This is a genomic window from Enterobacter sp. MGH 24, assembly GCF_000493015.1.
Lineage (GTDB): Bacteria > Pseudomonadota > Gammaproteobacteria > Enterobacterales > Enterobacteriaceae > Enterobacter.
The window spans coordinates 3,030,647-3,145,989 of the sequence record NZ_KI535657.1 but is presented as its reverse complement, the minus strand read 5'-3'; the positions used below and the strand labels follow the sequence as shown (position 1 = coordinate 3,145,989).

Genomic DNA, 115,343 nt, shown 5'->3' with positions numbered 1-115,343 from the left:
CGTGGACTGCTCCAGCACGCTGCCGTTATTGGCGAGCGGCGCGCGCAGGTTATGGCGACTCATGATTAAAACTTGCTCCAGCTGATACCCTTCCGGCGTCTCTTGCGCCTGCACGCCAAACGTTGCTGAAATGGAACCGGCGACCGCCAGCGCGAGTAGTGCTTTTCTCATCCCTAATTCCTCACTCGTTTTAAAATGTCACGTTCAGTGTGACAGATTCGTGACAATTTTCCGGGAAGCATTTCTCATACTGATGATTAACCCGCTTACGGTGTGTGCCAATTAGTTTTATAATAAAACCACACACCACCGGAGAATTGACCATGAAACGTACCCGCCTTGAAGAGAGCACCTGCCCCGTCGCCCGTTCGCTGGATATCATCGGCGACTGGTGGTCGCTGCTGATCGTGCGCGACGCGCTGCGCGGGGTTAAGCGCTTCGGCGAGTTCCAGAAAAGCCTCGGTATCGCAAAAAACATGCTGACCACCCGGCTAAAACTGCTCGTCGACGAGGGTATTCTCCGGCTTCAGCCCGCCTCCGACGGCAGCGCCTGGCAGGAATACGTCCTGACCGACAAGGGACGCGCCCTGCAAACCGTGCTGGTTGCCCTGTCCCAGTGGGGGAATGAATTTTTGTTTGCCGAAAACGAATGCGGCACCGTGCTGGTCGATACCGAACAGCGCAAACCCCTGCGTAAGCTGGCGCTTATCGCCGACGATGGGCGCGAACTGACGCCTGAAGAGATTGTGGCTAAACTGCCCTCCTGATCGTTCCCGACGGCAAAAGCACAAAATGCTCAGCAAAATGGTTGCATTATAAAACCAAATGGCCGAGAGTTTATTCAGTTTCATCTTGAAACCAAATAACCCACTTTGCCCTGAGGTAACACACGATGACTACGCAAATCACCACCGCCCTGATTACGGGCGCCTCTTCCGGGATTGGTGCCGTTTATGCCGACCGTCTTGCCGCGCGCGGCGCCAATCTGGTGCTGGTTGCCCGCCGCGAAGATCGCCTGAAAACCCTTGCCGCCGACCTTCGCGCGCGCTATGGCGTGGCCGTCGATATTCTGGTGGCCGATCTTACCGATGAAGCCGGGATCCGCGCCGTGGAAGAGGCGCTGCGCAGCAACACCGCCATTGATACGCTCATTAACAACGCGGGCACCGCGCAGATGGCACCGTTCCTCGCGGGCGAGGTGGCGCAGCATCAGGCCATTAACACCCTGAACACCACGGCGCTGATGCGCTTAACCTACGCCATCCTGCCCCGCCTGGCGCAGAACAATCGCGGCACGCTGATCAATATCGCGTCGGTATTAGCGCTGCACGTCCGCGCCGGTAGCGCCCTCTACAGCGCCACCAAGGCGTGGGTGTTGAGCTTTACCCGTGGGTTACAGGAAGAGTTTGCCGACAGCAGCGTGCGCATTCAGGCCGTACTGCCCGCCGCCACGGCGACAGAAATCTGGAGCCACTCGGGCGTCACGGTGAACGATCTGCCGGAAGGATCGGTGATGACCACCGATGATATGGTGGATGCATCGCTGGCGGGTCTGGATCAGGGTGAACCGATCACCATCCCGCCGATGCATGACGCCGGCCTGTGGGATCGCTACGAAGCGGCACGTCTTGAGCTGTTCAACAGCGCGCGCACCGGCATTCCGGCACCGCGCTACGTAAAACAGTAGACTAACGCTCCAGCTGGTCGCCGTACTCGCTCATCCAGGCGGCCAGCGGCGAAAGTGCGTCCTGCAGGGTTAGCCCCAGCTCGGTGATTTGATACTCCACGCGCGGGGGGATCTCCGGGTAGACCGTCCGCGTCACCAGCCCGCGCTGCTCAAACAGGCGCAGCTGCTTCGTCAGCTCTTTCTGCGTGATGGGGGCAGCGGCCCGCAGAAGATCGCCAAAGCGAACGGGCGTATTAAAGACAATCAGGCGGTAGAGAATGGGGATCGCCCATTTACCGGAAATCAGGTTGACAAACTGCGTCATCGGGCAGGTATACGCCTCAGATTTTTTTTCACAGCACACCTCCAGCATTTCTGCCATAGCACACCTCTTGCCTCTTTAGTATCCATTTGGTACCTGGTTTCCTTTCGATACTAACGTTTCTATAGTGCTTTCTCCAGAGACATTTCAGGAGAAGAACATGGGTCGTTTAACAGATAAATATACGCTGATTACCGGCGGCACCAGCGGCATCGGTCTCGCCACCGCGCAGGCGTTTATCGCCGAAGGCGCACGCGTCGCCGTGACCGGACGCAACCCGGACACCCTCGCCGAAGCAGAGCGCATTCTGGGCGATAAGGCCTGGGTGATCCCGACCGATGCGGGAGATATTGCTTCGCAGAAAGCGCTGACGGACACTCTCGCCGCCCGCTGGCCGCGCCTGGACGCGGTGTTTCTCAACGCGGGCGACGTAACGCACGCCCCGCTGGAAGCGTGGCAGGAAGAGGCCTGGGACCGCCTGATGGGCATCAACCTGAAGGGACCGTTCTTTTTAATTCAGGCGCTGCTGCCGCTGCTGAATAACCCGTCGTCGGTGATCCTCTGCGGCTCCGTGAGCGCGCGCATCGGCCTGCCCACCAGCAGCGTGTATGCCGCGAGCAAGGCCGCCCTGCTGTCGCTGGCGCGCACGCTGTCGGCGGAGCTGCTGCCGCGCGGGATCCGCGTCAACGGCCTGAGCCCCGGCCCGGTGGAAACCCCGGCGTTTACGAAGACGGGCCTAAGCGACGAGGCGCTTAACGCGATGATGGCAGAGGTCATTAAGCTGGTGCCGCTCGGCAGAATGGGCTCGACGACGGAGCTGGCAAAAGCCGCGCTCTATCTGGCGTCCGACGAGTCAAGCTACACGGTAGGAACGGAGCTGCTGGTCGACGGCGGCATGGGAAGTCTGTAGTTCAAAAGGCGCTGATGCCGGTGACGATGCCGACATACAGCGCCGCCCATACGCAGGCGGAAAGCAGGCTGACGGCGTAGACCTTGACCGCATTCAGCCTGAGCATCCCCGCCGCCAGCGGCACGATATAGCGCAACACCGCCAGAAAGCGCGACGTAAACAGCACGATGACACCGTTCTTTTGCAGCTGATGCTGGACCCGCAAGAACTTGTCGGCATGCTTTGAGGTGAAACGCGTGACCAGCCGGGAGTGCCCCATCAGATGGCCGATATGGTAGTTCAGCACCGACCCCGCCGTTGCCCCCAATACCACGGCCAGCCACGCCAGCGCAGGATGCATGGTCGCCTGGCTGACGGTAATCCCCGCCAGCAGCATCACCGAGGCGGGCGGCAGCACGGAGGAGATCAGCACCGTCGATTTACTCAGCGCCATCATAAATAACAGCGCGAAAAGATGTGCCGGATAGAGCGCAAAATGATTCAGCAGATTATCAAACCACGCCATTTCCCTCTCCTCCGTTGATTATATAATCCTCCATTAGAAATGAATTATCTTAAATAAACCCTCAACGCTTTATTAATAAGATTCTCCTAAACCGTTCTTAAACATTATTTAATTTCCCGAGCGGCAATATCAAATAAGCGTATTATTTCTCACGTTTTACAACGATCTCGTTATGGCGAGGCTCCTGTACAAATACACGTTATCGCTCTGGTAGGTTCGAGAGAATCGACACAGGGTAAAACAGGCACTGTCGAATCAAGGCTTTGTCAGTATAACTTCCCGCACGGGATACGGTGTACAGTGCTGAACCCAGGACGTGGGGATCTCCTCTTCGACATGCCCTGTCTTGCTCGCCCCTGAGAGATGTTATTATTCAAAGGGAATTCACTATGTCTTACGCTATTCACAACCAAAATCTGGCATTCAATGACAGCGCGATCGCGCAATATATGAATACCGATTTTATTGTCCTCGATATTTCATTATGCGTGGCGCTGGCGCGCGAGCAATTCTTCGAAAAATTAAAAGACGACGATATTCCGTCTCATATTTTTATTGAAGACAATGGCCGCCTGGCGGGCATGATTGCCGTGCGCAAATTGCTGCAAACCGCCGATACGGTACGGCCGGTGAAATCGCTGATGATTTCGCAGTTTTTGCAGGTCAAACCGGAGGATGAACGTGCCGACGTTGCCGGACTGCTGGCGCACGGCGGCGCGGACGTGGTGCCCGTGGTCACCCACGGCAAGCTCGTCGGCTGTCTGACCGAGCGCGAAATCGCCCATCTGCTGGAAGATGACGTCACCGAAGATGCTCAGCTTCAGGGGGCGACGCTGCCGCTGGAGAAGCCCTATCTGGACACCAGCCCGTATAGCCTGTGGAAGAAACGCTCCGTCTGGCTGCTGCTGCTGTTTGTCGCGGAAGCCTACACCAGCTCGGTGATCCAGCATTTTGAAGAGGCGCTGGAGTCCGCCATCGCGCTGGCGTTCTTTATTCCGCTGCTGATCGGCACGGGCGGCAACAGCGGGACGCAGATCACCTCCACGCTGGTGCGCGCCATGGCGCTGGGGGAAGTCCGTCTCCGCGACGTTGGCCGCGTGCTGCGTAAAGAGATGACCACCTCGCTAATGATTGCCGCCACGCTCGGTATTGCCGGGTGTATTCGCGCCTGGATGATGGGTATTGGGCTGGAAATCACGCTTATCGTCAGCCTGACGCTGGTGTGCATTACGCTGTGGAGCGCCATCGTCTCGTCCGTGATCCCCATGGTGCTCAAGCGCTGCGGCATTGACCCGGCGGTCGTCTCCGCGCCGTTTATCGCGACGCTTATCGACGGCACCGGGCTGATTATCTACTTTAAAATCGCGCAATATACGCTGGGGCTGGAGTAACGCGGTTCCCTGCCGGGTGGCGCTGCGCTTACCCGGCCTACCCGTCCCGTAGGCCCGTGCAAGCGTAGCGCCGCCGGGCAATACTCAGATCGCACCAAGCGCTCTCACCGCCCGCCCAAACGCCTCAATCGCCAGGGCAACATCCTCAGCCATCACCGATTCTGCCGGATGATGGCTGACGCCCCCTTTGCAGCGTACAAACAGCATGCCGACCGGCCAGCGTTCTGCCAGCGCGATGGTGTCATGCCCGGCACCGCTCGGCAGCGATAATGAGCGCCCCTGCACCGATTCAACGGCCTGTCCCAGCAGCTCCTGCAAACGCGCATCGCACGGCGTGGCGGCGATACGGTAAAACTCCTCGGCGCTGAAGCTCAGCCCGCGACGGGCGGCAATGGCCTGCGCCTGCGCCAGCAGTTCCGCGAGCAGCGCGTCAAGCGGGGCATCCTGCGGGCCGCGAATATCCAGCGAGAGCGCAACCTCGCCCGGGATCACATTCACCGCACCGGGCAGGCAGCGCAGCTCCCCGACCGTCGCCACGCGATGACCGCCCTGCTGTCGGGTGGTGTTTTCGATCAGCACCATCCACTCGGCGGCGGCGGCCAGGGCATCCTTACGGTGACTCATCGGCACGGTACCCGCGTGTCCGGCCTCCCCGGTGAAGCGGCAGCTGAGGCGGCGCGCGCCGTTAATCGCTTCCACCACGCCCAGCGCCAGACCTTCCTGCTCCAGACACGGCCCCTGTTCGATGTGCAGCTCCAGACAGGCGCTGAAATCGTCCTGATGGCGTGCCGCAAGTGCCACGCGGGCGGGGTCGAGTCCCGCCTGCACCATCGCCTGCGCCACGCTGATGCCGTTGGCATCACACGTCTCCAGCCAGCCCTGCGGCCAGGTGCCCGTGATGCCCCGGCTGCCTAACAGGGTGATGCCAAAACGGGTTCCCTCTTCGTCGCCAAACCCGACAATCTCGATGGCCTGGGTCAGATGCCGCCCCTGCTGGTGCAGGCTGTCCACCACCTCAATGGCGGTGAGCACCCCGAGCATGCCGTCGTAGCGCCCGGCGTTGCGCACGGTATCGAGATGCGAGCCGAGCAGCACCGCCTGCGCCCCTTCCTGCGCGCCCTCATAGCGTCCACAGATATTGCCCACGCTGTCCTGCCAGACGGTCATTCCCGCCTGGCGCATCCACTCGCCGACCAGCTGATTGACCTGCAGATGCTGCGTGGAGAGATAGACCCTCGTCAGCGCATCCGGGGTTTCGCTGATGGCGGCCAGCGCGTCGGCGCGCGCCATCACCCGTTCTGCCGCCGGGCTCATTGCGGCGTCTCGCGGCGATAGTGGTCCCACGCGGCCTGCATGGCGGCACCCTGCGTGGTGGTGAACTTCAGGTAGTTCAGCACCGACTCCAGCGCGCTCAGGGTGGTCATCACGCAGTCCTTGCGCGCGTTGTAGCCCATGGTGCCAATGCGCCACACTTTGCCGTGCAGCGGGCCAAACGAGGTGCCGATTTCAATCCCGAAATCCTCCAGCATCAGCTTACGCACCTGGTCGCCGTTGACGCCCTGCGGAATCACCACGCCCAGCACGTTGTTCATCTTGTGCTTCAGATCGCCGAAGGTCTCGAGCCCCATCGCCTGAATGCCCTTCAGCAATGCGTCACCGTGTAGCTTATGACGCGCGATGCCGTTATCCAGCCCTTCCTGCAGGATCAGCCGCGCGCATTCGCGGGCGCCAAACAGGGCGGTGGTGGCTTCGGTGTGGTGGTTCAGGCGCTCCGGCCCCCAGTAGTCCATCACCATGCCGAGATCGAAGTAGTTGGAGTAGATCATCTCCTCGTCGCCGTCGCGGTGGGCATCGGTGCGTATGCCCTCCTCAACGCACTTGCGGCGGCGGATCGCCTCCTCCATGCGCGCGCTCAGGGTGATCGGCGAGGTGCCCGACGGGCCGCCGAGGCACTTCTGCATCCCGGCCGAGACGGCGTCCAGCCCCCAGTCATCGGTCTCCAGCGCGTTGCCGCCGAGCGACGCGGTGGCGTCGGTGTAAAACAGCACGTCGTAGCGGCGGCAGATCGCGCCCAGCTCGGCGAGCGGCTGCAGCATGGTGGTGGAGGTGTCGCCCTGCACGGTCAGCAGCAGGCGCGGGCGAATACGCTTAATCGCATCCTCGACCTGGTCCGGGGTAAACACCTCGCCCCACGGCACCTCGATGGTATGCACCTCCGCGCGGCAGCGGCGGGCAATTTCGCACAGCAGATGACCAAAGCGGCCAAAGACCGGCACCAGCACCTTATCTCCCGGGCGAATGGCGGAGACCAGAATGGCTTCAATTCCCGCGCGGGAGGTGCCATCCACCAGCATCGTCCAGCGGTTCTCGGTGCGGAACACCCCGCGATAGAGCGCCATCACCTCGTTCATGTAGTGGGTCATGGCCGGATCGTACTGGCCGATCAGCTGGCTCGACATGGCGCGCAGCACGCGCGGGTCGGCGTTGATCGGGCCCGGCCCCATCAGCAGGCGCTGGGGCGGGTTGATTTGCGGAAAGCGTGCGATATCCATTGTTAAGTCCTTATCAGTTGAGGCCGCGCACGGAGGAGATGAACTGCTTCAGTTCCGTGGTCTGCGGGTTGGCGAACAGCGTTTTGCTGTCGCCCTGCTCCCAGACTTTCCCCTGGTGCATAAACACCACGCGGTCGCCCACTTCGCGGGCAAAATTCATTTCATGGGTAACAAGTATCAGCGTCATCCCCTCGGCCGCCAGCTGCTCCAGCACCCTGAGCACTTCGCCCACCAGCTCCGGGTCTAGCGCGGAGGTGATCTCGTCACAGAGTAAAACTTTAGGCGACATGGCCAGCGCCCGGGCAATCGCCACGCGCTGCTGCTGGCCGCCGGAGAGGCTCGACGGGTAGTAATCCAGACGATCGCCTAAGCCCACTTTCTCCAGCATGCGCTGCGCCAGCTCGCGGCATTCGGCGGCGCTTTTCTTCAGCACCCGACGCGGGGCGAGCATTACGTTTTCCAGCGCCGTCATGTGCGGGAACAGGTTAAAGCTCTGGAACACCATCCCGACCGAGCGGCTGATTTCCCGCGCCTGAGAATCCCGATCGGTAATGGTCATGCCGCCCAGCTTGATGCTGCCGTCCTGATACCCTTCCAGCCCGTTGATGCAGCGCAGCAGCGTGCTTTTGCCCGACCCGCTGCGCCCGATAATGGAGATCACCTGGCCCATGTCGATATCCAGATCGACGCCCTTGAGCACGTGGTTTTCGCCGTAGTACTTCTGCACCTGATTAATGGTGATGAGAGGCATTGAATTTCGTCTCCAGATAGCGGCTGTAGCGGGACAGCGGGTAACACAGAATAAAGTAGCCCAGCGCCACCAGCGCAAAGACCTTAAACGGCTGATAGGTCACGTTGGTCAGCATGGTCCCGGCCTTGGTCAGCTCGATAAAGCCGATAATCGACGCCAGCGCGGTGCCCTTGATCACCTGCACGGCAAAGCCGACCGTCGGGGCGATGCCGATGCGCAGCGCCTGCGGGGCGACCACGCGAAACAGGGTCTGGCCAAAGGTCAGCCCCAGACAGCGCGAGGCTTCCCACTGCCCTTTTGGCAAGGCGCGAATACTGCCAAACCAGATGTCGAGCAGAAACGCGCTGGTGTAGAACGTCAGCGCCAGCGAGGCGGCGGTCCACGGCGAAACGTCGATGCCGAACAGCGCCACGCCGAAGAAGGCCAGGAACAGCTGCATCAGCAGCGGCGTGCCCTGGAACAGCTCAATATAGCCGCGGATGATGCGCCTCACCGCGCGCCCGCCCGTCAGGCGCAGCAGCAGGAGCGGCAGCGTCACCGCCGCCCCGCCGACAAACGCCACCAGCGACAGCAGCACCGTCCAGCGTCCGGCCAGCAGCAGGTTGCGAATAATGTCCCAGTCGGTAAAGGTGGTCATCATGCCTGCACCCCCAGCCATTTGCGTCCTGCCGCCATCATCAGCTGGCGCAGGGTAATCGACAGCGCTAAGTAAATCCCGGTTGTCACCAGATAAACCTCAAAGCTCAGAAACGTTCTGGACTGGATCAGGTTGGCGGCGAAGGTCAGCTCTTCATACGAGACCTGCGACACCACCGACGAGCCGAGCATCACGATGATGCACTGGCTCACCAGCGCCGGGTAAATGCGCTGCAGCGCGGGCGGCAGCACCACGCGAATAAAGGTCTGCAGGCGGGTCAGTCCCAGCACGCGTCCGGCCTCCCACTGCCCTTTCGGCGTGACCTGAATGCCCGCGCGGATAATCTCGGTGCTGTACGCACCGAGGTTCACCACCATGGCCAGCAGCGCCGCTTCCCCCGCCGTCATCTTCAGCCCCAGATTCGGCAGGCCGAAGACGATGAAAAACAGCTGCACCACAAACGGCGTGTTGCGGATGATCTCCACGTACGCGCCCCAGATCCGGCTGAACCAGGTGGTGCGTCCGCTGCGGATCGCCGCCCCGAAAATCCCTGTTGCCAGCCCGCCGACGGTTGCCATCACCGTCAGCTGAACGGTGACCCACAGCCCCGCCAGCAGCGCCGGCCAGTGCGGCCAGAGCGCTGAAAAATCGAGTTGCTCAGCCATAGCCTTAAACGCCGAGGCTTGCCGGCAGCGGGGCCTTCAGCCATTGCTCGGACAGGCCGTTCAGCGTGCCGTCCTTGATGCCCTGCTCAATCAGCGCATCCACTTTTGCCTTCAGGGCCGGTTCGTTTTTCTTCAGGCCAATAAAGCACGGCGAGTCTTTCAGCATAAAGCTCGGCACCGGGGCTTTATCCGCGTTCTGGCGCGAAATGGCCGCCACCACGAGGTTGCCGGTTGCCACGTACTGCACCTGTCCGGAGAGGTAGGCGGAGAGCGTGGTGTTGTTGTCTTCGTAGCGTTTCACGTCCGCGTCTTTCGGCGCCAGGCCAGTCAGCACCATGTCCTCCACCGCTCCGCGCGTCACGCCGATGGTTTTTCCGCTCAGCGCGGCGGCGTCTTTCAGCTCGGCTCCTTTCGGACCAAACACGCCGAGGAAGAACGGCGCGTAGGCGCGGCTGAAGTCGATCACCTTCTCGCGCTCCGGGTTTTTACCGAGGCTTGAAATGACCAGATCCACCTTATCGGTTTGCAGGTACGGCACGCGGTTGGCGCTGGTCACCGGCACCAGCTGCAGCTTGAGCTTCATCTGTTTGGCCAGATAGCGCGCCATGTCGATGTCATAACCCTGCGGCTGCAGATCGGTCCCCACCGAGCCAAACGGCGGGAAGTCCTGCGGAACGGCAATTCGGATGGTACCGCGCTTCTCGATATCCTGAAGCTGGTCAGCCTTTGCCGGCAGCTGTGTGAAGAGGCATGCGGCCCCGGCCAGTGCAATCAACAATTTTTTCATGGTGCTTCCCCGTAACGTTAACATGAAACAAAAGATTCTTTGAATGTGATTTTGCAACTAATGTGCCAGATAGGGCGAAGCGGGGAATATTCTTGTAAAGCCTGATAAAACGCGGACGGGTCGAAAAAACCTGCGTTTTCCCGACCCGCCATATGCACCATTTTAATGCAAAGCACCAGCCTGATGCCCCATTATCGCTGTTCGAGTTCGTCCAGCTGCTGGTAGAGGGAGGCAATGTCGTGAATGCGGGGACGGCCTTTATCGAGGATTTCATGCAGGAAGGCATTCGCCAGCAGGTTGATCAGGCTATTGACCGAGGAGTAGCTGTCATAGGCCGAGACGCTGTCCAGCGGGGCGCAGAGCTGCCAGCTCGCCAGCGGAAACAGGCTGTGCGCCTGCGGCTCGCACATCAGCAGCACCGGAATGCCGCGACTCTGAAGCTGCTGCATCAGCGGACGGATAATGCGCGGGCGGCGGCGAAAGGCCATCATGACCACCAGATCGTCCGGCGTTATATCCACCAGCTCTTCGCCCAGGCTCTGCCCCGGCTGCGGCAGGACCAGCACCTGACCGCGCGCCTGCAGCAGCTGCTGGCGCAGGTGCAGCGCCGCCGGATAGGCGTTACGCATGCCGATAATGACGATGCGCCGCGCCTTCACCATGCAGGCCATGGCCTCGGCAAACTGCTGCGCGTCGAGGGCATTGACCCACTGGGTCAGGTTCGCCATCTCCTGCTTATAGTGGCGTGCCAGCAGCGTATTGCCCTGCACCGCGTCGCGGTTATCGGTGAGCGGCATCCCGCTCTGGCGCAGGGTGCGCAGCTCGTCGCGCATGTCCTTATATTTCTCATAGCCCAGACGCTTAAACAGACGGCTGACCGTGGCTTTCGACACCCCGCTCAGCTGCGCCAGCTCGGCGCTGTTGTAGCTAATCAGGTCGTCAAAATGATCGAAAATAAAATCCGCCACCCGCTGCTCCTGCGGCGACAGCGACGGGTACTGTGCTTTCAGACGTTCATCCAGTTGTTCCATAGCGCCTCTGTAACTTTTGTTTCATCACATTTTGCCTTTCATTCTACCTTTCATTATACGTGCCAGTTTACTGAAACTTTTCTTTCAGAACTGGAACAGCTTTTGCAGCACCTTGTGACTTTCAGGGTTACGAGGACTTTTCATGCAAAGTAATGTCTCCACGCACGGCATGGCCGTTGCGCCCCACCATCTTGCCAGCCAGAGCGCGCTGGCGGTGCTGCGCGAAGGCGGCAGCGCGATAGAAGCGATGGTCGCCGCGGCGGCCACCATCGCCGTGGTTTACCCGCACATGAACGGGCTGGGCGGCGACGGCTTCTGGCTTATCGTGCCGCCGGAAGGCGAACCTGTTGCCATTGATGCCAGCGGCGCGGCGGGTTCTCGCGCAACGCTCGCCGCCTACGACGGTCTGGCGAATATTCCCCATCGCGGCCCCCGCGCGGCGCTGACCGTCGCCGGCACGGTGAGCGGCTGGGACGAGGCGCTGAAGGTCTCGCGCGAGATGACCGGCAAGGCGCTGCCGCTGGCCCGCCTGCTGGCCGACGCCATTGACTATGCGCAGAACGGCACGCCGGTTACGGCCTCTCAGGCCCATGCCACGGCCAGTAAATTCGACGAACTGAAGGATATCCCCGGCTTCGCGGAAACCTGGCTGGTGGACGGTAAGCCGCCGCAGGTCGGGAGCCGTTTTTACCAGTCCGCCATGGCCACGACGTTGACGCGTTTAGTGGAAGACGGTCTGGACAGCTTCTATCGCGGCCCGCTGGCGGACGTGCTGGCGCGCGGCATGGAGACGCTGGGCCTGCCCGTGACGCTGGCCGATCTTAACGCACACGCCGCCCGGCGCACCGCGCCGCTGAAACTGCAGCATCAGCAGGGTGAGATCTTTAACCACGCCCCGCCGACGCAGGGGCTGGTCTCGCTGGCGATACTCGGCATCACCGACCGCCTGAACATGGCGGAGGCCGACGACGCCGAAACCCTTCACCGCATCGTGGAAGCCACCAAGCTGGCCTTTGGCCTGCGCGATGCCCACATCACCGACCCGCGCGAGTTGAAAACCGATATTCAGAGCCTGCTGGATCCCGCATCCCTTCAGGCGCTTGCCGACAGGGTTGACGACGACCGCGCCGCGCCGTGGGGTACCGGAAAAGGCCCCGGCGATACGGTGTGGATGGGGGTCATGGATAATAGCGGGCTCGCCGTGTCGTTTATCCAGAGTCTCTATCACGAGTTCGGCAGCGGCGTGGTGCTGCCCGACACCGGCATCGTCTGGCAGAACCGGGGCGCATCGTTCAGCCTCGATCCCGATAGTCTTCTGGCCCTCGCGCCGGGCAAGCAGCCCTTCCATACCCTGAACCCGGCGGCGGCGCGTCTCAAGGACGGGCGCGTAATGGTCTACGGCTCCATGGGCGGCGACGGACAGCCGCAAACCCAGGCCGCGCTCTTTACCCGCTACGCGATCCAGGGCGTGCCTTTACAGGAAAGCATTTCCCGCCCGCGCTGGCTGCTGGGACGCACCTGGGGACAAACCTCGGACACCTTAAAACTTGAAGGACGCTTTAGCGCTGAAACGGTCGCACGGCTTCAGGCGCTCGGACACGAGGTGGAAATGTTCCCTGATTTCAGTGAAGCGATGGGCCACGCGGGCGCGATTGTTCGCCACCCCAACGGGCTGTTCGAAGGGGCATTTGACCCGCGCAGCAACGGCGCGGCCGCCGGATTCTGAGGAGAAAACAATGACGACACCACAACCCGACTGGCAGGCGTATCTGGCGCAAATGGAGTCCGTGCTCGATGTGACGCTGGACGATGCCCGCCGCGCCGAGCTGCAGCTGCAGTTCAGCCGCATTGCCGCCCTGGCCGCCCCGCTGATGGCGCTGCCGCTCGACGACCGTCTGGAGATCGCAGGAGTATACAAAGCATGAGGCTACACGAGATGAGTATCAGCGCGATCCAGCATGCGCTGAGCGCGGGCGAGCTGAGCGCTCGCGAGATTGCTCGCCAGACGCTGGAGGCAATTGCGCGCGTGAACCCGCTGATTAACGCCTGGACCGCCGTGACGGAAGCGCGCATGCTCGCCGAGGCCGAGAGCATCGACACCCTGCGCCGCGAGAAGCGCCCCCTGCCGCCGCTGGCGGGCGTGCCCTACGCGGTAAAAAATCTGTTCGACGTGGCCGGTCACACCACCCTCGCCGGGGCAGAGCTGTTCAGCCAGCGGCCCGCCGCGGCCGCTGACAGCTTCGCGGTGCGCCAGCTGCGCAGCGCGGGCGGGCTGCTGACCGGGATGGTGAATATGGATGCCTACGCCTACGGCTTCACTACCGAAAACAGCCACTACGGCACGACGCGTAACCCGCACGATCTGGCGCGCATTGCGGGCGGGTCGTCCGGCGGTTCAGCCGCCGCCGTGGCCGCCGGGCTGGTGCACTTTTCGCTCGGCACCGACACCAACGGCTCGATTCGCGTTCCGGCCTCCCTGTGCGGCATCTATGGCCTGAAGCCCACCTTTGGCCGCCTGTCGCGATCCGGCAGCCATCCGTTTGTCGCGAGCCTGGATCATATCGGTCCCTTTGCCCGCCGCGTGTGCGACCTGGCGTCCGTATACGACGCGCTGCAGGGGCGGGACAGCAGCGACGGTTTTCAGGCAGAGAGCTCGCGCGAGCAGACGCGTCCCCTGCTCGATCGCGGGCTTGACGGCCTGCGCTGCGCGGTGCTCGGCGGCTACTTCACCACCTGGTGCGACGCGGATGCCAGAGACGCCGTGGCGCGGGTGGCGAAGGCGCTCGGCGTGCAGGATGAGCTGCAGTTTCCGGACGCCGAGCTGGCGCGCTCCGCGGCGTTTATCATCAGCGCCTCCGAAGGGGGAAACCAGTATCTGCCCGCGCTTCGCCGCGAGCCCGAGCGTTTTGAACCGCACTCCCGCGAACGGCTGCTGGCCGGGGCGATGATCCCCTCCGCCTGGTACATTCAGGCCCAGCGGTTTCGCGCGCACGCCCGGCAGGCGTTTAAAACCCTGTTCGCGCAGGCCGACGTGCTGATCGCCCCGGCGACGCCGCGCAGCGCGACGCTCGCGGGTGAGCAGACCATGGAGATTAACGGCCAGCCGCTGCCCATTCGCGCCAGCATGGGGATGCTGACCCAGCCGATTTCGTTTTTGGGCCTGCCCGTGACCACCGTTCCGCTGCGCACCGCCCAGGGTGCGCCGATTGGCCTGCAGCTGATTGCCGCGCCGTTTAACGAGCAGGCGTGCCTGCGCGTCGCGCGCGTGCTGGAGGAGAGTGGGATCACCGATGCCCGTTCGGCGGAGATAGCAGCATGATGAATCACGATGACATTAACCTCCCGTGGGTGGTTGCCGAGGTGACCGCCGCGTTTTACCGCTATGAAGACGCGCTGGTCAGCAACAACGTTGCGGTGCTTGACGAGCTGTTCTGGCACGACAAAAACACGGTGCGTCTGGGGGCGGGTGAAAACCTGTACGGGATTGATGAAATCCGCGCCTTCCGCGCGGCGCGGCCCGCCGCCGGGCTGCAGCGGACGTTGCGCCATACCGTCATCACCACCTTCGGGGAGGATTATGCCGTGTGCAGCACCGAGTTTACCCGGGAGGGCACGGAACGCACTGGACGCCAGCAGCAGACGTGGGTGCGGTTTGCCTGCGGCTGGCGGATCGTGGCGGCGCAGGTGAGTTTGATGGTGTAATGATTTGCAGCTCAGGGCGGGAAATCGCCCTGAGCGCTTTTTTAGCGATGCGCGTTATAAGCTGTTATGGTAATTAACCTGCTTTTAACAAGCCGATGGCATAATCGAGTTGCTTGTAGAGTTTGTGTCTCAAATCTTCTAACTCGTCATTTTCTCGAATGAGAGGTATTCCATTTTTGTGAAGAACAATATCGTTAAATGATCCCATTCCACCGTAGAGTTTTTTCAATGAGTAAATGGATGACTCATAATCAACATCGAGTTCGAAGCACAGTTTTTCAAATGTTTTAGCCCATGCGTCCTCATCATTTGAGGACAATATGGTGATGATATCAATTACCGTTTTCTTTATTTCATTTTTCATTTTAAACCACCATATCCAAGTATCTTAATGCCAGGTATTTTCCACGGTGCAGGAACTATAACTTGCTCAGTTCCACCGGAATAAAGGTCTGTTTGATAACCTACCTTTCCAACATATACTTTTGTTCCTGCGGGTATTTGAATCTCGTGATAGCTATCTAGAGGAGATTCACTTCCATTGGGCCATTTAGGTAGCAGTGCCTTATCTACCCTTGTTTGAAGTACTCCTCGAGGTTGTTCATATCCGAAAAATTGACCTAATGGTCGCCCCTCAACACCACCTCTATAAAAACTTGTATCTGTTGATAGAGAGATCTCTTTGTATGTACCACTGGAAAAGGTTTCTGCTAGCTCTTTAAGTAATGGCCCGGGCTTTATCATCGAATATTCACCCTCAACTTTTCCCAGAACGTGAAGATCGTTAATCCCACTAGCAGCCCCTAATCGGCCAAGACCAAGACCCGCAGCAACAGAAGCGCCAGCAATGATTAACCCTTTGTTGTCCATAACCTGATCGTAACCTGCTGGAGCATCGCCGCCTAGCTGCTGTGCGGTCTCATGAAATCCCTCTATGTTGCCGTTGTAGATGCCACCCGCAGCAAGAAGCCTTCCCGCGGCTTTGCTGTCGATGGTTTTCGCTGCCTGCGCGTGCTGTAATGGGGCGTCGGAATAGTGTTGTTTAACGGTCGGCGCGGGCTTTCTACCTTGCTGTTCGTTCAGAACGTACTCGTAAATCCGGCGTACTTCCTGCGGGAAACTCTCGCCGTAGGTGTCCATAAAACAGTCATAAACCAGATTACAGTCGTCATCGAAGGAGAACGGATTGCAATACTTATCCCACTTTTCCCCCGTGTTCACGCCGAGCATCCAGCCGTGCTCGAGATTCCATTTCACTTCATCATAAAGTCCGTCATATTCGGAACACTGCTTGCGTTTATAGGGCTGCGTCGCGTGGCGGTGGTGAACGCCTTGTCGTCGCTTCGGGACGCTGTTACGGCATGGGGGGTTACGCTGGTAGTCGTACTCCAGGTAATCCAGTTCGTAAAATATGCTCGCCATCTCCAGTGTTTTACGTGGCGTGAGGATGAACTGAATATCATCCGGCGCCAGTATTCGCTGGGCTTCCCATCTCATGTAGAGCGTGAACATCCGGTTCCTTCCTTTTCCCTTTAAAGTGCAGGGATTTTCCGGCTGAAGTGACGAAAAATCAATCGTTCAGATAAAGAAAGCCTAATGCCCCGTGGCGGCGCAGGTGAGTTTGATGTCGTAACGCCACCGGGAATACGACGTCCTGTAGGCCGGGTAAGGCGCAGCCGCCACCCGGCAAAACGTCGCACAATTACTTCTGAAACGGATGCACCTCCCGCCAGTGGTCGGCAATCTGCTGGCGGGTACAGACCCACACCCGCTCGTGCTGCTGAATATAATCCAGGAACCGCTGCAGCGCGCGAAAACGCCCCGGCCGCCCCAGCAGGCGGCAGTGCATGCCGATGGACATCATCTTCGGCGCGCTTTCCCCCTCTTCGTACAGCACGTCAAAACTGTCCTTCAGATAGGTATAAAACTGCTCGGCGGTGTTAAACCCCTGCGCGGTCGCGAAGCGCATGTCGTTCGCATCCAGCGTATAGGGCACAACCAGGTGCGGTTTGCGGGAGCCGTCGCCGCACGTCACCTCTGTCCAGAAGGGTAAGTCGTCGCCGTAGTAGTCGCTGTCGTAGTCGAAACCGCCGTGCTCCACCACCAGCTGGCGGGTGTTGGGGCTGTCGCGCCCGGTGTACCAGCCGGTTGGCGGCTTGCCGAACAGGTCGGTCAACACCTGCACCGCCTTGTGCAGGTGTTCGCGCTCCTGTTGGATATCCATGTGTTGATAGTGGATCCAGCGCCAGCCGTGGCTCACCACGTCGTAATCCGCTGCCTTGATTGCCTCGACGATCTCCGGGTGACGCGCCAGCGCCATCGCCACGCCAAAGACCGTCAGCGGCAGGCCGCGCTTTTGAAATTCACCGTGGATCCGCCAGAACCCGGCGCGGCTGCCGTATTCGTAGAGGGAGTCCATCGACATGTGTTTATCCGGGTAGCTGGCCGCGCCGATGATGTCCGACAGGAACTGCTCGGAGCCGGCGTCACCGTGCAGAACGTGGTTTTCTGCCCCTTCTTCGTAATTGAGCACAAACTGCACGGCGATGCGCGCCTGATTCGGCCACCGCGCGTGCGGCGGGTTGCCCGCGTAGCCGCGCAGATCCCGCGGGTAATCCTGTTCAAAAAGCCCCATTGCCACCCCCAAAAATTAAAATGGATTCAGTGCCTGAAAATGTCCGCTTAACGCTTTTTTCTCGGGGAACGCCAGATCCCCGTGCTTGCTGGTCGACAGCCCCAGCGCCACCAGCGATTCCACCATCTTCACCGCCGCGCTGACGCCGTCGATGACCGGCACGCGCAGCTCGCGGGTCAGCTCCTGCGCCAGGGTCGCCATGCCGCCGCAGCCGAGCACGATGGCACCGCAGCCATCCTCTTTCAGCGCCTGTATACAGCGCGCGCGCACCTGCTCCTGCGCCAGACCGCTGCCGTCTTCCAGCGCCAGCACCGGGAGATCGATAGCGTGCAGCGCCGCGCAATGGTCCTGAAAGCCATACTGGTGCAGCAGATGACGGGCAATGATCAGCGTGCGCGGCAGCGTGGTCACCACCGAAAAGCGCGTCGCCACCAGCGTCGCCATATGCATGGCGGCTTCCGCAATACCCACCACCGGCCCCTGCGCCAGCTCGCGCGCCGCCAGCAGCCCCGGATCGCCAAAGCAGGCAATAACGTGACCGTCCACGCCCTGCTCTCTTCCGAGCTTGACCTGTTCAAGAACGCCCACAGCGGCGATGGCTTCATCAAAGTGGCCCTCGATAGACGGCACGCCCGCGCTCGGGCAGACCGCGAGGATCTCCGTCCCCGGCGCCGCCACCGCGCGGGCCGCCGCGCCGATGGTTTCCGTCATTGCGAGGCTGGTGTTGGGGTTGATCACTTGTATACGGACAGAGGACATTACGACTCCTTGTGGCCGGCAAACAGCCGGGCAAAATCAGGCAGGCACTCGCCCGCCCGCTCGAAGCAGAGGCTGGCGACGATATGTTCAAAATGGTGCATTAAGGCATCGCTTAGGGGCTGGAGCGCCTTCTGGCGCAGCAGATCCACCAGCTGTTCGTGATCGTTGCAGCGGCAGCCCTGACGCCACGGCGCGCCCCAGGTGGCAATCACCAGCGACGAGCGCTGGCTCAGGCTGGTGACCATCTCCGTCAGCACCTGGTTGCCGGAGATGGCCTGCAGCTGAATGTGGAAATTGGCAGAGTGGCGGATCGCCGCCGGGCCGTCGTACGCCTCGTGCGCCTGCTGCTCCTGGCGAATAATGGCCTCCAGCGCGGCAAGATGCGGCGACTGGCAGTGCGCCAGCACGTCCGGCAGGTTGGCCACCTCCAGCAGGGCGCGGGTGCGGAAGATATGCTGCGCCTCTTCCACCGTTGGGCTGGCAACGTGTGCACCACGCTTGGGCGTTAAGGTGACCATTTGCACAGCCGCGAGTCGCTGCAGCACCTTACGGATGCCCGTGCGGCTTACGCCAAACACCTCGGCCAGCGCCTCTTCCGGCAGCTTGCTCCCCGGCAGCAGCTGATGTTCGACAATCGCGGTCATCAGCGCCTGAAAGATGGATTCATCTTTGTCATGCAGGTCTGGCGCGGTCTGCAGGGCGTTTATGTTGTTCATTCACCACTCCGTCTTTTACTCTTCGTTATCGAATCGTATACATAAAAATAAAATATTGCATACAAGATTTATTATTTTGGCCTGAATCCTGCAACACCGTTTGCACTCCCACTCAACGGGTTTTCATTCACAGGAGCAGGTTTCATGCCAAACAGTCAAAACGCGCAGCAGGGTACGGCCGCTGATTCCGGTGCGGTTTACAGCCCACGTCTTTGCAATGAGGATCTGGCACCGACGCGTGACCAGAACTGGAGCTGGTACAACATCTTTTCGTTCTGGATGTCGGACGTTCACAGCATGGGGGGTTATGTTGTCGCCGCGAGCTTCTTTACGCTCGGTCTGGCAAGCTGGCAGGTGCTGCTTTGCCTGCTGGTGGGGATTTGCATCGTGCAGCTGTGCGCTAACCTGGTGGCGAAACCGAGCCAGATGGCGGGCGTGCCCTACGCGGTGATCAGCCGTCAGGCGTTTGGCGTCTTCGGGGCCAATATTCCGGCGGTGATCCGCGGGCTGATTGCCTTTGCGTGGTACGGCATTCAGACCTATCTGGCCGCCAACGCCCTGATGCTGGTGGCGCTGAAGTTCTGGCCGTCGCTCTCTTCGCTCACTACCGGCGCGTTCCTGGGGCTGTCGCATCTGGGCTGGATTTGCTTTGCCATCATGTGGGTCCTGCAGGCGATGGTCTTCTGGCACGGCATGAGCGCCATCAAGCGCTTTATTGATATCGCCGGTCCGGCGGTCTACGTGGTGATGCTGGCCCTTGCAGGCTGGATTGTATACAAGACAGGTTTTGACGGCATTTCCTTCACCCTCGCCAGCAAATCCCTGAGCGCGGGCGAGCAGACCTGGCAGATGATCACCGCGACCGCGCTGGTGGTGTCTTACTTCTCCGGCCCGCTGCTGAACTTTGGCGACTTCTCCCGCTACGGCAAAAGCATGGGCGAGATCCGCCGCGGTAACCGCTGGGGCCTGCCGTTTAACTTCCTGCTGTTCTCCATCGTCACCGTGGTCATTGTCTCCGGCACCCAGTCGCTGTTTGGCCGCATGATCACCGACCCGATTGAAACCGTCAGCCGCGTGGGCAACGATCTGGCCGTGGCGATTGGCCTGCTGACGATGATCACCGCCACCATCGGGATCAACATCGTCGCGAACTTCGTCTCCCCGGCGTTTGATTTCTCTAACTGCTCGCCGCAGAAAATCAGCTTCCGCACCGGGGGCATGATTGCCGCCGTCGGCTCGATCCTGCTCACCCCGTGGAACCTGTTCAACTCGCCGGAGCTTATCCACTACACCCTGGACGTGCTCGGGGCGTTCATCGGCCCGCTGTTCGGCATTCTGATTGCCGATTTCTACCTGATTAAGCGCGGCAAGGTGTCGGTTGACGATCTGTTCGACGACACGCCAAAGGGCAAATACTGGTACCGCAACGGCTTTAACCCGAAAGCCATTGGCGCACTGATCCCGTCCGTTGCCGTGGGCCTGGTGATTAGCTTCATCCCGGCTCTGCATGAGGTGGCGAACTTCAGCTGGTTCATCGGCGTCTTCCTCGGCGGCGTGACCTACCGCTGGCTGGCGCGGGAAGATCGCGAGACGGCGGGCGCAACGTCGTTCGGCTCCCGCGTGGCAACGCAAAAAGAGTAATCCCCTCCTTCCGGCCGCAGGGTATCTGCGGCCCGTCCATTTTTTGGCACCGTTCTTGCTGCGCCTTTTCACCCCGCTACGCAAACACTAAGGCAGGAACCATGATGGATTACCAGACAGCGATCCGCGGCGCATTTTTTGATATTGCCCAGGTCTGCGACAGCGCAGACGAGATTGCCCGGCACGCGCGCTTCCTTGAGGACGGGGTGCTGTTTATAGAGAACGGAAAAATTCTGGCGCAGATGCCGTGGCAGGAGGGCGAGCAGTATCTTGACCCCCACAAGGGCTACACCGACCTGCGCGGCAGGCTGCTGCTGCCCGGTTTTGTCGACACCCACGTCCATTATCCGCAAACGGAGATGATCGGCGCCTTTGGCGAACAGCTGCTGGAGTGGCTGACCACCTACACCTTCCCGGTGGAGAGCCAGTTTTCCGATGAAGCCTACGCGAAAGAGATCGCCGAATTTTTCATTCAGCAGCTGGTGAGCAACGGCACCACCACCGCGCTGGTGTTTTGCACGCTGCACCCGGAATCGGTCGAGGCGCTGTTCACCGAAGCCCTGCGCCTCAACATGCGCCTTATCGCCGGCAAGGTGATGATGGACAGACACGCGCCGGACTACCTGAGCGAAGACGCGAAGCAGAGCTACCGGCAGACGCGGGCGCTGATCCAGCGCTGGCATCACCGTGGACGCCTGGGCTATGCCATTACCCCGCGCTTTGCCCCGACATCATCCCCCGAGCTGCTCGCCGCGGTCAGCCTGCTCAGAGAGGAGTTCCCGGATACCTGGATGCAGACCCATCTGAGCGAAAACCCCAACGAAGTGGCCTGGGTGAGCGATCTCTGGCCGGAGCACGAGCGCTATCTGGACGTGTATCACCACTACGGTCTGACCGGCGAGCGCAGCGTGTTTGCCCATGCGATTCACCTTCACCACAGCGAGTGGCAGTGCCTGCACGACACCGGTTCGGCGGTGGCGTTTTGCCCCACCTCGAACCTGTTTCTCGGCAGCGGGCTGTTTCGCCTGCCCGCCTGCTGGCAGCACAGGGTGCGGATGGGCATCGGCACCGATGTCGGCGCGGGCACCACCTTCAGCATGCTGCGCACCCTGGGGGAAGCCTACAAGGTGGGACAGCTCCAGAGCTACCGCCTGCGCGCCAGCGAGGCCTTTTACCACGCCACGCTGGGCGGCGCGCACGCCCTCAGGCTGGACGATAAGATCGGCAACTTCTCGCCCGGCAAAGAGGCGGATTTCGTGGTGATCGACCCTGACGTAACGCCGCTGCAGCGCCTGCGCAATCGCCGCTGTCAGGATATCTACGAGCAGCTTTTTGTGCTGATGACCCTCGGCGACGAGCGCAACATCAGCGAGACCTGGGTCAACGGCGAGCGGGTATGGTCAACTGCCCCGGTAGGTTGACCACCCGCCGGGCGCAATCACAAACGGCAGGTGGAAATGCTCGTCTGCCGCTTCTCCCGTCACAAAATCAATTTGCGCGCAGGGATAGAGCGTGTCGCGACCCGTTGCGCTAAACCACGCGCCGATCTCCGCCTCCAGCCGATAGCGGCCTGCGGGCAGAGAGGGAACGAACGCGGCGATGCGCCCCTGGGCGTTGGTCACGCCCGTGGCGAGCGTCTTCCCCTCCTGCTGGAGATGAACCGTCACGCCCGCTGCGGGTTTGCCCGTCGAGATATCGAGAATATGGGTGCTAAGTGTGCTCATTCGCCAATAGCTCCTTCCAGCCGTAGCAGCGTAATTTCCCGCAGCTGTTCCAGCGCGGCCAGTACTTCCTGCGCGTCGCTGTTCTCCAGCCGCGCGTGCAGCGCCTGTAAAATCTCCTCGCCGCTGCGGCCCTTCGCACGGATCAGAAAGACCCGTCCGAAGCGGGCCTCGTAGCGGGCATTCCCCTCGCGCAGCGCCTGCGCAAGGGCGGCATCACGGTCATTCACCGCGCCCTGCTCCTGGCGCGACAGCGCCGCCTCCGCCTGTGAGCCCGCGGGCTTTTCCCCGATGCGCGGATGGGCGCTCAATGCTTGCGTCAATGCCGCTTCGTCCCAGGCTTGCGCCAGCGCGTTTGCCGTAGTGAACAATTCATCCCGGCTGGCGTAGGGCCGCCCCAGAGCCAGCGCGTCGGCCCAGTCGGGGAGCGCAACGCAGGGGTGAATCAGCGCTAACGCCTTTTCGTGGGAAAGAGAGTTGAACTCGTGCAGTGCGATCATAGTGTCTCCTTTATGGTCTTCCTCCAGGTTATTGCACAAACCACGCCACTCTGAGCGCAGGCGTGAAACAGTCGATTCCGCATCGCTCAACCGGAAATTTTTGATTCAAAAAAAGGCACGCTCACCGCGTTTGCGCACCTTAGCAGTGCAAACTCACCTCTCACAACGCCGTTTTCGCCACTCTGCAGCCTGGTACGCAAATTGCTGAACGTCTTTACACCCTGCAAAAGGAGAGAAGCATGAGAGCAATCGTCATTGGTGCGGGTATTGGCGGCCTGAGCGCTGCCGTCGCGCTGAAGAAAGCGGGCATCGACTGTACCGTGTTTGAAGCCGTAAAAGAGATCAGGCCCGTCGGGGCGGCCATCTCCATCTGGCCTAACGGCGTGAAATGCATGCAGCACCTCGGCATGGGCGACATCATCGAGACGTACGGCGGGCCGATGCGCTTTATGGCCTACAAGGATTACCGGCGCGGCGAGACCCTGACCCGCTTTAGCCTTGCCCCGCTGGTTGAGCGTACCGGCGGGCGTCCCTGCCCCGTCTCGCGCGCTGAACTCCAGCGCGAAATGCTGGACTTCTGGGGCCGCGACAGGGTGCAGTTCGGCAAGCGCGTGGAACACGTTCATGAAGACGACGCGGGCGTGAGCGTGACCTTCACCGACGGCACCACGGCATCCGGCGATTTTCTGATTGCCGCCGACGGCAGCCACTCGGCGGTTCGTCCTTACGTGCTGGGCTACACCCCGGAGCGCCGCTACGCCGGGTACGTGAACTGGAACGGGCTGGTGAAGATTGACGAAGAGATCGCCCCGGCGCACCAGTGGACCACCTTCGTTGGCGAAGGCAAACGCGTATCGCTGATGCCCGTCTCCGGCGGACGCTTCTACTTCTTTTTTGACGTGCCGCTGCCCGCGGGTCTGGCGGAGGATCGCACCACCCTGCGCGCCGATCTCACGGGCTACTTCCGCGGCTGGGCACCGCCGGTGCAGACGCTTATCGCGGCGCTGGATCCTGAAACGACCAACCGCATTGAGATCCACGACATCGAGCCATTCGACAGCCTGGTGCGCGGCAACGTCGCGCTGCTCGGCGATGCCGCGCACAGCACCACGCCGGATATCGGCCAGGGCGGCTGCGCGGCGATGGAAGACGCCGTCGTGCTGGGGGAATGCCTGCGTGAAAACCACAGCATTACGCTGGCGCTGCGGCAGTACGAAGCGCTGCGCTGCGACCGGGTGCGCGACCTGGTGCTGAAGGCGCGTAAACGCTGCGACGTCACCCACGGGAAAGACATGGCGTTGACGCAGGCCTGGTATCAGGAGCTCAAAGAGGAGACCGGCGAGCGCATCATCAACGGTCTGTGCGAGACCATTCAGGGCGGCCCGTTAGGCTGAACGCAAGAGGGACAACGATGAAAAGAGAACCGACTCCACCCGCCCACTGCACGTTCGAACCAGAGGACTGGCTGCGCCTGGCGAAATGCTGGCATCCGGTCGCGCGCGCCTGCGACGTCGGCCCGGCGCCGGTCAAGGCGACCCTGCTGGATGAACAGCTGGTGATTTACCGGATTAACGACCAGGTCGTGGTCGCCCGTGACGTCTGCCCGCACCGAGGCGTGCCGCTGACGCTGGGCTTTCACGACGAGCACGGGATTATCTGCCCCTATCACGGCCTCCGCTTTGGGGAGGACGGGCGCTGCAACCGTATTCCGTCCAGCCCCGACCAGCCCGTTCCGGCGAAGCTGAACCTGATTAACTACGCCGTGGAGGAGCGCTTCGGTCTGATCTGGACCTGCCTGGCGTTTGACCCGGACAATCCTGCGCCGCTGCCCGCCATGCCGCACTGGGATGACGCAGGCTTTCAGCAGATCAACTGCCCGGCGTTCGAGGTGAACGGCTTCGCCGGGCGTCAGGTGGAGGGGTTTCTGGACGTGGCGCACTTTGCGTGGATCCATACCGATACCTTTGCCGATCCCAATAATCAGCTTGTGCCCGCCTATCAGCCGCAGGAGACGCCGTTCGGCTTCGTGGCGGATTACTGGAGTTCCGTGAGCAACTATCCCGCCAGTTCGGACGTGCAGGCGCCAGAAGGGTTTCAGTGGTTGCGCCATTTTGAAATGCATCTGCCGTTTACCGCCACCCTGACGATTCATTTTCCGGGAGAGTCGAGACTGGTCATCATGAACGCCGCGTCGCCCGTGTCATCGCGCGTCACCCGCATGTTCGCCCCTATCGCCCGCAATTTTGACCTGCATATTCCGGTGGAGGACGTGCATGCCTTTAACCTGCGCATCTTCGAAGAAGACCGCCTGATGGTGGAAACCCAGCGTCCGGAAAGCCTGCCGCTGGACCTGACGCTGGAAGCCCATATTCCCGCCGATAAAAGCTCAATTGCCTACCGTCGGGGGCTGAAAAAGATGGGCTTTGGCGAATTTTTCCTCGTATGACGGAGGCCGATATGCTGAGCGTAATTGTTGACGGGCTGTGGCGCGAGGGCGACAAAAGCCTCGCCGTCAGGCTGGTGGCTGAAGACGGCGAAGCGCTGCCGCCGTGGCAGCCCGGCGCACACATTGATGTTCATCTGCCCTGCGGCGTGGTCCGCCAGTATTCCCTGACAGGGGCATCCGGGAACGAGAGCTATCTTATCTGCGTGGGACGGGAAACCGCCTCGCGGGGCGGGTCGCGCTACGTTCACGAGACGCTGCGTCCCGGGCAGACGCTAACGATCTCGACCCCGCGTAACCTGTTTCCGCTTGGTCAGGCAAAGCGGGTTTTGCTGCTGGCAGCGGGCATTGGCATTACGCCGCTGTATGCGATGGCCCTGCAGCTGAAGGCGACCGGAACGCCGTTTACGCTGCATTATTACGTCAAAAAACGCGAAAGCGCGGCGTTTGCGCGTGAACTCTCCCAGTGCGGTGAGTGCATCATTCATACCACCAGCCCGCGCACAATGCTGGCAGAGCATCTTCCGAAGGCGGAGGCGGGGCTTCACGCCTGGATCTGCGGGCCCGCAGGGTTTATGGAAAAAGTGCGTGAGGTCGCCACGGCGAAAGGGTGGGAGGACGACCACCTTCACAGCGAGGCGTTTCATCTCGCTGCTCCTGCCGCAGGCGGTGAAACCGGCGAGATTTTCACGGTCAAACTGGCCTCCACCGGGGAGCGCTGGCCTGTTCCTGCGGATAAAACCATCGCCCAGGTGCTGCAGGCAAACGGCGTGGACGTGCCGCTGTCCTGCGAGATGGGGATCTGCGGCGCCTGCCTGACGCCGGTGATTGACGGCGTGGTGGATCACCGGGACAGCGTGCAGTCGGAGGCGGAAAAAAGCTCAACCAACCAGCAGGTGGCGCTGTGCTGCTCGCGGAGCCATTCCGGGGAGCTGGTGATCGGGCTGTAAACCACCTGCACAGTCTTTCTTGCCGGGTGGCGCTGCGCTTACCCGGCCTACATTGCGCAGACTTTTCAATTGGTTGCACGTTTTATTGTAGGCCCGTGCAAGCGTAGCGCCGCCGGGCGAAACTCACAAATCGCAGGGATCGCTATCCTGCCACGCGTACTCAATATGACTGGCCTGATCGCGCGCCAGTGCCCCATCGCCCTGCAATCGCGCCGCCAGGGTAAAGGCGAAATCAAACACGTTGCCCAGCCCGCGGCCGCTTAGCAGATTGCCGTCCTCCACCACGTCGGCATTGACGTAAATGCCATCGCTGACCGTTTTCCACAACTCGCCGGAACAGACATAGCGGCGCCCTTTGAGCAGTCCGTTGCCGCCCAGCACGCGGGCGGCGGCGGAGCAGATCGGGCAGATATATTTGCCCGCTTCATCATGGCGGCGAACGAAGGCAATCACCTCCGCACTTTTCGCCAGGTTGACGCTGCCTTCCGGGCCGCCCGGCAGCACCACAGCGTCAAAGGTCCGATCGAGGCTGGCCTTCAGGGTGCTATCCGCCACCATTGAGATGGCGTGATAGCTCACAACTTCTCGCCTCTCGCCGCAGGCAATCGTCTGCACCGTCATATTCAGGCGGCGCAGAATATCGATAGTGACAATCGCTTCCCCCTCTTCAAAACCGGGGGCTAATAGCACGGCTACGCTTTTCATCTTGCTCTCCATTGCTTCAGGGGTTACCAGTACGGATGCCAAACCTGTCGCAGCCGCACCAGCAGCTCAAGATAGAAATAGTCACCCCAGCTACAGCACTGATCGACGCCCTTACCGCTGCCCATATGATAAACCGAGTGCTGCAGCAGCCCTTCGGTCGGATCGTCGTCATGAGCAAGGTAGTTATCGGTCAGCGACTGCGCAATACGCAGCGCCATCTCTTCATAATACGCACGGTTTGCGTCGAGCGTCGGCAATGCCTTGACCAGCTCCAGCAGGCCACAGGCGGCAATCGCCGCCGCTGAGCTGTCGCGCACGGCGTCGGTACCGAGCAGCGCCAGATCCCAGTGGCAAACATCATCCTCCGGCAGACGGTTGAGGAAGTAATGCGCCAGGCTGCGCGACAGCTCCACCATCTGCTTATCGCCGGTGTGCTGATAGCTGAGCAGGAAGCCGTAAATGCCCCATGCCTGGCCGCGCGACCAGCACGAGGTATCGCTATAGCCCTGATGGGTGTTGCCAAAGCGCGGCTCGCCCGTCTGCACATCCATATAGTAAGTGTGATACGTCGAGGCATCTTCACGCACGATATAGTTCGCGGCCTGTCCTGCATGAGCCGTCGCCGCCTGCGCATAGCGCGGATCCCCGGTCTGTTCGCTGGCCCAGTACAGCAGCGGCAGGTTCATATTGCAGTCGATGATCATTCTCCCCTGCTGCTCCGGGTCGTTTAAATCACCCCACGCCTGAATAATGTTGGCCGTCGGGTTAAAACGCTCCATCAGGCGCTCTGCTGCCAGCAGCGCCGACTGGCGAGCGGCTTCGTTGCCGGTGAGGCGCCAGGCGCTGACGCAGGAGAGCGAATAGAGGAACCCGAGATCGTGCGTTGCGGTGTCGATGCGCTGCTCAATACGCCGGGCGAACGACGGTAAATAGCGCTCGGCGGCTTCGCGATAATGCGCTTTGCCGGTCATCTCCCACGCCAGCCACAGCTGGCCTGGCCAAAAGCTGGTGGTCCATTCCACGTTATCGGTGCGCGGCCAGACCCCCTTCTCACAGGCTTCGCCGGGGAACTTATCGCCGAAGGCGACAATATTATTGTCGAGCTTGCGCGTTACGCGGGTTAAGGCCGCTTCCAGCTTCTGGCTCAGCGCCAGGCGATCGACCTGATGCAGTTCGATCGGCCGCAGCGCTTCGGTGATAACAGATTTGGTCATAACAACTCCTGAATTAATGTTTGGCCGGTTCAACCGGGGCGGTATCTAAAGCCGGAGCAAAGGCTCGTGAGTCATCGTGCGTCGAGTGGCAGCGCGATAGCGTAAAGGCGGAAATCAGCGTAAATATCAGGGCGCAGCAGCCCATCAGCAGATAGGTATGCTCAAAGCCTATCCTGTCGTACAGGTAGCCGGCGGGCGGGGCGACCACAATCGAGCCAACGTAAATCATCGCCTGGTAGCCCAGCAGGTACATCGTGGCGTTAACCCGACGATGGAAATGTTCGGCGATGTATTTGAAGACCGATATCAGCAGCAGCGCGATCTCGACGCCATAAAACGGTTTGATGATGGAGATAACAATCGGGTCGCTGGTCAGTCCGGAGGCGATCAGGCGTGCTCCGACCACGCAGCCGCAGAACAGCATGCCGCGCTTGGCGCCATAGCGGTTCACCAGCCACGGGATAAACATCATCATCAAGAACTCCATCCCCGACTGGACGGTGCTCAGGTAACCGTACCAGGCATTTCCCTGCTCTTTGGTGGCGAAAAACGACACAAAGTAGCGCGGGAACTGCTGTTCGGCGATAAACATCATCCACGCCACCCCGGCGACGTAGAGGCTGAACATCCAGAATTTGCGATTTTTCAGCAGCATCAGCACGTCGGCAAAAACGATCTTATTGGCGGAGATGACGTTGTTATTGCGCAATTGCTCGTCGCCGATTTTGAGGCTAATCAGCACCAGCAACATCACTACCGAGGTACCGCTGCTGAGCAGAAAGTTGGCCAGCGGCGTGAAGTTAAACAACAGCCCGGAGACCGAAGCGGCCATCGCCCAGCCCAGCGAACCCCACATTCTGATGCGGCCAAACTCCAGCCCGTACAGGCGGCTAAAACGGTCGGCGTAAGATTCAGACGCCGCCACGCCGGCGTACCAGCCGAGGCTCAGATACAGCGCGCCGATGATAATCCCCGCCATCGCATGGCTTTGCAGCAGCGGCTGGTACACCAGCGCGAAGAACGGCGCCATCAGCGCAGAAATGGCGCAGACAAAATAGAGCAGCCACTTGCTCATGCCGATTTTGTCCATGATGTAGCCGTACACCGGCTTCAGGACCACCGCGAAGACGCCGTTGATGGCGAACACGCTGCCGATGGTAACGCTATCGAGGCCCACTCTCTGGCTCAGCCATAGGGCGTAAAGGCCAAAGCTGGATGACCAGGTGAAGAAGTAAAGAAAAATAAAGGTACTCATTTTGTACTGTGCGGCGCGTACGGATGATGATGTGCTCATAGCGATGCCTCCGGGGCCAGAACGAGCGTCGTTTCCTGTCGTGCCGTCACGAAGCGTACCGCGTCATCGCTAAAGATGGCCTGTGGGTAGCGTTGCGGATCGAAGTCGACGGCATTTCCCGCCCACACCGCGCTTATCAACACATGCTTACCGGGGTCGAGCTCGCCGCGCAGCACCGGCACCGCCGCGCGCTCGGCGAACAGCAGATTACTGTTTGGCGGCGTCACCACCGTTTCGCCGCGGCGAGCGTGCGGATGTAAACAAAAGATGGCCGATACGTCCCGGGCAGTGCGTAACCAGCAGGCGCTGTCACTCTCGTGGACCTGCGGCTGCGGGCGGTTTGCCAGTCTAAAGCCGCCTTCTGCGCAATCCAGCGCGCGTCGGGTATTGATACGATGGACGCGCAGCTGCCAGTCGCCCAGCGCCAGCAGCCAGCTCTCAATCGCCACGTCGCGCCACGGCAGCCAGAGGCTGTAAATGGTACCGTCAGCGGTGACCACGTGCTGGCATTCGCGGCGGCCGCGCCAGTAGTTATCCTTTTCTGCCAGCAGCAGCGTCGAATCGGGCGCGGCATGGTTCAGGCCGTAGCGCCCGCGTTCGATGGTGAAGCCAAAGCGGGTGGAATAGGCAAATTTGCAGTATTTCGCTTCGGTATTCACAAAGTTGTTCAGCTCCAGCTGGCCAGAAGTCAGCATCCACAGGTGATCGGCCTGATGCACCACCACCTGGTCCGCGTGGGCTATCGTGTGCCGGGCGGGTAACGGTGGCAGCGGCAGCTCAGCCGCCTGCCAGAAGGCATCGCCCTCATCTAATGCCAGCACCAGCAGGGTCTTCAGGCCCCAGTACGGCGAACCCGGCGCGTTGTAGTCTTCCGCCATCGCCAGATTCGGGTAGCTGTAGCCGACGCTGAGTACGCCGTCGCGGTCGAACAGCGGCTGCTTCAGCCACCAGCGCAGATGGCGCAGAACGATGCCCTTAATCACGCCAGGCGAAAAGACTTCCAGCCCGGCGAAGGCCGCCGCACTCCAGAACGCCGCCTCGGCAAAGCGGTAGGTCAGGCTACGGCCAAACGGGATCGCCGCGCCGTCATCGGCAAAGAAATGAATGAAGTCAGAGGAGAAACGCGCGGCGCGGTGACGCAGCGTTGCGCAACGCTCTGGATCGACCTCGACCATGAGCTTCGCGTAAATCAGGCCATAGAAATGAAAGCCCATCGAGATGTAATAGTCGCGCGGCCGCCCCGGACCATCGGAGTACCAGCCGTCGCCGAGATAGTAGTGCTCCATGGCAGCAAAATGATTTTCCAGCACCTGCGGGTTGGTCGGCATGCCGCAATAATGGAAGCCGACCTGCACCAGAATCGGAAAGAAGTGCCAGTTGTTATCGGGGATCGCCTGGGTCTCGCACTGCTTTAGCCAGCGCCATAAATTCGCTTTCTCCGTCTCACTGAAGTGCGCCAGTACGGTATCGCCCGCCAGCGCCAGCAGCAGCCCGTAGGCTGCCATCTCGACGATTCGCTGATCGTAGGGCGCGACGTCGCCCCAGTAATCGGCATGCTGCGGATTGGTACCGTTTTTTATCGCCTGTAAGTAGAAAGAGAAACGCTGCGGCTCACTGCCGCCGGCCAACAGCGGCGTCACGCCCCACAGCAGGCGGGAAAACGTTTCCATGCTCGCGACCTGCTGGCCGTAGTGAGCGGTAAAGTTCGCTAAATCAATGCGGCTGGCGTCTTTTTTAAAATAAGGCGTCACCGCGTTCAGCATGTCGTTGACCAGCCGTAGTACCTCTTCCCGGCTTTTCAGTGGGTTATCCAGATGAATGTTTTCAGGTTGCACAGGGTCCTCCCGCATTACACGAGGGTAGAGATAAGTTATTGTTATTAGGCTTTTTAAAAGCCACGTGTGCGACGTCTGGATGAAGAGTAACTGCTTTTATTCCCGATGCTGAGTGAGCGGACTCACAAAATTGAACCGCTATTTCATTTTCACTGGATTTTGTCGATCGGGAGGGGGATAAATTACAAATGATGGACTAAAAATTTAAATCTGTTGTCCTGGAGGTAAAATGGGTGAAACGCAGCTGCTGGAACGCATTACGCTCGATCGGCAGGCCATTTCTTTTAACCGCATGTACGCCACCAGCGCGATTTACTACCACTGGCATCAATGCGTTGAATTGCTCTATATTTCCAGCGGCTACGGCATCGTGGTGGTGGATAATCAGCACTACACCGCCCGTCCGGGGCGATTATTTATCTTCCCGCCCTTCCGCTTGCACAAAGTACAGGTCGATCATAGCGATAAGAACCCCTATCACCGCACCACTATGCACATTGAGCAAGCGGTCGTCGAAAGTGCGCTCAGCGCCTTCCCGCGCCATCAGGCCCGGTTTGCCGCGCTGGCCGCCAGCAATCTGCCGGCGCAAATCTACGATCTCAGCGAGCACGCGGCGTTTATCGAGAGGATCCTTGAACAGTTTCAGCGCCTGGGGGGCAGCGAGCGGACCGAGGCCTGCGAGGTGGCATTTCTGGTGATGCAGCTCATGACATTCCTGCCCGAGCAGCCGCAGCCCTACCCGCCGCGCCAGCAGACCGTGGCCTCGCGGATTATGAGCTGGATTGAAGCCCACTATGCCAGCAAGTTTTCGCTCGACCAGCTAGCCCACGACCTGGGGCTCTCGCGCAGCTATACCTCACGCATTTTCCGCCAGCAGACCGGGGGCAGCATCCACGAATATTTGCTGACCCGGCGGATAAAAAGCAGCTGCGATCGGTTACGGTACAGCGATGAGACGATTGACGCCATTGCCCTGGCCGTCGGGTTTAGCGAGGTGACCTATTTCATCACCTGCTTTAAAAAGATGATGCGTCAGACGCCACTGCAGTATCGACGCAGTATCCTTAGCGCCAGAACGTCCCGTTCCCGTATTTGAACGTCATTAACAGATAGAAAGGGGTTTTCTGCGCATAAAAAAACCCAGGTCGCATAACGACCTGGGTTTCGAATTTGGCGGAAGCGTAGAGATTCGAACTCTAGAACCCTTTCGGGTCGCCGGTTTTCAAGACCGGTGCCTTCAACCGCTCGGCCACGCTTCCAAAGTGAGGCGCACTATAAACATCTATTAGCGCCTTGTAAAGCAGGAATTTTTCTATTTTTACCCATAGGCGTTTGACTGCGCAAAAGTCATCCAGGCGCTTGCCTCGCGTCACGCTCTGCTCACTTGTACATACCGTAACACAGCAACGCTCATCCTTTTAAACCGCTCTGGTATAGAATGCCAAAAAAAATAAACGGCCATTTGTTGTGTAATTGTTATAAATCTGAGTCCCCACAGATTGTAGAAATTACTGCCATGTAGTCTTACTGGTTGATAATGAAAATCAAAAATACGCTTTGCTTACATATCCTGATGGCGATCCTGGCCATATTGGTTCTTTGTATTCACCCGCTCGTGACGAGCTTCGATCCGCCGCTCACCTTCCAGCCGCTGATTAAATCAATGGCGGGCACGCCTAAAGAGCAAGCGGAAAAAATTGCCACTATTTCTCATGCCTTAGAAGGGAATGCTATTTTCTTCATCGGCGCGTCTGAGGTGGCCACCTCAGAAGATGAACATTACGCTGTCTATAATTACTTTAATAAGCAATTGCACCAACCCGTCGTAGCGTATGGCGATGCGTTCGTCGATGATGAAACGCAATTTCTATTTTTCTCACGTTTTAAAAATAGCCTTAACGCAAGTAGTAAAGTTGTTTTGCTTCTGGCTCCTGACAGTTTTTACTCCAAAGGGCTGCCACCGGCTATCTATGCCGATAATTTCCCCGGCTCTATTTTTAATCCGCTGATGAAGGATCCGCAGGCGCGCCCGCTGCTGGTTAATTATTTAAAGCATATTGATAGTAAAGAAATAAGCCATTTAACCTTTGGCCAAATGCGCGTCTTTGGCTGGCACCCCGATCTGATGTGGGACGAGCTGAGTTTCCAGTTTGCCAACGTCTGTACGATGATTAAAAACGACTGGCTAGCCCTGCTCCACGTGACGCCCGCGACGGCACGGTCCTGGCCGCAGCAGCCCACCGCCCACATAGCGCCTGACTGGGATAAAGAGCTGGCGAACGCGCGCGAGTTAAATAAAAAACGCCAGCAGAGCGCGGCCACGCTGTGGATGGACAAAACGATTTACGAAGAGGACGGTAAGCCGCAACAGTGGGATGACACGCCGGTCGTACCCGCACAAATCGCCGCTCTGAGTAAAACCGTCCGGCTGCTGAAGGACCATCACGTGCAGGTCATCGCTATCGTCGACCCGGTTAACCCGTGGGCGCTTTACAATACCGATACCTTCCGCCCGGTTGATAAGCAAATTAAAACCATTCTGGAAAGTAACCAGATCCCTTATTTAGATATGTACGCCATGCCTTATCAGAATGGCTGGAACTGGGATCGTTTGCACCCTTCCGAACTGGCCTGGGTTCCTATGATTCGCTTTATTGCACAGAGTTTTAAATGATGAAAATCGCGATCCGTCTTTTTTTCCTTTATCTCCTGCTGGCAATAACTATTGTCGCGTGGACCTCTGTCGATGACAGCATGAGTATGCAGCTGCATTTTGAATATCAAAAGTTCTGAGGCCGAATGATGTACAGCTCAGGCATGTTTTTCGTTTATTTGTTTTCCTCCGCCCTGGCGTTTGCGCTGGTCAATCGTGTATTACGCCATCGCCTGACCTGGCTATCCGCGATGTCGGTACTGACGGCAGTCGGCTGGGGCTATATATTTCAGGGGGATTATATTGTCCCCGCAGCCGTTTTTTTCAGTTTTTATGTTTTCGCCTCGTTAAAAGAGAAAGGATGGTTAAAAACATGGCAGGCGGTCGTTTTGACATTATTGCCGTTGTTGCTGGTGAAATTGCACTTAAATAACCACTGGGGCATGATCGGCCTCTCTTTCATGACGTTCCGCGCGGTGGACGTGCTGCTCTATCGCAGTAAAAAAGAAGGTCAGAATTTCCTGCACTATTTCTGCTATCTGTTTATGCCCTTTATTATCCTGGCCGGCCCCATGTACCGCTGGCGGACATGGATGAGTGATGTCAGCAAGCCCGTATTTGCCCTTAACCGCGAACAGTTTTTAGTCGCGTTAGAGCAAATCATTACCGGCATTGTCCAGAAGTTCCTGTTTGCCATGCTGATTGATTCGCTTGTCGTGCAGCCCTGGAGCCATAAGCCGTTTACGCTGACCGTCGGTGTGGTGATGTCGATTGCCTATAGCGCCTACCTCTACTTTGATTTTGCGGGTTACAGCAATATGGCCATCGGCGCAGGCCGCCTGTTTGGGCTCAACATCCCGGCAAACTTCAACATGCCGATTCTGGCAAAGAACCCGCAGGATTTCTGGCGCCGCTTCCACATCAGTCTGTCTGAATGGCTGCGCGATGTGGTCTTTATGCCCGTGTATATGAACCTGATGAAATTCAACTTTTTCCGCCAGAACAAAACGCTGGCGCAAAATATCGGTATTTTTTGCACCCTGTTCTGCATGGGGGCATGGAATGGCCTGGAACGCCATTACGTCATCAGCGGCGCGCTGTTTGGCGCGATTTCCGTCACGCATAACATGCTGCTGTGGTCAGCCAAACGCAGCCCGGCATTGCACCGCGGTTTGCAGCATCCAGCCGTTGCGTTTTTAGGGCGAATCCTGACGCTGGGAAGCGCAGCAGGATCCCTTTACATCTTTAGTGGAATGTCCCCTCTATGAAAAATCACTCCGATCTTCAGGAACTGCAGTGTTTCTTGCGTGCGGCATTATGCGATCCTACCTCCCCGCAGCAGCTGGCCATCAGCGGCAGCGACGACGCCTTAAGCTGGCTGCAGCTTTCCGCGGCCGTCACGGACTGGGCACTGCGCTATCAGCGCTGCCAGCCTGCTGCCGGTACGCCGGTCGTCTTGTACGGACACCAGCAGGCCGAATTCGCCGTGGCGATTTATAGCTGCCTGCTGCACAACATTCCGTACATCCCGGTGGACTGCATCTACCCGCAGGAGCGCCTCCGGGAGATCTGTCATCTGGCCAATGCCCCTTACTATTATGACGTCGCGACCCGGCAGTTCATCGCCACCGGTGAACCGGGCAAGGTACTGGAGGAGCAGGATCTGGCCTACATCATGTTTACCTCAGGCAGCACCGGTAAACCGAAAGGCGTGCAGATTGGGCGTGAAAGCGTATGGCACTTTATGAAATGGGTCAGCCGGGACTTTTCGCTGCCGGAAAAACCGGTGCTGATGAACCACGCGGTGTTCAGTTTTGACCTCTCCCTGATCCCTTTGCTGGCGAACCTGGCGATGGGCGGACACATCGTGCTGAACGCCAAAGACGATATTCAGAAAGCGAACTGGCTGGAGCGACTGAAAAGCAACGCCGTCTCCGCCTGGGTTTCCACCCCCTCTTTTGCGTACCAGCAGCTGCTTTCCCCGCAGTTTAACAGCGAGTATTTACCTGAACTCAGCGTCTTTATCTTCATTGGTGAAGTGTTGAATAAAGCGCTGGTTAAACAGCTCCGACGCCGTTTCCCGCAGGCCAAAATCATCAACTCCTATGGCCCTACGGAAGCGACTATCGCGACAACCGTGGTTGAAATCACGGATGAGATCCTGAACAGCGACACCGCCGTGCTGCCGGTGGGGGTCATGATGCCTGAGAGCAAAATGGAAATTTCCGCCGACGGTGAGCTGATTATCTGGGGTAAAAACGTCATGCGCGGCTACCTCGGCCTGCCGCAGGAGAACGCGGAAAAATTACTCCATCGGGAAAATGAAGCGTTTCGCGGCTACCGGACCGGCGATCTGGGCTATGAAGCAGGGCTTATTTACTGTCAGGGCCGCAACGACAGCCAGGTCAAACTGAATGGCTACCGTATTGAAATCAATGAGATTGAAAACCGCCTGCTGGCCATGTCCGGCATCAACGAAGCGGTGGTTCTGCCGCTGATGAAATCCTGCGGCAGCGTGCTGCGCATTGCCGCGTTCTGCGTGACGGAGCTGGCACCGGATACCATCAAAACGTCGCTGTCGAAGGTGGTTCCGCACTATATGGTGCCTTCACAAATTATCGTAAAAGACGCTTTGCCGCTGAATCCTAACGGCAAAATTGACCGCAAGCTGCTGGACGCTTACGCCCGCACAAATTAATGACTCCAGGAAAAATTATGGAACAAGAAATTCTCGCCCTGTTCGAAAAAGTGTTATCCCGTAAGGTGGGCTTTCACGATGAGCTGATTGAATCCGACATTCTCGACTCCATCCTGGCAGTCGATATGGTGCTGGAAGTGCAGGACGTTTACGGCTGCATGATCCCGCCAACTGACGTGGCGACGGTGCTGAAAACCCCGGCGGACCTTGCCCGCTATATTGAAGAAAACCGCTAAACGCCTCTGCTGTTAATGCTGCCCTGAAGGCTCTGGAGGATCTGTCCAGAGCCTTCATTCTTTCCCCCTCCCGCCTGAACGCTGTCTTGCCCCCTTTCACAGGAATGAAACCGACTGCTTTTACTATTTCACCTACACTTTAGGAGTACTGTCGGTACGGGAAACAGAATAAAGCCAACTTAATTAAGGCATTAGCGATTCGCTGCGCGCTCAGCCGGCGAACGTTTTGTCTTTAACAGAGGAGTCTGCTGTATGGCATTCGTAACAACGAAAGACGGCGTCAACATTTACTACAAAGACTGGGGTCCAAAAGAGGCTCAGCCTATTGTCTTCCACCACGGCTGGCCGTTGAGTGCCGATGACTGGGATAACCAGATGCTCTTCTTCCTCGCAGAAGGCTATCGCGTTATCGCTATCGATCGTCGTGGTCATGGGCGTTCGGACCAGGTGAGTGAAGGCCACGATATGGATCATTATGCGTCCGATGCGTCGGCCGTTGTAGAAAGCCTGGACTTACGCAATGCGGTGCACGTCGGCCACTCCACCGGCGGCGGCCAGGTCGCCCGCTATGTGGCGAAGTACGGCCAGCCGCAGGGGCGCGTCGCCAAAGCGGTGCTTGTCAGCTCTGTCCCGCCGCTGATGGTCAAAACGGACAGTAACCCCGGCGGAACGCCCATCGAGGTTTTCGACGGCTTCCGTAAAGCGCTGGCGGCTAACCGCGCCCAGTTTTACCTCGACGTCGCCAGCGGCCCGTTTTACGGCTTTAACCGGGAGGGCGCGGACGTTTCACAGGGTACGATCCAGAACTGGTGGCGTCAGGGGATGATCGGCAGCGCTAAGGCCCACTACGAGGGGATTAAGGCGTTTTCAGAGACCGACCAGACGGAAGATTTGAAAACCATCACGGTTCCCGTTCTGGTGTTGCAGGGCGATGACGATCAGGTCGTGCCGTATAAAAACGCTGCCCTGCTGCAGGATAAACTGCTGGCGAACAGCGTACTGAAAATTTATCCGGGCTTCCCGCACGGGATGCATACCACCCATGCGGACACCATCAATGCGGACATTCTGGCCTTTATCCGCTCATAACGCCGCGTTTCTTGCCGGGTGGCGCTGCGCTTACCCGGCCTACATTTGCACAATTCAATGCATGAACGCCACCCGAGGGTGGCGTTGTTTATGAGCTTTTAGCGCTTCTGCGCAACCAGTTGGATCATGTTGAAATAAGTCCCGGCGCCCGCGTCCATAATGGGTACCATCATCTCCTGGGCGATCTCGCATTGCATAAACTCATCCCACGCCTGCTGGCAGGTATCCATCTCCCGCACGGTGGTCAGAACCGAACCGGGCTCTTTTTCCCACAGCGCTTTCCACCAGGAGAGCGGATAGAAATACCACTCTGGCGTCCAGAAAGGCTTAACCACCTCCGGAAGATGCGTTTCGCTGTATTCCCCGATAAACCCGGGAACGGCAACCGCAATATGTCCTCCGGGTTTCAGGAAAGGTAGCAGCGTGCCCAGCATGGCGTCATTGTTGCCAAAGTATTGATACGCATCCACGCTCACGATCAGGTCGAAGTAATCATGCGCGAACGGGATCGCTTTCGTGGCATCAACCCGTAGCGGAAAAATTTTTCCGTCCAGACCCCGTTCGCTGAAACGCGCTGCGTTTTCGCTCGGCGTAATCCATAGATCGGCGGCAAAAACCGTGGCGTCATATTTTTCGGCGAGCAGGATAGAAGAGATCCCTTTCCCGCAGCCGAGATCGAGTATGCGCATTCCTGGATCAATCTGCAGTTGAGCAACCAGCTCCTCGGTAAGCCGCATGGCGTTTGGGCCCATCATGGTATCGAGCAAAAAAGCGCGGTCGTAGCTATCTGTGTAAGGTGTATTCATCACTTCTCCTTAGCGATTATCCAGCTGGGCGCGAACGTTGTTCAGCCCGGTGGTGTTGATGCGGTAAGGCTGCCCGTTCACGGATCGGATCAGCTTTTTGGTGCGGAGTTTTTTAAAGACGCTGAGCGTGCAGTCGCTCAGTACCAGCCCTTCACGGGTGTAGCACTCAACGGACGTGACGCGACCAGAACTGTCGCGGACGTGCACAATACGTCCACCTTTGGCGAGAACGTGTAAGGTACGTTGTTCCTGACGGGATAAATTCATACTGGAAAACCTGTGTAATCATCATGCGTAAAAACGAGCCCACACCTGCAGGTGCGTGCGTAAGGTTTAAGCGCAGCGATAACCAGTCCGTCCTGATAAGGGCGGGAAACTGATTATCTGATGAAAACATTCTCCAGCATCAAAGCCTCGGTAAGAGATGAAAAAATATTTACGGGGTGAATGATAACGCCTGATTTTTACAGGGGAATAACGGGAGGTTAAAAGTGTGAGGCGGATCGGTCAATCCAAAAGAAAAAACCCCAGGTTAACGAGTAACCTGGGGTTTATATTTGGCGGAAGCGCAGAGATTCGAACTCTGGAACCCTTTCGGGTCGCCGGTTTTCAAGACCGGTGCCTTCAACCGCTCGGCCACACTTCCTAAGTGAGGCGAACTATAAACACCTCACCGCGTACTGTAAAGAGTCGCGGCATTCGTTCGCTGTAAAAATAGTCAAAACGTGTTTAATCGGTTGAACTGACGACACATCGACGATTTTATCAGCACCCGCTTAGTGTTTTTTGATGTACATATCTTTCGTATAGTAGTACCCCAGCTTATCCGGCGTAAATCCTCCCACCCACGGTTTCACCAGGTGCGTACGGACGTAGTGATAAACCGGAATGGCCGGCACATCGCGTCCCAGCAGATCTTCCGCCTGCTGATAGTACTTACCCCGCTCCTCGGCTGTTTTGGCTTTAGCGGCATTCACCAGCGCGCCATCGTAGTCAGGATTGCTGTACTGGCTGGTGTTTTCACTGTCGCCGGTGCGGAAGTTGTTCAGGAAGGTCGTCGCGTCGTCGTAATCGGCAATCCAGGCGTAGCGCACCGCGTCAAAGTTGTGGGTGTGCATGGTATCCAGCATGGTTTTCCACTCCTGGTTTTGCAGCTTCGCGTCCACGCCGAGGTTTTTCTTCCACATGGAGCTGGCCGCAATCGCGATGCGCTGGTGCGATTCAGAGGTGTTATAGAGCAGGTTGAAGCTGAGAGGATGGCTTTCGTTGTACCCCGCCTCGTTGAGCAGTTTTTTCGCCTCGGCGATGCGCTTGTCCAGCGGCCAGCTGGCGTAATCGGGGTTTTGTAGCTTAACGCCGCCGATATCCGGCTGGCTGATGAGCCACGCCGGGCGCTGCCCCTGGCCTAGCACTTTTCCGGCAATGATGTCTTTATCCAGCGCCATGTTCAGCGCCTTACGCACGCGCGCGTCGTTGAACGGCGGACGGGTGGTATTGAATTCGTAGTAATAGGTCGCAAGCTGAGGTGAAACGTCCAGCTCGCTGCCCAGGGTTTTCTTGAGCTGAGCAAACTGGTTAATCGGCACCGTGTACACGATGTCAATTTCGCCCGCCTTATAGCGGTTCACGTCCGAGGCCTCAGACGTGATGGGCAGATAGGTGACCTTGTTAATCACGGTGTGCGCGTTGTCCCAGTAGCGCGGGTTACGCTCCGCCACGATGCGTTCGTTGACCACCCACTGCGACAGCTTATACGCCCCACTGCTGACGAAATGTTCCGGCTTGGTCCACTTATCGCCGAAACGGCCAATCAACACTTTATCCACCGGCATCAGCGACGGGTGCGCCAGCATCGCGAGGAAGGCCGCGTTTGGCTGCGTAAGCGTCACTTCCAGCGTGGTGTCGTTAATCGCTTTTACGCCCAGCGTGTCGGGCGCTTTTTTCCCTTGGGCGATATCGGCCGCGTTGACGATATGCATGTTTCCCGGATAGCTCGCGTACGGCGAAGCGGTTTTCGGGTCGATCAGGCGCTGCCAGCTCCAGACCACATCCTCTGCGGTAATCGCCGTGCCGTCGCTCCAGGTGATGCCCGGACGCAAATGGAACGTCCAGACGGTGTTGTCCTTGTTCTCCCATTTTTCCGCCAGTCGGGGTTGGACTTCTCCGGCCGGGGAAACGCTGACCAGCCCTTCGAATAAATCACTGATAATATTGAATTCGACATCGCTTTCGACTTTATGCGGGTCGAGCGAAGCCGGTTCACTGCCATTGTTTCTGACCAGTTCCTGTTTATCGGCCAGCGCGGTTCCTGCCGGCACGTTAGCCGCCCAGGCTGCCGTGCTGGCGCACAGGATCCCTGCGGTTAATAAAGAGAGCGTAAAGTGCGTGCGTGTTTGTGGTTTCATTTCCTTCGCCTTATAGTCTGTTTTATGACGATCCGGAAATAACTCTTAGCGTTCGAATGGTAATAACGCAATATTTTTCAGTAACCTATAAGAGCTTGATCTGGTAAATTGTCACAAACCGCTGTTCATACTGGCGAAACGGATTTCTGCAGAAGAAATAACCACCCCCTGCGCTAACGTGCTGAGTAAAGATGGGTAAAACCACTTTGAGACTGGCGTGTCGTTTCCTATTCTTTCCACTAATTACATCTGTCATAAGAGAGTGACTCATGGATCGTATAATTACTTCTTCACGCGACCGCACATCGCTACTCAGTACCCACAAGGTGCTGCGCAATACCTATTTCATGCTCAGCCTGACGCTGGCATTCTCAGCGATCACGGCCACCGCCAGCACCGTGCTCATGCTGCCGTCTCCGGGGCTGATCCTGACGCTGGTGGGTATGTATGGTCTGATGTTCCTGACCTACAAAACGGCTGACAAACCGGTTGGTATTCTGTCAGCGTTTGCCTTCACCGGCTTCCTGGGCTACATCCTGGGGCCGATGCTGAATGCGTATCTGTCTGCCGGAATGGGTGACCTTATCGGTATGGCGCTGGGCGGTACCGCGCTGGTGTTCTTCTGCTGCTCGGCCTACGTGCTGACCACCCGTAAGGACATGTCCTTCCTCGGCGGTATGCTGATGGCGGGCGTTGTCGTGGTGCTGGTGGGCATGGTGGCAAACATCTTCCTGCAGCTGCCTGCCCTGCATCTGGCGATCAGCGCCGTGTTTATACTGATTTCTTCAGGCGCGATCCTGTTTGAAACCAGCAACATCATTCGCGGCGGTGAGACGAACTATATCCGCGCCACCGTAAGTCTGTATGTGTCGCTGTACAACATCTTTGTCAGCCTGCTGAGCATCCTGGGCTTCGCCAGCCGCGATTAAGCTGCAGCGCTGTAAACATGGCCCCGCTTATGCGGGGCTTTGTTTTTTGTTACACTGCTGCGGTTTTTGACTGACGCGTGAATGACTATGTTGAGTTTTGAAGGCAAAGAGATCGAGACCGATAACGACGGTTATCTGAAAGAGAGTGGCCAGTGGAGCGAAGCGCTGGCAGGAGTCATTGCTGAGAAAGAAGGGATTACCCTCTCTCCCGAACACTGGGAAGTGGTGCGTTTTGTGCGCGAGTTCTATCTTGAATTCAACACCTCTCCGGCGATCCGCATGCTGGTCAAGGCGATGGCCAATAAGTTCGGCGAAGAGAAAGGCAACAGCCGCTATCTTTATCGTCTGTTCCCGAAAGGCCCGGCAAAACAGGCAACAAAGATTGCTGGTCTGCCTAAGCCTGTGAAGTGTATTTAATAGCGAATACCGAAGTTAACGTACTCCCGGCCGGGTTGATGCGGTTCCGTTAGCACCTTATCAACCCGCGCGCTGCGCGGCCCACCCGCTTTCAGCCACGCCACCAGCTTGTCGACCTGCTCCGCTTCGCCGCAGGCGACCACCTCAACGCTGCCGTCGTCCACATTTCGCGCGTATCCCGTGAGCCCAAGCTCAACCGCTTCGCGCTGGGTGCTGTAGCGGAATCCGACCCCCTGTACGACGCCGTGAACCCAGGCAATGGTGCAGACTTTTGACATTTTTCTTCTCCTTAACGTAGCGTTTTCGGCAAACAGCCATAGTGCTGCCGGAAACGGGCGGTGAAACGAGAGCTGGAAAGATACCCACATTGTAATGCGATTTCGCCAATTGGTAATCGGGTTGACTGTAGCTGTGACAAAGCAACGGCCATCCTCACCTCCTCCACGATCTGGCGAAAACTCTGCGACTCTTCACGTAAGCGTCTGCGCAGCGTCGGCACGCTTAAGGCCAGACGGCTGGCGACGTCCTGGGCGGTCCAGGCTCTGGCGGGCGACAGCATAATGAACTGCCGCACCTGCTCCGTCAGGTTACTGTTTCGCTCAACAAGCAGCGGTCCCGCCACGCCATCATGCAGCAAGGCCAGCAAAAGGCCAAAAGCCTGATGCTTTTGTAGCGCCTCCGGTAAATCCTGACGCACGGCGTGCAGCAGGTTGTCCCACATAAACGCCAGTCCCTCGCTCAGCGGGGCGCAGAGCGAATGCAACGTCGTGCGCGGCCAGGACTTCAGGTAATGCGCTTTAAACTCGGCGATAATCTCCGGGGACAACATCAGCAAATCCGAGTGAAACAGACCGTTTACAGGCTGATTGATAATCTCCATCGCCGTATTGGCCGGGATAATGATGAGCTCATCCCGGGTCGCCTCCAGGCGGTTATCATCCTGAACTATCACCTTAGTGCCGTGAGTGATATGACAAATAGCCGGAAAAAACAATTTAACCTGGTGCAGGCGATGCATTTTGCTGGCAGTCACTTCACCCGCCGTAAGATGGTTATGTCGAAAATGAAACTTCTGCACCCTGCCATCCTTATCTGCTGTAGGTTGCTGTTAACTGAGCCTTTGCCAGAACGTGACTATTGAGCATAAAACCGACCAGCGCGCCGCTGGCATTGTTGTCGACGGGAAGTTTATCCACGTCCAGGGCCCAGACGGTAATCTGATAGCGATGAGGCTTGTCCCCTTCGGGTGGACATGCGCCGCCGAATCCAGAATAGCCGAAATCATTACGCCCCTGCACAACGCCGGCAGGTAATTTCTCGCCGCTCGGGTTACCGGCATCAGCGGGCAGCGTCAGTGTCTTCGCCGGGATATTGGCTACGGTCCAGTGCCACCAGCCGCTGCCGGTGGGCGCATCCGGGTCATATACCGTGACGGCAAAACTTTTCGACCCGGCAGGCGGATTTTCCCATGCCAGCTGTGGAGAAGTATTTCCACCGTGGCAGCCAAACCCCTCGAATACCTGCTGTTGCGCCAGCCGGCGTTTGCCGGAAATATCCTGGCTGGTCATGCTGAAAGGCGTTGTTGCTAAAACCTGAAAACTCATCGCCGCCAGAGCGGCTATTGCTATCACACTGCGCTTTTTCATGGGTGCTCCCTCTGCTGTACCGGAAGCCCCACTGTAAAGCCTGCTGCAACATCGTAATGTGCCTAAGCGATTTGATTTTGTGCCGAAACGCTCAACGGCATCCGCAGATGATTGCGCCTTGCTGAATGTGGTAATCTACGCGCCATTTCCTGAAATCGACAGAACAGCAAATTATGAGTGTACGTTTAGTGTTAGCCAAAGGGCGCGAGAAATCATTACTGCGCCGTCATCCCTGGGTCTTTTCCGGCGCGGTTGCCCGTATGGAAGGTAAAGCCAGCCTCGGTGAAACCATTGATATCGTTGACCATCAGGGGAAATGGTTAGCGCGAGGCGCTTACTCGCCAGCGTCCCAGATCCGGGCTCGCGTCTGGACGTTCGATAAAGATGAAACCATCAACATCGACTTCTTCGTCCGCCGCCTGCAGCAGGCGCAGCAGTGGCGCGACTGGCTGGCAAAACGCGACGGGCTGGACAGCTACCGGCTGATTGCCGGTGAGTCCGACGGTCTGCCGGGCGTGACCATCGATCGCTTCGGTAACTTCCTGGTGCTGCAGCTCCTGAGCGCCGGAGCGGAATACCAGCGTGCCGCGCTGATTAGCGCGCTGCAAACGCTGTTCCCGCAGTGCGCCATTTATGACCGCAGCGATGTGGCGGTGCGCAAAAAAGAAGGCATGGAGCTGACGCAAGGCCCGGTCACCGGCGAACTGCCGCCTGCCCTGCTGCCGATTGAAGAGCACGGCATGAAGCTGCTGGTGGATATTCAGGGCGGGCACAAAACGGGTTACTACCTCGACCAGCGCGACAGCCGTCTGGCTACACGTCAGTACGTCGCCGACAAACGCGTGCTGAACTGCTTCTCCTATACCGGCGGCTTTGCCGTTTCGGCACTGATGGGCGGCTGTGCTCAGGTGGTGAGCGTGGACACCTCGCAGGAAGCGCTGGATGTGGCAAAACAGAACGTCGAGCTCAACAAGCTGGATTTGACCAAAGCGGAGTTTGTACGCGATGACGTCTTCAAGCTGCTGCGTAAATATCGCGACCAGGGCGAGAAGTTCGACGTCATCGTGATGGATCCACCTAAGTTTGTGGAAAACAAAAGCCAGCTGATGGGCGCGTGCCGTGGGTATAAAGATATCAACATGCTGGCTATCCAGCTGCTGAACCCGGGTGGAGTTCTGCTCACCTTCTCCTGCTCCGGCCTGATGACCACAGATTTATTTCAGAAAATCATCGCCGACGCCGCAATAGATGCTGGCCGTGATGTACAATTTATAGAGCAGTTCCGTCAGGCAGCCGATCATCCCGTGATTGCTACCTACCCGGAAGGACTGTATCTGAAAGGGTTTGCCTGTCGCGTCATGTAACTTGAAAAGAGAAATATTGCCCGCACATAACGTGTAAGTCGTATTTCCCGGGAGGTGACTATGATTGCCAGCAAATTCGGTATCGGCCAGCAGGTCCGCCACACTTTGCTAGGGTATTTGGGTGTGGTCGTGGATATCGACCCGGAGTATTCCCTTGATGAACCGTCAGCAGACGAGCTGGCGGTCAACGCAGAGCTTCGCGCCGCGCCCTGGTACCATGTGGTGATGGAAGGTGATGATGGACAACCCGTTCACACCTATCTGGCCGAAGCGCAGCTCAGTAGCGAGCTGCAGGAAGAGCATCCGGAGCAACCCACAATGGATGAGCTTGCTCAGACTATCCGCAAACAGTTACAGGCCCCGCGCCTGCGGAACTAAGCGTGTAAAAAAGCCCGATAAACGGGCTTTTTTTTACTTCGCCAGCCCCAGACGGGGAATGTCGATCGCCGGACAGCGGTCCATGACGACGTTCAACCCCGCATCCCGCGCCAGCACGGCGGCCTGCTCGTTAATCACGCCCAGCTGCATCCACAGCGTTTTCGCGCCGACGGCAATAGCGTCCTGCGCCACTTCCCACGCCGCCTCGGAATTACGGAAGACATCGACCATATCAATTTTTTCCGGCACGTCAGCGAGCGTGGCATACCCCTGCTGCCCCAGTAAGGTTTTCCCCGCCACTTTTGGCGAGACCGGGATGACGTGATAACCCTGATCGAGAAGGTATTTCATCACCCGATAGCTTGGACGATCGGGTTTATCGCTCGCGCCCACCAGCGCAATGGTCCGCGTGGATGTCAGAATCTCGGCAATATCGTTCTCTTTCATGGTTTTTCTCCTGGCTTTTTTAAAAGTGTACGCCAAACCGCACATCTCAACCATCCATCCCATACAGATGCATGAGGGCAAAACGGTGAAATATGTCTATATGTTAGTAAACGTGATTCTCGAAAAATCTAGATACATTAATGCGGCGACAGGATTTCTGACGGGAGCCTTCTATGAAAACCGGTATTGCCACTGCTCTGATTGCGTTAGTGATGCCGGTCTGCGTTTTTGCTACCACGCTCCGACTCTCTACCGATATTGACCTCCTGGTCCTGGACGGGAAAAAGGTCTCCAGTTCGCTATTGCGGGGAGCAGACAGCATCGAGTTAGATAACGGACCGCATCAGTTGGTCTTCCGGGTAGAAAAATCGATCGGTCTGGCTAATCACGAGCAAAGGATGTACATCTCCCCGCCGCTGATCGTCAGCTTTAATACCCGGCAAATCAGTCAGGTGAACATCACCCTACCCCGCCTTGAAACGGAGAAGGAATCTGCGGCCTTCGACGCGTCACCCCGCATTGAACTGCTGGATGGAGATGCGATGCCGATTCCGGTGAAGCTGGATATTCTGGCGCTAACGGTTTCACCGAAAGGTCCGGATTACGAGGCCGCGACCCAGACCTATAACAAAGCGGGTAAACGCGCCTCGCTTCCGCAGTTTGCCACCATGATGGCGGACGACAGTACGCTGCTATCCGGCGTCTCTGAACTGGACGTTATTCCTCCCCAGTCCCAGACTCTGACGGAACAGCGCCTTAAATTCTGGTTCCAGCAGGCCGATCCCGACACGCGGGCCCGGTTTTTACAGTGGGCAAAACAACAACCTTCATCATAAGCCACATTTTTTACGCCTTTCTCTTGCAGCGTCAGACGGTTCCCGTCATCGTGTAGGCAGTTAACCTGATGGATATGATTATGGAACTGACAACACGCACGCTGCCTGAACGCAAACACATTGCTCTGGTGGCGCACGATCACTGTAAACAAATGCTGCTTAACTGGGTTCGCCGCCATCAGTCTTCGCTGGAGAAGCACGCCCTGTCGGCGACCGGCACAACCGGTAACCTGATCCAGCGCGAAACGGGTCTGCAGGTGAACGCCATGCTGAGCGGCCCGATGGGCGGCGATCAGCAGGTCGGCGCGCAGATTTCCGAAGGGAAAATTGATGTGCTGATCTTCTTCTGGGACCCGCTGAACGCGGTTCCGCACGATCCGGATGTTAAAGCGCTGCTGCGTCTGGCGACGGTATGGAATATTCCGGTGGCGACGAACCTGTCCACGGCGGATTTCATCATCGAATCGCCGCAGTTTAACTCACCGGTGGATATCCTTATTCCGGACTATGAGCGTTATCTTTCCGAAAGGTTGAAGTAGCTTTTTTGCCGGGTGGCGGCTACGCCTTACCCGGCCTACAAAATCTTGCCAGACATCGTTATGGTTTACGCGCTACCGGCACATCAATACTCTTCAGGATATCGACAAACACGGATGGCTCCTCTTTATTGAACAGCAGCCACACGCGATGCCGCGCGCGGGTGATGGCCACATACAGCAAACGCCGCTCTTCGGCATCCGGGAAGTCTTCCGGCACCGGCAGTAAGGCCTCTTCCATTACCGACTCGCGGGCCGGAGCCGGGAAACCGTCGCTGCCCTCTTTCAGCCCCACCACAATCACATAATCGGCCTGCTGCCCTTTGCTGGCGTGAATGGTCATAAATTCAAGCTGCAGCTTCGGCCAGCGGGTGGCGGCTTTTTCCAGCGCCGCAGGTTTAAGGTGATGGTAGCGCGCCAGTACCAGAATACGTTCTTCGGGCTTTGCATAGCCGCTGAGCTTGTCCAGCAGGGGCTCCAGCTGGTCATCCGTCAGCAGGGTGACGGCTTTTTTATCCCCCGGCCGCAGGCTATTGAGCGGCTTAGCCAGCTGATGCGGGTTCTGCTGGATAAAGCGGTTGGCGATCTCGCCAATTCGTGAATTGAAGCGGTAGGTGGTATCCAGATCGCTGCGGTCGCCTTCGCCAAAATAGTGGTGGAACGCGGTCGTCAGGGAGAGCTGCGCCCCGCTGAAGCGATAGATGGCCTGCCAGTCGTCCCCCACCGCAAACAGCGACGTATGTTTATTTTGCGCCCGCAGCGCCGAGAGCAGTGCAGCACGCTGCGGTGAGATGTCCTGGAACTCATCCACCAGAATATGCTTCCACGGGCTGACAAAACGTCCCTTCTCAAGAATGATGATGGCCTGATGGATCAAACCGGAGAAATCGACGGCATTTTCCTCTTTCAGCGCGGATTTCCAGGCTTTCAGCAGCGGAGCCATCAGCTTGACCCGCTTCGAAAACAGATCGCGGATCGCCTCCGGCGCGCTTTCAATCATCTCTGCCTGCGTTCCACCGTGCATTCGCATCAGGCTGACCCAGCGGTCAAGTCGCGAACCCAGCCGACGCGCCAGTTTGTCATCCTGCCAGAAGCTGCCCTCTGGCACCTCCCAGTTGAGCTCCTCCTCCAGCCACTGACGCCACCCTTTCGCCTGTGCTTTTTTCTCACTGCACTGCTGGCGCCACGTTTTGATGAACAGCGCCTGACGCGCCTGCGCGTCGTTTTCCAGCTTACTGACGGAAGGCACTTTTTTACTGCCCTGCTGAATAATATGCAGCGCAAGGGCATGGAAGGTTCTGGCCGTGATGTCCCGGGTGTGCAGGCGCTCCTGGATGCGTTCGTCCATCTCCTGGGCAGCCTTGCGGCCAAAAGCCAGAAGCAGTATTTGATCGGCTACCGCTTCCCCGGTCGTCAGCAGCCAGCCGGCACGCGCCACCAGCACCGACGTTTTACCGCTACCGGCCCCCGCCAGCACCAGCAGCGACTGCTCGCCGTTGACCACCGCGCGCGCCTGGGCAGGATTGAGCGGTGAAGACTCCACCGTACTGAAAAAGTCGGCGTATTGGGTGAGCATGGCGTCTGTCCAGGCCTGGTTATGGGCGAGACGGCTTTTATCCTTATCATTCAGCCAGGCCTGACACTGGCGCCAGGCGTCGCGACAGTTGTCAAACTCGTCGAGACGCGTCACGGAGAGCGGCAGCGCCGAAAGTGCCTGGCGGATCTTTTGCTGCAGCCCGGCGGTCTGCTGACGGGTCAGCCACGCGTGTTGCGCGTTGCTTTGCGCGATATCGTCCAGCACCTGCTGGAGCACCTGGGCGGCAATCACGCTCATATCCTGGCTCCACTGCTGCCAGAGCGCGTTCAGGTGATGATGGAAACGCTGGGTTTCCGCCCACTCGGTGCCGTGAAGACGCACGACTTTATCGTCAGGCAGAACGAACTCCAGCTCGCCCCACACCAGTCCGCGTTTGCAGTGGATAGCCAGAAGCTGATTAAACGGAATAAGGTATTCGTGGCGTTCCCCGGAGACTTTCACCCCGGCATTAAGGAGAACAACCCTGTCGTACGGGTGTTGCGCCAGGCGTTTGCCTAACGACGTTGCTTTCAGTTCCATGTTCCGCCAAATCCACGAAGAGATAATTTACCTGACAGTTTAACTGCCAGTTTTAAGGTGCTCCAGCCTAAAAAAACGTTACAATCATTGGGCGTTAATTTTATCGAAAGGAAGTGAGGGTTTATGCGTACCGTTCTGAATGTGTTGAATTTTGTGCTGGGCGGTTTTGCCACCACCCTTTCCTGGCTTTTTGCCACGCTGGTGAGCATCGTCCTGATTTTCACGCTTCCCCTGACCCGATCCTGCTGGGAAATCACAAAACTCTCCTTCATCCCCTACGGGAATGAAGCCATCCACGTTGACGAGCTGAATCCGGAGAGCAAAAACGCCCTGATGAATACGGGTGGAACCCTGCTGAACATTCTGTGGCTGATTTTCTTCGGCTGGTGGCTGTGCATCATGCATATTTTTGCCGGAATTGCACAGTGCATCACGATTATTGGTATTCCGGTGGGGATCGCGAACTTTAAGATCGCCGCCATCGCCCTTTGGCCCGTTGGTCGCAGGGTTGTTCCGGTAGAAGTGGCCCAGGCGGCGCGTGAAGCAAACGCGCGTCGTCGTTTTCAGTAAATAAGGACTGGCCGCGTTTATGCTAAGCCCACTGCTTCGCCGTTATACCTGGAACAGCACCTGGCTTTACAACGTCAGGATATTTATCGCGCTTTGCGGCACGGTTGCCCTGCCCTGGTGGCTAAATGATGTCAAGCTCACCATTCCGCTCACGCTGGGGGTGGTGGCCGGGGCGCTGGCGGACCTGGACGATCGTCTGGCCGGGCGTTTACGCAACCTGGTCATTACGCTTGTCTGCTTTTTCATTGCGTCAGCGTCCGTTGAGCTGCTTTTCCCGTGGCCATGGCTGTTTGCCCTGGGCCTCACGCTCTCAACCAGCGGGTTTATTTTGCTGGGCGGTCTTGGGCAGCGCTATGCCACCATCGCTTTTGGCGCATTGCTGATCGCTATCTACACCATGCTGGGCGTTTCCCTGTATGACCAGTGGTACCAGCAGCCGGTTCTGCTGTTGCTGGGCGCTATCTGGTATAACCTGCTGACGCTAACCGGTCATCTGATCTTCCCGGTTCGCCCTCTGCAGGATAACCTTGCCCGCAGCTTTGAGCAGCTAGCCCACTATCTGGAACTGAAATCCCGGCTGTTCGACCCGGATATCGAGGAAGAAAGCCAGGCGCCGCTCTACGATCTGGCGCTGGCAAATGGCCAGCTGGTCGCCACCCTTAACCAGACGAAAGCCTCTCTGCTTACCCGCCTGCGCGGCGATCGCGGCCAGCGCGGAACCCGAAGGACCTTACACTACTACTTTGCAGCCCAGGACATTCATGAACGCGCCAGCTCTTCGCACGTTCAGTATGCAGCCCTGCGCGAGAAGTTCCGCTACAGCGACGTCATGTTCCGCTTCCAGCGCCTGCTGTCCATGCAGTCCCAGGCGTGCCAGCAGCTCTCACGTTCCATTCTGCTGCGCACGCCCTATCAGCATGATCCCCGCTTTGAACGCGTATTCAGCCATCTGGATGCGGCGCTCGACCGCGTTCAGGCCAGCGGAACGTCACCGGAGCACATCAAAGCGCTGGGCTTTCTGCTGAACAACCTGCGGGCGATTGATGCTCAGCTGGCGACAATTGAGTCCGAACAGGCGATGGCGCTGCCGGGCAGTGAGGTGGAAAACCAGCTTGCTGATGACAGCGTGCACAGCGTTAGCGATATGTGGCTACGTCTGAGCCGCAACTTTACGCCGGAGTCGGCTCTCTTTCGCCACGCGGTGAGAATGTCGCTTGTCCTGTGCGTGGGTTATGCCTTTATACAGATAACCGGGCTGCACCACGGCTACTGGATCCTGTTGACCAGCCTGTTCGTCTGCCAGCCGAACTATAACGCTACCCGACACCGTCTAGCGCTGCGTATTATCGGCACGCTGGTTGGCGTCGCGATCGGCCTTCCGGTGCTCTATTTTGTGCCCTCCGTTGAAGGTCAATTGATCCTGATCGTGATCACCGGCGTGCTGTTCTTCGCGTTTCGCAACGTGCAGTATGCCCACGCTACCATGTTCATCACGCTGCTGGTGCTGCTCTGCTTTAACCTGCTGGGTGAGGGGTTTGAAGTCGCCCTGCCCCGCGTGATCGATACCCTGATTGGCTGCGCGATAGCCTGGGCCGCGGTCAGCTTTATCTGGCCGGACTGGCGTTTTCGCAATTTGCCGCGCGTGGTAGACAGGGCGATGAACGCCAACTGTCGATACCTTGACGCTATCCTGGAGCAGTACCACCAGGGGCGCGATAACCGCCTAGCTTACCGGATAGCACGTCGCGACGCGCACAACAGTGATGCAGAACTGGCCTCCGTTGTTTCTAACATGTCAACGGAGCCTCACGCCACGGCGGAGATCCGTGAGACCGCGTTCCGCCTGCTCTGCCTGAACCATACGTTCACCAGCTATATTTCGACGCTGGGTGCCCACCGTGAGAAACTCACCAACCCGGGTATTCTCAACCTGCTCGATGACGCCGTCTGCTATGTTGACGACGCGCTTCATCACCGACCGGCCGATGAGCCGCGCGTTCAACTGGCGCTGGATGAACTGGCTCAACGCATTGCGCATCTTGACCCGGGAAACGACAGCAAAGCGCCGCTGGTTCTTCAGCAGATAGGCCTGCTTATCGCTCTGCTGCCTGAAATTTGCCGGCTGCAACAGCAAATCGCTACCTGGAGGAGTGATTCTCCTGTGGCTCAGGCAGCGCATTAAACCACTCCGTCAGCTCCCGGCGAATGCCTGCCGGGAGTGCCGCCTCATGCAGTCCCACAATGGCCCCCTCCAGCGCGAAGAGCACTTTAATACTCAGCGCTTTGTTTTTTGCCCGCATCTTCAGCCAGCTTTCCCTCGCACCCAGCGCCCGCAGCGTCTCTTCATTAGTGATACCCGCTTCGAAGAGCAACACTTCCAGCTGAAAAGTGAGGTTTGGTAGATCTTTAAGACGGTTTCGCTGATGCCGCTGATAACGCTCTTTCCTTGCCGCATTGAGCGCGAATGAGGAGAGCTTTAGCAGACGCTCCCTGTCCTGCCACAGCCCGTCGTCTACACGATAGTAGTTGAGTAGCACAGGGCGACCCCGCTTCATCAGCGTCAAAAATGAAGAGGCATTCTTTACACAGTATTTCGCACTCTCCTCACAGGCCCGAAGATAAAGCTCGCCATCAGACACCATGGCAAAAACCGCATCATCCACCGCCAGGGTATAGCCGCCAAACAGCGCGCGATGGTGTATTTCGCCCAGCGGCGAGAGGTATTCCTGGGATTTATAAATCCGTTCATAAGATATCTTTTTCATGATATTTCCCTTCAAAATCATAAAGTAACAACGAAATTTCTTACTAGCGGATCCGTTAGCAGGAAAATAGGCAACTTAGCGCCGTTGAGCAAGATGATTTTTCGAGGGGCATCAAGATTGAATCAATTTTGCGAGTCGCTTTCCGAAAATGAGGTTGATCTTTATGCATACAGGGGTTACTGTATATCCATACAGTAACTACAGGGCTGGAATGAATATGCACACTTCAGGCTATGCAAATCGCTCAACCTCTCTCTCTTCTACCGCAGGCAATGTCGCGCAGAATTCCGTCGAGCGTGTTTCCACGGGGCTAATCAGTGAAGTGGTTTATCGTGAAGACCAGCCCCTGTTGACGCAACTTCTGCTGTTGCCGTTATTGCAACAGCTTGGTCAGCAATCGCGCTGGCAGCTTTGGCTCACGCCGCAGCAAAAATTGAGCCGCGAGTGGGTTCAGTCCGCAGGCCTTCCGCTCACCAAGGTTATGCAAATTAATCAGCTCTCGCCTTGCGATACCGTTGAGTCGATGATCCGCGCGTTACGCACCGGAAATTACAGCGTGGTGATTGGATGGTTATCGGAAGAGTTGACGGAAGAAGAACATTTCCGTCTAACTGAAGCAGCGGAAGAAGGGAATGCGATCGGCTTCATTATGCGTCCGGTTCGATCGGATTCTTACCGCAAAGGACAACATTCAGGGCTAAAAATTCACTCGAATTTGTATCATTGAGTGAAATTAAGATTTTTCCTGGAATTTTTTTTGACCCCAAGATGCGGTTTTAGTTCCCGGCCTCAAAATTGCGGCAAGGCTTGTCTGGTGCGGTTCTCCTTAATTTTATTGCACAAAATTCGTTCATAAAATGTTAAATAATAGGTATACGGAACTTTTTTTTTCATATGCCTGACGGACTTCACACTTGTAAGTTTTCAGCTACGTTGTAGACTTTACATCGCCAGGGGTGCTCGGCCTAAGCCGAAGATATCGGTAGATTTATATTTGACCACGCCCCCCGGTGAAGGATTTAACCGTGATTCTCTCTTGAGACTTTCATGGCGAATTTTGGATGATAACGAGGCGCAAAAAATGAAAAAGACAGCTATCGCGATTGCAGTGGCACTGGCTGGCTTCGCTACCGTAGCGCAGGCCGCTCCGAAAGATAATACCTGGTATGCAGGTGGTAAACTGGGCTGGTCTCAGTTCCATGACACCGGCTGGTACGACAGCGCAAACAACAATGATGGCCCTACTCACGAGAGCCAGCTTGGTGCAGGTGCGTTCGGTGGCTATCAGGTTAACCCGTATGTTGGTTTTGAAATGGGTTACGACTGGTTAGGTCGTATGCCATACAAAGGCGACACCGTAAACGGCGCTTTCAAAGCACAGGGCGTTCAGCTGACCGCTAAACTGGGTTACCCAGTAACTGACGATCTGGACGTGTACACCCGTCTGGGCGGCATGGTATGGCGCGCTGACTCCAGCAACAGCCGTGCTGGCGACGATCATGACACCGGTGTTTCCCCAGTATTCGCTGGTGGCGTTGAGTGGGCAATGACCCGTGACATCGCTACCCGTCTGGAATACCAGTGGGTTAACAACATCGGCGACGGCAACACCGTTGGTGTTCGTCCAGACAACGGCATGCTGAGCGTAGGTGTTTCCTACCGTTTCGGCCAGCAGGAAGATGCAGCACCAGTTGTTGCTCCAGCGCCGGCTCCAGCTCCAGAAGTACAGACCAAGCACTTCACTCTGAAGTCTGACGTTCTGTTCAACTTCAACAAAGCGACTCTGAAACCAGAAGGTCAGCAGGCACTGGATCAGCTGTACACCCAGCTGAGCAACCTGGATCCTAAAGACGGTTCTGTCGTGGTTCTGGGCTTCACCGACCGTATCGGTTCTGACGCTTACAACCAGAAACTGTCTGAGAAACGTGCTCAGTCTGTTGTTGATTACCTGATCTCTAAAGGTATCCCAGCTAACAAGATCTCCCCACGTGGTATGGGCGAATCTAACCCAGTTACTGGCAACACCTGTGACAACGTGAAAGCTCGCGCTGCACTGATCGACTGCCTGGCTCCAGATCGTCGCGTTGAGATCGAAGTTAAAGGCATCAAAGACGTTGTAACTCAGCCAGCGGCATAAGTTATCGTCTTATAAAAAAACCCCGCCATGCGGGGTTTTTTATTGTCCTAAGAAAAGAAAAATCTATTTTTTACCCAACAGAGCCTGAAGGTCATTCTTCAGCGTCGACATCTGGTTGGCATATTTCTCTTTGTGTTCGGCATCCTCAATCAACTGCACGATGGTTTCCGAAAGCGTTTTGCCCCGTCGCTGCGCCAGCCCAGCGAGGCGTTGCCAGACAACGAACTCCAGATCGATTGATTTTTTGCGAGTGTGCTGATGCTCAGCATTAAAATGCCGTTTGCGTCGCGCGCGGATAGTTTGCTTCATCCGGTTTAACAACGCGGGATTGATGTGTTTCTCAATCCAGCCGTTAACCTGTACCGGTTCATTTTCGAGGGTCAGCAAAATATCCACGGCTTCTTGCGCAGCGCTGGCTTCGATGTAGCAGGTGATCAGCTCCCCTTCTCGGTGCTTTTTGACCAGGTACTTCCATTTCCAGCCGCTTTCGAGATTTTCCAGTTGTTGATATTTCATTGCGATCTCAGTGTTACCACGTAACTCTGTTCAGAATATCAGTTTTTTAGCAATCTGCTGAAAAGAAATCATATCCTGTGAGTGAATGCAGCCAATCGTCCTCTCGAAATCCCCAATCCTGCTTGGGTACAGCCCCCCGCTTACGGTATACTCCACGCTTTTACATCTGACTAAAAAACATCAACTTTGACCATTACGAAACTTGCATGGCGTGACCTTGTTCCGGATACCGAAAGTTTCCAGGAACTGTTTGCACAGCCCGAACTCGCAAAAGAACACGAATTCATCCTTAGCGATACGCAGCCTCGCTTGCATTATGCGCTTGAGCAGGTGTTAAGCCCGTGGGCAACAGCGCCCTTCATGCTGCTCAAGGCCCCGGAAGAAGCGGAATACCTGACGCTGCTCGGAGATGCCGTGCGCCAGCTGAAGCCGGAAGCTAACGCAGTTTTTGGCGGCCAGTATCGTATTGCGGGACATGATGTCACTTTCGAACCGGTGGCGCAGGCCGATGGCCGTTTTGCCGCTAAGGGCGAGGTGATCACCGCTAACTGGGTTGAGGCGGAACAACTCTTTGGTTGTCTGCGCCAGTTTAACGGCGAACTTTCGCTGCAGCCGGGGCTGGTACATCGCGCAAATGGCGGCGTTCTGATCATCTCATTGCGTACCCTGCTCTCGCAGCCACTGTTGTGGATGCGTCTGAAAACCATCGTGCACCAGCAGCGTTTCGACTGGGTCGGCTACGATGAGTCTCGTCCCCTGCCCGTCTCTGTTCCGTCTATGCCGCTGTCGCTGACCGTCGTGCTGACGGGTGACCGTGAATCGCTGGCGGACTTCCAGGAAATGGAGCCGGAGCTCGCTGAGCAGGCGGTGTATAGCGAATACGAAGACAACATCCAGATTGCTGACGCCGACGATATGGCGCAGTGGTGCCAGTGGGTGATGGCCGTTGCTGAGCGTTTTGCGCTGCCAACTCCTGCGGCTGACGCGTGGCCGGGCTTAATCCGCGAAGCGGTGCGCTACACCGGAGACCAGGAAACGCTGCCGCTTTGCCCGCTCTGGATCGGCAAACAGCTGCGTGAAGTGGGTGCGATCAGCGGTAACGGGGCATTTACCGGAGAACAGCTCACTCAGATGCTGGCTCAGCGTGAGTGGCGTGAAGGCTATCTTGCTGACCGTATGCAGGATGAAATTCTGCTGGAACAAATTCTGGTAGAAACTGAAGGCGAGCGCGTCGGGCAGATCAACGCCCTGTCGGTGATTGAATTTCCCGGCCATCCGCGCGCATTCGGGGAACCGTCTCGTATCAGCTGCGTTGTGCACATTGGCGATGGCGAGTTTACCGATATCGAACGGAAAGCCGAGCTGGGCGGCAACATTCACGCGAAAGGCATGATGATCATGCAGGCGTTTTTGATGTCAGAGCTGCAGCTTGAGCAACAGATACCCTTCTCCGCCTCGCTGACGTTTGAGCAGTCCTACAGCGAAGTGGATGGTGATAGCGCCTCTATGGCCGAACTGTGCGCCTTAATCAGCGCCCTGGCGGAAGTGCCCATCAATCAGAACATCGCGATCACCGGTTCGGTGGACCAGTTTGGTCGTGCTCAGCCAGTGGGAGGTCTCAACGAAAAAATTGAAGGCTTCTTCTCTATCTGTCAGCAGCGCGGTTTAAACGGCAAACAGGGTGTGATTATTCCTGCTCCCAACGCACGCCATTTGAGCCTCAGTCAGGACATTCTTGATGCGGTTGAGCAAGAGCAATTCGCTATCTGGGCCATCGAAGGGATTGAGGATGCGCTACCCTTACTGACAAATCTGGTTTGGGATGGCGAAGGGCAAACCACCTTGATGCAGACTATCCAGGAGCGCATAGCTCAGGCGACACAGCAGGATGCTCGTCATCGTTATCCATGGCCGTTACGCTGGCTGGGCTGGTTTAGTTCGAACTGATCGGACTTGTTCAGCGTACACGTGTTAGCTATCCTGCGTCCTTCACTAAAATAAGGCTTACTGAGAACATGGTAGATAAACGCGAATCCTATACAAAAGAAGATCTTCTTGCCTCTGGTCGCGGCGAACTGTTTGGCGCAAAAGGCCCACAGTTACCGGCCCCTAACATGCTGATGATGGACCGTGTCGTGAAAATGACCGAAACCGGCGGCAACTTCGATAAGGGTTACGTAGAAGCAGAACTCGATATCAACCCGGACCTGTGGTTCTTCGGTTGCCACTTTATTGGCGATCCGGTAATGCCTGGCTGTCTGGGCCTGGATGCCATGTGGCAGCTGGTTGGTTTCTATCTGGGCTGGCTGGGCGGAGAAGGTAAAGGCCGCGCGCTGGGCGTGGGCGAAGTCAAATTCACTGGCCAGGTTCTGCCTACAGCGAAGAAAGTGACCTATCGTATTCACTTCAAGCGCATCGTTAACCGCCGCCTGATTATGGGCCTGGCGGATGGCGAAGTGCTGGTAGACGGCCGTCTGATCTATAGCGCAAGCGACCTGAAAGTTGGCCTGTTCCAGGACACTTCCGCGTTCTGATTGTGCTTTTCGTACCTCCAGAAAGGCGAAACCTCCGCATTGCGGAGGTTTCTTTTTTGAAAGAGACGTTATCAGGCTATGAGTGCCCTGTCGCCGATGGCTTCTCGCCAGCCTCCAAGCCATTGTGACCTTTGATTTATCGTCTGATAAGGACACATTTCTTTAGAACGTCCAGCGATGCCGGCCTGATAACCACGTTGATGAGCCCGTTCCAGGCGATCTCGTTTCTGTCTCTTCATGCCTCGTTTCCCTCATTCTTTTGTCTGGTGGAAAGAAAACAGTGTCTGCACTAGATGCACAGGCACAGATAACGAATACCCCGAATTAGTCGCAGCGTCAATGTTCAAAATTCATACGGGTGTCATATTTGTGAGCTACCTGGAAGTTCATTTGTACAAAAATTGTGACGTGGCACAAGTAACAATCTGAAGTGAAAACGAAAAAAAAACCGCAATCAGCGAAAGGCCAACTGCGGTTTTTGATGATGAATTTTACTTATGGCAGCCGGGAAATTTCTCTCGCGATGCTGGCCGACTCCTGTGCCCAACCCTGAGCCAGGACTTTCACCATTTCGTCATAGCCATCTTTCTGCTGCTTCAGCTCCAGATGGAAAGGACGCTTAATCAGCTGCCCCTGATGGTTCAGCAACCACTCCCCGCTGATCACCACCGCACCGTCGTAACGGCCGTGGAAGCCCGTTACCGTGACGTTCAGCGTATCCTGGTCGTTACCCAGCGGCTGCGATGCGACAACCCAACCGGGAAGCTGGCTGCCCAGATTGGCCACCAGGGTGTTGCGCAGCTGCTGATCGAGCGGGCTGGCCCACAGGTTGTTTGTCGCAATCACGTATTTAACGTCGCTGGTCTGATAGACCACGCCATTTCCAGCCAGATAATCCGGCACCGCAACCTGCTCAACCCACAGCTGACGGTTTCCCTGGGTGGCCGTGCTTTGCCCACCGCTGTGGGTAGCCACAGGCAGCTGATAGTAGCTTTTATTATCTACCCCTGAACTGCACGCCGTTAACAGCAGAGCGCCAACCATCAATAGCCACTTTTTCATTCTTTTGCCCTCTTCGGCTCAGGATCCTTTTTATCTTTCGCTTCGAACACCAGCGCGTTGCTCTTCTCGTTGAGCGTTTTCAGCACCGGCTGCAGTTCACGCAAGACCTGATCAAGACGCTGCATATCTGCCACCATCTTGTTGTAGGCCGCTGAACCCGGCTGGAAGCCCTGCATACTGCGGTTCAGCTCACGCAACGTTTTCTGCATATCCTGCGGCAGCTGCTGCATGCTCTGGCTCGCCGTGATCTTGTTGATGTTATCCAGCGTGGTTTGCAGACGACGCATCGTTGCCTGGCTTTCGCTCAGAGAGTTCGTCGCCGCTTCAATCATCGGATTCAGTGGCAGATTGTTGATCTTATCCAGCGTCTCCATCAGACGCTGCTGGATCTGCGCCAGACCGCTGCTCACCGTTGGGATGATCTTATAGCCACCAAATTCACGAATACCGGTAATCGGCGGCGCTTTCGGGTAGAAGTCCATATCCACATACAGCGCACCCGTCACCAGGTTACCCGTTTTCAGCGACCCGCGCAGACCACGGTTCATCAGTTCGTTAATATGCGCCGCGATATCCTGGTTCTCGCCAATCTGGTTCAGCAGACGCTCCGGCTCAATGCGGATCAGCACCGGAATACGATAATCATCGTCCAGCATCTGGCTCAGGCCCGGAACAAAGAATGGAACTTGTCCAACCGTACCAAGACGAATACCGCGGAACTCAACGGGCGCGCCCGGCTGCAGACCGCGGACGGAATCTTTGAAGAACATCAGGAAGTCAATGTGATCGGTATAGAGCGCGTCCTGAATGCTTCGCTGATCGTCAAAGAGTCTGAACGCCGTTTTCTCCGCAACCGGCTGCCCGAGATCCTGCCCCTCAGGCACATCAAAGCTCACACCGCCGCCAAACAGCGTGGTTAAGGAGCCCATTTCTACGCGCATCCCCGCCGAGGTAAGATCCACAGCGATCCCGCTGTCCTTCCAGAAGCGAACGTTGCTGGTCACCAGACGATCGTTTGGCGCATTGATGAACAGCTGATAGCTGATGGTACGCTTTTGCGCATCGAAGGTGCTGGTTTCAACGGAACCGACGCGGTAGCCGCGGAACAGTACCGGGTCACCCGCCGTAAGCTGGCCCGCTTTTTTACTGTCGAGGATCACGCGGATACCCTTGGCATCAGGCGGCGCTAGCGGCGGTGAATCAAGAAGCTGGTATTTTCCCGGCTGGCTACCCTTCGTGCCGGGCTGCAGTTCAATATAGGCCCCGGAGAGCAGCGTCCCTAAGCCGCTGATCCCTTCGCGCCCCACCTGCGGTTTAACCACCCAGAAAACGGAATCGCCATGCAGCAGTTTTTCCATGCCGGCATTAAGGCGCGCCTTAATCTCCACATGGGTTAAATCGTCGGTCAGGGTTGCGCTTTCGACCACGCCCACGTCCACGCTACGGCTTTTGATGGTCGTTTTACCGCCCTCAATCCCCTCGGCATTGGTGGTTATCAGCGTGACTTCCGGTCCCTGATGGCTGTAATGATAAAACAGGATCCATGCACCGATCAGCGCGGTCACGATGGGGAAAATCCACACCGGCGACCAGTTTTTGACCTTCTGCACTTTCGCCTCTCCACTCTTATTTTCCATGCTCTTACTCTTCCTCATGGCTTGATTCAGGCTCACGATCCCACGATAAACGAGGGTCGAAGGTCATGGCCGCAAACATGGTCATAATCACAACCAGTGCAAACATTAAAGCCCCCATCGCGGGATAAATACTCATCAAACCGCCCATCCGCACCAGTGCAGAGAGAACGGCGATGACAAACACGTCAATCATTGACCAGCGTCCGACAAACTCGACCACTTCATAAATCAGGTGCATGCGTTCGCTGTCGCGTTTTCCATGACCTTTCGCATCCCAGCAGAGCCAGGCAATGGCGATCATTTTTAAAGTTGGCACCATAATACTGGCGATAAAAATTACCCCGGCGACCGGATAAGAACCCTCGCCCCAGAGCAATATCACCCCGGCGAGGATCGTCGAGGGCATTTTGTCGCCGAGTAAATCGGTGATCATGATCGGCAGAATATTGGCCGGCAGATACAGCATGATGGACGTGACCAGCAGCGCCATCGTCCACTGCAGGCTATTTTTACGGCGTACGTGACCTTTCGTTTCGCAGCGCGGACAAACGTCGAGATCGGCGGGAAGCACGGCGGTGCAGCACGGGCAAGAACGCAGCCCCTGACGAATACCGGGCACGCCGACCTTCACCGTCTGCGCCAGCGTCGGTGCCGGGGCGATGTCATCCCAGGCCCAGCGCCTGTCCACGCACTGGAATGCGCGCAGCTGCAGGACACAGTAAAGGCACCACGGAATAAAGCTGCTGCCAATCCCCACATCGCCGTACGCCATCAGCTTAACGAAACTGACCAGAATGCCCGCCAGAAAGATCTCGGCCATGCCCCAGCTTTTGAGCTGAAAAAGGATACGCGCGAGCCGGATTTTCAGCGATGCCGGCATCCTGACGCGGTTAACCAGCAAAAGGATAACGACCAGGCAAAAAGCCGGGACTATCTGGACAAACAGGAGAAAAAAGGTGCCGAGGCTGGCGTAATCTTCCGAAAACATTACGCCCGGAATTTCAAGCAAATCAACCTGGCTGGTTATCCCCCCCACCTTCATATAGATAAAGGGGAAGAGATTAGAGAGTAGCAGCATGAACAATGCTGCCAGGGCGTAAGCAGTGGGACGCTGCCGCGGCGCGTCCCACTCGGTTGTCAACGTCGCACCGCAACGTGGACACAGGGCTTTATGTCCGTGACCAAGCTCTGGCAACGCCACGAGCATATCGCATTGCGAGCATAAAATATGCCTGTCGGCATGGTGCTGGTCACACATATGTTATCCCTGTTTATGCGCCGTTCTTCAGAGACTCAAGGTACTCCCAGCGCTCAAATGCTTCTTCCAGGGCTTTTTCAGCCGCGGACAGTTCTGACAGTACTTTCTGAGTATAGTCATGCGATTGGGTAAAGAATGACGCATCAGCAACCTGTTTTTGCAGATCCTCAAGCGCGGCCTCCAGCTCTTCCAGACGCTGAGGTAGCCCCTCCAGTTCGCGCTGCAGGTTATAACTTAGTTTAGCCGAGGTTTTCTTGACAGTTTCTGCTTTTGTTACAGCAGGTTCAGAACTCGTTTTGGACTTTGACTGTTTCTGCGCCAGAGACTGCGATTGCTGCCCTTTTGCATCGTGATAACCGCCTACGTACTGTCCAACTCGCCCTTCACCTTCGAAGATCCAGCATTCTGTCACGGTGTTATCAACAAACTGACGATCGTGGCTAACCAGCATCACGGTCCCCTGATAACCGTCAATCAGTTCTTCGAGAAGTTCCAGCGTTTCGACATCCAGGTCGTTCGTTGGTTCATCGAGAATCAACAGGTTACTTGGTTTCAGGAACAAACGCGCCAGCAGCAGACGATTTCGCTCCCCGCCTGACAACGCACGCACCGGGGTCATTGCACGTTTCGGATGGAACAGGAAGTCCTGCAGATAGCCCAGCACGTGGCGCGGCTTGCCGTTTACCATCACCTCTTGCTTACCTTCGGCGAGGTTATCCATCACCGTGCGGTCCGGATCCAGCTCCGCGCGGTGCTGGTCGAAGTAGGCCACTTCCAGCTTAGTCCCGCAGTGAATGCGGCCGCTGTCGGCCTGCAGCTGGCCCAGCATCAGCTTCAGCAGCGTGGTTTTACCGCAGCCGTTCGGGCCGATAAGGGCAATTTTGTCGCCGCGCTGAACCTGGGCGGAGAAATCTTTCACCAGCACTTTGCCATCAACCTGATAGTTGACGTTTTCCATTTCGAAGACAATCTTGCCGGAACGGGACGCTTCTTCCACCTGCATCTTCGCGCTGCCCATCACTTCACGGCGTTCGCTGCGCTCACGGCGCATTGCCTTCAGCGCGCGCACGCGGCCTTCGTTACGGGTGCGGCGGGCCTTGATGCCCTGGCGGATCCACACCTCTTCCTGCGCCAGCTTGCGGTCGAACTCCGCATTCTGCAGCTCTTCCACGCGCAGGTTTTCTTCTTTCTCCAGCAGATAGGTGTCGTAATCGCCAGGATAGGTGACCAGCTTGCCGCGGTCGAGATCGACAATACGCGTCGCCATGTTGCGAATAAACGAACGGTCGTGCGAGATAAAGATGATGGTGCCGCTGAAGGTTTTCAGGAAACCTTCCAGCCAGTCAATCGCTTCGATATCCAGGTGGTTCGTTGGTTCGTCCAGCAGCAGCACCTTCGGCCCGCTGACCAGCGCGCGGCCCAGGGCCGCTTTACGCAACCAGCCGCCGGAGAGTGCCGACAGCTCCATGTCCGCTTCCAGACCAAGCTGGGCCAGAACCTCGTTAATGCGGTTTTCAAGCTGCCACAGACCGTGGTGATCGAGCATCTCCTGCACTTTCGCCAGTTCGTTGAGGTTTTTGTCGCTCGGATCGGTCATCACCAGATGCGAAATCTCGTGATAGCGCTTCAGGTATTCGGCCTGCTCAGAAATGCCTTCCGCCACGAAATCGTAAACGCTGCCGGTCACGTGACGCGGCGGGTCCTGCTGGAGGCGAGAGACGATCAGATCCTGCTCGTAAACGATGCGGCCGTCATCCAGCCCCTGTTCGCGGTTGAGGATTTTCATCAGCGTGGATTTACCCGCGCCGTTACGGCCCACCAGACAGACGCGCTCGTTATCTTCGATATGCAGCTCTGCATTATCGAGAAGCGGCGAGTCGCTGAAAGAGAGCCACGCGCCGTGCATGCTAATTAATGACATTTATTTTTCCTTTCAGACCGCGGTAATCAACCAGCAGTTATGAATTTGACGGTTACGGGCAAAGTCCTGAGACAGCGTTTTTTGGCTGATTTCTTGTGCTTGCAGTCCCAGGGCTGCTAAACCGTCATGATCCATACGGAAGCCGCGTTTGTTGTTCGAGAACATAATGGTGCCGCCCTTGCGCAGCAGACGCTTCAGGTCGGTCATCAGGCGCAGGTGATCGCGTTGTACGTCAAAGCTATCCTCCATACGCTTGGAGTTGGAGAAGGTCGGCGGATCGATAAAGATCAGATCGAACTGCTCGTCGGTATCACGCAGCCAGCCCAGCACATCAGCCTGCATCAGGCGGTGCTGACGTCCGGTTAAACCGTTAAGACGCAGGTTGCGCTCAGCCCATTCCAGATAGGTGCGGGACATATCCACCGTGGTGGTGCTCCGCGCGCCGCCCAGACCCGCATGCACGCTCGCACTGCCGGTATAGGAGAACAGGTTGAGGAAATCTTTGCCCTTGCTCATCTGACCCAGCATGCGACGGGCGATACGGTGGTCGAGGAACAGGCCGGTATCCAGATAGTCGGTCAGGTTCACCCACAGGCGAGCGTTGTATTCGCCCACTTCAATGAAGTCACCCTTTTCACCCATCTTCTGGTACTGATTTTTCCCTTTCTGACGCTCGCGGGTTTTCAGCACCAGCTTGTTTGGCGCAATGCCGAGCACGGCGATGGTCGCCGCAATCACATCCAGCATGCGCTGACGCGCTTTTTGCGCATCAATGGTTTTCGGTGGCGCATATTCCTGAATCACCACCCAGTCCGCGTAGCGGTCAACCGCCACGTTGTACTCCGGCAGGTCGGCGTCGTACAGGCGGTAGCATTCAATCCCTTCCTGCCTGGCCCACTTCTCATATTTCTTCAGATTCTTGCGCAGGCGGTTGGCGTAATCTTCCGCCACGCCGGACGGCTTGCTGTCCGCCGCTTTCTCTGCCAGATGGTAGTTTTTCTGCACGCAGTCCAGCGGGCCGTTTTTCGCCTTAAACTGGCGATCGGCACGCAGCTGCAGGCAGCTCAGCAGTTCCGGCGAGGCGCTAAATAGGGAGAGATTCCAGCCGCCGAAGTAATCCTTCATATTGCGGCCCAGCAGGCTATGCAGGGCAATCAGCGCCGGTTCGCTGTCCAGACGCTCGCCGTATGGCGGGTTGCTGATCACGGTACCGTACGGGCCTTTTGGCAGCGGGTTGGTCAGGTTCGCCACGTCTTTCACCTCGAAGGTGACCAGCTCGCCAATACCGGCGCGACGGGCGTTGCTGCGCGCGCGTTCGATTACGCGCGGGTCGCTGTCCGAACCGTAGAAGTGGGAGGTGTACTCCGCCAGACCTTTACGCGCGCGGGTTTGCGCGTCGTCTTTGACCTCTTTCCAGAGCGCTTCATCGTGCTGTGCCCAGCCTTTAAAGCCCCAGTGACCACGATGCAGGCCCGGCGCGCGGTCGGTTGCCAGCATGGCCGCTTCAATCAGCAACGTACCGGAACCACACATCGGATCGAGCAGCGGCGTGCCCGGCTGCCAGCCGGAGCGCATGACGATGGCGGCGGCCAGCGTTTCTTTAATTGGCGCCATACCGGTGCGATCGCGGTAGCCGCGCAGGTGCAGGCCCGCGCCGCTCAGATCGAGAGAAATACTCGCCGTGTCGCCGTTCAGCCAGACGTTAATACGCAGATCCGGATTTTCGCGATCGACGTTCGGACGCTCCTTATTTTTACGCGTGAAGCAGTCCACAATGGCGTCTTTTACGCGCAGGGCACCGTACTGGCTGTTGCGGATCTCGTCGTTTACGCCGTTGAAATGCACCGCAAAGGTGGCATTTGGCGTGAAGATCTCTGTCCAGTCGATCATCTGTACGCCGGTATAGAGGTCCAGGTCGCTATAGACCTTGCACTCCTTCATCGGCAGCATGATGCGCGACGCCAGACGGCTCCACATCAGGCTCTGGTAAATAAGCCGCGTGTCGCCCTCAAAATGGACACCACCCTGAACCACCTGACACTCTTGTGCGCCCAGGCTTTCCAGTTCAGTTTTTAACAGCTCTTCCAGCCCACGGGCCGTACTGGCAAACAGAGAATTCATATCGTCACTTTTACTCTTAGAAAATTGTCGCGCATTATAGCTAATATGGCGTGTATGTCATAAAGTTGAAGGCTTATTTTCATTTGTGGGAGTGTGCAGTGGCGACGTTATCCAGGCTTTTTATTCATCCGGTGAAATCCATGCGCGGTATCGGCGTCTCTCACGCGCTGGCCGACATGAGCGGATTCGCCTTCGATCGTATTTTTATGGTCACCGAGCCTGACGGCACGTTCATTACAGCACGCCAGTTCCCGCAGATGGTTCGCTTTACCCCTTCCCCGCTTCATGACGGGTTGCATCTGACCGCGCCGGACGGCTCCAGCGCGATTATCCGCTTTGCTGATTTTGCGCCTGTCGATGCGCCAACGGAAGTGTGGGGCAATCATTTTACCGCGCGCATCGCCCCGGATGAAATTAACCGCTGGTTGAGCGGTTTCTTCTCCCGCGACGTGCAGCTGCGCTGGGTTGGGCCTGAACCGACGCGTCGCGTGAAGCGCCATGACGCCGTTCCCCTCTCCTTCGCCGATGGCTTCCCGTTTCTGCTGACTAACGAAGCCTCGCTGCGTGATTTACAGCGCCGCTGCAAAGCCAGCGTCCAGATGGAACAGTTTCGTCCGAACCTGGTGGTCACGGGTGCCGACGCCTGGGACGAAGACACCTGGAAAGTGATCCGCATCGGTAGCGTGATTTTCGACGTGGTGAAGCCATGCAGTCGCTGTATTTTCACCACGGTGAGCCCTGAGAAAGGCCAGAAGCACCCTTCCGGCGAACCGCTGAAGACGCTGCAGTCGTTCCGCACCGCGCAGGACAACGGCGATGTGGATTTCGGCCAGAACCTGATCCCGCGCTCCAGCGGCGCAATCCGCGTCGGTGATGAGGTAGAGATCCTTGCCCGCGGGCCTGCAAGAGTGTACGGCTCAGGTCAGGAAGAAGAAATGGTCGACGTTGTGACGAACGTTGCCTCGGCGGTAGATATTCACTGGCAGGGCAACGTCATCCGCGGCAATAACCAGCAGGTATTGCTTGAGCAACTGGAGCAGGCAGGTATTCGCGTACCCTATTCCTGTCGCGCAGGCATTTGCGGATGCTGCCGCATCAAGCTGGTGGATGGCGAGGTCAGTGCGCTGAAAAAATCGGCAATTGGAAATGACGGCACAATTCTGTGCTGTAGCTGCATACCGAAAACGTCCGTACAGCTGGAAGCTTAAACCGCCTGTTCAAGGCTGAAGGAATCTACACGCAGCTGCGGCTTCAGCCTGTCGTTCATCACTTTAATGGCATCGCCAAGCTGCATCGTCCGCCCGGCAATGGTTACGCCGGGCTGCGCCAGCAGGCAGAGCGCAGCATTTTCGCCAGGCTCAACCACAAGCAGGCTCACCTCTTCTGCGGTATCGCTCAGATTGACGCTGGCAGCGTCACCCGTTGCCGGGGTCCAGCTCAAACCGTGCGCGAGAAAATGCCAGCTTTTTGGCATTTGCGGTTTCAGGAAGCGGATAGCCACCAGCGCATTTAATACCAGCTCGGCACGCTGCTCTTTAGAAAGCACCAGATCGCGGCATTTTTCTTCAAAAGAGAAATAAAGCGCCGCATCGTCAACGCAAAAGCCCGACGGGGAAAACGCGTCCGGGGTTAACATTCGGCGGGCAAAACGAGAACGAAACAACATGCCATTGGCTAAATCGAGCATCATTCGGTCATGCTCGTCGCAAAAATACCAGCGCCAGTTATCGTCAGGTTTAATTCGCATGTGTCTCTCCCGTCCCCAAACGTCCTGTACTAAAAATGTCCTGATCGCCGCTTCGTTTATAACACCATTAATAAAAGACTATAATGACTAAATAAGCAACAGTGACGGAATATAAAACAACCAGGGCTGGAAATAAAGCCCTGGTTGTCTGATTAGGAGAAAAGATTAGATATGAGTAACGATTTCTTTAATCAGCGGCGGTCCTTTAAAAATAAAGCCGGAATAGATTTGCACCAGTGACGCACCCGCCGCCATCTTCTCGCGTGCAGCAATCACTGAGTCAATGCCGCCGACGCCAATAATCGGCAGACGTCCTTTTAATTCCGCAGACAGGGCGCGAATAATTTCGGTGCTTTTTAATTGTACCGGACGTCCACTTAACCCACCCGCTTCGTCACAGTTTTTCATTCCCTGCACGAGGGAACGATCGAGGGTGGTATTGGTTGCAATCACACCATCAATATTATGGCGAACCAAACTGTCGGCAACCTGGATCAATTCTTCGGCAGAAAGATCCGGGGCGATCTTAACCGCGACCGGAACATATTTATGGTGGATCGTCTGGAGTTCATTTTGCTTATTTTTAATGGCGCTCAGAAGATCGTCCAGCGCTTCGCCATATTGTAAGGAACGCAGCCCCGGGGTATTGGGTGAAGAAATATTCACCGCAATATAACCGGCATAGGCGTAGACTTTTTCCATACAAATCAGATAGTCATCTTTACCCTGCTCGACCGGCGTGTCTTTATTTTTGCCGATATTCATGCCTAATATCCCGTCGAAATGGGCTTTTTTTACGTTCTCAACAAGGTGATCAACACCGAGGTTATTAAAGCCCATGCGGTTGATCAGCCCTTCGGCTTCGACCAGGCGGAACAGGCGCGGCTTGTCATTTCCCGGCTGCGGGCGCGGCGTGACGGTACCGATTTCAATGGAGCCAAAGCCCATCGCGCCCAGGGCATCAATGCACTCGCCATTTTTGTCCAGACCCGCCGCCAGACCCAGCGGATTTTTAAAGGTCAGACCCATGCACTGCACAGGTTTTTCCGGCACATTCTGACGCACCAGAGCGGCCAGAGGCGTTCCGGTAATACGACGTAATTGCTGAAATGTAAATTCATGAGCGCGCTCAGGGTCGAGCTGGAAAAGGGCTTTACGAACGAAGGGGTAGTACATGAACTCTCCTGGATTCCCGGTGTGCAAACCGGGAGGGGATTATGGGCGATCCACGCGAGAAAGGGAATTGACCTGCGGCAAAAAATCAGCGCAAAACGCAATCGTTTACCTTCCCGTGTATTTCTTATGCACTTTTTCGCATTTTAATTGCAGATAAATCATTTAGTGGAATAACCGCGCGGTGTCACACTCCTGAAAATTGTTATGAATGTTAGATAAAAGCAAACAATTGGTTATAAGGAGGAAGTATGCGCGTCATTACCCTGGCCGGAAGTCCACGATTCCCTTCGCGCTCCAGCGCCCTGCTGGAATATGCCCGCGAAAAACTCAATGCCCTGGATGTGGAAGTGTGCCACTGGAACCTGCATAACTTCGAACCTGAAGATCTGCTCTATGCCCGTTTCGACAGCCCTGCGCTGAAAACGCTCATCGAGCAGCTTAACGGCGCTGACGGCTTAATTGTGGCAACGCCCATTTATAAAGCCTCTTTTTCCGGGGCGCTGAAAACCCTGCTCGATCTGCTTCCGGAACGCGCCCTGGACGGCAAAGTCGTGCTGCCGCTGGCAACGGGCGGTACGGTTGCCCATTTACTGGCCGTGGATTATGCCCTGAAGCCGGTGCTGAACGCGCTGAAAGCGCAGGAGATCCTCCACGGCGTTTTCGCAGATGACTCCCAGGTTATCGATTATCAGCACAAGCCTCACTTTACGCCGAACCTGCAAACCCGCCTCGATACTGCCCTGGAAACCTTCTGGCATGCTCTGCACCGCAGGGATATCCAGGCGCCGGCGTTTGGTCAGCCTCAAGGAGTCGCACATGTTTAAAACGTTAACCCGCATCGGCCTGGCAGGTCTGATGGCGCTTACCTCGCTGGCCCATGCCGCAGAAACGGCTCCGGAACGTTTACGCATTGGCTACCAGAAAGGCAGCGTCAGCATGGTGCTGGCGAAAAGCCACCAGCTTCTGGAAAAACGCTTCCCGGACACCAAATTTTCCTGGGTGGAGTTCCCGGCTGGCCCGCAGATGCTCGAAGCCCTGAACGTTGGCAGTATCGATCTCGGCAGCACGGGTGATATTCCGCCTATATTCGCCCAGGCGGCGGGAGCGGACCTCGTCTATGTTGGCGTTGAGCCGCCCAAACCGAAGGCCGAAGTGATTCTGGTGCCTGAAAACAGCGACATTAAAAGCGTCGCCGATCTCAAAGGGCATAAAGTAGCTTTCCAGAAAGGCTCCAGCTCACACAACCTGCTGCTGCGCGCCCTGCAAGAAGCCGGGCTCAAGTTCACTGACATTCAGCCTGTTTACCTGACGCCTGCCGACGCGCGCGCCGCGTTCCAGCAGAAGAACGTTGATGCCTGGGCCATCTGGGATCCGTACTACTCCGCCGCATTACTGCAGGGCGGCGTTCGCGTGCTGAAAGACGGTACCACGCTGAAGCAGACCGGCTCGTTCTATCTGGCCGCGCGTCCTTATGCAGAAAAGAACGGCGCATTTATTCAGGGCGTGCTGGATACCTTTACCCAGGCCGATGCGCTGACCCAGACCCAGCGCCAGGAGAGTATTGCCCTGCTGGCGAAAACCATGGGCTTACCTGAGCCGGTGATCGCGAGCTATCTCAACCACCGTCCGCCGACCACCATTACTCCCGTGGACGCGCACGTCGCCGCGCTTCAGCAACAAACGGCTGACCTCTTCTATCAAAACCACCTGGTACCAAAACAGGTCACTATTCGCGAACGCATCTGGCAGCCCGCAGGCAAAGAAGGAGCTAAATCATGAGTCTGAATCTTTTCTGGTTTTTACCCACCCACGGTGATGGACACTATCTTGGTACAGAAGAGGGCTCGCGCCCGGTTGACCATGGCTACCTGCAGCAGATTGCGCAGGCAGCGGACCGAATCGGTTTCACCGGGGTACTGATCCCGACCGGACGTTCATGTGAAGATGCCTGGCTGGTGGCCGCGTCGATGATCCCGGTCACCCAACGTCTGAAGTTCCTGGTTGCGCTACGTCCGAGCGTTGTCTCCCCCACCGTGGCGGCGCGTCAGGCGGCAACCCTGGACAGACTCTCTAACGGTCGCGCCCTGTTTAACCTGGTGACGGGCAGCGATCCGCAGGAGCTGGCAGGCGACGGCGTGTTCCTCGACCACACCGAGCGCTATGAAGCCTCCGCCGAGTTCACCCGCGTCTGGCGACGCCTGCTGGAAGGGGAAACCGTCACCTTCGAAGGCAAGCACATTCACGTTCGCGACGCGAAACTCTACTTCCCGCCGGTGCAGCAGCCGCGCCCGCCGCTCTATTTTGGCGGATCGTCGGATGTGGCCCAGGATCTGGCGGCAGAGCAGGTCAATCTCTATCTGACCTGGGGCGAACCGCCTGAACTGGTGAAAGAAAAAATTGCCCAGGTCCGCGCTAAGGCGGCCGCCCATGGCCGCAAGGTGCGCTTCGGCATTCGCCTGCACGTGATTGTGCGCGAAACCAATGAAGAAGCCTGGCAGGCCGCCGACCGCCTGATCTCCCACCTGGACGATGAGACCATCGCCAAAGCCCAGGCCGCGTTTGCCAAAACCGACTCCGTCGGACAGCACCGAATGGCGTCCCTGCACAACGGCAAGCGCGAGAACCTGGAGATCAGCCCGAACCTGTGGGCGGGCGTCGGCCTGGTGCGCGGCGGTGCGGGCACGGCGCTGGTCGGCGACGGACCGACCGTAGCCGCCCGGATTAATGAATACGCAGAGCTGGGTATCGACAGCTTTATTCTCTCCGGCTATCCGCATCTCGAAGAGGCGTACAAGGTGGGCGAGCTGTTGTTCCCGCATCTGGATGTTGCCATTCCGGAAATTCCGCAGCCGCAGCGGCTTCAGCTTCAGGGCGAAGCCGTGGCGAACGAGTTTATTCCACGCAAAGCCGCACAGAGCTAAGGAGTGACCATGTCTGCCACCTCACAAAAATGGCTGCTGCGCGCCGCGCCGTGGTTTTTACCCGTCGGCATTGTGGCACTCTGGCAGCTCGCGTCGTCCACCGGCTGGCTGTCGAGCCGTATTCTGCCCTCCCCGGAGGGCGTTGTAGAAGCGTTCTGGTCGCTGAGCGTGAGCGGCGAGCTGTGGCAGCATCTGGCGATCAGCTCCTGGCGCGCCGTGATTGGGTTTTCCATCGGCGGCAGCATCGGTCTGGTTCTGGGCTTGATCAGCGGCCTTTCCCGCTGGGGTGAGCGGCTGCTGGATACGTCTATACAGATGCTGCGCAACGTGCCGCATCTGGCGCTGATCCCGCTGGTTATCCTGTGGTTTGGTATTGATGAGAGCGCCAAGATCTTCCTCGTGGCGCTGGGCACATTGTTTCCGATCTACATCAACACCTGGCACGGCATCCGCAATATCGATCGCGGTCTGGTTGAGATGGCGCGAAGCTACGGCTTATCGGGTTTTTCCCTCTTTATTCACGTAATTCTGCCGGGCGCCCTGCCCTCCATTATGGTCGGGGTGCGTTTTGCGCTCGGCCTGATGTGGCTGACGCTGATTGTGGCGGAGACCATCTCGGCCAACTCCGGCATTGGCTATCTGGCGATGAACGCCCGCGAGTTCCTGCAAACGGACGTGGTGGTGGTTGCCATCATTCTGTATGCCCTGCTCGGCAAACTCGCCGACGTCAGCGCCCAGTGGCTGGAGCGCAGCTGGCTGCGCTGGAACCCGGCCTACACCCTTCAGGAGGCGAAAGCATGAATACAGCACGACTGAACCAGGGAACACCGTTACTGCTGAACGGCGTGACCAAACGCTACGGCGATAACACCATTCTTAACGGGCTGGATCTGCATATTCCCGCAGGACAATTTGTGGCCGTTGTCGGGCGCAGCGGCGGCGGCAAGAGTACCCTGCTACGCCTTCTGGCCGGACTGGAAGTCCCCAACGGCGGTGACATTCTGGCAGGAACGACGCCGCTTTCGAAGATTCAGGACGATACCCGCATGATGTTTCAGGATGCGCGCCTGCTGCCGTGGAAGACGGTTATCGACAATGTCGGGCTCGGTCTGAAGGGCAACTGGCGGGATGAGGCCCGCCAGGCGCTGGCCGCCGTTGGGCTGGAAAATCGTGCGGGTGAATGGCCTGCAGCCCTCTCGGGAGGACAGAAGCAGCGCGTGGCGCTCGCGCGGGCATTGATTCACCGTCCGGGCCTGCTGTTGCTTGATGAACCGCTCGGCGCGCTCGACGCCCTGACGCGGATCGAAATGCAGGATTTGATTGGATCCCTGTGGCAGGCGCACGGTTTTACGGTACTGCTGGTAACGCATGACGTGAGCGAAGCCGTCGCGATGGCTGACCGGGTGCTGTTAATAGAGGACGGAAAAATAGGTCTGGATCTGACGGTGGATCTTCCGCGGCCTCGTCGCGTGGGCTCGGCAAGACTGGCGGAGCTGGAAGCTGAGGTGTTGGATCGGGTGATGAAGCGCGGGGGCACGGAGTTACAGCGAGCTAAGGCTAATGCCTGATGCCCTCACCCCGGCCCTCTCCCACAGGGAGAGGGAGGGTTAACTTTTATTACGCTAAGGCCTTAGCAATCTTCTCGTACAAATCACCAGACAGGTTTTCCAGCCCTTTCAGCTGCTCAAGCGCGGCACGCATCTTCGCCTGACGCTTCGCATCGTAGCGTTTCAGACGGATCAGCGGCTCAATCAGGCGGGACGCCACCTGCGGGTTACGGCTGTTCAGCTCGGTCAGCATTTCCACCATGAACTGATAACCGCTGCCGTCTTCGGCGTGGAACGCCGCCGGGTTGCTGCTGGCAAACGCGCCAATCAGAGAACGCACGCGGTTTGGGTTGCTCAGGGTAAAGGAACGATGCTTCAGCAGGCTGCGCACGTTGCTGAGCGCATCGGCCGCCGGGCTGGTCGCCTGCAGGATGAACCACTTGTCCATCACCAGGCCATCCTGATGCCACTTGTCGTCGTACTCCTGCATTAGCGCATCACGGCACGGCAGTTCGGCGGCAACGCTTGCACCCAGCGCGGCCAGCGCGTCGGTCATGTTATCCGCTTCGTGATACTGCTTGCTCACCAGGGTGTTCGCCAGCTCGGTTTCACCAAACGCCAGATAGCGCAGGCAGGTATTGCGCAGAGAACGTTTACCAATGTCCGCGTGCTCAACGCGATACGCGTCAAGCTTATTGGCGTTATAAATGGCCAGGAACTCATCGGCCAGTTCTGCAGCCAGCGTACGGGTCAGCGCTTCACGCACCGCCACGATGGCAATCGGGTCAATGATATCAAACAACTCGGCGATTTCAGTCGCTGACGGCAGGGTCAGAATTTCAGCGGCCAGCGCTGGGTCAATCTTCTCATCCAGCAGGATCGCGCGGAACGCATCAGCCACATGGACAGGCAGCGACAGCGGCTGGCCCTGCTGATGACGGTTTACGTTGAGCTTAATGTAGGTCGCCAGCAGGCTTTGCGCCGCATCCCAGCGGGAGAAGTCGTTACGCGCGTGGCGCATCAGGAACGTCAGCTGCTGATCGCTCCACTTGTACTCCAGCTTCACCGGCGCGGAGAATTCGCACAGCAGCGCAGGCACCGGCTGGAAGTAGACGTTATCGAAGATAAAGGTCTGCTCGGCCTGGGTCACGTTCAGCACGTGGTGTACCGGGTGACCGCCCTTCTGAAGTGGGATAACTTTGCCTTCGTTATCGTACAGCTCAATGCTGAACGGAATGTGCAGCGGATATTTCTCTTCCTGCTCCGCCGTCGGCGGCGTGCGCTGGCTGATGGTCAGAGTGTACTGCTCGGTTTCCGGATTGTAATCGTCTTTGACGGTGACAACTGGCGTACCGGCCTGGCTGTACCAGCGGCGGAAGTGAGAGAGATCGACGTTAGAGGCATCTTCCATCGCCTGCACAAAATCGTCGCAGGTGGCCGCGCTGCCGTCATGACGCTCGAAGTACAGCTGCATCCCTTTCTGGAAGTTCTCCTCACCCAGCAGGGTGTGGATCATGCGGATAATTTCAGCGCCCTTCTCGTACACCGTCAGGGTGTAGAAGTTGTTCATCTCGATGACTTTATCCGGGCGGATCGGGTGCGCCATTGGGCTGGCATCTTCCGCAAACTGCAGGCCGCGCATGGTGCGCACGTTGTTGATACGGTTCACCGCGCGTGAACCCAGATCGGAGCTGAACTCCTGATCGCGGAAGACGGTCAGGCCCTCTTTCAGGCTCAGCTGGAACCAGTCGCGGCAGGTGACGCGGTTACCGGTCCAGTTGTGGAAATATTCGTGGCCGATGACGCGTTCGATATCCAGGTAGTCTTTGTCTGTTGCGGTATCGGTACGCGCCAGCACGTATTTAGAGTTAAAGACGTTAAGGCCTTTGTTCTCCATTGCGCCCATGTTGAAGAAATCAACGGCGACGATCATATAGATGTCGAGGTCATATTCGAGGCCGAAGCGCTCCTCGTCCCACTTCATGGAGTTGATGAGGGAGGTCATTGCCCACGGCGCGCGGTCAAGGTTGCCGCGGTCAACAAACAGCTCCAGCGCCACCTCGCGGCCTGAGCGCGTTTTAAAGGTGTCGCGCAGCACGTCGAAATCCCCCGCCACCAGCGCAAAAAGGTAGCACGGTTTCGGGAAGGGATCCTGCCACTGCACCCAGTGACGGCCATTCTCCAGCTCGCCTTCGCCTACGCGGTTACCGTTGGAGAGCAGGAAGGGATACAGGGTTTTATCGGCGATGATTTTGGTGGTGAAGCGCGCCAGGACGTCCGGACGGTCGAGATACCACGTAATGTGGCGGAACCCTTCCGCTTCACACTGGGTACACAGCGCCACGCCTGACTGGTAAAGCCCTTCCAGCGCGGTGTTGGCGGCCGGGCTGATTTCATTCACGATGCGCAGCGTAAACTGTTCCGGCAGGTTGTCGATGACCAGCTGGTTGTTTTCTTCTTTATAGTCTGACCAGGCTTCATCATTAATATGCAGGGAGACCAGCGTCAGGTCTTCACCATCCAGACGCAGCGGCACCGCAGTTGCGCTGTGGCGCGTCACCTGGCTCACCGCCGTGACAACGGTTTTAGTGGCATCCAGGTCAAAAGTCAGATCGATTTCGCTAATCAGGTAATCCGGCGCACGGTAGTCGTGGCGGTATTTGGCTTGTGGCTGTTGTGTCATAGAAAACCTTATGCATCGTTTGTCGAGTAACGTTTCAATATATTCCTGTTGCGCAAAACGCGCTATGCAGAATGTTCATCTTTTCAGGGTCAAAACCTTTTTTTGCTACATTTGTATAACACGGGGCACAAAATGCCCTCGACCATAAAACGCGCTTATGTTGTGATCGGGGTTCAATAAATCACTAAACAAGGTATACTCCGGAGTTGTTTATTGTACTAAACGCTCCTGTGAGAGGATGCTACTGCGCACCTATGACTCAATTCGCTTCTCCAGTTCTGCATACGTTGCTGGATACCGACGCGTATAAACTGCATATGCAGCAAGCCGTTTTCCACCATTACTATGACGTTCACGTCGCGGCGGAATTCCGCTGTCGTGGCGACGACTTGCTTGGTATCTACGCAGACGCCATTCGTGAACAGGTCAATGCTATGCAGCATCTGACGCTGCAGGACGAGGAATATCAGTGGCTTTCTGGCCTGCCTTTCTTCAAAGCCGACTACCTGAACTGGCTGCGTGATTTCCGCTATAAGCCGGAGCAGGTCACCGTGCTTAACGATAACGGCAAGCTGGATATTCGCCTTGAAGGGCCGTGGCGGGAAGTGATCATGTGGGAAGTGCCGCTTCTGGCGGTAATCAGTGAGCTGGCTCACCGCTACCGTTCGCCGGAAACCGGCGTCGAGCAGGCGGTCGCCGCGCTGGAAAATAAACTCACTGCCTTCTCAACCCTGACAGAAGGGCTGGACATGTCCCGCTTCCGCCTGATGGACTTTGGCACGCGTCGCCGTTTCTCGCGTGACGTTCAGGAGGCCATCGTTAAACGTCTGCAGCGGGAACCGTGGTTTGTGGGCACCAGCAACTACGATCTGGCACGCCGCCTCAGCCTGACGCCAATGGGCACCCAGGCGCACGAGTGGTTCCAGGCGCATCAGCAGATCAGCCCCGATCTGGCTAACAGCCAGCGCGCGGCGCTTGCCGCATGGCTTGAGGAGTACCCGAATCAGCTCGGGATCGCCCTCACCGACTGTATTACGATGGATGCCTTCCTGCGCGACTTTGGTCCCGAGTTCGCAGAACGTTACCAGGGGTTACGCCACGACTCCGGGGATCCGGTTGAATGGGGCGAGAAGGCCATTGCCCATTACGAGAAACTCGGCATCGATCCGATGAGCAAGGTGCTGGTCTTCTCGGATAATCTCGACCTGGCGAAAGCGGTCGAACTCTATCGCCATTTCAACACCCGGGTGAACCTGAGTTTCGGAATTGGTACCCGTCTGACCTGCGATATTCCTCAGGTAAAACCTCTGAATATCGTCATCAAACTGGTGGAATGTAACGGTAAGCCGGTGGCAAAACTCTCCGACAGCCCGGGTAAAACCATCTGCCATGACAAAGCGTTTGTCCGCGCATTGCGCAAAGCGTTCGATCTTCCCCAGATCAAAAAAGCCAGTTAAGTGCTTACGGGAGCCTTCATGGCTCCCTTCTCCTTATTTATTTCTCAATTCTTCTCTTTTGACTGCGAAATTTACTTGTCTGATAGCGGATGGCAGGTAACATAGATATCCCCCCATTAGGGTGGACAAGTGTTTATTTTTTCCGACTATTAACAGAGAGAATATTATGAGCGTTGTGCCTGTAGCCGACGTACTCCAGGGCCGTGTCGCCGTTGACCAGGAAGTCACCGTGCGCGGATGGGTGCGTACCCGCCGAGATTCTAAAGCTGGCATCTCCTTCCTTGCCGTCTATGACGGTTCCTGCTTTGATCCTGTACAGGCCGTCATTAATAATTCTCTGCCCAATTACAATGATGACGTTCTGCACCTGACAACGGGCTGTTCCGTGATTGTTACCGGCGTGGTTGTGGCATCACCGGGTCAGGGCCAGAGCTTCGAAATTCAGGCTTCTGCGATTGAAGTCACCGGCTGGGTTGAAGATCCGGACACCTATCCGATGGCGGCAAAACGTCACAGCATCGAATATCTGCGTGAAGTCGCCCACCTGCGTCCGCGTACCAACCTGATTGGTGCGGTGGCGCGCGTGCGTCATACGCTGGCGCAGGCGCTGCATCGTTTCTTCGACGAGCAGGGTTACTTCTGGGTCTCTACCCCGCTGATCACCGCGTCCGATACGGAAGGTGCGGGCGAGATGTTCCGCGTCTCGACGCTGGACATGGAAAACCTGCCGCGCACGCCAGAAGGTAAAGTGGACTATGACAAAGACTTCTTTGGTAAAGAAGCCTTCCTGACGGTGTCTGGTCAGCTCAACGGCGAAACGTACGCCTGTGCGCTGTCTAAAATCTACACCTTTGGCCCAACCTTCCGCGCCGAAAACTCCAACACCAGCCGTCACCTGGCGGAATTCTGGATGCTGGAGCCTGAAGTGGCGTTCGCTGACCTGGACGATGTTGCGGGTCTGGCGGAAGCGATGCTGAAGTATGTGTTCAAAGCGGTACTGGAAGAGCGTCCGGACGACATGAAATTCTTCGCCGAGCGCGTAGACAGCGACGCAGTAGCTCGTCTTGAACGCTTCGTCTCTGCCGATTTTGCGCAGGTGGACTACACCGACGCGGTGGCGATCCTCGAGAAATGCGGTGAGAAGTTTGAGAACCCGGTTTACTGGGGCGTTGACCTGGCGTCTGAGCACGAACGCTATCTGGCCGAGAAGCATTTCAAAGCGCCGGTTGTCGTTAAAAACTACCCGAAAGACATTAAGGCCTTCTATATGCGCCTTAACGAAGACGGTAAAACCGTGGCGGCGATGGACGTACTGGCGCCGGGCATTGGTGAAATCATCGGTGGCTCTCAGCGTGAAGAGCGTCTTGACGTGCTGGACGCACGTATGGAAGAGATGGGGCTCAACCCGGCTGACTACAGCTGGTACCGCGATCTGCGTCGTTACGGTACCGTACCGCACGCCGGTTTTGGTCTGGGCTTTGAGCGTCTGATCGCCTACGTTACCGGTGTTCAGAACGTACGCGACGTGATCCCGTTCCCACGTACTCCACGTAACGCCAGCTTCTAATCGATACAAGACTAAAATGGCCAGCTTATGCTGGCCATTATTTTATTCTGTATTGTCAGTTTTCGTCAGCGTAAAGTCAGCGTCTTTAAACCTTCACCCCGTCACAACCACTACCTGTTACGTTTTGTTTCCGCGAAACATCCAGCCACAAAAAATAAACCCTATTCTTATTGCGATTATTACATCCTCAAGCGATAGCACAAATTTCAACCGCTTTTACAGCCATCCAGAAGTCTTTTTGCGGTCATAAGAAAAAAAGAGTCGTTTAACGTCTGTTTATATGAATCACCTTTATCTCAATTAATCATAAGCAATTCATATATATAGGATAGGTCCTGCCGTTTAATTCGCCAGAGAGGTCTGAAGTTTGAGGTGGTTCACAAAGTTCCAAAAAATACACATTTAGTTACATATATTTTCTTTCAGTTACTTAATCTTGAGAATTGTAGCACTTTCAGGCTAGCGAAACGCTTCGCCGAATGGAAAGATGCCTGTCAGATACATAAAGACACCAAACTCTCATCAATAGTTCCGGAAATATTTATTGACAGAATTTATTGACGGCAGTGGCGAGTGTCATAAAAAAACCAATGAGGGTAATAAATAATGATGAAGCGCAATATTCTGGCAGTGGTAATCCCTGCCCTGCTGGTAGCCGGTGCAGCTAACGCTGCAGAAATCTATAACAAGAACGGCAACAAACTGGACTTCTACGGTAAAGTTAACGCCGAGCACGATTTCGTGACTTCCGGTGATAACACCAACAATAACGACGCTACCTACGCGCAGATCGGTTTCAAAGGCGAAACGCAGATCAACGACCAGCTGACCGGTTACGGCCAGTGGGAATACCGTTTCGTGGCCAGCCAGGCTGAAGGTGGTGCTCAGACTAACAAAAACCGTCTGGCATTTGCGGGTCTGAAAGCGGGCGACGCTGGCAGCATCGACTACGGTCGTAACTACGGTATCGTTTACGACGTAGAATCTTACACCGATATGGCACCGTCCTTCTCTGGTATGACCTGGGGCGGTAACTATGTTGATAACTTTATGACCAGCCGCAGCACCGGTCTGCTGACCTACCGTAACAGCAACTTCTTCGGTCTGGTTGACGGTCTGAGCCTGGGCGTTCAGTACCAGGGCAAAAACGACCGTACTGACGTTAAAACTGCTAACGGTGATGGCGTAGGCTACTCCCTGGGCTACGATTTCGGCGAAGGCTTCGGTGCAATCGCATCTTACAGCAACGCTAACCGTACTCTGAATCAGAAAGCTGACGGTGAAGGCGACAAAGCTGAAGCATGGGGTCTGGGTCTGAAATACGACGCCAACAACATCTACCTGGCAACCACCTATGCTGAAACCCGTAACACCACCCGTACCGGTTCTGATGGCGATGCTGGCTTTGCTAACAAAACGCAGAACTTTGAAGTTGTTGCTCAGTACCAGTTCGATTTCGGCCTGCGTCCAGCAATCTCCTACGTGCAGACCAAAGGTAAAGACCTGGCTGGCGTGACCAACTCTAAAGGCACCTTCAAAGGTGGCGATGCAGATCTGGCTAAATTCATCCAGGTTGGCGCAACTTACTACTTCAACAAAAACTTCAACGTGTGGGCTGATTACTACATCAACCTGCTGGACAAAGACACAGACTACGCGCAAACCGTTGGCGGCCTGAACGGCAACGACGATATGGCTGCTGTAGGTGTGACTTACCAGTTCTAATCAGAACACCACTTTGTTATATGCTTAATGAACAGGGCTTCGGCCCTGTTTTTTTATGCGTGACAGAAAATAATGGCGACTTTTGAAAAGCCGCACGCTTTTCGTCGCAAACGGTTGGCATTTTGTAAATCTACCGTTAACCTGATAGCGGATTTCACTTCTGTAATCACAATGGAACTTCGTCATGTTTGAGAACATTACCGCCGCTCCTGCCGACCCTATTCTGGGCCTGGCCGATCTGTTTCGTGCCGACGACCGCCCAGGCAAAATCAACCTGGGTATTGGTGTATATAAAGATGAAACCGGCAAAACTCCGGTACTGACCAGCGTTAAGAAAGCTGAGCAGTATCTGCTGGAAAACGAAACCACCAAAAACTACCTCGGTATTGATGGTATCCCTGAATTTGGTCGCTGCACCCAGGAGCTGCTGTTCGGTAAAGGCAGTACAATTGTGAGTAACAAACGTGCCCGTACAGCACAGACCCCAGGCGGTACCGGTGCGCTGCGCGTGGCGGCGGATTTCCTGGCGAAAAACACCTCTGTCAAGCGCGTATGGGTAAGCAACCCAAGCTGGCCGAACCACAAGAGCGTGTTTAACTCTGCGGGTCTGGAAGTACGTGAATATGCTTACTACGATGCGGCAAACCACTCTCTCGACTTTGACGGCCTGCTGGCGAGCCTGAGCGAAGCGCAGGCGGGTGACGTGGTGCTGTTCCACGGCTGCTGCCACAACCCAACCGGTATCGATCCGACGCTTGAGCAGTGGGAACACCTGGCGAAGCTGTCCGTAGAAAAAGGCTGGCTGCCGCTGTTTGACTTCGCCTATCAGGGCTTCGCCCGTGGTCTGGAAGAAGATGCCGAAGGCCTGCGCGCGTTCGCAGCCGTGCATCAGGAGCTGATTGTCGCAAGCTCTTACTCCAAGAACTTCGGTCTGTACAATGAGCGCGTAGGTGCCTGTACGCTGGTCGCGGCAAACGAAGAGACCGTCGATCGTGCGTTCAGCCAGATGAAATCGGTTATCCGCGCGAACTACTCTAACCCACCGGCACACGGTGCGTCTGTTGTTGCCACTATCCTGAGCAACGATGCGCTGCGCGCTATCTGGGAACAAGAGCTGAACGATATGCGTCAGCGTATTCAGCGCATGCGCCTGCTGTTTGTGAACACCCTGGCTGAGAAAGGCGCGGACCGCGACTTCAGCTTTATCATCAAACAGAACGGCATGTTCTCGTTCAGCGGCCTGACCAAAGAGCAGGTTCTGCGTCTGCGTGAAGAGTTTGGCGTGTACGCCGTCGCGTCTGGCCGCGTGAACGTTGCAGGCATGACGCCTGACAACATGGCGCCACTGTGCGAAGCGATTGTCGCCGTACTGTAATTTGCGCCCATAAAAAAGCCTGCGTTATGCAGGCTTTTTTTTATTCTGGTTACCAGACAGGCATTTCATCCTGAAGGAACGGGTTATGGAGCCGTTCATAGCCCAGCGTCGACATCGGACCGTGCCCAGGGATAAACGTAACGTCATCACCCAGCGGCAATAACTTTTGTTTAATCGACTGAATCAGCTGCCCGTGGTCGCCGCGCGGAAAATCGCTGCGTCCTACACCACCTTTGAAGATCACATCGCCGGAAATCAGCAGACGGGACTGGTCATCAAAGAAGACGATATGGCCTGGCGTATGTCCAGGACAATGCAACACCTGTAAAGTCACATTCCCTACGTTAACGCGCTCTCCTTCGTTCAGGTAAGCGTCGGGCGTCAGGGGCTGACACTCATCAAGACCAAACATGCGGCTTTGGGCGGGTAACCCCTGCAGCCAGAACTCATCTTCTTTTTCCGGGCCTATCACAGGCACACCATAGTGTTCAGCCAGTTCAGCCGCTGCACCCACATGGTCGAGGTGACCATGCGTCAGTAAAATCTGCATGAGCGTCACGCCGCTGTCGGCGACTTCCTGCTTGATTTTCTCAGCGTCACCGCCGGGATCGACAAGCGCGGCCAGTTTAGTCTGTTCGCACCAGATCAATGAACAATTCTGGGAGAACGCGGTAACCGGAATAATACGATAGTTCATACTGCTCCTGTGTTTCGTTATTACCAGTGCCGAACCGGACCGGTATCAATGTGCACAAAGTTGCTGCTGGGGTAATATCCTACACCACCTGCGCGCATAGATAACGCGGCTTTGCGAATATTGGCTAACGAAACGCCTTCAATATGGAAATCCATTGCCTGTCCCTTCGTGTGATAGCTTTTTTTCGCTACCCCGCGACTGTGGGCGCGCAGTTCATTATTGGTATCAATCGAGCGATAGCCAGAAATGAGCTGCACCGGCTTGCTGGTGCCCAGCAGGCCCTGAAGGCGGAAAATCTGGTCAAACAGTCCTGGGTCGATGGCTTTTATTTTATTCGCGCGGAAATCACGGAAAAAATGGTTAAGTCTTGCTAATTCATCCTGAATATAGCCTCTGCCATCGAAAAACTCCGCTTTTAGCGACTCACCGGTATGAAGATTGTTGAGCGTTAAAACTCGCGGACGAGGTGTCGAGAGGGTGGCAAATGCTGGCGTCGGCAAGATGGCCGCTGCGCCAAGCGCAACGCCACCTAACGCCAGCAGTTTGCGGCGATTAGCGTCAAATTTGTCCATGATAATCAGGTCTACAGGTAAAAGAAATCGTAATATGCTTAGCGCACGAAGGGCACCATAACTGGCAAAACCAGGTACGTCAAGGCGCCCAACCCCAGTGAATACGCGGCTTGCAGCGATATAGCTACCTATTCACCATAACTTACGACAATCATTTTTCCCGAACTGCTTCATTTACCTGATTAATTGTTCCGCTTTTGGCAAAATTTGTGCGCCAGATCGCGCGGTGAGATCATAATTGTAAATATCTGTACGATACTGGGTACGCCCGTCTTCGCCCACAAACGCCGTCAGATAGTAAAGATTGACCGGAATATTGTGGCGAATATTTACGTAACGCGTATCTCCCTGTTTCAGGGCATCCGAGATGCGGGTATCGTTCCAGCCCGCATCCTGCAGCAGCATATTGGCCAGCTCCGAGGCTTTGTTCACGCGCACGCAGCCAGAACTCAGCGCACGCGTATCTTTCTGGAACAGGTTGTGGTTCGGCGTATCGTGCAGATAGATAGCTTCTGAGCTCGGCATATTGAACTTGTAGCGCCCTAGAGAATTATGCGCCCCAGGAGCCTGCTGGAAACGGAACGGAAGATTCGACGCAGTGATCGTTGACCAGTCGACCATGTAAGGATCGATGGCCTCTTTACTGTTCCATCCGCGCATCACCGTATAGCCATGACGTTCCAGATAACCCGGATCGTTCCAGACCTTCGGCAGAATGTCTTTCCGCGCCAGCGTCGGCGGCACGTTCCACGGCGGGTTAACCACCACATTATTCAGCGCACTGCTCATCATCGGTGTTTTACGATCCGGACGTCCGACAATCACGCGCGACGCCAGTTTTTCGCTACCATCCTGATAATAAACCAGGGAATACGCCGGGATGTTAACCATAATGCCGGTAGAGAGCGTTCCCGGCAGCAAGCGCAAACGCTGGATATTGAGCGCCAGCACCCCTGCCCGCTGCGCAGGCGATACGTTCAGCCAGTCGCGCGTCGTCTGGCCAATGACGCCATCGGCCCCCAGTCCCTGAGTGGCCTGAAATTGCTTAACGGCCGCAACCAGCTCGCGATCGTAAGCCGCGGGTTTGTTACTCAGGACAACGGCTTTCTTCTCTTTCACGGGAGCTGACGGGCTGACGGCGACGCTTTGTGAATCATCCCCCGGAAGAGCAATCTTTGGCCCGCCTTCCAGAATACCGGAACGCGTCAGGATCTCGCGCAGGGCAGGAACATCGCTGCTCCACTGCCCCGGACGCAGCGTCGCGGTACCGCGCATTTGCGGCCATGGACGCGTGTCCCCCACCAGCGCGAGGAGCGACTGGTGCAGAGTGGCATAGTGTGGATGCGCCGGTGCCAGGCTGGCAATAAAGCGCGGCAGTTCACCATTGTCCAGCGCGTGCTGCCACTGGTTAATCACCGACAGCGCCGGCGTCGCCAGCTTGTACGGCTTATCGCTGTACAGCCAGCGGTTGCCATTGACCGGAATACCCGCCACGAACTGCAGGTAGCCCATCATGGCATCGGAAAGCACCACGTCTCGCGCCTGCCCGGTGACGACAGGATCGGTTAACAGCTCAACCCACCTTGTAAACTGCGGCTGAAACCCTGCAATCGCGACCTCCGCCAGCTGCTGCTGGAAGGCGCGCACGGCATCGCGATTTTCCCACATGGGTTTCATATCGCGGGCGGCATAGAGAAGCGTGAGCTGATTGAGATAGACAGGCGTGTAGCCTGACGGCAGCCCCGACTGCAGCTGCTGACTGAGCGATTCGGTGTCGATGCCTTCCGGCAGCGGTTTAATCCCGGCCATGATAGCCGTCGCCGGAGACTGGTCCAGCGGCTGGGACAACGACGTTGGCTGCGCGCCTGTCGTTGCCGAGCTGTCAGTCGGCACAATTTCAGGCTCGTCGGCCTGGGCTGTTAACAGCGGAGCAAACATCACTGCCAGGCATAAACTCAGCGCAGACAGCTGACGACCACATTCTTTCTTAAGCAACATCCCTTGCCCCCTGTTTTCACGACATGCCCATCACGTTGGGGCTTTCTTTCATTATAGGTAGACGGCTAAGCTGTTGCCTTACCTTATGTAAAGAAGTTTAAAGATAACGTAGCCCTAAGCACAAGTTAAGTTTAAAAAAAAAGCGGCGCCAGGGCGCCGCTTCGGGTCAAAAGACGCTTCAGGAAGCGTCCGCCGTGGTTTCCGGCAATGATTCTGGCGGCTGCGGCGCAAAGCCACGCAGCCCCACAACGTGAACGTGTTCGCTGTTCTGGAACACTTTACGCACCAGTTTGTAGGTTGTGCCCTTCTCGGGGCTGATGTTCTCCGGTGCCGCAATGATGAGCTGCATATCAAGACGTTCGCAAAGCTCGAACAGTGTGGCAATTGAGCGGGCATCAAGACGCGCCGCCTCATCCAGGAACAGCAGTCGGCATGGCGAGATGTCTTTGCCGCGCAGGCGACGCGCTTCATCTTCCCAGCTCTGCACGACCATCACCAGAATTGACATCCCGGTACCGATCGCTTCACCGGTAGAGAGCGCCCCGGATTCCGCACGCAGCCAGCCGTCTGAGCCACGGTTTACCTCAACTTCCATTTCCAGGTAGTTACGGTAGTCCAGCAGCTCTTCTCCGATGGTTTGCGGCGTACGCTGCCCCATATCAATCTGCGGGTTCAGGCGCTGATACAGCTTCGCCAGCGCTTCGGAGAAGGTCAAACGGTTGCTGTTGAACAGATCCTGATGCTGCTCGTGCTGCTCAGACAGCACTTCCAGCAGCGTTGCATGGGCTTCACGCACGTTGACGTTGAGGCGCACGCTGTTCACCTGGCCAAACGACACGCTTTGCAAACCCTGGTTCAGCTGGCGGATACGGTTCTGCTCGCGCTGAATGGTTTTGCGGATAATGTTCGCCACGCTGCGGGAGCTGATCGCCAGCTTCTGCTCGCGAGAGGTCAGCTCTTCCGTGAGGCGGCCCAGCTCAATTTCCATCTGTTCGATGGCTTCGACCGGATCGTCGGTGCGGATGATGTCCTGACGAATACGCTCGCGCAGGTGCTGGTAAACCGCCACGAAGAACTGAATTTTACGTTCCGGACGTTTTGGATCTTCCGACATACGCAGCACATCGCGCAGGTGTTCGTTATCCGCCACCGCCAGACGCAGCGCACCCAACGCCTTATCCGACATGGATCGCAGCTCATCCGCAGAGAGATACGCCAGTTCACGGCGGTGCAGACGACGTTCAACGTTATTGTCTTTCACCATGCGCATCACCGCGCACCAGCCCGCCTTGGCGGTCACGACCTGCTCGCGCATTTCATGATAGTCGCGTTCCAGCTTGCGCAGGCGACGGGTCAGGTTATCCATTTCCGCTTCGCAGAAGGTCAGCGCTTTTTCCAGCTGATTACGACGCGCGCGGTTATTGCTGAGCTGAGAATGCAGCTCGTCACGACGAATACGCGCGCGCTCTTCTGCCCCACTGTCGGCACGCACGCCGATGTCATGAAGCTCTTTCTGCAGATCGTTTAACAGCTCTTTCTTGGTATCGAAGGAGCTTTTCAGCGAGGCCAGCACCTGGTTGTACTGGTTCAGCTGAGCGGAGTGGCTGCGCATTGCTTCGCGGGCGCGAGTACGTTCCGCTTCCGCCTGCTCAAGGCGCTGACGCAGTTTTTCGTTCAGGTCGCTATTACCGCTCAGCATTTCAGCCGAATCTGAGTAGCCAAAGTGGGCCCGACGCTGCACCACTTCCGTCAGGGCAAACGCCTGCTGACGCGCTTCGCGCTGCACCTGCTGCGACCAGGCATAATCTTCTTTTAACTGCTCAAACTGTTCCGGGTCGCTCTGCAGTACAGACACGACGGGCTCCAGCTTAGCCAGCTGATTGCCGTGCTGTTGAACGAAACGCGCGGCTTCCTGCGCTTCATCCAGACGCTCCTGGATCTCATCAACACGGTCAGCCAGCGTGTCGTCCGCCAGCAGGTTCAGGCGCGGCAGAATGCGGTTAAGGGCAGCAACGCCCTCTTTCGCCTGTTCAAACTGAACGCGACTTTGCTGGTTATCACTTTCATGGCTGGCAATCGCACGTTCCAGTTCGCCACGGCGGGTATTAAGCTTGCGGATTTCGGCTTCCGGATCCGCGTCAAACGCTACGGCGAGATGGCTGCCGATAAAGCGGCTGAACGACTGGTGCAGACGCTGGGTTTTCTGCACGTCAAACGACAGGGTCGCAAAACGCTCAGACAGCGTTTCACGCTCGGCGTGCAGGCTTTCAATGCGGCTTTCGCGCGCGGCGCGGCCAAACAGCGGCAGCTCAGGGAAGCGGGAATAACGCCACTGACGGTCGGCGATTTTCACCACCACCGCTTTTTCCAGCTCGTCGACGCTGAATACGCTGTCATCGAACGACTGCGGATCCCCTTCGATCAGGTAGAGATCTTCCGGACAATCTTCCAGGCCGGCAAGCTGCTCAGAAATCAGCGACAGATCGGGAACCACAATCGCGTTGCGGGATGGACCGTACAGCGCGGAGAAGTACGGGGCATCGTCCAAGCCAACGTCGTCATAAATCTCGGACAGCAGCACGCCGCCAAAACGCTCGGCTAGCGCATTCAGGCGCGGATCTTCTGACCCGCCCGGCTGGCTTAAGCGCTCAATCTCTTCATCGACGTCGCGCTTGCGGGCGCCCACTTCGTCACGTTCAACGATGGCTTCGCGCTCGCGCTCCAGCAGCTGCTGCAGGTATTCGGTCACTTCCTGGCTGGATTCGAACTGCTCGCCGCACTGCTCGCTGAGCTGGTTCAGGCTGCTTTGAGCCGCCAGCCAGACCGGCGCACGCTCCAGGAGCGTCTTCGAACGGGACTGAATCTGCTCCAGCTCCTGACGGAGGTTCATACGCTGTTCGCTGGCGTTTGATACGGTATCGGACAGGGCTGCAATACGCGCTTCCAGCTCCTGATGCAGGGTTTCAAGCTCGTCGAAATCGTAATTTTTACCCTGACGCTTGCAGAAATCCGCCAGCAGACGCTCGGCTTCCTGCTGCTCGCGCAAGCGCTGCTCCAGCTCGTTCAGACGCATACGCAGCGGCTGAACCTGCTCGGCCAGATGGCGCTGGTTCACACCGTCGCGCAGCAGTTCACGAGCAACGTCCCAGGCTTCGTTACGCGCCAGCGGGCCGTTAATTGCGACCACCAGCTGATAAGCCTGCTCAAACTGGCTGTGCGCCGTTTGCGCAACGCTCATTTTCTGTTCGAGGGACAGCAGTTTCTCGGTGGCTTCCTGCTCTTTGGCCTGGAAGGTATCCAGCCACTCGTCGGCGCTCTCCGGCGTCAGGTCGGGCAGATGGCACAGCTCTTTCGCGCGCTGTAATGCCTGCAGTGCCTGGTTGTACTGAATCGCTCGCGTCTGCTGCACGTCCAGCGCCTGCTGGTAATCGGCAAGCTGGCTTTTCAGCTCATCCACTTCCAGCTCGGCCGCTTCGGCGCGGGCTTCGTTCTCTTCCTGCATGTCAGCGGCTTCGGCCACCACTTCATTTTGCTCTTCGAGACGAATCTGCAGCTCATCGAGGTCCGCTTCATAGCGCTCGATTTTTTCCTGCTGACGCAGCGCGGTCTGCACCAGGTTAAGGTGATCGCTGGCGGCCTGGTAATCGGCTTCCAGGTCGCCTTCAGCACCGTTGTGCTCGCCCAGCTCGCGCGCCATTTCGACGTGCTTGTACTGCTCGGCCACCAGCTGTTTACGGGAGGTAAACAGCTCGCGACGGTATTCTAATGCCTGATCGAGATGCACCCGGCGCTCGTTGGCGTGGCGCATGTAGTCCGCCGCCACGTAGTTGGTGGCTTCGCTGATTAGGTGTTTAAACAGGTCGCGGTCAGACTGGGTAACGCGAATCGCTTCCAGCGTCATGCGGTTTTCACGCAGCGCCGCTTCCATATCCTGGAAGGCCTTGCGCACGCCGCTGTTTTCCGGCAGCAGGTAGTCGCGCAGGGAGCGGGTAATCGCGCTGGAGATACCGCCGTACAGCGACGCTTCAATCAGGCGGTAGTATTTGCTACGGTCTGATGCCGTGCGCAGACGACGCGCCACCACGCCCAGATCGAACATCAGCGAGTGGTAGTCGGTGATCGAGTTGAACTGCTTGAACTGCACGCCTTCGATGGCTTCGAGCTTGTCCTTCAGCTCCTGCAGCGTCAGCACGCGCGCCTGGCGTTCGTTCAGGGTTTCCGTCAGCAGCGACGTCGGCTGTACGGACGTTGGCAGACCCTGGATCGCAAACGGTTTAATATCCACTTTACGGTCGCGACCGGCGACCTGCTGCAGGCGCACGCCCACCACCACACGCTGATGACGGGAGTTAATGACGTCCAGAACCGAATAACAGACGCCCGCCTTCAGCTTACCGTGTAGACCTTTATCACGGGAACCGCTTGTTGCCCCCGCTTCGGTGGTGTTACGGAAGTGAAGCAGCGTCAGATCGGGGATCAGCGCCGTAACAAAGGCCGCCATGGTGGTGGATTTACCCGCACCGTTACCGCCGGAGAGCGTCGTGACCAGCTCATCCAGATCGAAGGTTCGGGCAAAGAAGCCGTTCCAGTTAATCAGCGTCAGTGAGCGAAATTTACCGCGTTCAATCATTACTCTTCCTCCCCGCTATCCGGCAGATTCTCTTCATGCTCATCATTGAGCTGCAAATGGTTTTCCACCGGCATTGCTTCACCGTCGCGGATCATGCGAAGCTGCGCTTCACGCGCGTCATCGCCCGCACGCACGTCGGCACCGAAGCGGAAGACAGATTCCGTAATGCGGAATTTGCTGCTGTCGTGACCCATAAACCAGACCATCCCAAGACGACGCAGACGGTTCAGGGAAGAGCGAACCTTTTCCTGTAATTTCTGACGGTCCAGATCCGACCCCGTGGAGCGGTTATTCACCAGCTTGAGCAGCTTGCTCTCATCAGCCAGCGTCAACAGCTCGTCGTAAAGTTCCTGCTGGGTGAAGATCCCTTCATTTGCCAGACGTTCCGGGCTGAGGTAGAGGTAGCAAAGAATTTTGCCGACCATCATATCCAGCTCGGAGAGCACGGAACGCGGAATCAGCGTCGTGGAGCGCGGGCGCAGGTAGAAGAACCCTTCCGGCGCGCGGATAAGCTCCACGTTGTAGCGTGCATAAAACTCTTCCAGGTACTCCTGGAAGTCCATCAAAAAGGCGTGATTATCCAGCTCGTCTAAGCCAATGTGACGACCGGCACGCAGCTGGCTGTCCAGCGCCGGAAATAACGGATTCGCCAGCGCCTGTGCCAGCTTAACCGGCATCACGTGTTCAATATTTGTCAATGACATGCGCCTGTACCTTGGCTCCGTAATCGTTGATTGGCTGCCACTTCGGCGGCAGTCCGGTGAAATCTGCTTGCGCGACGCCCAGGCGCACCGCCTGGTCTACCACAATGCGGGCAATGTCGAAGTGGCGCGCGCGTGGATATTGCGCCAGATAGTCGCGCACCACGAGACCAAGATCCAGCGGCACTTGTCTGGTTTTGTAGACAGCGAGCTGTTCTTCGATCATCGCCGCAAGCTGCTCGCGAATTTCGTTAAATTCTTCGTATTCCAGATCCGGCGGCAGTTCACCGGTCACCTCTTCATCGCGCAGCGCCATCTCTTCGTCGCGCATATCCAGCAGACGATCGGCACTGGCGTAGGTCAGCGCCCACGGCGCATCGAAATAGGTCTGCACCGACTGACGCAGACGCTGAGCAAAGACGCGGTTTTTATCCATATCAATCGCGGTACGGATAAATTTATGCACGTGTCGGTCGTAGCCGATCCACAGGTCGATCGACTGCTGACCCCAGCTGATAATGCGGTCAAGCTTGCTCTGCAGATCGAACACCAGACGGTCGATAAAATGCAGATCGTCGTGCGCCAGCGTCGCGTCCTGGATGCGCAGCAGGTTAGCCTGCAGCTTGTCCCCTGCGGCTTCCAGCGTATCCTGGAGCTCACGCAGCGTGCCGGAGGTTTCTGACAGCAGAAGTTCACAGCTGGAGATGGCCGCTCGCCAGTCTTTATTCAGCAGCTGCGCGATATCGTCTTTCACCTGCTGCTGCTGTTCGTCCATCAGGCGCTGGGTGAGATCGATACTGTCGAAAATCTCGGCCACCGAATATTTCAGCGGCGCGTAGACGTTACGGTGCCAGTGGAATTCGTCACCGTTTTCATCCGCCGCGTCGGCGGCACGCTTAAGCTCACCCGCCACGATCGAGAGCTGCATGGAAAGACGCAGCGTGGAAAATTCACGCTGGCGGATGTAGTAATCGGTGATGCCGATGCCCAGCGGCGTCAGGCGATAGATGGCGTTTCCTTCCGCCTGCTCGCTGGTAAAGCGGTTCAGCAGACGTTGACGCACCATATCGTTGATCGCGTTGTTGGCACGCACGCTAATGGTTTCGCTGGTTTGCTCAAACGCATCACTGACATGGCGGAACGCATCCACCAGTTCACCCTCGCTCATTTCACCGTCCAGCCGTTCGCCGTTCAGCGTGGCAACCGCCAGCAGGAAAGAGAGTCTGTCTACCGGCAGCGAGATGGAGAAATCGTTTTTCCTGGCCCAGGCAACCAGTTCGGGGACTGTCTGGGAAAATTCACTCATAGGTTATCCTTGCATCTGCGGCTTGTGCGCGGTGACGTGAATATAGCGGCCAAGGCTGATAAAAGGCTCCTGACGGCAATACCGCGTTTCTAATTCTGTTAAGGTGTCAAAACAGTCACGCTGTTTGTGTTTTTCACGCAGATAATCATGAAACACCCTGACGCCCGTCTTCCCGACAATCTGCCAGCCAATCGCTTCCAGCCAGCCATAAACCTGCTGTGGATCGCGCGGATAGTCCGGGGAAAGCGTGCGCTTTTTCTTTTTGGGCATCCCGACCTGCACATAGTCGAAGTTTCCTGCAACCATGTTGTGCATCAGGAAGCCGTTAGCATTGTAGAACATCAGCGACAGCGTGCCGCCCGGGCGTAACATCGACCACAGGGTTTGTAACACGCTTTGCGGATCGGCCACCCACTCCAGCACCGCATGAAACAATATCAGATCAACCTGGGTTTCCAAATGCTGCGCGATGTCCTGAGCGGCGCATTGTATAAAATGCATGTTGTTGCTCACACCTTTCTCTTCTGCCGCACGCGTCGCGCGGGCGACCATTTCAGCAGAAAGATCGCAAAGCGTGACGTGATGACCGCGCTCGGCCATTTTTATCGCCGTCTGCCCTTCACCGCCACCGGCGTCCAGCACGCGCAACGTTTGCCCACCAAAGGTGGCCAGAATGGTGTCCAGATCCTGCCAGAGGATCGTCTGACGGAGCTGACCTTTCGTGGTGCCATAAATGTTGCGCGAAAACTTTTCCGCGATGTCATCAAAATTGCGATCCCGCATTGGCAGAGTTCCACTCGCTAACTGCAAAACCGCTATTTTGTCACACCCGCGCGGAGAATGAACCTCTCTGGTGTAATATCACCGGTAATCCCCTGCTATATGGTCAAAAAAGGAACCAAAAAGGATGCTTTTTACCCTTAAGAAATACATTGGAGGGATGATGCTTCCCCTTCCGCTGCTGCTGCTCACGATCGCGCTGGGGCTGGCGCTGGTCTGGTTCAGTCGCTTTCAGAAAAGTGGCAAAACGCTTATCACGCTCGGCTGGTTTGTCCTGCTGCTGTTAAGCCTGCAGCCGGTCGCGGATGGTCTGTTACGCCCCATCGAAACTAAGTACCCGACGTGGCAGGGAAACCAGAAAGTGTCGTACATCGTAGTGCTGGGCGGTGGGTATACCTGGGATCCTGACTGGGCGCCCAGTTCAAACCTGATCAACAACAGCCTGCCACGGCTAAACGAAGGCATTCGCCTCTGGCTGGCGAATCCGGGATCAAAAATGATCTTCACCGGCGCGGCGGCCAAAACGAACCCGGTGAGTACGGCTGAAGCAGGCGCCAGAGTCGCGGAATCTCTCGGCGTACCGCGTTCCTCGATTATCACTCTGGACAGCCCAAAAGATACCGAAGAAGAGGCTGCCGCAGTGAAGCAGGCAATTGGCGATGTCCCGTTCTTGCTGGTGACCTCCGCCTCACACCTGCCGCGCGCGATGATTTTCTTTGAGAAGCAAGGCCTGCACCCGCTTCCCGCACCGGCAAACCAGATGGCTATCGACGCGCCGCTCAACCCGTGGGAACGGGCGATCCCATCCCCGGCGTGGCTGATGCATAGCGATCGCGTCGGTTATGAGACGCTCGGACGCCTCTGGCAGTGGCTGAAAGGATCGTCAGGCGAGCCAGGGCAGGAGTGATTTTGTCGCCAGATCGAAGTTTGCGCGATTAAAGCGTCCGGTATTGACCAGCTGCGCAACTTCGTCCCAGAGCAGGTAAAGCCAGCGCCGCCAGAGAAACGCCTCTGCAACGGGCGCGCGTTGAAGGTAGTGCCACAGTAAACCTTCCGCCGCCCCGCTGTCGCTGAGCCTGAATAGCTCGTATTCGCGCGGAGCCCAGAGCATGATCCCCGGCCCCAACATCGCCAGTAGCTGATCGCTGCGGGAGTCTTTGAGCATGCTGCGCAGGGTGAAATTACCGTGGATTAGCACGCAGTTGTCATTAAAACCGTCGAACAGCGCCGGCAAGCACTCGCGGGTGCGAAACAGAATACGCTTATCCTGCATGGTCAAACCGGTATTGTTGAACTGGTTAAGCGTCCCCCACAGGACTTCAACCCGCTGGCGATACCACAGCGGCCACAGGTTTTCCTGAGTGCTGTCGACCGGACCGACAAGCCCGCGGCTATCCTGACGGTGCCAGGCCAGCAGCGCCTCGACTATCTGGTCTTTCAGTTGCTCCCAGCGTTCCGGCGTGCGCGCGGGCGCTTCAACGGGTACGCCGCGCAGGCGCTCAATCAGCAGCACGTCCGGGCCGGGGTGTTCCTCGTGCGTCATTACGCCGTACACCGTCGGCATACGGACCGTTCCCTCCCGCGCCAGCATCGACATTTTCCATGCAAGCTGCCTGGCAACGCCCGGCGAGGTGAAACTCCTGGCCATCAGCGGCATTGGGTTGCCCTGACTGTCATACAACGACCAAAGCGCGGTATCGGCCTTTTCACTCACGCATTCGACCCGGCTTAATTTCTCACCCAGCAGATGGCTAAGTTCGGCACGCAGCTGTTCCATATGAGATTACCCCCATTAAGACTACTGCTTTTATAATGAGCGTCCTGAAGGGAGATGTCACCCGGAAGAGATCAATTAGGGAAAAGAAAGGGGAATTAGCGGGGAGAGGACATCCCCCCGTCAGGAGGGATGCAGGCGGTATTAGCGCAGCTCGGCGCGGACGCGCTCAAGATCTTCCGGCGTATCAACGCCCGTTCCAGGCACTTCGCTGGCAACGGCAACGTGAATTTTTTCACCGTACCAGAGCACGCGAAGCTGCTCCAGCATTTCGATATGCTCCAGCGGACTCGGCGCCCAGGTAACATACCGACGAATAAAACCGGCCCGATAGCCGTAGATCCCAATATGGCGCAGGAAGGTATCACCGATGGTCTCTTTAGAGAGCGCAAAGCGATCGCGATCCCAGGGGATCGTGGCGCGGGAGAAATAGAGCGCATAGCCTTCGGCATCCATGACCACCTTCACCGCATTCGGATTGAATGCCTCTTCAGCGTGGTGAATGGGCACCGCGAGCGTCGCCATACCAACCTGACGCTGAGCCAGGTTTTCTGCCACCTGACGGATAATCACCGCCGGGATCATCGGCTCGTCACCCTGCACGTTAACGATGACCGTATCATCACTGAAACCACATTTCTCAACCACTTCCGCCAGACGCTCGGTGCCGGACTGGTGATCGGCGCGGGTCATGCATACCTCACCGCCTGCCGCCTCAACCGCACGGGCGACGTCAGGATGATCGGTAGCAACAATCACGCGATCGGCACCGGATTCACGCGCACGCTCAAGGACATGCACAATCATCGGCTTGCCGTTGATATCCACCAGCGGTTTACCCGGCAGACGCGTTGAGGCATAACGCGCAGGAATAATGACAACAAAACTCATGGTTTGCTCTCTTCTGCCACCAGGGAACGGGCTTCATTTTCCAGCAGTACCGGAATGCCGTCACGCAGCGGGAAAGCCAGGCTGTCCAGCTTGCAGATCAGCTCCTGTTTGTCCTGGCTGTAGTAGAGTTTGCCGTTGCATACCGGGCAGGCAATAATTTCAAGTAAACGGTGATCCATAGTTCCTCCGTATGGGTTATCGCTAAAGCTTAACACATTCCCTTTTCAGGGAGTGCCTGTTTCCCAGCCACTTCGACAGGATGTAAACAGTCCGTCGGGTACCCGGCCCAGCGTCACGTCACGGGCACCCTGCCAGCGTGCGAATTCGCTAATGGCGAACGTTAACCCTTTTTCCAGGCTTGCCGTTACCCTGACGCCCTCTTCCAGATAAAGCGCAATGACTTCAAGCGTGCCGGTCTTACGGTGCATTTTTGCATCCATGCGCCCGACCAGTTGCCCCTTATGCAGCAGCGGGAGAACAAAGTAACCATACTGGCGCTTTGGGGCCGGGGTATAACATTCCAGCCGGTAGCTAAAATCGAACAGCTGCTCGGCGCGTTTTCTGTCCCAGACGACCGGGTCGAAAGGCGACAATACCGCGCTGTGGGTTGCCTGAAGTTTCCCCTCAAGGGCCAGAGGCAGTAGCGGGAGGAGATCCGCATGCAGCCACATTTCGCCCAGCGTTTCCACCGTGACGGGGATGACGCGCTGTTCGCGTTGCCATATGTCCAGCAGCGGTTTCAGCACGGGCTGGCGAAGGCGATAATAATCTGCCAGCCATTGCGGACGGAAAATGCCCAGACTGCGGGCGCTGTTCTCCAGCATGATGGTCTCGGCCGCCTCCTGGGTGAGCAGGTCACGCTCGTCGTCCCAGTGCGGCATCACGCGATGCGTCAGGTCGTAGACGCGCTGAAAATTACGCCGCTCAATCACCATGACTTTGCCAGAGGTGAACAGTCCTTCTAGATGACGCTTATGCGGCTTCCACTCCCACCAGCCGCTGGTGCCTTTGCGCGGGTGTTCAAAATCGGCGGAGCGTACGGGACCGTTATCCTGAATATGCGCAATGAGCTGCTCAATTTCGGCCTCATGCTCCAGCATCCACGCCTGTCGGTATTTCCAGCCCATCTTTTCCGGGGCAAGCATACGGTGGCGAACCAGGGCAAAATCGCTGCGGGGCAGGAAGCAGGCTTCGTGCGCCCAATACTCCATTAACTCCCCCTTGCTGAGCGTCTCATCCAGCCACTGCGGAGGATAACTTCCCAGGCGGCTAAACAGGACCAGGTAAGGGCTTCGCGCCACAATGTTAATGGTGTCGATTTGAAGTAGCGACATGCGCTGGACGGTAGAGAGAATATCGGCAGGCTGCGCGCGGCGGCGGGGCTTTTTGAGCAGCCCCTGCGCGGCAAGGTGTAAATGACGTGCGGCTGAAAGCGAGAGTTGCGGTAAAGACATGCGTTTTCCTGTCAGTCAAAGCGCCGCCAGAACCGCGTAAGCGTTTATTTTACCAACGCAATCAGTTCCTTGAGCAAACGTTCCGGCTGCTCGCCGCTGAGTTCAGCGTCAACCGGCAGATACCACCAGTTTTCTTTCGCGAAGGCACGGCATTTCACCGCATCTTTTTCGGTCATGATCAGGGTCTGACCGGGCACGGTGAGCGCATCGATCTGCCCTTCCATCAGCGCCTGGTGGTCGGCCAACGGAACGCGTTTCTCAAGCCGTGCACCGCACTGTTCCAGCGTAGCGAAGAAACGCGGAGGATGACCAATACCGGCCATCGCCACCAGCGCAGGTAATTGAGAAACCGACTGACGTTCACCCGTCAACAGATTGACCGCCATTCCCGGCAGGAGATGCATGGGGATTTCACCCGCATTTGCCTCACCACCGTTCACAATCACCGCATCAACGGACTTCAGACGCGAAGCGCGTTCCCGCATTGGCCCCGCCGGCAGCCACCAGCCGTTACCGAAACGGCGAACCCCGTCGATCACCACAATTTCTTTATCACGCGCCAGGGCGTAATGCTGCAGACCATCATCCGTAATGATGATTTGCACCGCGTGTTCGGCAACCAGAGCCTGCACGGCCTCGCTGCGCACCGGAGAGACCGCAACCGGCGCGCCGGTACGCTGATATATCAGGACCGGTTCATCGCCCGCTTCGGCGGTTGTAGTTTCCGCCGTCAGCAGAAATGGATACTGCGCCGCTTTACCGCCATAACCGCGAGAGACAACCCCCGGACGAATACCGCGTTTTTGCAGTTGTTCCACCAGCCAGATCACCACCGGCGTTTTACCGTTGCCGCCCGCCGTGAGATTACCGACAACCACAACCGGAACCGGCGCGCGCCAGGCCCGCTTAAGCCCTAAACGGTAAAGCAGACGGATAATGCCGCTCACCAGGCCATATAGCCAGGAGAGCGGCAAAAGCAGCAGCCACAGCGGGGATTCACCTGACCAGATGCGTGCAATCATTGTTGACCGAACTGCATCTTATGCAACTGGGCATAAACGCCGCGGTGTTCCAGTAGATCGGCATGGCTTCCGCGTTCAACAATGACGCCATCCTCAACCACGACGATTTCATCAGCCTGCTCGATAGTAGACAGACGGTGCGCAATCACCAGTGAGGTACGGTTCTTTTGCAGTTCATCCAGCGCGGACTGGATAGCGCGTTCAGATTCGGTATCCAGCGCAGAGGTCGCTTCGTCCAGGATCAGAATTGGGCTATCGCGCAGCAGCGCGCGCGCAATCGCAATACGCTGGCGCTGGCCACCGGAGAGAAGCACGCCGTTTTCACCAATGATGGTATCCAGACCGTTATCCATCTTATTGATAAAGTCCATTGCATAAGCCATACGCGCGGCGTTCTCAATCTGCTCGCGGCTGTACTCATCCGTGCGCGCATACGCAATGTTGTTAGCCACAGTATCGTTGAACAGGTGCACGTTCTGGGAAACCAGCGCCACCTGGTTACGCAGCGACTGCAGGGTATATTCCCGCAGGTCGTGACCATCTAACAGGATTTCACCTTCGTTAATGTCGTAGAAACGGGTCATCAGGCTGGCAATAGTCGATTTACCCGAACCAGAACGGCCCACCAGCGCAACGGTTTTACCCGCCGGAATAGACAGGTTGATATTACGCAGGGCAGGCACTTCGCGGCCTGGATAGGTAAAGGTCACGTTGCGGAATTCAACGTCTCCGTTTGCACGCTCGATCACGCGCTTACCTTCATCCTTTTCCTGCTCGGAATCCAGAATGCTGAACAGGGTCTGGCAGGCGGCCATACCACGCTGGAACTGGGCGTTGACGTTCGTCAGTGATTTCAGCGGACGCATCAGCGCAATCATAGAGGAGAAGACCACGGTAATGGTACCCGCCGTCAGCGTCTCCATGACGCTCGGGAAGCTTGCCGCATACAGGACGAACGCCAGTGCCAGGGAGGCAATCAGCTGAATAATCGGATCAGAGATTGAAGAGGCCGAAACCATTTTCATCCCCTGAAGACGCATTTTGTTGCTGACTTTATCAAAGCGTTTGGTTTCGACGTCCTGACCGCCGAAAATCAGAACTTCTTTATGCCCTTTCAGCATCTGTTCCGCGCTGGTCGTCACCTGCCCCATCGTGTTCTGCATATTCTTACTGATATTGCGGAAGCGCTTTGAGACGACGCGAATAGCAATAGAAACTATCGGCGCCAGAACGATAAGGATGATCGACAGCTGCCAGCTGTAATAGAACATCATCGCAAACAGGCCGATGATCGACGCACCCTCACGCACAACGGTGATCAGCGCGCTTGAGGACGAGGAGGCAACCTGCTCTGAGTCGTAGGTAATACGGGACAGCAGCGTCCCGGTAGACTGCTTGTCAAAGAATGAGACCGGCATGCCCATCATGTGGCTGAACAGGCGACGGCGCATGGTCATCACCACTTTCCCTGATACCCAGGAAATACAGTAGCTGGAGATATAGCTGGTGATACCGCGTAAGATCATCAGTCCGATAACCACCAGAGGCATCCATAGCAACACTGAGCGATCCGTTTTACCAAAACCGTCGTCCAGTAACGGTTTGAGAAGCGATAGCATAAAAGTATCGCTGGCTGCGTTGAGGATTAACGCTACTCCCGCCACGATCAGGCCTGTTTTAAAGGGCGCAATCATCGGCCAGAGTCGGCGGAAGGTTTGCCACGTGGAGAGATCTTTGTCGTTATGCATTCAAAAAACCAGCATTCGTTGAAATAGCCGCATATTCTACCCGTTATCGACGGGCGCGCCAAACCACTGATGATACCAAACGGGTAAAAATTGCTCTCGCAAGCGCCGGATTTGCCAGTGATGTTGCGAGAATGTCACCGATATTTGTCCAGAATGAGGGGTGTCATGCCAGATATACCCCTCTTTCCGGTAACGTCGGACAACTTTTGCCGACGGGAATCGCCATGCGTTATACCGGGCCGCTGAGTCCAGAGCGATCTGACCTTCCACCCGCTGTACCAGCGGCAATGAAGACGAAGTATTGCTGCCATGATGGGGCACCTGTATGAGCGTGGACGTCAGATAACGCCAGTAATGGCTAAGCATAGCCTGTTCCGCTTGCGCTTCAATGTCCCCTGTTAGCAGAACACTCTGCTCACCGTCGTCCACCTTTACCACGCAGGAACGGTTGTTACCCTGAGCCGGGTCATTTTCAGGGGGCCAGTGGACGGTGAAGGTGAGTCCCTGCCATCGCCATCTCTGCCCGCGAAAACAGGGGCGATGTCCCGCCTGGCGCAAGGAGCTTCTTATCCACACGTCAGGCCACGCTTTTTGCAACGATGCGAGGCCTCCCGCATGGTCGAGGTGTTCATGACTGAGAATAATGCCTTCAGGCCTCAGGTGATGCCAGCGAAGCCACGGGATAATTAACCGCTGTGCGCTATCGCCGCCCGGCCAGGCGAGCCCGGTATCATAGAGAATAGCTTTCCCCTGCCGTTCAATGACCATCGCCAGCCCCTGCCCCACATCCAGCATATGCAGCGTCCAGCTCTCGCTTTTTGCCGTTCGCCAGAGGGGAAACGTCAGTAAGACACTGCCTGCAAGGCAAACGGCAGGAACGGTTTTCCAGGCACGAAAGCGCCAGCCGATGATGATAAGCCAGGGCAGTAATGTCATGTACTGCCAGCGTTGGTCGACATTTTGCCAGCCCTCAGGCAGGCGCATGAGGAGCCAGAATAGCCCCGCAAGTGACTTATTGGCTGCGAACCAGACGACGCTTTCCGGTGCCGCCAGCGGTAGGAGATGAAGCAGCATGCCGAGCAGGATCAGCGGCACGGAGACAAACGTCACCAGGGGAACGGCAAAGAGATTCGCGACCAGGGAGGAGATGCTGAAACCATGGAAAATCAGAACCTGTAGCGGCATCAGCAGCATCAGCATGCCGACCTGCAGATAGATCAGGTTCAGCAGCGGCCGTATACGTCGTGCCCGGTGCCAGCCAGGAAGAGGCAGCCACTGAAACCAGAAAATCAGCGCGGCGACGGCAAATGCGGACAGGGCCAGACTCTGCGAAAGTATGGCTAAGGGATCGCTTATCAGGATAGCCGCGATACAGCACACCCATACCTGCCAGGGAGACCATTGACGGGCACCAATCCGCAACATTGCAAGCACAGCAAGCGCGATGACCGTTCGAAGCGCAGGAGGTTGCAGACCGGTAAGCCAGGCGTAGAAAGCGGCAAAGCATAACCCGGCCAGGAGAGGCATTTGCCAGTGGACCCGATGGCTGGGTAATAAAAACTGGAGTCCACGAGCGAGTAACCAGACAAGGGATGCCGCAAGCGCGATATGCAGACCCGAAATCGCCATCAAATGCAGCGTCCCGGTTTCACGCATCAGGTTTTGTATTTCCCGGGGCACATCCAGACGTTCCCCCATCCCCAGTCCGAGGATAACCGCCCCCCAGCGGTAAGCAGAAAGTCGTTTTTGCAGTGACGCCAGATATTGCGCTCGCAGGCTGCAGCGTCCATCGACGACTTCAGCACGGGTGAAACGGCCGCTCAGCGTTTGATGTCGGGCAAAAGCGCTGCGCTGAGAATCATATCCACCGTCGTTCAGTTCGCCGTGAGCAGGCCTGAGCCTGAGCGTCATGCTCCAGCGCTGACCGGCACACGCTTGCTGTGGCAGATAATTGCCATACAGCGTGACGCCGGTGGTGGCCCACCACCGCTTGCCATCAACGCTGAGAATGTTTCCCTGATGTAGCGTTGCGCCATCTGTGGCGGTGATCTCTACCTCAGCCTGCACAGCACCCGTGGTTAAATGCTGCATCGGCCAGACGCTCTCCTGCGCGGCAAGCATACCCCATACGCAAAATAACAACGCGATCCCGATATACTTCAGTCGTACGTTTCGCGCTGCCGCCAGCGCTATTCCACCAGCAATCATTAGCCACACGGTATGACGTGACGGCAGTTCAGGTAACCAGAGTAACGGGGCTATTGCCAGAATGACGCAGACGCTTAGAGCGGGAATTCCCATTGCTACCTCCCTGTTTCAGGGGGCAGTATGTAATCTGGCAGAGCGAGTTGTCAGGTACGAAGAATGTGTTTTACAGCACGCGCTGTGCTGTTTTTATCGGTTTGCAGATAATGAAACGAAAAATGCGATGCACCTTCAGAATGAAAGCGACAGAAACAAAAAAAGCACCCGCAGGTGCTTTCTTTCGAACCCAGTTTAACCGGCTGGCTAAACTCAGTTGCCGTAAATATTGGCGCGATCGCGCAGTTCTTTACCCGGCTTAAAGTGTGGAACGTACTTACCTTCCAGCTCGACTTTGTCGCCAGTTTTCGGGTTACGCCCGGTACGTGGAGCACGATAGTGCAGAGAAAAACTACCGAAACCGCGGATTTCAATGCGCTCGCCCTGGGCAAGAGTGGAGGCCATATGCTCCAGCATCTCTTTTACGGCATCTTCCACTGCCTTGGCAGGGATATGCGGTTGCTGACTGGCAAGTCTTTCAATCAATTCTGACTTGGTCATGATTCCTCCGGTTCCTTTCAAACCAATTAGCTGAACAGCTCATTAAACAAGGGCGGCCGTAGCCGCCCTTTGTTATTGATTACAGGACGAATCCTGCAATCTGTCAAGTTTGCTCCTCATCCTTCGCGCTGTAAATGCGTTACTGCGCAAATGATGCTGAGAACCTGATATTACTCGCCTTTAGCTGCTTTGAAAGCTTCAGCCATTGCGTTGTTAGAGAAGTTTGCATCTTCCTGTTTGTTAACAGTTGCGATTGCATCTTTCTCATCAGCTTCGTCTTTAGCACGAACAGACAGGCTGATTGCACGGTTCTTACGGTCAACACCGGTGAACTTAGCTTCAACGTCGTCGCCTACGTTCAGAACCAGAGTGGCATCTTCAACGCGGTCACGTGAAGCTTCAGAAGCGCGCAGGTAACCTTCAACGCCGTCAGCCAGTTCTACGGTTGCGCCTTTAGCGTCAACTGCAGTCACTTTACCGTTTACGATTGCGCCTTTCTTGTTCAGTGCAACCCAGTTGTTGAACGGATCTTCTGCGAGCTGTTTAACGCCCAGGGAGATACGCTCACGCTCTGCGTCAACCTGCAGAACAACTGCAGCGATTTCGTCGCCTTTTTTGTATTCACGAACTGCTTCTTCGCCTGCAACGTTCCAGGAGATGTCAGACAGGTGAACCAGGCCATCGATGCCGCCGTCCAGGCCGATGAAGATACCGAAGTCAGTGATAGACTTGATTTTACCTTCAACACGGTCGCCCTTGTTGTGGGTTTCCGCGAACTGCTGCCATGGGTTGTTTTTGCACTGTTTCAGGCCCAGGGAGATACGACGACGTTCTTCGTCGATATCCAGAACCATCACTTCCACTACATCACCAACGTTAACAACTTTGGATGGGTGGATGTTTTTGTTGGTCCAGTCCATTTCGGAAACGTGTACCAGACCTTCAACGCCTTCTTCGATTTCAACGAAGCAGCCGTAGTCAGTCAGGTTGGTTACGCGACCAGTCAGTTTAGTACCTTCTGGGTAACGCTTAGCGATAGCTACCCATGGATCTTCGCCCAGCTGTTTCAGGCCGAGGGATACACGAGTACGCTCGCGGTCGAACTTCAGCACTTTAACAGTGATTTCGTCGCCCACGTTCACGATTTCGCTTGGGTGCTTAACGCGTTTCCACGCCATGTCGGTGATGTGCAGCAGGCCATCAACGCCGCCCAGGTCAACGAATGCGCCGTAGTCAGTGAGGTTCTTAACGATACCTTTGACTTCCATGCCTTCCTGCAGGTTTTCCAGCAGCTGATCGCGTTCTGCGCTGTTTTCGGATTCGATAACGGCACGACGGGAAACAACAACGTTGTTACGCTTCTGGTCCAGCTTGATTACTTTGAATTCAAGCTCTTTGCCTTCCAGGTGCAGAGTGTCACGAACTGGACGAACGTCTACCAGAGAACCTGGCAGGAACGCACGAATACCATTCAGCTCAACAGTGAAGCCACCTTTAACTTTGCCGTTGATAACACCGACCACAGTTTCAGCTTCTTCGTAAGCTTTTTCCAGCGTGATCCATGCTTCGTGACGTTTAGCTTTCTCACGAGAAAGCAGGGTTTCACCGAAGCCGTCTTCTACTGCGTCCAGAGCAACGTCAACTTCGTCACCTACCTGGATTTCCAGCTCGCCCTGGGCGTTTTTGAACTGCTCTGCCGGAATGGCGGACTCAGATTTCAGACCGGCGTCAACCAGTACTACGTCTTTGTCGATAGCAACAACAACACCGCGAACGATGGAACCCGGGCGGGTTTCGATTGTTTTTAAGGATTCTTCAAACAGTTGAGCAAAAGATTCAGTCATGTTTAATCTTCAGGTTAATATTAACGTCCACCTGGCTCCGTGCCGGATGGGGTTGTTTCACATACCCGCCGTCAATCCATTGCAGCGGGGGTACTACTAAATCGGTCGCGATTACGCGAGTGCCAGTTTTTGGCGCGCATATTGTAGCGCTTTTTCAATCACTTGCTCAATAGTTAAACTGGTTGAATCCAGAACTAATGCATCTTCTGCAGGAACAAGTGGGGCGACGGCGCGGTTACGATCGCGGTCATCACGCTCTTTTATCTCGGATAAAAGGCGATCAAAGTTAACACTAAACCCCTTTTCCTGCAACTGAAGCATGCGGCGTTGAGCACGTTCTTCCGAAGAGGCGTCGAGGAAAATTTTCACAGGCGCATCAGGGAATACCACGGTTCCCATATCGCGTCCGTCAGCGATCAGGCCCGGCGCTTCACGGAACGCGCGCTGACGACGCAGCAGCGCCTCACGAACGCGCGGGAAGGCCGCAACCTGGGAGGCTGCATTAGCCACTTCCTGAGTACGGATTTCGCCGCTCACGTCTTCCCCTTCAAGGATGACTTCCAGGTTGCCATCGGTCGACACGAAACGCACATCCAGATGCGCAGCCAGCGGAACCAGCGCCTCTTCAGACGCAACATCTACATGATGATGCAGCGCGGCCAGCGCCAGCACGCGATAGATTGCTCCCGAATCTAAAAGATGCCATTGCAATGCTTCCGCCATCGCTTTGCACAGAGTACCTTTCCCTGCGCCACTCGGCCCATCAATGGTGATTACCGGGGCAACTGCCGTCATCTTTTTCTCCTTAAATAAGGCATAGCGTTTACATGAACGCCGCGCATTATACGCGCCAACGTGCGCAACTGTTACCTTTGCGTGCAAATTACGGAATGATTGAAGCAGAGTGTAGAAGAAATGAGCGAAGGTGTTCGTAATGAAGCGTAAGCAAATGCCGCATCGGGCGATGCGGCACGACGTTATCAGGCCAGCGTGCTAATGCGTGCCAGCTGTTCGAAGTAGTCCGGGAAGGTTTTCGCGGTACATTTCGGGTCAAGAATAGTGACAGGCGTGTCTGACAGCGCCACCAGCGAGAAGCACATCGCCATACGGTGATCGTTGTAGGTGCCGATTTCCGCAAACTGCAGTTTTGCCGGAGGGGTCACGCGAATGTAGTCTTCGCCCTCTTCCACCTCGGCACCGACTTTTCGCAGCTCGGTCGCCATTGCGAACAGGCGGTCCGTCTCTTTTACGCGCCAGTTGTAGATATTACGCAGCGTGGTGGTGCCTTTGGCAAACAGCGCCGCCGTGGCAATGGTCATCGCCGCATCCGGGATATGGTTCATGTCCATGTCGATGGCGTTCAGCTCGCCATGGGTACAGGAGATGAAGTCATCGCCCCAGGTGACAGTAGCGCCCATTTTTTCCAGTACGTCCGCAAAACGGATGTCGCCCTGCACGCTGTTACGGCCGATACCGGTCACTTTTACCGTGCCGCCTTTAATCGCACCCGCGGCCAGGAAGTAGGACGCGGATGACGCATCTCCTTCAACCAGGTAGTTGCCCGGAGACTGGTACCGCTGCGCTCCGCGCACAACAAAACGCTGATAAGACTGGTTTTCCACCTCAACGCCGAAGGTTTTCATCAGGTGCAGCGTGATATCAATGTACGGTTTGGAAACCAGCTCACCTTTAATCGTGATAACCGTATCCTGCGGGGCCAGCGGCGCGGTCATCAGCAGTGCAGTCAGGAACTGGCTGGAAACGCTGCCGTCAACCTCGACGTGACCGCCGGTAAAACCGCCGCGCAGACGCAGTGGCGGATAGTTTTCCTGCTCCAGATACTCAATCTGCGCGCCGCCCTGACGCAGGGCATCCACCAGGTGACCAATCGGACGCTCTTTCATGCGCGGCTCGCCGGTCAGCACGATGTTGTTGCTCCCCAGGCACAGGGCCGCCGCCAGCGGGCGCATCGCGGTACCTGCGTTACCCAGAAACAGCTCAAGCTCTTCGCCCGAGCGCAGCGCGCCGCCGTTGCCGGTCACTTCGCAGCGGGTACGATCGTCGGAGAGAGTGTAATGAACGCCCAACGCTTTCAGCGCATTGAGCATATGGCGCACGTCATCGCTGTCCAGCAGGTTTGTAAGGACGGTGGTGCCGTTTGCCAGAGCTGCCAGCAGCAGAGCGCGGTTCGAGACACTTTTTGAACCAGGCAGATTAATGGTGCCATCTACCCGCGCGATAGGTTGTAACGTCAGGGATTCCATGAAAACTAAACTCTCAACTCAACATAATAAAAACCCCGCAGGGAGGCTGCGGGGGTGAAAAACAGCACATTAACCGTGACGACGTTCGAAGTCGATCATGAAATCCGTCAGGGCTTTAACGCCTTCCAGCGGCATCGCGTTATAAATGGAGGCACGCATGCCGCCAACGACACGGTGACCTTTGAGCGCATGCAGACCAGCCGCGAAGGACTCTTCCAGGAAGACTTTGTCCAGGTTGCTGTCGGCCAGCTGGAACGGCACGTTCATGCGGGAACGGTTAGCTTTCGCCACATCGTTGCGGTAGAAATCGCTCTTGTCGATCACGCCATACAGCAGTTCAGCTTTCTGCTGATTCACCTTGTCCATCTGCGCCACGCCGCCGTTTTGCTTCAGCCATTTGAAGACCAGGCCAGAGAGATACCAGGCAAACGTTGGTGGGGTGTTGAACATCGAATCGTTATCGTTCAGCACGGTGTAATCGAGAATCGACGGGCAGGATTTATGCGCTTTACCCAGCAGGTCTTCACGCACGACGACGATAGTCAAACCGGCCGGGCCGATATTTTTCTGCGCGCCCGCATAGATAACGCCGTAGCGGCTGACATCAATTGGCGCAGACAGAATGGTGGAGGAGAAGTCGGCGGCAACCACGACATCGCTGCCGAAGTTTGGCGTCTCGTCGATGGCAATCCCGTCAATGGTTTCGTTCGGGCAGTAGTGCAGATACGCTGCGTTATCGGAAAGCTGCCACTCGCTCATTGGCTTCACGGCGCGCAGACCGTCAACGGTCACTTTGGCGTCGATAACATTCGGCGTGCAGTATTTGTGCGCTTCTTTTACGGCGCTTGCCGCCCAGTAACCCGCGTCAACGTAGTCAGCCGTCGTTTTGTCGCCCAGGATATTCAGCGGAACGCCCGCAAACTGACCGCGTCCACCGCCGTGACAGAACAATACTTTGTAGTTCGAGGGAATATTCAGCAGATCGCGAAAATCCTTTTCTGCATCTTCCGCCACCTGAATAAACTCTTTACCCCGGTGGCTGATTTCCATCACCGACGTACCCAGACCGTTCCAGTTACAAAGTTCCTGTTGAGCCTGTTTAAGCACGTCTGCCGGTAACATTGCCGGACCTGAACTGAAATTAAAGACTTGAGCCATTTCCCCTCACCACGCTAAAAGCCATAAGTTATAACTGTGGATATCGGTTTTATCATTCAGTGACACGCGCCGCAATGTCTAAAACTTATGACCCGTGAAATGTGCCCCGCGTCACACAAAACAATCTGCCGCCTCGCTAAGACAAAACCGACAAAATGGCTGTCAGGTGATACGTTTGGCCCGGCTAACCTTCGTCCATTCCGGATTTGCACAGCGGGGGCATAATTGACGATCTCCCGGCTGCATCGCGACAACGTGGCTACATCTAACACAAGCATACTCACCTGATTCAGGTACCGTTCTGAAACGCTCGATCAGCATATCCGGCAGGATACAGAGCCCCGGCTTCACCTCGTCGTCTGAATAGTAATAGACGCTGATCTGCCCGTTGGTTTCCATGATCGCCAGACGCACCTGCCCGAGCTGTTCAACGCTGTTCAGGCGAAGCTCCATAAAGAACTCAAACTCGGTCATATTGGCGCTTTGTACATTTTCCCAGGCCAGCTGTCCGTCCTCGACGATAACGACCGGCTTGCCTTCAAGCAGATCTTCCAGCTTTTCACTTTTCGACATCAGCCACATCACAAGGCGGTAAAGGAGCGCCAGTGTGACAAAGACGATAAACACCGGAACCATCGGCACATCGTCATAAAAGGCGACGTCCCCCGCCGCAGACCCCAGCGTCAGGATGATCAACACCTCAAAGAGCGACATCTGCCGTACGCCACGACGGCCGGTGATTTTAAGAAACAGGAAGACAAGTACGAAGGTATACAGGCTGCGCAGCGCCACTTCGCCCAGAAATTCAGGAGGAACTTTATCAAACGCCATCCGCTGGAGATCAAATGCTTTCATTTTTCTATGCCTTAACAGTCAGTTACTGCCACTAAGCATAGCCCAGCCTTTTATTTTCGCCGAAGATAGCACCCGTCACGCAAAACCCGTATCATTGCGCGCTTTACGTACGATAAAAGTGAACGCCATGACTCAAACGTTTATCCCCGGCAAAGACGCCGCTCTGGAAGATTCCATCGCTCGCTTCCAGCAAAAACTGACCGACCTGGGTTTTAACATCGAAGAAGCCTCCTGGCTTAATCCGGTGCCTCATGTCTGGTCCGTGCATATTCGCGATAAAGACTGTGCCCTGTGCTTTACCAACGGTAAAGGCGCGACAAAAAAAGCGGCACTGGCCTCTGCGCTGGGTGAGTATTTTGAGCGTCTGTCCACCAACTATTTCTTCGCTGACTTCTGGCTGGGCGAAACCATCGCTAACGGCCCGTTCGTTCACTATCCAAATGAAAAATGGTTCCCGCTGACCGAAGATGACGAACTGCCGGAAGGTATTCTCGACGCTCGCCTGCGTGCCTTCTACGATCCAGACAACGAACTGACCGCCAGCATGCTGATCGATCTACAGTCCGGTAACGAAGATCGCGGTATTTGCGCCCTGCCGTTTACCCGTCAGTCTGATGAACAGACCGTCTATATCCCGATGAACATTGTCGGCAACCTGTATGTATCCAACGGCATGTCCGCGGGTAACACCCGCAATGAAGCGCGCGTGCAGGGTCTGTCTGAAGTCTTCGAACGCCACATTAAAAACCGCATCATCGCCGAATCCATCAGCTTGCCTGAGATTCCGGCTGACGTACTGGCGCGTTATCCGGGCGTGGTGGAATCCATCGCTAAACTGGAAGCAGAAGGTTTCCCAATCTTTGCGTATGACGGCTCGCTGGGCGGCAAGTATCCGGTTATCTGCGTTGTGCTGTTTAACCCAACGAACGGTACCTGCTTCGCCTCCTTCGGCGCGCACCCTGACTTCGGCGTGGCGCTGGAGCGTACCGTTACCGAACTGCTGCAGGGCCGTAGCCTGAAAGACCTCGACGTGTTCACCCCGCCAACGTTTGACGACGAAGAAGTGGCCGAACATACCAACCTCGAAACCCACTTCATCGACTCCAGCGGTTTGATCTCCTGGGATATGTTCAAGCAGGACGCGGACTATCCGTTCGTGGACTGGAGCTTTGCCGGTACCACGGAAGAAGAGTTCGCCACGCTGATGGCGATCTTTAAAGCCGAAGACCAGGACGTCTATATCGCCGACTACGAACATCTTGGCGTCTACGCGTGCCGCATTATTGTTCCAGGCATGTCCGACATCTACCCGGCTGAAGATCTGTGGCTGGCGAATAACAGCATGGGCGCGCACCTGCGCGAAACGCTGCTAGCTCTGCCGGGCAGCGAGTGGGAGAAGGAAGATTATCTGAACCTGATCGCCCAGTTGGACGAGGAAGGCCACGATGACTTCACTCGCGTACGTGAACTGCTGGGTCTGGCGACCGGTAAAGACAACGGCTGGTATACCCTGCGTATCGGTGAGCTGAAAGCGATGCTGGCACTGGCGGGAGGCGATTTGGATCAGGCTCTGGCCTGGACCGAGTGGACCATGGAATTCAACCAGTCGGTCTTCTCTGCCGAACGCACTAATTATTACCGCTGCCTGCAAACCCTGTTGCTGCTGGCACAGGAAGACGATCGCGAGCCGCTGCAATACCTGAATGCTTTCGTGCGTATGTACGGTGCTGAGGCCGTTGAAGCAGCCAGCGCGGCCCTGAGCGGCGAAGCGCCGTTCTATGGCCTGCAGGCTGTTGATAGCGATCTGAAAGCCTTCCCGGCGCATCAGTCGCTGCTGAAGGCCTATGAAAAGCTGCAGAAAGCAAAAGCCGCTTACTGGTCAAAATAAGCGCACATAACATTACCAGCAGTAGGCGTATTCAATCGTCTGGGCTATATTACGGGGCAATTTCATTGCCCCGTTTTTTATTTTCTTCGGCAATGACTGTTGATTGTAATAATAAAGTTAAACATGGGTAAATATAATAATATTTACCGGGGCTTTACTGTTACTTTTTATGGTAAATACTCCATATTAATTAACTGTTTCAGAGGTGGCCGAACGAAAAAATTCAACTCTTTTCATAACTTTTAAAATTTATTTTTATACGGATAATCAAATACTTACTCCGCATTTGTCGTAAAACCATACACACTGCGGGCCTATAAGCCAGGCGAGATATGATCTATATCAATTTCTCTTCTATAATGCTTTGTTAGTATCTCGTCGCCGACTTAATAAAGAGAGAGTTAGTGTGAAAGCTGACAACCCTTTTGATCTTTTACTCCCTGCTGCGATGGCCAAAGTTGCCGAAGAAGCGGGTGTCTATAAAGCAACGAAACACCCGATGAAGACGTTCTATCTGGCGATCACCGCTGGTGTGTTCATCTCTATCGCTTTCGTCTTCTACATCACCGCCACCACCGGTACTGCCGGAATGCCTTTCGGCATGGCCAAACTGATTGGCGGCATTTGCTTCTCACTGGGCCTGATTCTCTGCGTCATCTGCGGCGCCGACCTCTTCACCTCAACGGTGCTGATTGTCGTGGCAAAGGCCAGCGGAAGAATTACCTGGGGTCAGCTGGCACGTAACTGGCTTAACGTCTACGTGGGTAACCTGGTTGGCTGTCTGCTCTTTGTTTTGTTAATGTGGCTTTCTGGCGAGTACATGACCGCCAACGGTGGCTGGGGCCTTAACGTCCTGCAAACCGCCGACCACAAAATGCACCACACATTTATCGAAGCCGTTGCTCTCGGCATCCTCGCTAACCTGATGGTCTGCCTGGCTGTATGGATGAGCTACTCGGGTCGTAGCCTGATGGACAAAGCCTTAATTATGGTTCTGCCGGTTGCGATGTTTGTTGCCAGCGGCTTTGAGCACAGTATCGCGAATATGTTCATGATCCCAATGGGCATTGTCATCCGCGACTTTGCGAGCCCGGAGTTCTGGACCGCAGTTGGTTCATCCCCGGAAAGTTTCTCTCACCTGACTATTATGAATTTCATTACTGATAACCTGATCCCTGTCACTATCGGGAACATTATCGGTGGGGGTCTGTTAGTTGGGTTGACATACTGGGTCATTTACCTGCGTGGCGACGATCATCATTGATGGTTTTCTCAGGCAGTAAATAAAAAATCCACTTAAGAAGGTAGGTGTTACATGTCCGAGCTTAATGAAAAGTTAGCCACAGCCTGGGAAGGTTTTGCGAAAGGTGACTGGCAGAATGAAGTAAACGTACGTGACTTCATTCAGAAAAACTATACCCCGTATGAAGGTGACGAATCCTTCCTGGCTGGCGCAACTGAAGCGACCACCAAGCTGTGGGACAGCGTAATGGAAGGCGTTAAACTGGAAAACCGCACTCACGCGCCAGTTGATTTTGACACCTCCGTTGCTTCCACCATCACTTCTCACGATGCGGGCTACATCAACAAAGCCCTTGAGAAAATCGTTGGTCTGCAGACTGAAGCACCACTGAAACGCGCAATCATCCCGTTCGGTGGTATTAAAATGGTTGAAGGTTCCTGCAAAGCGTATAACCGCGAGCTGGACCCAATGCTGAAAAAAATCTTCACCGAATACCGCAAAACCCACAACCAGGGCGTATTCGATGTTTACACCAAAGACATTCTGAACTGCCGTAAATCTGGCGTTCTGACTGGTCTGCCAGATGCGTATGGCCGTGGCCGTATCATCGGTGACTACCGTCGCGTTGCGCTGTACGGTATCGACTTCCTGATGAAAGACAAATACGCGCAGTTCGTTTCCCTGCAGTCTGACCTGGAAAACGGCGTAAACCTGGAAGCGACTATCCGTCTGCGTGAAGAAATCGCTGAACAGCACCGCGCGCTGGGTCAGATCAAAGAAATGGCGGCTAAATATGGCTGCGATATCTCTGGTCCTGCTACCAACGCTCAGGAAGCTATCCAGTGGACCTACTTCGGCTACCTGGCCGCTGTTAAGTCTCAGAACGGTGCAGCAATGTCCTTCGGTCGCGTATCCACCTTCCTGGATGCGTACATCGAACGTGACATCAAAGCAGGCAAAATCACCGAGCAAGACGCTCAGGAAATGATTGACCACCTGGTCATGAAACTGCGTATGGTTCGCTTCCTGCGTACCCCTGAATACGATGAGCTGTTCTCTGGTGACCCAATCTGGGCAACCGAATCTATCGGCGGTATGGGCGTTGACGGCCGTACGCTGGTAACCAAAAACAGCTTCCGCTTCCTGAACACCCTGTACACCATGGGTCCTTCTCCGGAGCCGAACATCACCGTTCTGTGGTCTGAAAAACTGCCTCTGAACTTCAAGAAATTCGCCGCTAAAGTGTCCATCGACACCTCTTCTCTGCAGTACGAGAACGATGACCTGATGCGTCCGGACTTCAACAACGACGATTACGCTATCGCTTGCTGCGTAAGCCCAATGGTTGTTGGTAAACAAATGCAGTTCTTCGGTGCGCGTGCAAACCTGGCGAAAACCATGCTGTACGCAATCAACGGCGGCGTTGATGAAAAACTGAAAATGCAGGTTGGTCCTAAGTCTGAGCCGATCAAAGGCGACGTTCTGAACTTCGACGAAGTCATGGAGCGTATGGATCACTTCATGGACTGGCTGGCTAAACAGTACGTCACTGCGCTGAACGTTATCCACTACATGCACGACAAGTACAGCTACGAAGCCTCTCTGATGGCGCTGCACGACCGTGACGTTATCCGCACCATGGCGTGTGGTATCGCAGGTCTGTCCGTTGCTGCTGACTCCCTGTCTGCAATCAAATATGCGAAAGTTAAACCAATTCGTGACGAAGACGGCCTGGCTGTAGACTTCGAAATCGAAGGCGAATACCCGCAGTTTGGTAACAACGACTCTCGCGTTGATGACATGGCGGTTGACCTGGTAGAACGTTTCATGAAGAAAATTCAGAAACTGACGACTTACCGTAACGCTATCCCGACTCAGTCTGTTCTGACCATCACCTCTAACGTTGTGTATGGTAAGAAAACCGGTAACACCCCAGACGGTCGTCGTGCTGGCGCGCCATTCGGCCCAGGTGCTAACCCAATGCACGGTCGTGACCAGAAAGGTGCGGTTGCCTCTCTGACCTCCGTTGCTAAACTGCCGTTTGCCTACGCGAAAGATGGTATCTCTTACACCTTCTCTATCGTGCCAAACGCGCTGGGTAAAGACGACGAAGTGCGTAAAACTAACCTCGCGGGTCTGATGGATGGTTACTTCCACCACGAAGCGTCCATCGAAGGTGGTCAGCACCTGAACGTGAACGTCATGAACCGTGAAATGCTGCTCGACGCGATGGAACACCCTGAGAAATATCCTCAGCTGACCATCCGCGTATCTGGCTACGCAGTACGTTTTAACTCCCTGACTAAAGAACAGCAGCAGGACGTTATCACCCGTACTTTCACTCAGTCCATGTAAGTGGAATTGACTGAAATCACGCGTTAAAAAGCGTACAATAAAGGCTCCACGTCAGTGGGGCCTTTTTAGCACCCTCTCCATCTCAGTCTCTTTTGTCCGCTATCTATACTCTATGGATATCAGCCAAAACAGACTTCAACACAGCCGGCTTTGAGCTGTGCATACTCAGGCCCCGGACGGGCCGATGCTGGAGATATCACCGCAATGTCAATTATTGGTCGCATTCACTCCTTTGAATCCTGTGGCACCGTCGATGGCCCGGGCATCCGCTTTATCACCTTTTTCCAGGGCTGCCTGATGCGCTGCCTGTACTGCCACAACCGTGACACATGGGACACCCACGGCGGGAAAGAAGTGACCGTCGAAGACTTGATGAAAGAGGTGGTGACCTACCGCCACTTTATGAACGCGTCCGGTGGTGGCGTGACGGCGTCCGGCGGTGAAGCCATTCTTCAGGCGGAGTTTGTGCGCGACTGGTTCCGCGCCTGCCGCAAGGAAGGTATTCATACCTGTCTGGACACCAATGGCTTTGTACGCCGCTACGATCCGGTTATCGATGAATTGCTCGAAGTGACCGATCTGGTGATGCTCGATCTCAAACAGATGAACGATGAGATCCACCAGAACCTCGTTGGCGTCTCAAACCACCGCACGCTGGAGTTCGCCAAATACATTGCCGATAAAGGTATTAAAACCTGGATCCGCTACGTGGTGGTGCCTGGATGGTCAGACGACGACGACTCCGCGCACCGCC

The 115,343-nt window shown here is 56.5% G+C and carries 104 protein-coding genes, 2 tRNA genes, 2 pseudogenes and 1 riboswitch (2 of these 109 running past the window's edge); of the genes and pseudogenes, 46 read left to right on the top strand and 62 right to left on the bottom strand.

From position 1 onward, the window contains the following. Positions 1-171, bottom strand: the start of a protein-coding gene (gene agp, locus L370_RS07175; protein ID WP_023335209.1) for a bifunctional glucose-1-phosphatase/inositol phosphatase. The gene continues 1,071 nt to the left of window position 1, outside the view; only the first 171 of its 1,242 coding nucleotides appear in the window; the start codon lies at positions 169-171; its stop codon lies beyond the left edge, outside the window. A 152-nt stretch (positions 172-323) separates the two neighbouring features. On the opposite strand from agp, the gene L370_RS07180 reads away from it, so the two are divergent. Both L370_RS07180 and L370_RS07185 read left to right on the top strand, forming a co-directional pair. Continuing rightward, entirely contained in the window at positions 324-767 is a 444-nt protein-coding gene (locus L370_RS07180) for a winged helix-turn-helix transcriptional regulator (protein ID WP_023335208.1), read from the top strand. A gap of 125 nt (positions 768-892) precedes the next feature. Further along, positions 893-1,687: an SDR family NAD(P)-dependent oxidoreductase gene (locus L370_RS07185; protein WP_023335207.1), complete on the top strand. Its 795-nt coding sequence runs from the start codon at positions 893-895 to the stop codon at positions 1,685-1,687. Position 1,688: 1 nt separating this feature from the next. Here L370_RS07185 and L370_RS07190 read toward each other — a convergent pair whose 3' ends face one another. Continuing rightward, positions 1,689-2,048, bottom strand: coding sequence for a winged helix-turn-helix transcriptional regulator (locus tag L370_RS07190; RefSeq protein WP_023335206.1), 360 nt, complete (start codon positions 2,046-2,048; stop codon positions 1,689-1,691). A 100-nt stretch (positions 2,049-2,148) separates the two neighbouring features. On the opposite strand from L370_RS07190, the gene L370_RS07195 reads away from it, so the two are divergent. Further along, the gene (locus tag L370_RS07195; RefSeq protein WP_023335205.1) at positions 2,149-2,898 is read left to right on the top strand and encodes an SDR family oxidoreductase; all 750 of its coding nucleotides are present in this window, start codon (positions 2,149-2,151) and stop codon (positions 2,896-2,898) included. Between the two features lies 1 nt (position 2,899). Here L370_RS07195 and L370_RS07200 read toward each other — a convergent pair whose 3' ends face one another. After that, entirely contained in the window at positions 2,900-3,403 is a 504-nt protein-coding gene (locus tag L370_RS07200; RefSeq protein ID WP_023335204.1) for a DedA family protein, read from the bottom strand. Positions 3,404-3,562: 159 nt separating this feature from the next. Further along, positions 3,563-3,732: riboswitch (M-box (ykoK) riboswitch) on the top strand. Positions 3,733-3,792: 60 nt separating this feature from the next. On the opposite strand from L370_RS07200, the gene L370_RS07205 reads away from it, so the two are divergent. Continuing rightward, entirely contained in the window at positions 3,793-4,794 is a 1,002-nt protein-coding gene (locus tag L370_RS07205) for a magnesium transporter (protein WP_023335203.1), read from the top strand. An 84-nt stretch (positions 4,795-4,878) separates the two neighbouring features. Here L370_RS07205 and hpxK read toward each other — a convergent pair whose 3' ends face one another. From hpxK to hpxU, 7 genes are all read right to left on the bottom strand, one after another. After that, positions 4,879-6,108 (bottom strand): allantoate amidohydrolase, encoded by a 1,230-nt coding sequence (hpxK, locus tag L370_RS07210; protein WP_023335202.1) that lies wholly within the window; start codon positions 6,106-6,108, stop codon positions 4,879-4,881. Then, positions 6,105-7,346, bottom strand: a complete 1,242-nt coding sequence (locus L370_RS07215; protein ID WP_023335201.1) for a pyridoxal-phosphate-dependent aminotransferase family protein — start codon at positions 7,344-7,346, stop codon at positions 6,105-6,107. The genes hpxK and L370_RS07215 overlap by 4 nt, the downstream gene beginning before the upstream one ends. 13 nt (positions 7,347-7,359) lie before the next feature. After that, positions 7,360-8,097, bottom strand: coding sequence for an amino acid ABC transporter ATP-binding protein (locus L370_RS07220; RefSeq protein ID WP_023335200.1), 738 nt, complete (start codon positions 8,095-8,097; stop codon positions 7,360-7,362). After that, positions 8,078-8,734 (bottom strand): amino acid ABC transporter permease, encoded by a 657-nt coding sequence (locus L370_RS07225; RefSeq protein WP_071787484.1) that lies wholly within the window; start codon positions 8,732-8,734, stop codon positions 8,078-8,080. Before L370_RS07225 ends, L370_RS07220 begins: the two co-directional genes overlap by 20 nt. Next, complete coding sequence (locus L370_RS07230; RefSeq protein WP_023335198.1) at positions 8,734-9,399, bottom strand: amino acid ABC transporter permease; 666 nt, start codon at positions 9,397-9,399, stop codon at positions 8,734-8,736. Before L370_RS07230 ends, L370_RS07225 begins: the two co-directional genes overlap by 1 nt. Before the next feature lie 4 nt (positions 9,400-9,403). Beyond that, positions 9,404-10,186, bottom strand: a complete 783-nt coding sequence (locus tag L370_RS07235) for a transporter substrate-binding domain-containing protein (protein ID WP_010429429.1) — start codon at positions 10,184-10,186, stop codon at positions 9,404-9,406. Positions 10,187-10,377: 191 nt separating this feature from the next. Then, a complete protein-coding gene (gene hpxU, locus L370_RS07240; RefSeq protein WP_023335197.1) occupies positions 10,378-11,217 on the bottom strand; it encodes a MurR/RpiR family transcriptional regulator HpxU in 840 nt (279 codons plus the stop codon). Positions 11,218-11,359: 142 nt separating this feature from the next. Here hpxU and hpxW point away from each other — a divergent pair, with 142 nt between their 5' ends. The 4 genes from hpxW to hpxZ are packed head-to-tail and all read left to right on the top strand — an operon-like array spanning position 11,360 to position 14,919. Continuing rightward, complete coding sequence (gene hpxW, locus L370_RS07245) at positions 11,360-12,943, top strand: oxamate amidohydrolase (RefSeq protein ID WP_023335196.1); 1,584 nt, start codon at positions 11,360-11,362, stop codon at positions 12,941-12,943. Between the two features lie 10 nt (positions 12,944-12,953). Next, positions 12,954-13,142: an oxalurate catabolism protein HpxX gene (gene hpxX / locus L370_RS07250; RefSeq protein WP_023335195.1), complete on the top strand. Its 189-nt coding sequence runs from the start codon at positions 12,954-12,956 to the stop codon at positions 13,140-13,142. Next, the gene (locus L370_RS07255) at positions 13,139-14,536 is read left to right on the top strand and encodes an AtzE family amidohydrolase (RefSeq protein WP_023335194.1); all 1,398 of its coding nucleotides are present in this window, start codon (positions 13,139-13,141) and stop codon (positions 14,534-14,536) included. The genes hpxX and L370_RS07255 overlap by 4 nt, the downstream gene beginning before the upstream one ends. Beyond that, entirely contained in the window at positions 14,533-14,919 is a 387-nt protein-coding gene (hpxZ, locus tag L370_RS07260) for an oxalurate catabolism protein HpxZ (RefSeq protein ID WP_023335193.1), read from the top strand. Before L370_RS07255 ends, hpxZ begins: the two co-directional genes overlap by 4 nt. Before the next feature lie 73 nt (positions 14,920-14,992). On the opposite strand, the gene L370_RS07265 is transcribed toward hpxZ, so the two are convergent. The 5 genes and pseudogenes from L370_RS07265 to L370_RS07285 all read right to left on the bottom strand — a co-directional run bounded on the left by L370_RS07265 (position 14,993) and on the right by L370_RS07285 (position 19,029). Continuing rightward, positions 14,993-15,283, bottom strand: a complete 291-nt coding sequence (locus tag L370_RS07265) for a DUF6966 domain-containing protein (protein ID WP_023335192.1) — start codon at positions 15,281-15,283, stop codon at positions 14,993-14,995. Beyond that, on the bottom strand, positions 15,280-16,431 hold the full coding sequence (locus L370_RS07270) for a DUF8093 domain-containing protein (RefSeq protein ID WP_023335191.1): 1,152 nt from the start codon (positions 16,429-16,431) through the stop codon (positions 15,280-15,282). The genes L370_RS07265 and L370_RS07270 overlap by 4 nt, the downstream gene beginning before the upstream one ends. Before the next feature lie 190 nt (positions 16,432-16,621). Beyond that, on the bottom strand, positions 16,622-17,521 hold the full coding sequence (puuE, locus tag L370_RS07275; protein ID WP_255344061.1) for an allantoinase PuuE: 900 nt from the start codon (positions 17,519-17,521) through the stop codon (positions 16,622-16,624). Beyond that, positions 17,406-18,313, bottom strand: a pseudogene (locus tag L370_RS07280) (aspartate/glutamate racemase family protein). Before L370_RS07280 ends, puuE begins: the two are co-directional and overlap by 116 nt. Next, complete coding sequence (locus L370_RS07285) at positions 18,313-19,029, bottom strand: GntR family transcriptional regulator (RefSeq protein ID WP_023335188.1); 717 nt, start codon at positions 19,027-19,029, stop codon at positions 18,313-18,315. Before L370_RS07285 ends, L370_RS07280 begins: the two are co-directional and overlap by 1 nt. Before the next feature lie 144 nt (positions 19,030-19,173). Between L370_RS07285 and L370_RS07290 the strand changes: the two genes are divergently transcribed. Together L370_RS07290 and guaD are read left to right on the top strand one after the other, a co-directional pair. After that, positions 19,174-20,670 carry an NCS1 family nucleobase:cation symporter-1 gene (locus L370_RS07290; RefSeq protein ID WP_023335187.1) on the top strand — a complete coding sequence of 499 codons (1,497 nt, stop codon included), beginning with the start codon at positions 19,174-19,176 and terminating at the stop codon, positions 20,668-20,670. 104 nt (positions 20,671-20,774) lie between these two features. Further along, positions 20,775-22,091: a guanine deaminase gene (guaD, locus tag L370_RS07295; protein ID WP_023335186.1), complete on the top strand. Its 1,317-nt coding sequence runs from the start codon at positions 20,775-20,777 to the stop codon at positions 22,089-22,091. Here guaD and uraH read toward each other — a convergent pair. Beyond that, the gene (gene uraH / locus L370_RS07300) at positions 22,071-22,394 is read right to left on the bottom strand and encodes a hydroxyisourate hydrolase (RefSeq protein WP_023335185.1); all 324 of its coding nucleotides are present in this window, start codon (positions 22,392-22,394) and stop codon (positions 22,071-22,073) included. The two genes, guaD and uraH, sit on opposite strands and share 21 nt — an antisense overlap. After that, entirely contained in the window at positions 22,391-22,891 is a 501-nt protein-coding gene (gene uraD, locus L370_RS07305) for a 2-oxo-4-hydroxy-4-carboxy-5-ureidoimidazoline decarboxylase (RefSeq protein WP_023335184.1), read from the bottom strand. The genes uraH and uraD overlap by 4 nt, the downstream gene beginning before the upstream one ends. A gap of 239 nt (positions 22,892-23,130) precedes the next feature. On the opposite strand from uraD, the gene hpxO reads away from it, so the two are divergent. Genes hpxO through L370_RS07320 form a run of 3 tightly spaced genes read left to right on the top strand, consistent with a single transcriptional unit; the run spans position 23,131 to position 26,284 of the window. Continuing rightward, on the top strand, positions 23,131-24,285 hold the full coding sequence (gene hpxO / locus L370_RS07310; protein WP_023335183.1) for an FAD-dependent urate hydroxylase HpxO: 1,155 nt from the start codon (positions 23,131-23,133) through the stop codon (positions 24,283-24,285). A 17-nt stretch (positions 24,286-24,302) separates the two neighbouring features. Next, positions 24,303-25,337: a molybdenum cofactor-independent xanthine hydroxylase subunit HpxD gene (gene hpxD / locus L370_RS07315; protein WP_023335182.1), complete on the top strand. Its 1,035-nt coding sequence runs from the start codon at positions 24,303-24,305 to the stop codon at positions 25,335-25,337. Between the two features lie 11 nt (positions 25,338-25,348). Further along, a complete protein-coding gene (locus L370_RS07320) occupies positions 25,349-26,284 on the top strand; it encodes a PDR/VanB family oxidoreductase (protein ID WP_023335181.1) in 936 nt (311 codons plus the stop codon). Positions 26,285-26,407: 123 nt separating this feature from the next. Here L370_RS07320 and L370_RS07325 read toward each other — a convergent pair whose 3' ends face one another. The 4 genes from L370_RS07325 to L370_RS07340 are packed head-to-tail and all read right to left on the bottom strand — an operon-like array spanning position 26,408 to position 31,332. Then, the gene (locus L370_RS07325) at positions 26,408-26,989 is read right to left on the bottom strand and encodes a DJ-1/PfpI family protein (protein ID WP_023335180.1); all 582 of its coding nucleotides are present in this window, start codon (positions 26,987-26,989) and stop codon (positions 26,408-26,410) included. A gap of 23 nt (positions 26,990-27,012) precedes the next feature. After that, positions 27,013-28,203, bottom strand: coding sequence for a glycoside hydrolase family 88 protein (locus L370_RS07330; RefSeq protein ID WP_023335179.1), 1,191 nt, complete (start codon positions 28,201-28,203; stop codon positions 27,013-27,015). Positions 28,204-28,216: 13 nt separating this feature from the next. Then, positions 28,217-29,497, bottom strand: a complete 1,281-nt coding sequence (locus L370_RS07335; RefSeq protein WP_023335178.1) for an oligosaccharide MFS transporter — start codon at positions 29,495-29,497, stop codon at positions 28,217-28,219. After that, positions 29,494-31,332 carry a DUF2264 domain-containing protein gene (locus L370_RS07340; protein ID WP_023335177.1) on the bottom strand — a complete coding sequence of 613 codons (1,839 nt, stop codon included), beginning with the start codon at positions 31,330-31,332 and terminating at the stop codon, positions 29,494-29,496. The genes L370_RS07335 and L370_RS07340 overlap by 4 nt, the downstream gene beginning before the upstream one ends. 229 nt (positions 31,333-31,561) lie before the next feature. Between L370_RS07340 and L370_RS07345 the strand changes: the two genes are divergently transcribed. Beyond that, a complete protein-coding gene (locus tag L370_RS07345; RefSeq protein ID WP_023335176.1) occupies positions 31,562-32,428 on the top strand; it encodes an AraC family transcriptional regulator in 867 nt (288 codons plus the stop codon). Positions 32,429-32,503: 75 nt separating this feature from the next. Here the strand turns inward: L370_RS07345 and L370_RS07350 are convergent. Then, a tRNA-Ser gene (locus L370_RS07350) sits at positions 32,504-32,591 on the bottom strand. A gap of 278 nt (positions 32,592-32,869) precedes the next feature. Between L370_RS07350 and L370_RS07355 the strand changes: the two genes are divergently transcribed. From L370_RS07355 to L370_RS07375, 5 genes are all read left to right on the top strand, one after another. Continuing rightward, entirely contained in the window at positions 32,870-34,006 is a 1,137-nt protein-coding gene (locus tag L370_RS07355) for a D-alanyl-lipoteichoic acid biosynthesis protein DltD (protein ID WP_023335175.1), read from the top strand. Positions 34,007-34,134: 128 nt separating this feature from the next. Beyond that, on the top strand, positions 34,135-35,253 hold the full coding sequence (locus L370_RS07360; protein ID WP_023335173.1) for an MBOAT family O-acyltransferase: 1,119 nt from the start codon (positions 34,135-34,137) through the stop codon (positions 35,251-35,253). Continuing rightward, positions 35,250-36,683, top strand: a complete 1,434-nt coding sequence (locus L370_RS07365; RefSeq protein ID WP_023335172.1) for an AMP-binding protein — start codon at positions 35,250-35,252, stop codon at positions 36,681-36,683. The genes L370_RS07360 and L370_RS07365 overlap by 4 nt, the downstream gene beginning before the upstream one ends. 17 nt (positions 36,684-36,700) lie before the next feature. Then, a complete protein-coding gene (locus tag L370_RS07370) occupies positions 36,701-36,919 on the top strand; it encodes an acyl carrier protein (RefSeq protein ID WP_008499867.1) in 219 nt (72 codons plus the stop codon). Positions 36,920-37,171: 252 nt separating this feature from the next. After that, positions 37,172-38,008, top strand: coding sequence for an alpha/beta fold hydrolase (locus L370_RS07375; RefSeq protein WP_023335171.1), 837 nt, complete (start codon positions 37,172-37,174; stop codon positions 38,006-38,008). A 98-nt stretch (positions 38,009-38,106) separates the two neighbouring features. Here L370_RS07375 and L370_RS07380 read toward each other — a convergent pair whose 3' ends face one another. The 4 genes from L370_RS07380 to L370_RS07395 form a co-directional block, all read right to left on the bottom strand. Beyond that, complete coding sequence (locus L370_RS07380; protein ID WP_023335170.1) at positions 38,107-38,814, bottom strand: SAM-dependent methyltransferase; 708 nt, start codon at positions 38,812-38,814, stop codon at positions 38,107-38,109. A 9-nt stretch (positions 38,815-38,823) separates the two neighbouring features. Beyond that, positions 38,824-39,081 (bottom strand): YjhX family toxin, encoded by a 258-nt coding sequence (locus L370_RS07385; protein WP_021240841.1) that lies wholly within the window; start codon positions 39,079-39,081, stop codon positions 38,824-38,826. A gap of 291 nt (positions 39,082-39,372) precedes the next feature. Then, positions 39,373-39,460 (bottom strand) — tRNA-Ser (locus tag L370_RS07390). Positions 39,461-39,590: 130 nt separating this feature from the next. After that, positions 39,591-41,219: an ABC transporter substrate-binding protein gene (locus L370_RS07395; RefSeq protein WP_023335169.1), complete on the bottom strand. Its 1,629-nt coding sequence runs from the start codon at positions 41,217-41,219 to the stop codon at positions 39,591-39,593. Between the two features lie 269 nt (positions 41,220-41,488). Here L370_RS07395 and yccA point away from each other — a divergent pair, with 269 nt between their 5' ends. Together yccA and tusE are read left to right on the top strand one after the other, a co-directional pair. After that, on the top strand, positions 41,489-42,148 hold the full coding sequence (gene yccA / locus L370_RS07400) for an FtsH protease modulator YccA (RefSeq protein ID WP_023335168.1): 660 nt from the start codon (positions 41,489-41,491) through the stop codon (positions 42,146-42,148). Positions 42,149-42,235: 87 nt separating this feature from the next. Further along, positions 42,236-42,565, top strand: a complete 330-nt coding sequence (gene tusE, locus L370_RS07405; protein ID WP_023335167.1) for a sulfurtransferase TusE — start codon at positions 42,236-42,238, stop codon at positions 42,563-42,565. Here tusE and yccX read toward each other — a convergent pair. The 3 genes from yccX to L370_RS07420 are packed head-to-tail and all read right to left on the bottom strand — an operon-like array spanning position 42,562 to position 44,211. Continuing rightward, positions 42,562-42,843: an acylphosphatase gene (yccX, locus tag L370_RS07410; RefSeq protein WP_023335166.1), complete on the bottom strand. Its 282-nt coding sequence runs from the start codon at positions 42,841-42,843 to the stop codon at positions 42,562-42,564. The two genes, tusE and yccX, sit on opposite strands and share 4 nt — an antisense overlap. Before the next feature lie 11 nt (positions 42,844-42,854). Further along, positions 42,855-43,643 carry an AraC family transcriptional regulator gene (locus L370_RS07415; RefSeq protein WP_023335165.1) on the bottom strand — a complete coding sequence of 263 codons (789 nt, stop codon included), beginning with the start codon at positions 43,641-43,643 and terminating at the stop codon, positions 42,855-42,857. 10 nt (positions 43,644-43,653) lie between these two features. Beyond that, positions 43,654-44,211 carry a kinase inhibitor gene (locus tag L370_RS07420; RefSeq protein WP_023335164.1) on the bottom strand — a complete coding sequence of 186 codons (558 nt, stop codon included), beginning with the start codon at positions 44,209-44,211 and terminating at the stop codon, positions 43,654-43,656. Positions 44,212-44,384: 173 nt separating this feature from the next. Between L370_RS07420 and rlmI the strand changes: the two genes are divergently transcribed. Continuing rightward, a complete protein-coding gene (gene rlmI / locus L370_RS07425) occupies positions 44,385-45,575 on the top strand; it encodes a 23S rRNA (cytosine(1962)-C(5))-methyltransferase RlmI (protein ID WP_023335163.1) in 1,191 nt (396 codons plus the stop codon). A 60-nt stretch (positions 45,576-45,635) separates the two neighbouring features. Next, complete coding sequence (hspQ, locus tag L370_RS07430; protein ID WP_008499919.1) at positions 45,636-45,953, top strand: heat shock protein HspQ; 318 nt, start codon at positions 45,636-45,638, stop codon at positions 45,951-45,953. A gap of 33 nt (positions 45,954-45,986) precedes the next feature. Here the strand turns inward: hspQ and L370_RS07435 are convergent, their stop codons facing one another. Next, positions 45,987-46,400 (bottom strand): CoA-binding protein, encoded by a 414-nt coding sequence (locus L370_RS07435; RefSeq protein ID WP_008499920.1) that lies wholly within the window; start codon positions 46,398-46,400, stop codon positions 45,987-45,989. 173 nt (positions 46,401-46,573) lie between these two features. Here L370_RS07435 and L370_RS07440 point away from each other — a divergent pair, with 173 nt between their 5' ends. Then, positions 46,574-47,236 (top strand): curli synthesis inhibitor, encoded by a 663-nt coding sequence (locus tag L370_RS07440; protein WP_023335162.1) that lies wholly within the window; start codon positions 46,574-46,576, stop codon positions 47,234-47,236. 80 nt (positions 47,237-47,316) lie between these two features. Continuing rightward, positions 47,317-47,775 (top strand): methylglyoxal synthase, encoded by a 459-nt coding sequence (gene mgsA / locus L370_RS07445; RefSeq protein WP_023335161.1) that lies wholly within the window; start codon positions 47,317-47,319, stop codon positions 47,773-47,775. A gap of 58 nt (positions 47,776-47,833) precedes the next feature. Here the strand turns inward: mgsA and helD are convergent, their stop codons facing one another. Beyond that, a complete protein-coding gene (gene helD, locus L370_RS07450) occupies positions 47,834-49,888 on the bottom strand; it encodes a DNA helicase IV (RefSeq protein WP_023335160.1) in 2,055 nt (684 codons plus the stop codon). 123 nt (positions 49,889-50,011) lie between these two features. On the opposite strand from helD, the gene L370_RS07455 reads away from it, so the two are divergent. Both L370_RS07455 and yccS read left to right on the top strand, forming a co-directional pair. Beyond that, the gene (locus tag L370_RS07455) at positions 50,012-50,458 is read left to right on the top strand and encodes a YccF domain-containing protein (protein WP_023335159.1); all 447 of its coding nucleotides are present in this window, start codon (positions 50,012-50,014) and stop codon (positions 50,456-50,458) included. Between the two features lie 19 nt (positions 50,459-50,477). Then, a complete protein-coding gene (gene yccS / locus L370_RS07460) occupies positions 50,478-52,640 on the top strand; it encodes a YccS family putative transporter (protein ID WP_023335158.1) in 2,163 nt (720 codons plus the stop codon). Here yccS and L370_RS07465 read toward each other — a convergent pair. Then, the gene (locus L370_RS07465) at positions 52,597-53,223 is read right to left on the bottom strand and encodes a TfoX/Sxy family DNA transformation protein (RefSeq protein ID WP_023335157.1); all 627 of its coding nucleotides are present in this window, start codon (positions 53,221-53,223) and stop codon (positions 52,597-52,599) included. The genes yccS and L370_RS07465 overlap by 44 nt on opposite strands. A gap of 217 nt (positions 53,224-53,440) precedes the next feature. Between L370_RS07465 and sulA the strand changes: the two genes are divergently transcribed. Together sulA and ompA are read left to right on the top strand one after the other, a co-directional pair. Next, positions 53,441-53,950 (top strand): SOS-induced cell division inhibitor SulA, encoded by a 510-nt coding sequence (gene sulA / locus L370_RS07470; RefSeq protein ID WP_032638797.1) that lies wholly within the window; start codon positions 53,441-53,443, stop codon positions 53,948-53,950. 354 nt (positions 53,951-54,304) lie between these two features. Continuing rightward, on the top strand, positions 54,305-55,360 hold the full coding sequence (gene ompA / locus L370_RS07475) for a porin OmpA (RefSeq protein WP_023335155.1): 1,056 nt from the start codon (positions 54,305-54,307) through the stop codon (positions 55,358-55,360). Between the two features lie 63 nt (positions 55,361-55,423). On the opposite strand, the gene matP is transcribed toward ompA, so the two are convergent. Beyond that, positions 55,424-55,876, bottom strand: coding sequence for a macrodomain Ter protein MatP (matP, locus tag L370_RS07480; protein ID WP_008499929.1), 453 nt, complete (start codon positions 55,874-55,876; stop codon positions 55,424-55,426). Between the two features lie 186 nt (positions 55,877-56,062). Here matP and L370_RS07485 point away from each other — a divergent pair, with 186 nt between their 5' ends. Both L370_RS07485 and fabA read left to right on the top strand, forming a co-directional pair. After that, positions 56,063-57,823 carry an AAA family ATPase gene (locus L370_RS07485; RefSeq protein ID WP_023335154.1) on the top strand — a complete coding sequence of 587 codons (1,761 nt, stop codon included), beginning with the start codon at positions 56,063-56,065 and terminating at the stop codon, positions 57,821-57,823. 68 nt (positions 57,824-57,891) lie between these two features. Further along, positions 57,892-58,410 (top strand): 3-hydroxyacyl-[acyl-carrier-protein] dehydratase FabA, encoded by a 519-nt coding sequence (gene fabA / locus L370_RS07490; RefSeq protein WP_008499931.1) that lies wholly within the window; start codon positions 57,892-57,894, stop codon positions 58,408-58,410. Between the two features lie 71 nt (positions 58,411-58,481). Here fabA and rmf read toward each other — a convergent pair whose 3' ends face one another. The 6 genes from rmf to rlmKL form a co-directional block, all read right to left on the bottom strand. Beyond that, positions 58,482-58,649: a ribosome modulation factor gene (rmf, locus tag L370_RS0122020; protein WP_013097261.1), complete on the bottom strand. Its 168-nt coding sequence runs from the start codon at positions 58,647-58,649 to the stop codon at positions 58,482-58,484. Between the two features lie 256 nt (positions 58,650-58,905). After that, positions 58,906-59,472 (bottom strand): membrane integrity-associated transporter subunit PqiC, encoded by a 567-nt coding sequence (gene pqiC / locus L370_RS07495; RefSeq protein ID WP_023335153.1) that lies wholly within the window; start codon positions 59,470-59,472, stop codon positions 58,906-58,908. Then, complete coding sequence (gene pqiB, locus L370_RS07500) at positions 59,469-61,109, bottom strand: intermembrane transport protein PqiB (RefSeq protein ID WP_023311025.1); 1,641 nt, start codon at positions 61,107-61,109, stop codon at positions 59,469-59,471. The genes pqiC and pqiB overlap by 4 nt, the downstream gene beginning before the upstream one ends. A 4-nt stretch (positions 61,110-61,113) precedes the next feature. Continuing rightward, entirely contained in the window at positions 61,114-62,367 is a 1,254-nt protein-coding gene (gene pqiA, locus L370_RS07505) for a membrane integrity-associated transporter subunit PqiA (protein WP_023335152.1), read from the bottom strand. A 13-nt stretch (positions 62,368-62,380) separates the two neighbouring features. Further along, positions 62,381-64,288 (bottom strand): ABC transporter ATP-binding protein, encoded by a 1,908-nt coding sequence (locus tag L370_RS07510; RefSeq protein ID WP_023335151.1) that lies wholly within the window; start codon positions 64,286-64,288, stop codon positions 62,381-62,383. Between the two features lie 12 nt (positions 64,289-64,300). Then, the gene (gene rlmKL, locus L370_RS07515) at positions 64,301-66,409 is read right to left on the bottom strand and encodes a bifunctional 23S rRNA (guanine(2069)-N(7))-methyltransferase RlmK/23S rRNA (guanine(2445)-N(2))-methyltransferase RlmL (protein WP_023335150.1); all 2,109 of its coding nucleotides are present in this window, start codon (positions 66,407-66,409) and stop codon (positions 64,301-64,303) included. A 98-nt stretch (positions 66,410-66,507) separates the two neighbouring features. On the opposite strand from rlmKL, the gene L370_RS07520 reads away from it, so the two are divergent. Continuing rightward, positions 66,508-67,617: a YcbX family protein gene (locus L370_RS07520; protein ID WP_023335149.1), complete on the top strand. Its 1,110-nt coding sequence runs from the start codon at positions 66,508-66,510 to the stop codon at positions 67,615-67,617. Here the strand turns inward: L370_RS07520 and zapC are convergent. Together zapC and pyrD are read right to left on the bottom strand one after the other, a co-directional pair. Then, the gene (gene zapC / locus L370_RS07525; RefSeq protein ID WP_023335148.1) at positions 67,614-68,156 is read right to left on the bottom strand and encodes a cell division protein ZapC; all 543 of its coding nucleotides are present in this window, start codon (positions 68,154-68,156) and stop codon (positions 67,614-67,616) included. The genes L370_RS07520 and zapC overlap by 4 nt on opposite strands. Positions 68,157-68,321: 165 nt before the next feature. Then, complete coding sequence (gene pyrD, locus L370_RS07530) at positions 68,322-69,332, bottom strand: quinone-dependent dihydroorotate dehydrogenase (protein ID WP_023335147.1); 1,011 nt, start codon at positions 69,330-69,332, stop codon at positions 68,322-68,324. Positions 69,333-69,580: 248 nt separating this feature from the next. On the opposite strand from pyrD, the gene ssuE reads away from it, so the two are divergent. The 5 genes from ssuE to ssuB are packed head-to-tail and all read left to right on the top strand — an operon-like array spanning position 69,581 to position 73,821. Further along, positions 69,581-70,156, top strand: coding sequence for an NADPH-dependent FMN reductase (gene ssuE, locus L370_RS07535; protein ID WP_023335146.1), 576 nt, complete (start codon positions 69,581-69,583; stop codon positions 70,154-70,156). Next, positions 70,149-71,111 carry a sulfonate ABC transporter substrate-binding protein gene (locus L370_RS07540; RefSeq protein ID WP_023335145.1) on the top strand — a complete coding sequence of 321 codons (963 nt, stop codon included), beginning with the start codon at positions 70,149-70,151 and terminating at the stop codon, positions 71,109-71,111. Before ssuE ends, L370_RS07540 begins: the two co-directional genes overlap by 8 nt. Then, a complete protein-coding gene (gene ssuD / locus L370_RS07545; RefSeq protein WP_023335144.1) occupies positions 71,108-72,253 on the top strand; it encodes an FMNH2-dependent alkanesulfonate monooxygenase in 1,146 nt (381 codons plus the stop codon). The genes L370_RS07540 and ssuD overlap by 4 nt, the downstream gene beginning before the upstream one ends. Before the next feature lie 9 nt (positions 72,254-72,262). Beyond that, positions 72,263-73,054, top strand: a complete 792-nt coding sequence (gene ssuC, locus L370_RS07550) for an aliphatic sulfonate ABC transporter permease SsuC (protein ID WP_023311016.1) — start codon at positions 72,263-72,265, stop codon at positions 73,052-73,054. Beyond that, positions 73,051-73,821: an aliphatic sulfonates ABC transporter ATP-binding protein gene (gene ssuB, locus L370_RS07555; protein WP_023335143.1), complete on the top strand. Its 771-nt coding sequence runs from the start codon at positions 73,051-73,053 to the stop codon at positions 73,819-73,821. Before ssuC ends, ssuB begins: the two co-directional genes overlap by 4 nt. Before the next feature lie 49 nt (positions 73,822-73,870). On the opposite strand, the gene pepN is transcribed toward ssuB, so the two are convergent. Next, positions 73,871-76,483 carry an aminopeptidase N gene (gene pepN / locus L370_RS07560; protein ID WP_023311014.1) on the bottom strand — a complete coding sequence of 871 codons (2,613 nt, stop codon included), beginning with the start codon at positions 76,481-76,483 and terminating at the stop codon, positions 73,871-73,873. A gap of 254 nt (positions 76,484-76,737) precedes the next feature. Between pepN and pncB the strand changes: the two genes are divergently transcribed. The 4 genes from pncB to L370_RS07580 all read left to right on the top strand — a co-directional run bounded on the left by pncB (position 76,738) and on the right by L370_RS07580 (position 82,607). Further along, the gene (pncB, locus tag L370_RS07565) at positions 76,738-77,940 is read left to right on the top strand and encodes a nicotinate phosphoribosyltransferase (RefSeq protein ID WP_023335142.1); all 1,203 of its coding nucleotides are present in this window, start codon (positions 76,738-76,740) and stop codon (positions 77,938-77,940) included. A gap of 166 nt (positions 77,941-78,106) precedes the next feature. After that, positions 78,107-79,507: an asparagine--tRNA ligase gene (asnS, locus tag L370_RS07570; protein ID WP_023335141.1), complete on the top strand. Its 1,401-nt coding sequence runs from the start codon at positions 78,107-78,109 to the stop codon at positions 79,505-79,507. A 606-nt stretch (positions 79,508-80,113) separates the two neighbouring features. After that, a complete protein-coding gene (locus L370_RS07575) occupies positions 80,114-81,232 on the top strand; it encodes a porin (RefSeq protein WP_023335140.1) in 1,119 nt (372 codons plus the stop codon). Between the two features lie 184 nt (positions 81,233-81,416). Next, the gene (locus L370_RS07580) at positions 81,417-82,607 is read left to right on the top strand and encodes an amino acid aminotransferase (protein WP_023335139.1); all 1,191 of its coding nucleotides are present in this window, start codon (positions 81,417-81,419) and stop codon (positions 82,605-82,607) included. 49 nt (positions 82,608-82,656) lie between these two features. On the opposite strand, the gene L370_RS07585 is transcribed toward L370_RS07580, so the two are convergent. The 7 genes and pseudogenes from L370_RS07585 to cmoM form a co-directional block, all read right to left on the bottom strand. After that, entirely contained in the window at positions 82,657-83,304 is a 648-nt protein-coding gene (locus L370_RS07585) for an MBL fold metallo-hydrolase (RefSeq protein ID WP_023335138.1), read from the bottom strand. A gap of 20 nt (positions 83,305-83,324) precedes the next feature. After that, a complete protein-coding gene (locus L370_RS07590; RefSeq protein WP_023335137.1) occupies positions 83,325-83,876 on the bottom strand; it encodes a peptidoglycan L,D-endopeptidase MepK in 552 nt (183 codons plus the stop codon). A gap of 174 nt (positions 83,877-84,050) precedes the next feature. After that, a complete protein-coding gene (ldtD, locus tag L370_RS07595; protein WP_023335136.1) occupies positions 84,051-85,874 on the bottom strand; it encodes a L,D-transpeptidase in 1,824 nt (607 codons plus the stop codon). 178 nt (positions 85,875-86,052) lie between these two features. Then, the gene (gene mukB / locus L370_RS07600) at positions 86,053-90,504 is read right to left on the bottom strand and encodes a chromosome partition protein MukB (protein WP_023335135.1); all 4,452 of its coding nucleotides are present in this window, start codon (positions 90,502-90,504) and stop codon (positions 86,053-86,055) included. Next, entirely contained in the window at positions 90,504-91,208 is a 705-nt protein-coding gene (mukE, locus tag L370_RS07605; RefSeq protein WP_023335134.1) for a chromosome partition protein MukE, read from the bottom strand. Before mukE ends, mukB begins: the two co-directional genes overlap by 1 nt. Beyond that, on the bottom strand, positions 91,189-92,511 hold the full coding sequence (gene mukF / locus L370_RS07610) for a chromosome partition protein MukF (RefSeq protein ID WP_023335133.1): 1,323 nt from the start codon (positions 92,509-92,511) through the stop codon (positions 91,189-91,191). Before mukF ends, mukE begins: the two co-directional genes overlap by 20 nt. Further along, positions 92,504-93,294, bottom strand: a pseudogene (cmoM, locus tag L370_RS07615) (tRNA uridine 5-oxyacetic acid(34) methyltransferase CmoM). Before cmoM ends, mukF begins: the two are co-directional and overlap by 8 nt. 124 nt (positions 93,295-93,418) lie before the next feature. Here cmoM and elyC point away from each other — a divergent pair. After that, positions 93,419-94,198, top strand: coding sequence for an envelope biogenesis factor ElyC (elyC, locus tag L370_RS07620; RefSeq protein ID WP_023335131.1), 780 nt, complete (start codon positions 93,419-93,421; stop codon positions 94,196-94,198). Here elyC and L370_RS07625 read toward each other — a convergent pair. From L370_RS07625 to L370_RS07685, 13 genes are all read right to left on the bottom strand, one after another. Continuing rightward, positions 94,175-95,068, bottom strand: a complete 894-nt coding sequence (locus L370_RS07625; protein ID WP_023311002.1) for a YcbJ family phosphotransferase — start codon at positions 95,066-95,068, stop codon at positions 94,175-94,177. The genes elyC and L370_RS07625 overlap by 24 nt on opposite strands. Positions 95,069-95,209: 141 nt before the next feature. Then, positions 95,210-95,956 carry a 3-deoxy-manno-octulosonate cytidylyltransferase gene (kdsB, locus tag L370_RS07630; protein ID WP_023311001.1) on the bottom strand — a complete coding sequence of 249 codons (747 nt, stop codon included), beginning with the start codon at positions 95,954-95,956 and terminating at the stop codon, positions 95,210-95,212. Continuing rightward, positions 95,953-96,135: a protein YcaR gene (ycaR, locus tag L370_RS07635; RefSeq protein ID WP_006174474.1), complete on the bottom strand. Its 183-nt coding sequence runs from the start codon at positions 96,133-96,135 to the stop codon at positions 95,953-95,955. The genes kdsB and ycaR overlap by 4 nt, the downstream gene beginning before the upstream one ends. A gap of 45 nt (positions 96,136-96,180) precedes the next feature. Further along, positions 96,181-97,410, bottom strand: coding sequence for a winged helix-turn-helix domain-containing protein (locus L370_RS07640; protein WP_023335130.1), 1,230 nt, complete (start codon positions 97,408-97,410; stop codon positions 96,181-96,183). Positions 97,411-97,454: 44 nt separating this feature from the next. Further along, positions 97,455-98,432 carry a tetraacyldisaccharide 4'-kinase gene (lpxK, locus tag L370_RS07645; RefSeq protein WP_023335129.1) on the bottom strand — a complete coding sequence of 326 codons (978 nt, stop codon included), beginning with the start codon at positions 98,430-98,432 and terminating at the stop codon, positions 97,455-97,457. Then, the gene (msbA, locus tag L370_RS07650) at positions 98,429-100,180 is read right to left on the bottom strand and encodes a lipid A ABC transporter ATP-binding protein/permease MsbA (RefSeq protein WP_023335128.1); all 1,752 of its coding nucleotides are present in this window, start codon (positions 100,178-100,180) and stop codon (positions 98,429-98,431) included. Before msbA ends, lpxK begins: the two co-directional genes overlap by 4 nt. A 36-nt stretch (positions 100,181-100,216) precedes the next feature. Next, the gene (locus L370_RS07655) at positions 100,217-102,481 is read right to left on the bottom strand and encodes a ComEC family protein (RefSeq protein WP_023335127.1); all 2,265 of its coding nucleotides are present in this window, start codon (positions 102,479-102,481) and stop codon (positions 100,217-100,219) included. A 213-nt stretch (positions 102,482-102,694) separates the two neighbouring features. Continuing rightward, complete coding sequence (gene ihfB, locus L370_RS07660; RefSeq protein ID WP_008499965.1) at positions 102,695-102,982, bottom strand: integration host factor subunit beta; 288 nt, start codon at positions 102,980-102,982, stop codon at positions 102,695-102,697. Between the two features lie 170 nt (positions 102,983-103,152). Continuing rightward, positions 103,153-104,826, bottom strand: a complete 1,674-nt coding sequence (gene rpsA / locus L370_RS07665) for a 30S ribosomal protein S1 (protein ID WP_014169387.1) — start codon at positions 104,824-104,826, stop codon at positions 103,153-103,155. A gap of 111 nt (positions 104,827-104,937) precedes the next feature. Beyond that, complete coding sequence (cmk, locus tag L370_RS07670; protein ID WP_013097305.1) at positions 104,938-105,621, bottom strand: (d)CMP kinase; 684 nt, start codon at positions 105,619-105,621, stop codon at positions 104,938-104,940. Positions 105,622-105,806: 185 nt separating this feature from the next. Next, positions 105,807-107,090 (bottom strand): 3-phosphoshikimate 1-carboxyvinyltransferase, encoded by a 1,284-nt coding sequence (gene aroA / locus L370_RS07675; protein ID WP_023335126.1) that lies wholly within the window; start codon positions 107,088-107,090, stop codon positions 105,807-105,809. A 69-nt stretch (positions 107,091-107,159) separates the two neighbouring features. Beyond that, entirely contained in the window at positions 107,160-108,248 is a 1,089-nt protein-coding gene (gene serC, locus L370_RS07680; RefSeq protein WP_032666586.1) for a 3-phosphoserine/phosphohydroxythreonine transaminase, read from the bottom strand. 162 nt (positions 108,249-108,410) lie between these two features. Continuing rightward, positions 108,411-109,103, bottom strand: coding sequence for a DUF421 domain-containing protein (locus L370_RS07685; protein WP_023335124.1), 693 nt, complete (start codon positions 109,101-109,103; stop codon positions 108,411-108,413). A 127-nt stretch (positions 109,104-109,230) separates the two neighbouring features. On the opposite strand from L370_RS07685, the gene ycaO reads away from it, so the two are divergent. The 4 genes from ycaO to pflA all read left to right on the top strand — a co-directional run. Then, on the top strand, positions 109,231-110,991 hold the full coding sequence (gene ycaO, locus L370_RS07690) for a 30S ribosomal protein S12 methylthiotransferase accessory factor YcaO (protein WP_023335123.1): 1,761 nt from the start codon (positions 109,231-109,233) through the stop codon (positions 110,989-110,991). Between the two features lie 406 nt (positions 110,992-111,397). Continuing rightward, the gene (gene focA / locus L370_RS23440; RefSeq protein ID WP_008499974.1) at positions 111,398-112,255 is read left to right on the top strand and encodes a formate transporter FocA; all 858 of its coding nucleotides are present in this window, start codon (positions 111,398-111,400) and stop codon (positions 112,253-112,255) included. A 51-nt stretch (positions 112,256-112,306) separates the two neighbouring features. Next, positions 112,307-114,589 carry a formate C-acetyltransferase gene (gene pflB / locus L370_RS07700; protein WP_023335122.1) on the top strand — a complete coding sequence of 761 codons (2,283 nt, stop codon included), beginning with the start codon at positions 112,307-112,309 and terminating at the stop codon, positions 114,587-114,589. A gap of 204 nt (positions 114,590-114,793) precedes the next feature. Beyond that, positions 114,794-115,343: the 5' portion of a pyruvate formate lyase 1-activating protein gene (gene pflA, locus L370_RS07705; RefSeq protein WP_010429226.1), read on the top strand. 191 nt of this gene lie beyond the right edge of the window; 550 of the gene's 741 nt are visible here — the first part of the coding sequence; it begins with the start codon at positions 114,794-114,796; its stop codon lies off the right edge, out of view.

Excerpts from the sequence above, each read along its gene's own strand:
- L370_RS07180 (WP_023335208.1), top strand. The coding sequence starts at position 324 with ATGAAACGTACCCGCCTTGAAGAGAGCACCTGCCCCGTCGCCCGTTCG.
- L370_RS07185 (WP_023335207.1), top strand. The coding sequence starts at position 893 with ATGACTACGCAAATCACCACCGCCCTGATTACGGGCGCCTCTTCCGGG.
- L370_RS07190 (WP_023335206.1), bottom strand. The coding sequence starts at position 2,048 with ATGGCAGAAATGCTGGAGGTGTGCTGTGAAAAAAAATCTGAGGCGTAT.
- L370_RS07195 (WP_023335205.1), top strand. The coding sequence starts at position 2,149 with ATGGGTCGTTTAACAGATAAATATACGCTGATTACCGGCGGCACCAGC.
- L370_RS07200 (WP_023335204.1), bottom strand. The coding sequence starts at position 3,403 with ATGGCGTGGTTTGATAATCTGCTGAATCATTTTGCGCTCTATCCGGCA.
- L370_RS07205 (WP_023335203.1), top strand. The coding sequence starts at position 3,793 with ATGTCTTACGCTATTCACAACCAAAATCTGGCATTCAATGACAGCGCG.
- hpxK (WP_023335202.1), bottom strand. The coding sequence starts at position 6,108 with ATGAGCCCGGCGGCAGAACGGGTGATGGCGCGCGCCGACGCGCTGGCC.
- L370_RS07215 (WP_023335201.1), bottom strand. The coding sequence starts at position 7,346 with ATGGATATCGCACGCTTTCCGCAAATCAACCCGCCCCAGCGCCTGCTG.
- L370_RS07220 (WP_023335200.1), bottom strand. The coding sequence starts at position 8,097 with ATGCCTCTCATCACCATTAATCAGGTGCAGAAGTACTACGGCGAAAAC.
- L370_RS07225 (WP_071787484.1), bottom strand. The coding sequence starts at position 8,734 with ATGACCACCTTTACCGACTGGGACATTATTCGCAACCTGCTGCTGGCC.
- L370_RS07230 (WP_023335198.1), bottom strand. The coding sequence starts at position 9,399 with ATGGCTGAGCAACTCGATTTTTCAGCGCTCTGGCCGCACTGGCCGGCG.
- L370_RS07235 (WP_010429429.1), bottom strand. The coding sequence starts at position 10,186 with ATGAAAAAATTGTTGATTGCACTGGCCGGGGCCGCATGCCTCTTCACA.
- hpxU (WP_023335197.1), bottom strand. The coding sequence starts at position 11,217 with ATGGAACAACTGGATGAACGTCTGAAAGCACAGTACCCGTCGCTGTCG.
- hpxW (WP_023335196.1), top strand. The coding sequence starts at position 11,360 with ATGCAAAGTAATGTCTCCACGCACGGCATGGCCGTTGCGCCCCACCAT.
- hpxX (WP_023335195.1), top strand. The coding sequence starts at position 12,954 with ATGACGACACCACAACCCGACTGGCAGGCGTATCTGGCGCAAATGGAG.
- L370_RS07255 (WP_023335194.1), top strand. The coding sequence starts at position 13,139 with ATGAGGCTACACGAGATGAGTATCAGCGCGATCCAGCATGCGCTGAGC.
- hpxZ (WP_023335193.1), top strand. The coding sequence starts at position 14,533 with ATGATGAATCACGATGACATTAACCTCCCGTGGGTGGTTGCCGAGGTG.
- L370_RS07265 (WP_023335192.1), bottom strand. The coding sequence starts at position 15,283 with ATGAAAAATGAAATAAAGAAAACGGTAATTGATATCATCACCATATTG.
- L370_RS07270 (WP_023335191.1), bottom strand. The coding sequence starts at position 16,431 with ATGTTCACGCTCTACATGAGATGGGAAGCCCAGCGAATACTGGCGCCG.
- L370_RS07285 (WP_023335188.1), bottom strand. The coding sequence starts at position 19,029 with ATGAACAACATAAACGCCCTGCAGACCGCGCCAGACCTGCATGACAAA.
- L370_RS07290 (WP_023335187.1), top strand. The coding sequence starts at position 19,174 with ATGCCAAACAGTCAAAACGCGCAGCAGGGTACGGCCGCTGATTCCGGT.
- guaD (WP_023335186.1), top strand. The coding sequence starts at position 20,775 with ATGGATTACCAGACAGCGATCCGCGGCGCATTTTTTGATATTGCCCAG.
- uraH (WP_023335185.1), bottom strand. The coding sequence starts at position 22,394 with ATGAGCACACTTAGCACCCATATTCTCGATATCTCGACGGGCAAACCC.
- uraD (WP_023335184.1), bottom strand. The coding sequence starts at position 22,891 with ATGATCGCACTGCACGAGTTCAACTCTCTTTCCCACGAAAAGGCGTTA.
- hpxO (WP_023335183.1), top strand. The coding sequence starts at position 23,131 with ATGAGAGCAATCGTCATTGGTGCGGGTATTGGCGGCCTGAGCGCTGCC.
- hpxD (WP_023335182.1), top strand. The coding sequence starts at position 24,303 with ATGAAAAGAGAACCGACTCCACCCGCCCACTGCACGTTCGAACCAGAG.
- L370_RS07320 (WP_023335181.1), top strand. The coding sequence starts at position 25,349 with ATGCTGAGCGTAATTGTTGACGGGCTGTGGCGCGAGGGCGACAAAAGC.
- L370_RS07325 (WP_023335180.1), bottom strand. The coding sequence starts at position 26,989 with ATGAAAAGCGTAGCCGTGCTATTAGCCCCCGGTTTTGAAGAGGGGGAA.
- L370_RS07330 (WP_023335179.1), bottom strand. The coding sequence starts at position 28,203 with ATGACCAAATCTGTTATCACCGAAGCGCTGCGGCCGATCGAACTGCAT.
- L370_RS07335 (WP_023335178.1), bottom strand. The coding sequence starts at position 29,497 with ATGAGCACATCATCATCCGTACGCGCCGCACAGTACAAAATGAGTACC.
- L370_RS07345 (WP_023335176.1), top strand. The coding sequence starts at position 31,562 with ATGGGTGAAACGCAGCTGCTGGAACGCATTACGCTCGATCGGCAGGCC.
- L370_RS07355 (WP_023335175.1), top strand. The coding sequence starts at position 32,870 with ATGAAAATCAAAAATACGCTTTGCTTACATATCCTGATGGCGATCCTG.
- L370_RS07360 (WP_023335173.1), top strand. The coding sequence starts at position 34,135 with ATGTACAGCTCAGGCATGTTTTTCGTTTATTTGTTTTCCTCCGCCCTG.
- L370_RS07365 (WP_023335172.1), top strand. The coding sequence starts at position 35,250 with ATGAAAAATCACTCCGATCTTCAGGAACTGCAGTGTTTCTTGCGTGCG.
- L370_RS07370 (WP_008499867.1), top strand. The coding sequence starts at position 36,701 with ATGGAACAAGAAATTCTCGCCCTGTTCGAAAAAGTGTTATCCCGTAAG.
- L370_RS07375 (WP_023335171.1), top strand. The coding sequence starts at position 37,172 with ATGGCATTCGTAACAACGAAAGACGGCGTCAACATTTACTACAAAGAC.
- L370_RS07380 (WP_023335170.1), bottom strand. The coding sequence starts at position 38,814 with ATGAATACACCTTACACAGATAGCTACGACCGCGCTTTTTTGCTCGAT.
- L370_RS07385 (WP_021240841.1), bottom strand. The coding sequence starts at position 39,081 with ATGAATTTATCCCGTCAGGAACAACGTACCTTACACGTTCTCGCCAAA.
- L370_RS07395 (WP_023335169.1), bottom strand. The coding sequence starts at position 41,219 with ATGAAACCACAAACACGCACGCACTTTACGCTCTCTTTATTAACCGCA.
- yccA (WP_023335168.1), top strand. The coding sequence starts at position 41,489 with ATGGATCGTATAATTACTTCTTCACGCGACCGCACATCGCTACTCAGT.
- tusE (WP_023335167.1), top strand. The coding sequence starts at position 42,236 with ATGTTGAGTTTTGAAGGCAAAGAGATCGAGACCGATAACGACGGTTAT.
- yccX (WP_023335166.1), bottom strand. The coding sequence starts at position 42,843 with ATGTCAAAAGTCTGCACCATTGCCTGGGTTCACGGCGTCGTACAGGGG.
- L370_RS07420 (WP_023335164.1), bottom strand. The coding sequence starts at position 44,211 with ATGAAAAAGCGCAGTGTGATAGCAATAGCCGCTCTGGCGGCGATGAGT.
- rlmI (WP_023335163.1), top strand. The coding sequence starts at position 44,385 with ATGAGTGTACGTTTAGTGTTAGCCAAAGGGCGCGAGAAATCATTACTG.
- hspQ (WP_008499919.1), top strand. The coding sequence starts at position 45,636 with ATGATTGCCAGCAAATTCGGTATCGGCCAGCAGGTCCGCCACACTTTG.
- L370_RS07435 (WP_008499920.1), bottom strand. The coding sequence starts at position 46,400 with ATGAAAGAGAACGATATTGCCGAGATTCTGACATCCACGCGGACCATT.
- L370_RS07440 (WP_023335162.1), top strand. The coding sequence starts at position 46,574 with ATGAAAACCGGTATTGCCACTGCTCTGATTGCGTTAGTGATGCCGGTC.
- mgsA (WP_023335161.1), top strand. The coding sequence starts at position 47,317 with ATGGAACTGACAACACGCACGCTGCCTGAACGCAAACACATTGCTCTG.
- helD (WP_023335160.1), bottom strand. The coding sequence starts at position 49,888 with ATGGAACTGAAAGCAACGTCGTTAGGCAAACGCCTGGCGCAACACCCG.
- L370_RS07455 (WP_023335159.1), top strand. The coding sequence starts at position 50,012 with ATGCGTACCGTTCTGAATGTGTTGAATTTTGTGCTGGGCGGTTTTGCC.
- yccS (WP_023335158.1), top strand. The coding sequence starts at position 50,478 with ATGCTAAGCCCACTGCTTCGCCGTTATACCTGGAACAGCACCTGGCTT.
- L370_RS07465 (WP_023335157.1), bottom strand. The coding sequence starts at position 53,223 with ATGAAAAAGATATCTTATGAACGGATTTATAAATCCCAGGAATACCTC.
- sulA (WP_032638797.1), top strand. The coding sequence starts at position 53,441 with ATGCACACTTCAGGCTATGCAAATCGCTCAACCTCTCTCTCTTCTACC.
- ompA (WP_023335155.1), top strand. The coding sequence starts at position 54,305 with ATGAAAAAGACAGCTATCGCGATTGCAGTGGCACTGGCTGGCTTCGCT.
- matP (WP_008499929.1), bottom strand. The coding sequence starts at position 55,876 with ATGAAATATCAACAACTGGAAAATCTCGAAAGCGGCTGGAAATGGAAG.
- fabA (WP_008499931.1), top strand. The coding sequence starts at position 57,892 with ATGGTAGATAAACGCGAATCCTATACAAAAGAAGATCTTCTTGCCTCT.
- rmf (WP_013097261.1), bottom strand. The coding sequence starts at position 58,649 with ATGAAGAGACAGAAACGAGATCGCCTGGAACGGGCTCATCAACGTGGT.
- pqiC (WP_023335153.1), bottom strand. The coding sequence starts at position 59,472 with ATGAAAAAGTGGCTATTGATGGTTGGCGCTCTGCTGTTAACGGCGTGC.
- pqiB (WP_023311025.1), bottom strand. The coding sequence starts at position 61,109 with ATGGAAAATAAGAGTGGAGAGGCGAAAGTGCAGAAGGTCAAAAACTGG.
- pqiA (WP_023335152.1), bottom strand. The coding sequence starts at position 62,367 with ATGTGTGACCAGCACCATGCCGACAGGCATATTTTATGCTCGCAATGC.
- L370_RS07510 (WP_023335151.1), bottom strand. The coding sequence starts at position 64,288 with ATGTCATTAATTAGCATGCACGGCGCGTGGCTCTCTTTCAGCGACTCG.
- rlmKL (WP_023335150.1), bottom strand. The coding sequence starts at position 66,409 with ATGAATTCTCTGTTTGCCAGTACGGCCCGTGGGCTGGAAGAGCTGTTA.
- zapC (WP_023335148.1), bottom strand. The coding sequence starts at position 68,156 with ATGCGAATTAAACCTGACGATAACTGGCGCTGGTATTTTTGCGACGAG.
- pyrD (WP_023335147.1), bottom strand. The coding sequence starts at position 69,332 with ATGTACTACCCCTTCGTTCGTAAAGCCCTTTTCCAGCTCGACCCTGAG.
- ssuE (WP_023335146.1), top strand. The coding sequence starts at position 69,581 with ATGCGCGTCATTACCCTGGCCGGAAGTCCACGATTCCCTTCGCGCTCC.
- L370_RS07540 (WP_023335145.1), top strand. The coding sequence starts at position 70,149 with ATGTTTAAAACGTTAACCCGCATCGGCCTGGCAGGTCTGATGGCGCTT.
- ssuD (WP_023335144.1), top strand. The coding sequence starts at position 71,108 with ATGAGTCTGAATCTTTTCTGGTTTTTACCCACCCACGGTGATGGACAC.
- ssuC (WP_023311016.1), top strand. The coding sequence starts at position 72,263 with ATGTCTGCCACCTCACAAAAATGGCTGCTGCGCGCCGCGCCGTGGTTT.
- ssuB (WP_023335143.1), top strand. The coding sequence starts at position 73,051 with ATGAATACAGCACGACTGAACCAGGGAACACCGTTACTGCTGAACGGC.
- pepN (WP_023311014.1), bottom strand. The coding sequence starts at position 76,483 with ATGACACAACAGCCACAAGCCAAATACCGCCACGACTACCGTGCGCCG.
- pncB (WP_023335142.1), top strand. The coding sequence starts at position 76,738 with ATGACTCAATTCGCTTCTCCAGTTCTGCATACGTTGCTGGATACCGAC.
- asnS (WP_023335141.1), top strand. The coding sequence starts at position 78,107 with ATGAGCGTTGTGCCTGTAGCCGACGTACTCCAGGGCCGTGTCGCCGTT.
- L370_RS07575 (WP_023335140.1), top strand. The coding sequence starts at position 80,114 with ATGATGAAGCGCAATATTCTGGCAGTGGTAATCCCTGCCCTGCTGGTA.
- L370_RS07580 (WP_023335139.1), top strand. The coding sequence starts at position 81,417 with ATGTTTGAGAACATTACCGCCGCTCCTGCCGACCCTATTCTGGGCCTG.
- L370_RS07585 (WP_023335138.1), bottom strand. The coding sequence starts at position 83,304 with ATGAACTATCGTATTATTCCGGTTACCGCGTTCTCCCAGAATTGTTCA.
- L370_RS07590 (WP_023335137.1), bottom strand. The coding sequence starts at position 83,876 with ATGGACAAATTTGACGCTAATCGCCGCAAACTGCTGGCGTTAGGTGGC.
- ldtD (WP_023335136.1), bottom strand. The coding sequence starts at position 85,874 with ATGTTGCTTAAGAAAGAATGTGGTCGTCAGCTGTCTGCGCTGAGTTTA.
- mukB (WP_023335135.1), bottom strand. The coding sequence starts at position 90,504 with ATGATTGAACGCGGTAAATTTCGCTCACTGACGCTGATTAACTGGAAC.
- mukE (WP_023335134.1), bottom strand. The coding sequence starts at position 91,208 with ATGTCATTGACAAATATTGAACACGTGATGCCGGTTAAGCTGGCACAG.
- mukF (WP_023335133.1), bottom strand. The coding sequence starts at position 92,511 with ATGAGTGAATTTTCCCAGACAGTCCCCGAACTGGTTGCCTGGGCCAGG.
- elyC (WP_023335131.1), top strand. The coding sequence starts at position 93,419 with ATGCTTTTTACCCTTAAGAAATACATTGGAGGGATGATGCTTCCCCTT.
- L370_RS07625 (WP_023311002.1), bottom strand. The coding sequence starts at position 95,068 with ATGGAACAGCTGCGTGCCGAACTTAGCCATCTGCTGGGTGAGAAATTA.
- kdsB (WP_023311001.1), bottom strand. The coding sequence starts at position 95,956 with ATGAGTTTTGTTGTCATTATTCCTGCGCGTTATGCCTCAACGCGTCTG.
- ycaR (WP_006174474.1), bottom strand. The coding sequence starts at position 96,135 with ATGGATCACCGTTTACTTGAAATTATTGCCTGCCCGGTATGCAACGGC.
- L370_RS07640 (WP_023335130.1), bottom strand. The coding sequence starts at position 97,410 with ATGTCTTTACCGCAACTCTCGCTTTCAGCCGCACGTCATTTACACCTT.
- lpxK (WP_023335129.1), bottom strand. The coding sequence starts at position 98,432 with ATGATTGCACGCATCTGGTCAGGTGAATCCCCGCTGTGGCTGCTGCTT.
- msbA (WP_023335128.1), bottom strand. The coding sequence starts at position 100,180 with ATGCATAACGACAAAGATCTCTCCACGTGGCAAACCTTCCGCCGACTC.
- L370_RS07655 (WP_023335127.1), bottom strand. The coding sequence starts at position 102,481 with ATGGGAATTCCCGCTCTAAGCGTCTGCGTCATTCTGGCAATAGCCCCG.
- ihfB (WP_008499965.1), bottom strand. The coding sequence starts at position 102,982 with ATGACCAAGTCAGAATTGATTGAAAGACTTGCCAGTCAGCAACCGCAT.
- rpsA (WP_014169387.1), bottom strand. The coding sequence starts at position 104,826 with ATGACTGAATCTTTTGCTCAACTGTTTGAAGAATCCTTAAAAACAATC.
- cmk (WP_013097305.1), bottom strand. The coding sequence starts at position 105,621 with ATGACGGCAGTTGCCCCGGTAATCACCATTGATGGGCCGAGTGGCGCA.
- aroA (WP_023335126.1), bottom strand. The coding sequence starts at position 107,090 with ATGGAATCCCTGACGTTACAACCTATCGCGCGGGTAGATGGCACCATT.
- serC (WP_032666586.1), bottom strand. The coding sequence starts at position 108,248 with ATGGCTCAAGTCTTTAATTTCAGTTCAGGTCCGGCAATGTTACCGGCA.
- L370_RS07685 (WP_023335124.1), bottom strand. The coding sequence starts at position 109,103 with ATGAAAGCATTTGATCTCCAGCGGATGGCGTTTGATAAAGTTCCTCCT.
- ycaO (WP_023335123.1), top strand. The coding sequence starts at position 109,231 with ATGACTCAAACGTTTATCCCCGGCAAAGACGCCGCTCTGGAAGATTCC.
- pflB (WP_023335122.1), top strand. The coding sequence starts at position 112,307 with ATGTCCGAGCTTAATGAAAAGTTAGCCACAGCCTGGGAAGGTTTTGCG.